Source organism: Mesorhizobium sp. WSM3859, assembly GCF_002295065.1.
GTDB lineage: Bacteria > Pseudomonadota > Alphaproteobacteria > Rhizobiales > Rhizobiaceae > Mesorhizobium.
In genome coordinates, this window is sequence record NZ_NSGG01000020.1 from 1 (window position 1) to 86,447 (window position 86,447).

The following is an 86,447-nucleotide window of genomic DNA, read 5'->3' on the forward strand; positions in this document are numbered from 1 at the left end:
AAGCGATTCGTGTGTCATCCCCAGCGTAGAATCACAACCGATTCCGCACTGCAATGCCTATCTTAGCGCCTATGCCCTTGAGGGGGAGATGTCCGGCAGGACAGAGAGGGGGGCCTCGCACCAACGTTTCTGGTGAGCTACCCGCCCAGCGCCTCGATCTTCGCCCGCAATGCCGCGACTTCTTCCTCCAGCGCCCTCACCCGCTCCTCGAGGCCAGCATCCGCAACTTTCGCCGCCGGCTGCCAAGGCGCCGCGACCGCCGCCGCTTCCACAGGTCCGCTTAGCAAATGAACGTAGCGCTCCTCGCGCTGACCGGGCGCGCGTTCGAGCAGCTGGATCAACGGCGGCCGCCGACCGATCATCAGGTCGAGATTGTCGCGCAGCTCCTCGATCGAGGCAAAGCGCGCCATGCGTTCAGAACGGGCCAGCAGCTCATGCGCCGTCTGCGCCCCGCGCAGCAGCAAAAGCCCGATCACCGCGATCTGCGGCGTGGTCAGCGAAAAGCGTTGCGCCATCAGATGCTCGTAGCGCTCGACACGCGAGGCGAAGGCTTGGCGCACCAGCCCCTTCTGCTCGAGCGAGCTCAGCGCCCGCCTGATCTCGGTCAGTTCCAGCGCCATCACCGGCTCGCGCGCCGTCTTCTGGTTCGCGGCCTGGTGCGCGCCGTTGAGCGTCAGTGGATAGACGTCCGGCGTCAGCTCCTTCTTCTCGATCAGCGAGCCGAGCACGCGCGCTTCGACAGCGGAGAGGATGGGGAGATCTTCGCTCATTGAGTTGCCTATCCTTTGAGGCTGGAGGGACAGCACCCCCCTCTGGCCTGCCGGCCATCTCCCCCGCAAGGGGGGAGATCAGCAGTTGCAGCGCCGCTCGCCCATTGTTGCAACGCCGGAGATTAGCGAAAGCCGGAATGACAGCCAATCTCCCCCCTTGCGGGGGAGATGTCCGGCAGGACAGAGGGGGGTGTGAAGGAACGCTGCGCTGGCCGCGAGCGAAATCGCCCGACTAAACCCTTCTCTCCACCATCATCTTCTTGATTTCGGCAATTGCTTTCGCAGGGTTCAGCCCCTTCGGGCAGGTCTGCGCGCAGTTCATGATGGTGTGGCAGCGGTAGAGCCGGAACGGATCTTCGAGATTGTCGAGCCGTTCGCCCGTCGCCTCGTCGCGGCTGTCGATCAGCCAGCGATAGGCCTGCAGCAGGGTGGCCGGGCCGAGATAGCGCTCGCCGTTCCACCAGTAGCTCGGGCACGAGGTCGAGCAGCAGGCGCACAGGATGCACTCGTAGAGCCCGTCGAGCTTCTCGCGATCCTCATGGCTCTGCAGCCATTCCTTGGCCGGCGTCGGCGACACGGTCTGCAGCCAGGGCTGGATCGAAGCGTGCTGGGCGTAGAAGTTCGTGAGGTCGGGCACCAGGTCCTTGATCACAGCCATGTGCGGCAGCGGATAGACCTTCACGGCGCCGGAAATGTCCTCCGCGCCTTTGGTGCAGGCCAGCGTGTTCGAGCCGTCGATGTTCATGGCGCAGGAGCCGCAAATGCCTTCGCGGCAGGAGCGGCGCAGCGTCAGCGTCGGGTCGATCTTGTTCTTGATCCACAGAAGCGCGTCCAGCACCATCGGGCCGCAATCGTCCATGTCGACGAAATAGGTGTCCATGCGCGGGTTTCCGCCGTCATCCGGCGACCAGCGGTAGATGCGGTATTCGCGCAGATTGGTGGCGCCCTCCGGCTTCGGCCAGGTCTTACCCTGCTGGACCTTGGAATTCTTGGGAAGCGTGAGTTCGACCATTATCTGCGGTCCTTTCGGATGACGAGCTTCAGCCCGGACCAGATTTCGTTGACGGCGGCGACCTTGACGTCGACCAGGTCGCGCTTCAGCGCCTCCGACCGGATCACGTCCTCGGTGACGTCGGTCGGCACTTTCGAGGCCTTCTTCGGCCAGGAGACCCAGATCATGCCGTCGCGTTTGATCGCCGTCTCGATGCTGGCCAGGCCGTCCTCGATCTCGGCGCGCTGCCGGGTGAAGGCGTGCAAGGCGTCGTATTTGCGGCTACCCGAGATCGCCGACCATTTCGGCAGTCGATCGACCTTGGCGAAGGACACGGCTTCAGCCAGATCGTCGAGCTCCGGCGGCAGCGCGATGAAGGCGGCGACCATGCCATCCTTCAGGCCGAGCTTGGCCGGAAGGGGCGTGCCGGAATATCCGGTGGCCGCTAGCGCCATGATCAGTACACCCGCGCCTTCGGCGCGATCTTGGCCGGGTTAATGCCGCCGTCCTTTTCCGCCAGCAGCGTCTCGGTGTGCACCGGCCGGTAGGTGAGCGTCACCTTGCCGTCCTCGCTGACCTGGGCCAGCGTGTGCTTGCGCCAGTTGGCGTCGTCGCGGGCCGAGAAATCCTCCCGCGCATGCGCGCCGCGGCTCTCCTTGCGCGCCGCGGCGCCATAGACCGTCGTGATGGCGTTGGCCATCAGGTTTTCCAGCTCCAGCGTCTCGACGAGGTCGGAATTCCAGATCATCGAGCGGTCGGTGACCTTGATGTCCTTGAGCTCGCCCCAGATCTCGGAAATGCGCTTGCAGCCATTGTCGAGCGATTCCTGCGTGCGGAAAACTGCCGCGTCTTCCTGCATCGCCCGCTGCATTTTCTCCCTCAGCACCGCCGTCGGCGTCGAGCCGTTGGCGTGGCGCAGCCTGTCGAAGCGGTCCATGATCTTCTCGACCGAGGCCGCGTTGGGCGCAGGGATGGGCGAATTGCGGTCGATCACCTCGCCGGCGCGCAGCGCCGCGGCTCGGCCGAAGACGACAAGATCAATCAGCGAGTTGGAGCCCAGCCGGTTGGCGCCGTGCACGGACGCGCACGCGGCCTCGCCCACCGCCATCAGACCGGGCAGCACGCGGTCGGGATTCTCGGCCGCCGGGTCGAGCACCTCGCCCCAATAATTGGTCGGCACGCCGCCCATATTGTAGTGCACCGTCGGCAGCACCGGGATCGGCTCCTTGGTGAGATCGACGCCGGCGAAAATCTTCGCCGATTCCGAAATGCCGGGCAGCCGCTCATGCAGCACCGCCGGATCGAGATGGTCGAGATGCAGGAAGATGTGATCCTTCTTCGGCCCGACGCCGCGACCTTCGCGGATCTCCATCGTCATGCAGCGCGAGACCACATCGCGCGAGGCTAGGTCCTTTGCGGATGGTGCATAGCGCTCCATGAAGCGCTCGCCTTCGGAATTGACCAGATAGCCGCCCTCGCCGCGCGCGCCTTCGGTGATCAGGCAGCCGGCGCCATAGATGCCGGTCGGGTGGAACTGCACGAACTCCATGTCCTGCAGCGCAAGCCCGGCTCTGGCCGCCATGCCACCGCCATCGCCGGTGCAGGTATGCGCCGAGGTGGCGGAGAAATAGGCGCGGCCATAGCCGCCGGTCGCCAGCACCACCATCTTGGCCGAGAAGCGGTGGATGGTGCCGTCATCGAGGTTCCAGGCCACCACGCCGGTGCAGGTGCCGTCCGGCGCCGTGATCAGGTCGAGCGCGAAATATTCGATGAAGAACTGCGCATTGTTCTTCAGCGACTGGCCGTAGAGCGTGTGCAGCATGGCATGGCCGGTGCGGTCGGCGGCCGCGCAGGTGCGCTGCACCGGCGGGCCTTCGCCGAAATTCATCATCATGCCGCCGAAGGGCCGCTGGTAGATCTTGCCCTCTTCGGTGCGCGAGAACGGCACGCCGTAATGCTCGAGCTCGTAGACGGCGGCGGGCGCCTCGCGCACCATATATTCCTGCGCGTCGATGTCGCCCAGCCAGTCCGATCCCTTGACGGTGTCGAAGAGGTGCCACTGCCAGTTGTCGGGGCCCATATTGGCGAGCGAGGCGGCGATGCCACCCTGCGCGGCAACCGTGTGCGAGCGGGTCGGGAACACCTTGGTGATGCAGGCGGTGCGCAGCCCCTGCTCGGCCATGCCGAGCGTGGCGCGCAGGCCGGCGCCGCCGGCGCCGACGATCACCACATCGAATTTGTGATCGACAAAAGTGTAGGCTGAAGCCGTGCCGGCTGTATTTGCGTTGGCCAAAACGTCAGCCTCCGAATGCGAGTTTGAGCAGGGCGAACAGCGAAGCGACGCCGACTGCGACTGGGAAGAAGGTGTTGAGCGCGATCAGCGCCAGCTTCATGCCCTCGCCATGCACATAGTCCTCGATAATGACCTGCATGCCGAGCCGCATGTGATAAAGGCCGGAGATCAGCACCAGCGCCAGCACCAGCGCCACGAACGGGTTGGCGAGTGCCGCCCGCACTTCCGTGTAGCCGTGGCCGTTGACCGCGATCAGGAAGCCGACGAAGAACAACAGCAGTGGGATATTGGCGATTGCCGTCAGCCGCTGGCGCCAGAAATGCTGCGTGCCCTCGCGGGCCGAGCCCAGGCCGCGCACCTTGGCGAGCGGCGTACGCATATCGGTGTTGTTCGCGCTCATCAGAAAGCCCCCCGCGCCCCATAGCCGGCTATCCAGATCAGGAGCGTCAGCACGATCGAGCCGGCGAGTGTCGCCCATGCGATCTTCGAGGCGGTGTGTTTTTCGAGCCCCGCGCCGGTATCCCAGATGAGGTGGCGAAGCCCGCCCAGCATGTGGTGCATCAGCGCCCAGGTGTAACCGAACAGAACCAGCCGGCCGAGCCAGGAACCGAAGGCCCAGTCGACCCAGTCGAAGGCGGCCTGCGAGCTCGAAGCGGCGATCAGCCACGCCGCCACCAGCAGCGTACCGAAATAAAGCGCGCCGCCGGTGATGCGATGGATGATCGACATCGTCATCGTGATCGGCGGCCGGTAGATCGTCAGATGCGGCGAGAGCGGTCGTTCACGTCTGGCAACTGCGCGGGTGGCTGGTGATTTGCTCATGGCTCCCCCAGTTCGGCATCTCTGAAGCCGGATGGGAAATGCGGCGTTTGCCGCCCTCCTATATGGCTCCGGACAGGCGGTTTCTAATGCTCTTTTTGCACCGCGTCAAAGCCGGAAAATCGTTTTGGAAACATCATTTAGTCTGACAAACCGGTGGTCGCGCGCTTCAATCGATTAGCGGCTGTTTCGAAGCCGGCGCAAGGTCTCGTTGCAGTGCAGCAAGATCGCGCGCCGGGTGGGTTGAGATTCAGGTCAGGCCGAGTCGAAAATGGCAGGTTCCGAGAACCGGAGCGGAGCGTACTTAGAGTACGTGAGCACCGGAAGCGCAGGAAGCTGCCGTTTGCAGGCCGGCCTCACCTGAAGATCAGCCCGCCTGCTATCTGCGACAGGTCTGCGGGGTAGATCCCCTCTTCATCACCAGCGCCTCGCGGCCGTCGATCACGATTGCGTCATGCGTAGCCGCTTCCTGGTAGCGGCTGCTCTGGTTGGCCGGCGAGGCGGCAAACTCCTCGGTCGAGCCGTCCGGCCGGACCACGCGCAGCGACGAACCGAGATTCTGGATGGTGATCACGCCGCCATTGCCGCATCTGTAGGTGGCCGTCCCGATGCCGGATCGCGGCACGGTGAGGTCGGTGACGATCTTGGTTGCGGGCGCAGGCGTCTTGACCGTTGCGGATGCCGGGGCCGTTGCAGTTAGCGGGGGCGTTGCAACTGCGGACGGCGCGGGTGCGGTGGACTGCGGGGCCGGAGCAGGCGACACCGAGGGCGGCGCGGCACTCGCCGCCTTCGGCGCGCCGTCCTGCGGCACGCAGGCCGCGGCCGCGAGAAGCAGCGGGATGGTGATCGACACCCGAACCGTGTGGCCAAAGCTCATGCGCTGCCCTTTCGTGCGCGGCACGCTACAGCAATTCCAGGAAAAGTGTGAAACGGTTTTCCGTCCGGAATTGCGTCAAAACAAAGAGATAGAGTGGTTTGTCGTTTCCGTTAAACGGCGAACCGCTCTAGCCACGCGACGCATCAAGATCAAGTTCACCCGGAGTCAGCCGGCTGCATGCCTGCCCTGCGGCTGGCAAGAACCGGGCCCTCGAAAATTAACCATGTTCCTTAAGAACCGGCGCCGAAAGCCCTCCGCCTCTTAACAAAGGTTAAGAAAGGGTTAATTTCCGATTCGAACCGGAATCCAGGCGCGATCCGTCGCGCCATCAAGGGAGAGCGACATGCGTTCGAATTCAGTGCGGGCAAGCGTTGCCGCAGCAATGCTGGCGGGGCTGATCCTGGCGATCGCCGCGCCGGCCGAAGCCGGCTTGCGCCATCACGACCGCGTCTATGCCGATTCCTTCGGCAATCTCGTCATCGACAGCGCCGCCGGCTACAAGCGCATCATCGTCGGCGAGGGCAAGCTGGCGAAAAAACTTTCCGAATTCACCAGCGCCGGCCAGCCGGATGTCGCCTATGACGACGCGGACGAGCCCGGCGCGCCCGGCTGCTACCAGGCGCCGGTGCTGGTGAAGGGGCGCTCCTATATGTACGGGCTTTCCGACGGCGAGATGCCCAATCTCAGCCCTTGCCGTTGACGATCGCCAGCGCCTGGCGCCGCCACGTCGCGCCTGACACGCGCACGTAGTCGCGAGCGCGGCGTCGGCGCGCCGCAACAGTTCGGCAAAACCCTCGTCGGCTAGAAGTTCGGCCGCGCCGAAGCTGGCGCTGTGCGCAGACCCGTGGACACGAAGTCGCGGGAGCCCACTTGCTTCACCCGGCTGCGAGCCGCTCGGCGACGAACGTCGTTTCCGGCCTCTCATAGGACAGCCGCACGCTGTCGCGGCCGTTCTTCTTGGCCTTGTAGAGCGCTTCGTCGGCGCGCCGCATCAACGGCATCAGCCCTTCGCTGCCGGAGCGCGCGGCGACGCCGAAGCTTGCGGTTACCCTGGTGCCGGGCGGCAAGCCGTCGACCGCGCCGGCCGAATAGAAGGAGCGGATCGCTTCCGCGAAGAGCCTTGCCGCCCCCAGGTCGCTGAGCGGCAGAAGCACGGCGAATTCTTCGCCGCCGATGCGGCCGGCGGCTCCGCGCGCGCCGGTGGCGGAACTGAGCTTGGCGGCGAAGTCGGCGATCACCCGGTCGCCGGCCTCATGCCCGTGCCGGTCGTTCAGCGCCTTGAAATGATCGAGGTCGGCCAGCACCAGGGCGACGGGAAAGCCGGCCTTGCGGCACTGGTCAAGCAGCTGGGTCGCCCGCTCCTCGAAGCCGCGGCGGTTGAGGATGCCGGAGAGCGGATCGGTGTGGGTCTCGGCCTTCAATGTCCTCATCACGTCGAGCGCCGCGGCCGTGAACAGGCTAAGCGCGGTCAGAAGCGACAAAAGCGCGTGCGAAAGCAGCGCCGTTGTCCAATAGGACGAGCCGTAGAAACCGTCATAGCTGGGGAACGGCCCGTGCGCGATGACGACGACCAGCGTGCGGGCGATGAAGTTCAGCCCCGACAACAGCGACAGCGCGAACAGGATCTTTTCGGTCGGACCGTTGTCGCGAACCGTTCTCAGTTCCGCCGCGACCAGCAGGCTGAGCGCGCCGAAGCCGAAATTCATGACGAGCACGCGCCAGGTGAGGTCCGGTTGGATGAACATAAACCACAGAAAGGCGGCGAGCCCGCCGCCGGTGACGACGCCGATACCGACAAAAGGCACGCGCCGTCCGTAACGCGCGATGATTGCGCTGGAAAGGCAACAGGCCGCGATCGTGAAGCAGACGTTGGAAACAAGCTTGGTCAGCGCCATGCCGATCGGCAGCGTGAAATATTGCAGCAGGAACCCCGGGGCCGACAGGCAGTAGCTGGCGCCGAGCACGGCCAGATACGGCCGGTGGCGCTGATAGCGCCACAGCACGAGGAACGCAGCGCCAAGCGCCAGCGCTATCGTCGGATTGAGCAGCGCTATGAGCAGACCAGTGTCCAAAGGACTGCGACTTTCCCCAACTTACCCAAGGAGAGATACTAGGGCGCAAGCCCAAACAAGCGGTTAAGCCCTCCGGCAGATAGGGTCGCGAGACCGTGGGGAACCGGGCTTGCCGGAGCAGCGTTGTCCGGCCAGACTGGAGACGCCAGACAGGAGACGATTGCGATGGCCGACACGATCACTTTGACCGATCACGATGAAATCCGTTCCTGGGCGGCGGCGCGGGCCGGCTTTCCGGCCATTGTCGACGTATCTCCGGAGCCTGGCACGCAGGCCATGCTTCGTCTGGTGTTTGATCAGCAGGCCTATGAGGACGAGGACCGGCCGGAACGCCCGCCCAACGCCGGCGGCTACGAGTTGGTCGAATGGGACGAGTGGTTCAAGATCTTCGACGACCGCCAGCTGGCATTGGTCGTCGCCGCCGACGAGCCCGGCCGGCGTGAGGAGTTTCACGAGATCATCCGCAGGTAAGTTTTCTGGCACGGAAATTTCGGCCGGTCGGATATGCTGCGTTGGCATGCCTTGGCAATTGGCCGGAACGCCCATCGCAATCGTCATCCACGGGCGAAGCAAGGAGCGAAGCGACGCGGCGCAGACCCGAGGATCCATGCCGTGACCCCAAGGCGCTGCAGCAGCGCAGAATTCTACTCCACTGCACCCTTCGATTAAGGTAACGGCATGGATTCCAGGGTCTCCGCGACGGAGCTTACGCTCCTGCTTCGCCCTGGAATGACGACGTTGGGGAGGATTCGGCTAATCCCCAGCGCTTGCACTGATTCCGACTCTTCCTGCTTTCCAAGCCGGCGCTTACTTCCAGTCGCGGATGTCGACGAAGTGGCCTGCGATCGCCGCGGCTGCGGCCATGGCCGGCGACACCAGATGGGTGCGGCCCTTGAAGCCCTGGCGACCCTCGAAGTTGCGGTTCGAGGTCGATGCGCAGCGTTCATGCGGCTTCAAACGGTCGTCGTTCATGGCGAGACACATCGAGCAGCCCGGCTCGCGCCAGTCGAAGCCGGCGGCGACGAAGATCTTGTCGAGACCTTCGGCCTCGGCCTGCTCCTTCACCAGGCCGGAACCCGGCACGATCATGGCGTTGACGCGCGGATTGACCTTCTTGCCTTCGACCACCTTGGCAGCGGCGCGCAAATCCTCGATGCGGCCATTGGTGCAGGAACCGATGAAGACGCGGTCGAGCGCGATGTCGGTGATCTTGGTTCCAGGCGTCAGGCCCATATATTCCAGTGCCCGATGCTTGGAGGAACGCTTGTTCTCGTCCGTGATGTCTTCGGGGTTCGGCACGATGCCCTGCACCGAGACGACGTCCTCCGGCGAGGAGCCCCAGGAGACGATCGGCGGCAGCTTCGCCGCGTCGAGCACGATCACCTTGTCGAAATGCGCGCCTTCGTCCGACTTGAGCGTCTTCCAGTAGGCAAGCGCCGCATCCCACGCCGCGCCCTTGGGCGCGCGCGGCTTGTCCTTGACATAGGCGAAGGTCGTCTCGTCCGGCGCGATCAGGCCGGCGCGCGCGCCAGCCTCGATCGACATGTTGCAGATCGTCATGCGGCCTTCCATCGACAGCGAGCGGATCGCTTCACCCGCATATTCGATGACGTAGCCGGTGCCGCCGGCCGTGCCGATCTCGCCGATGATGGCGAGGATGATGTCCTTGGCGGTGACGCCTTCAGGCAGCTGGCCGTCGACGCGCACCAGCATATTCCGGGCCTTGCGTTGGATCAGCGTCTGGGTGGCGAGCACATGCTCGACCTCTGACGTGCCGATGCCATGCGCGAGCGCGCCGAAGGCGCCGTGCGTGGACGTGTGGCTGTCGCCGCACACGATGGTCATGCCGGGCAGGGTGAAGCCCTGCTCGGGCCCGATGATGTGGACGATGCCCTGGCGGACGTCGTTCTCGGAATAATATTCGATGCCGAAATCCTTGGCATTCCTGGCCAGCGCCTCGACCTGGATGCGGCTTTCCTCGTTCTTGATGCCGAACTTGCGCTCCGGCGAGGTCGACACGTTATGGTCGACCACGGCCAGCGTCTTTTCCGGATGGCGAACCTTGCGGTTCGACATGCGCAGGCCTTCGAAGGCCTGCGGGCTGGTGACCTCGTGCACGAGGTGGCGGTCGATATAGAGCAGGCAGGTGCCGTCGTCCTGGCGGTCGACGACGTGGTCGTCGAAGATCTTGTCGTAGAGGGTGCGCGGTGCGCTCATGTGCGTAAATCCGTCGATATGAGAATGGGAAAAGCACGCCGGCCATCCGGCGCGACGACTGCGATCGGCCGGGTCAGTTAAGTCGGCTGGTCAACGCGCCGCAAACGCGCGCGGAGAAACGCGACGGCAGGCGCTTTCTGTCCTGCAGCACGAAACCCTTGTAGGCCGGATCGCTGAAAAGCTTTTCCATGGCGGGGTAGATAGCAATGTTTTGGCTTTTCGGCAATTAGCGTGACTTCCCCTTCTCCCCTTGTGGGAGAAGGTGGATCGGCGCGGTAGCGCCGAGACGGTTGAGGGGTGTTCCAGCGGAGTGAGACGCTGGCATTCCCTGGAGCACCCCTCATCCGGCCGCTACGCGGCCACCTTCCCCCACAAGGGGGGAAGGAGAGGCTGGCGCTCACACCACCTCAAACACAAAGGTCTTCACGAGCGCCTCCGGATCGCCGATAGCATAGCAGCGGAACCAGGGACTCTGCTCGACCAGGCGCCATTTCCTCGCCTGCGCGAGCTCGTCGAACACCGCTTGGAAACCGCCGCTCTCGAAAACCTGGTCGCGCACGGTGAAGATGGCGTGGCCGCCGCTTTTGGTGATGCGCACCAGCTCGTGCAGGCCGGCGGCCGGCGCGTGGCCGATGGTGAAGACGCCGGTCGAGAAGAAGGCGCGGAAATACCGGTCGGGCCAGGGCAGCGGCCCGCCGAGCATTGCCTTCGTCAGCTCGCTATAGGCCGGCTTGCCACCGGCCTGGCGGCTGCCGGCGAGCTTCAGCATGTCGTCGGAGAGGTCGAGGCCGGCGATGTCGCCATAGCCCAGCGCCTTCAGCGACGGACCCGAAAGGCCGGTGCCGCAGCCGGCGTCGAGCAGCGGACCTTCGCCGGCCGGCACATGCCGCGCCACCCAGGCGGTGATCAGAAACGGCAGAAGGTAGCCGAGCGAGGCGGTCTCGCTGTCATAGGTCGCGGCCCATTCGGCATAGGCCTTGGCGAGCCCTTCCGGCGTCTCGGCCGAATAGACGGAATCCAGCGCCGCATTGGCCTTGTCGATATTCATGGGGCGTTTCCTCCGCGCCGGATCTTAGGGCTCCCAAGGTAGCGCGGACTTTGTCGGCCGGCTATTCCCGATGCTGCCGGCGCAGGCGCTGCTCCAATGCCCGCAGCGCCAGCGACAGGCCGATGGTCAGGATGAGATAGATATAGGCGACGATCGAATAGGTCTCGAAGAAGCGGAACGAGCCGGCGGCATAGACCTTGCCCATCTGGGTGATGTCGGCGACGCCGAGCACGGAGACCAGCGAGGAATCCTTGACCATGGCGACGAAATCGTTGCCGAGCGGCGGCAGGATCATGCGGATCGCCTGCGGGAACACGATCAGCCGGAAGCGCTGCGCCCGGCTGAGCCCGAGCGCCTTGGCGGCTTCGATCTGGCCCTTCTCGACCGACTGGATGCCGGCGCGGAACACCTCCGAGATGAAGGCCGAGTAGCCGATGGTCAACGCCATGATGGCGCGCCAGAGCAGCGAGATATCGCGCACCAGGAGTTCGCCCATCAGGCCGGTGCTCTGCAGCGGCGCGGTCAGCGCATTCCAGGCGGCGACGAAGGCCGGCGCGCCGGCAAAGGCGATCCAGAACAACAGCACCAGGATCGGCACGCCGCGGATGATCTCGACATAGAAGCGCGCGATCTGCCGCAGCCATTGCGATCCCGACAGCGCCATCAGCGCGATGCCGAGCCCAAGCGCGGAGGCGAGCGCAAAGGCGACCGCGGTGACGAAGATGGTGATGCCAATGCCCTTGGCGACGGTGGCGAAGACCTCGGCATAGAGGTCGCTGGACGCGATGGCGAGGGCTGCGGCCACTGCGAGCACGGCCGCGGCGGCAAGCCACCACGGGAATTCGGATTTGGCGGTGGATGTGGTGGCTGGCATCAGTTCCCAACGCTGGCGAATAGATGCCGTCGCAAGAATTGCTGATCTCCCCCCTTGCGGGGGAGATGTCCGGCAGGACAGAGGGGGGTGCTGTCCCGCCTGCCTGTCAGCAGGTCGCGATCACGGCCTCTGGTCGGATTCTCTTCGAAGAAGCTTGGAATGGAGATGTCGCGTTCCGGCACACCCCCCTCTGCCCTGCCGGGCATCTCCCCCGCAAGGGGGGAGATTGGCAGCTTTGCCGGCCGTCGCGACAACAGCGCCTACTGCCCCATCTTGTAATCGAGGAACCACTTCTTGTTGAGCTTGTCCAACGTGCCGTCGGCCTTGAGCGAGGCGATGGCGGCGTTGACCGGCTTCACCAGCTCCGAGCCCTTCGGGAAGATGAAGCCAAAGTCCTCGGTGCCGAGCGGGCCGCCGATCAGCTTCAGCTTGCCTTCGGAGGCGTCGACATAGCCCTTGCCGGCGGTGCCGTCGGTCAGCACGACGTCGACGTCGCCCGCCTTCAGCGCCTGCACGGTCGCGCCGAAGGTCTCGAACAGCTTGATGCGCGGATTCTGCTCATTGCCGTCGAGCACGCTGTAGACGGCGGTGTAGAAGGGCGTGGTGCCCGGCTGGGCGCCGATCAGCCCGTCCTTGAAGGCGCCGAAACTCTTGGCGTCGGTGAAGCGGCTTTCGTCGCCGCGCACCAGCATGAACTGCTCCGAGCGCATATAGGGGTCGGAAAAGTCGACCTTCTCCTTGCGGTCGTCCTTGATGGTGATGCCGGTCATGCCGATGTTGTACTGGTTGTCCGAAACCGCCTGGATCATCGCGTCCCAGGAGGTGTTCTGGTATTCGACCTTGAAGTTCAGCCGCTTGGCAATCTCGTCCATCGCGTCATATTCCCAGCCGATCTGCTTGCCGGTCTTCTTGTCGATGAACTGCAGCGGCGGATAGGCGTTTTCCGTCACCACCACGACCTTCTTGCCGCCGAGGTCGGGCAAATTGTCGGCGAGCGCGGCGACAGGCGCGAGGAGGCAGGCCACCATGGCGGCCAGCAGCAATTTCGACTTGGTCATGACAAATCTCCGAAGGTGCGACCGCGCTGCAATTTCGCGGCCTGGGAAAATCCGGCGCCGACTTTAGAGCAATTCCAGGAAAAGTGTGAAGCGGTTTTCCGTCCGGAATTGCGTAAAAACAAAGAGATAGAGCTTGCCGCAAGCGCCATGCAAGCCGGTCCGCTGCGACGTTGCGTACCAAAGGCAAATCCGATGCTCTTTGAGGATGGTTTCGAGGACTGCCTTTGCGGCGATCAGTCCTGATTGGCCGTAGCCTCGCGCAGCCCCGCGACCAGCCGTGTCAGCGTGCCGTGCAGAGCCTTCAGCTCGGCCCGCTCCAGCGGCATGCCGCAGCTTAGCCCTTCCTGCACGTCCTTCATCTTCGCCCTCAGCGCCTGGCCCTTGGCGGTCGGTTCGACCAGCACCCGGCGCTCGTCGGCGGCATCGCGCCGGCGCGTCACGAGGCCGCCTGTCTCCATGCGCTTGATCAGCGGCGTCAGCGTCGCCGAATCGAGCCCGAGCGCCGCGCCAAGCTCGCCGATCGTGCTCGGCGAATGCTGCCACAGCGCCAGCATCGCCAGATATTGCGGATAAGTAAGGCCGAGCGGGTCGAGCAGCGGCCGGTAGAGCTTGGTCATCAGCCCGCTCGCCGAATAAAGCGCAAAGCAGAGCTGCTGGTCGAGACGCGGCACGGCGATAGCCCCGGCGTCTTGCTCCGGGGCTTGCTTGGCCATGGTCTCAGTTGTCATCGTCATGCTGCCTTTGCCGGAAGTGCCGTGGTAGACAGCGCCACATCGATATTGCCCCGGATGGCGTTGGAATAGGGGCAGATCTTGTGCGCTTCCGATACAAGCGCCTCGGCGCCCGCCTGATCAAGCCCCTTGATCTCGGCCGCCACCGCGACGCCGAGCCTGAAGCCGCCCTGGTCGTTCGGATAGAGGCTCACCGTGGATGTAATCGAAGCGTCCTCAAGCGGCAGCTTCTGCTGACGGGCGACGAAGCGCACCGCGCTCTCGAAGCAGGCTGCGTATCCGACGGCGAAAAGCTGTTCCGGATTGGTGGCGCCGCCCTTGCCGCCGAGCTCCTTCGGCATCGCAAGGTCGACCTTGAGCAGGCCGTCGCTGGTTTCGCCGTGACCGTTGCGGCCGCCGCTGACGTGAGCCTGGGCGGTGTAGAGTGCAGACATTTTCGATCTCCGTTGATTTGTACACGATTATTTAGTGTACAAGATAATTAGATGTCAAGGGGTACAATGCGCCCGTCTCCGATGTTCGGATGAATCGGCGGCAGCCCCTCAGCTTCGTCATCCACGGGCGGAGCGACGCGAAGCGGAGCGCAGACCCGAGGATCCATTCCGTTACCTCAGCCATGGAGTGCAGCGGGGCAGAATTCTGCACTGTTGCGGAGCCTCGATGTCACGGAATGGATCCTCGGGTCTGCGCTGCGTCGCTATGCTCCTTGTTCCGCCCGTGGATGACGAAGCTCAGATGTTTCCCATCACCAACCTATGCGGTGCGTGGAGGCAGGTAGGATAGGAACCTGACTGATCGGGAACTTGGAGGGCCGGGATCTTTCCCCAAAATAAAAAGGCGGCCGAAGCCGCCTTTCCAGAACCTAATTCGCAAAGCCTTATTCGGCTGAAGCAGCCTCGGCGGCGGCCTTCTTCTCGGCGGCTTCCTTGGCGGCCGTCTCGGCGGCCAGCGCCTGGGCGGCGGCGACCTTCTCGGCCTCGATGCGGGCGCGCTCGGCGGCCAAAGCGTCACGCTCTTCGTCGTTCAGCTTGCGGGCGCGCACGCCGGTGTTTTCCGAAATGCGGGCCGACTTGCCGCGACGGTCGCGCAGGTAATAGAGCTTGGCGCGGCGTACCTTGCCGCGGCGCACGATCTCGACGCCCTCGACCATCGGCGAATAGACCGGGAAAACGCGCTCGACGCCTTCGCCGTAGGAAATCTTGCGGACGGTGAAATTCTCCTGGAAGCCGGAGCCGGAGCGGGCGATGACGACGCCCTCATAGGCCTGCACGCGGGTGCGGCTGCCTTCGGTGACGCGCACCTGGACGCGCACGGTGTCGCCCGGCTGGAATTCGGGCAGCTTGCGCTTGGCTTCGATCTTGGCGGCCTGTTCGGCCTCGAGCTGACGGATGAGATCCATCTCAAATATCCACTTCTTGTTCTTCCGACAGTCAGAGCGTCCTCAACTCGCCTTGCAGTTCCAACGACCGCTCGGCTATGCCCTTTGTCCGAGGAAAGGACATTGGGCAGGGACGGCTACACCGTCATTTGTTGACGGGCCCAGAAGATCGTTCTTCCGGTTCGGGCGGCGACATACAGCTATTTCGGCGCTTTGTCACGTCCAAATGCATGTCGCCCAGAAGTGTGCGCGGTTCTGGGGCGACGACATGCATCAAAAAAGGACTTTCAGGCATATTTTTTGCGCTTGATGGCCCCATGACATGGCCGCCGTGACAGGTTGCGCCCGCCTCGCAAGCTTTCTAAGCGGGGGAAATGAGTCTTTTCGATGCCGCCTTGCTGTTTCTCGCTGGGTTCGTCTCCGGCGCGGTCAATGCCGTCGCCGGCGGCGGCACCTTCGTCACATTCGGTGCCATGACGCTGGTCGGCGTGCCGCCGATCGTCGCCAACGCCACCTCCTCGGTGACGCAGTTTCCCGGCTACATCACCTCGACGCTCGCCTATCTCGATGACATCAGGCATTTCTGGCGCCAGGCGCTGCTGCTTTGCGTGATCTCCGCCTTCGGCGCGCTGGCCGGTTCGCTCATCCTGCTTGCGCTTTCCAACCCGTCGTTCCGCGCGCTGGTGCCGTGGCTGCTGATCGCCGCGACTGCGCTGTTCGCCGCCGGGCCATGGCTGAAACCGGAAGCCGGACCGGACCACCAGGCCTGGGTCGGCTCTCTGACGGGTTCGCTCGCCCAGTTCGCAACGTCCGTCTATGGCGGCTTCTTCGGCGCCGGCATGGGCGTGATGATGCTGGCGACGCTCGGCCTGACCCAGGCCGGCGACTATCACAAGCTCAATGCGCTGAAGAACATGCTGGCCGTGGTCATCGCGGCCATTGCCATCCTCGTCTTCGTCTCCGGCGGCGTCGTCGCCTGGCCGCAGGCGATCGTCATGATCCCGGGCGGCGCGCTTGGCGGCTATGCCGGCGTCTGGATCGCCAAGCGCGTGCCGCAGGGCGTGGTGCGCGGCTTCGTCGTCGCCGTCGGCCTGTTTCTCGCCTTCTACTATTTCACCAAAGGGTGATCCGGCGCCAACAGGTCTGGCCGCCGTTCCCGCGTCAGCTTCACCGCCTCCGCGCGCCGCCATTCGGCGATCTTCTTGTGGTTGCCGGAAATCAGCACGTCCGGGATCGGCCGGCCCTCGAATTCCTGCGGCCGCGTATAGTGCGGATGCTCGAGCAGGCCGTTCTCGAAACTCTCTTCCTCGCCCGAGACGGCATTGCCCATCACGCCGGGCAGCAGCCGCACCACGGCGTCGAGCAGCACCAGGGCGGCCGGCTCGCCGCCGGACAGGATGAAATCGCCGATCGAAATCTCCTCCAGCCCCCGTGTCTCGATCAGCCGCTGGTCGACGCCTTCGAAGCGGCCGCACAGGATGACGGCGCCCGGGCCGGCGGCGAGCTCCCGCACGCGGGCCTGGGTCAGCGGTTTTCCGCGCGGGCTCATCAGCAGCCTTGGACGCTCATCGCCCGGCGGCGAAGCATGGTCGATCGCCTTCGCCAGCACGTCGGCGCGCATCACCATGCCGGCGCCGCCGCCGGCCGGCGTGTCGTCGACGGTGCGGTGCCTGTCGGTGGCGAAATCGCGGATCTGGATCGCCTCCAGCGACCATGTGCCGGCCTCCAGCGCCCGGCCGGCCAGCGACAGGCCGAGCGCGCCCGGGAACATCTCCGGATAGAGCGTGAGCACCGAAGCGGCAAAGCTCAACGGTTGCCCCCGGCATCCTTCGGTCCGCGCGGCCTGCCCTTGGGGTCGAAGCCGGACCGGCCCTCGTTCTCCTCGTCATCGACCAGTCCGGCCGCCAGCGGATCGACCTCGACGAAACCGTCAGCGATCGCGACATGCGGCACCGCGGCCTGCGTGAACGGGATCAGCACGCCCTTGCGGCCGGCAAGGGTGACATCGAGTATGTCGCCGCCGCCGAAATTATGCACGGCCACGACCTTGCCGATGACGCCTGTATCGTCCCTGACGTCGAGGCCGATGAGGTCGGCATGATAGAACTCGTCCTCCTCGCCGTCGTCCGGCAGCACCGAACGGTCGACGAACAGCTCCGTGCCGGCCAAAGCCTCGGCGGCGTTGCGGTCGCCAATGCCCTTGAAACGTACCACCACGACGGTCCCGGCAGGCCTGATATCGGTGATATGAAAGGCGCGGCCGTCCTTGGCGAAGAGCGGGCCGTAATCGGCCAGCGCCAGCGGATCGCCGGTGAAGGTTTTCACCCTGAGTTCGCCCTTGATGCCGTGCGCGGCACCGATGACGGCCATCTGTACGGGGTTTTCGAGCTTCGACATGGCGGCACTTCCTTTGTCTTGCTCTAGCCCTCTGACGCCATCATTTCAATGAGGCCCTCTTCACCGCTTCCTAACCCGCATGCATGACAATGCCGCCATGCAGGAATTCCTCATCCCGGCCAAACCCGACCTCCAGGCGGCGCGCGAGACCTGGCTGCAGACGCTGGCGCATGAGCGCCGGCTGTCGCCGGAGACGGTCGAGGCCTATGAGCGCGACACCCGCCAGTTCCTGCATTTTTTGACCGGACATTGCGGCGGCCCGCCGGGCATTTCCGACATCGCCGACCTGCGCCCCGCCGACCTGCGCGGCTTCCTTGCCAAGCGCCGCAATGACGGCGCCGGCGCCCGCACGCTGGGGCGCGGCCTTGCCGGCATTCGCTCGCTGCTGCGCTTTCTTGAGAAACGCGGCCTCGTCAACGCAGCGGGTGCCGTCGCTCTGCGCGCGCCGCGCCAGCCGAAATCGCTGCCCAAACCGCTGACGGCAAGCGACGCCAGAAAGGTCGTGGCGATGGAGGGCCAACTCGCCGAAGAACCCTGGATCGCGGCGCGCAACGCCGCAGTGCTGACGCTGCTCTATGGCTCCGGCCTGCGCATTTCGGAAGCGCTGGGGTTGACCGGCGCCGATCTGGCGACGGAAGCCGACATCGTGCTGCGCGTCACCGGTAAGGGCGGCAAGACGCGGCTGGCGCCGGTGCTGCCGGTGGCCTGCAAGGCGGTCGCGGAATACCGCCGGCTCTGTCCCTTCCACATCGGTCCCAGGGACCTCTTGTTCCGCGGCGCCCGCGGCGGCCCGCTCAACCCGGCCATCATCCAGCGCGAGATGGCGAAGCTGCGCTCGGCGCTGAACCTGCCAGACACCGCGACGCCGCACGCGCTGCGGCATTCCTTCGCCACTCACCTGCTTGGCCGCGGCGGCGACCTGCGCACCATCCAGGAACTGCTCGGCCACGCCAGCCTGTCGACCACGCAGATCTACACCGGCGTCGACACCGCGAGGCTGCTCGACATCTACGAGAGGGCACATCCGAGGGCGTGAGCCCCCTGACTTCGTCGATGGGCGTTTCAGCAAATCGCCAAGGTATTCGATCCGACAAACCCGAGCGAACGTCCAAGATCGCCGCACCTCAAACAATTTCACCCCACCGATTAACGGTTTTGCCGCTTTTCAGCGCTAAGACGCTTCGCATGAAACGCGTCATCGCCATTGCCGACCGCGCGGCCCTTGTCTCGTTGAAGCTGCTCGCGGCGCTCAACCTGCTGTTTTTCCTGTCCTTTATCGTCGTTCTGCTGCTCGCGAGCCGGGCGCATGCCGAAGCCCCCAATTGCGCCGGCGCCGATCTGTTGACCGCGCTGGAGAAGAACGATCCCGCCACCTTCCAGGAGGTCGAGACCGAAGCGGCGGCCGTTCCGAACGGCAAGGGCCTGTTGTGGAAGCTGGAGAAGCCAGGCGAGAAACCGTCCTATTTGTTCGGCACCATGCACATGACCGACACGCGCGTCACCACGCTGCCGGCCGCCGCGCAGAAAGCCTATGATGGCGCCGGCACCATCGTCATCGAAACCACCGATGCGATGGACAAGGCCAAGATGATGGCCGCGATGGCCAGCGAACCCGGCCTGATGATGTTCACCGACAACACCACCTTGTCCTCGCTCCTGTCGCCGGACGATGCGGCGGCGCTGAACAAGGGGCTCGACGCCCGCGGCATCCCGCCGGCAACGGTCGCCAAGATGAAGCCGTGGATCCTGTCGGCGATGATGGCGTTGCCGGCCTGCGAGGTGGCGCGCCAGTCCGCCGGCGAACCCGTGCTGGACGTCAAGCTCGCTTCCGACGCCAAGGCCGCGGGAAAGGAGGTCGAAGGGCTCGAGACCGCCGTTGGCCAGCTGCGCGCCATGGCCTCGCTGCCGCTCGAATTCCACATGAAGAGCCTGGTCGAGACGATGAAGCTCGGCGACAAGGTCAACGACGTCAACGAAACCATGATCGTGCTCTACCAGCGCGGCGAGGTCGGCATGTTCTGGCCGCTGTTCAAGGCGGTGCTGCCCGAGACCGCCGACGACCAGGCCGGCTATGCCGCCTTCGAGCTGACCATGATTACCAGCCGCAACGAGGTGATGGCCGCGCACGCGATGCCGATTTTGGCCAAGGGCAACGTCTTCATGGCCGTCGGCGCCATGCATCTGCCCGGTCCGGAAGGACTGGTCGAGGATTTTCGCAAGGCAGGGTATACTGTTACCGCCGTCAACTGAGTCGTCTGGCGGCTGGCGGACCTGAAAACGCCGGTTTTTCAGCGCTTTCCGTCCGTTCGCGTGAAACCCGATGCGGGATCAGCGCGTTGATGGCTGTTATTTTGATGACTTTCATCCAAGGAGGACACGTTTCATGGCGAACCCTAACGACCCCTTCACCCCTTCGAGCCCGCCTCCCAGATCGGGTGGCGGCGGCAGCGGGTGGCTGATCGCCCTTGTTGTCATTATCCTGGCCATTGTTGCGTATTATGTTTTTGGCAGAAGCGGCGGCGAGCATGCCCCGGCCCCGGCTGAACCGCCGGCCGCCAGCACGCCGGCCCCGGCTCCTGAACCAGCGCCCGCGACGCCCGCTCCGGCTCCGGAGCCTGCACCCGCTCCGGCGCCAGCCCCGGCTCCTGCGCCTGCACCCGCCCCGGCGCCCGCTCCGGCTCCGGCACCTGCTCAGTAATCGGGCTTACAGCTTGAAACCGAACGGCCCGCCGAAAGGCGGGCCGTTTTGTTTTGTGTCGCTTGCTTCGCAAAACGCCGTCGCACTATCCGGACTTGCTCTGGAGCATGATGCCGAAAAGCGTGAAGCGGTGAATTCAGCTCGATACGACCTGAATTCAGCTGCTTCTAGCCATTCGGCATGGGACTGGCCGGCCAGGGCAGCCGATGGCGCAGCTCTTCGACCAGGACCCGCTCATTCTCCGAATAGTCGATTGGAACGACGACGAGATTGACGCCGCCCGCGGCAAAGGCCTGCTCCAGGGCTGGTCTCAACTCGGCGATGGCGCTTACCCTGGTGCCCTTGGCGCCGTAGGCTTCGGCATAACGAACGAAATCGGGATTCCCGAAGGTCATGCCGAAATCGGGAAAGTCGTCGACCGCCTGTTTCCAGCGGATCATGCCGAAGGCATGGTCCTCGATGATCAGGACCACGAGGTTGAGCTTCAGCCTGACGGCGGTTTCCAGCTCCTGGCTGTTCATCATGAAGCCGCCGTCGCCGCAAACCGCCATGACGCGGCGTTCTGGAAAAAGCATCGCCGCCGTCATCGCCGACGGCAGGCCGGCGCCCATCGTGGCCAGCGCGTTGTCGAGCAGCAGCGTGTTGGCGACGCGCGTGCGGTAGTTGCGCGCGAACCAGATCTTGTACATGCCGTTGTCAAGCGCCAGGATCCCGTCGGCCGGCATCACCGCGCGCACGTCGTGCACCAGGCGCTGCGGCGTGAAGCGGTCCTCGCTGTCGCGCGCCGCAATGCGGCTCAATATCCCCTCGCGCAGCGGCAGCAGTGCCTGTGCGTTGGGAATTTTGCCCTCCAGGCGGTCGGCCAGCAGCCTGAGCGACGCGCCGATATCGCCGATCACCTCGGTTTGCGGGAAGTAGACCTGTTCGACAGTGGCCGGCTGGTAGCCGACATGAATGACCTTCGGACCGTCGACGCCCATGATGAAGGGTGGCTTCTCGACCGTGTCGTGGCCGATCGTGATGATGAGATCCGCCCGCTCGATCGCCTCATGTACGTAGTCCCGCTCGGACAGGGCGGCTGTGCCCATATAGAGCTCGGTGCCGCCCGGCACCGTGCCCTTGCCCATCTGGGTGGTGAAATAGGGAATGCCGGTCCGCAGAACGAACTGGGCGAGGTCCGAGGTCGAGCGCGGCCGTGACGCGGCGGCGCCCATCATCGCCAGCGGCCGCTCGGCCTCGATGATCATCTGCGCGGCGCGGTCGAGCGCAAGCGGGCTCGCCATCGGCAGCTCCACCGGATGCGGCGGAATCGGCGCCACCGCGTCGCATTCCTCGGCGGCGATATCCTCAGGCAGCTCCAGATGCACCGGTCCCGGACGCTCCTCGCCGGCCACACGGAAAGCCTCGCGCACCGCGCCCGGGATCATCCTGGACGATACGATTTGACGCGAAAGCTTGGTCAGGGGTTTCATCGCCGCGACGACGTCAACGATCTGGAACCGGGCCTGCCTGGATGACCTGACGCCCTTTTGCCCGGTGATCATGACCATGGGCATGGCCCCGAGCAGCGCGTAGGCCGCGCCTGTGGTCAGGTTCAAGGCGCCCGGGCCAAGTGTGGTGATGCAGACGCCGGGCCTGCCGGTGAGCCGGCCGTGGGTGGCGGCCATGAACGCGGCCGCTTGCTCATGGCGGGTCAGGATAAGCTCGATCGAGGATTTGCGAATGGATTCGACGACATCGAGATTCTCCTCGCCCGGTATGCCGAAGATGCGGTCCACGCCTTCATTCTCGAGGGCGGCAATAAGCAGATCGGAGCCTTTGGACACGCGGTATCTCCTAGAGCATGTCTCCCGAAAGTGGGAACCGATTTCGGGATAAAGACATGCGTAGAACCAAGAACCTAAAGCGCATGGAGCGAATCTGAAAGATCGCGACGCGCTTTAGGCGAACCTTGCGAGACGAGCCATGCCGAACGCTGACACGCGTATCGCGCTCCGGTTCGGGATCTAGATATGAATCGGCTTGAAGAATGTCGCCAGCGCCGCTTCCTTCACCGCTTCCGACATCGTCGGATGGGCGTGGCAGGTGCGGGCGAGGTCTTCGGACGAGCCACCGAACTCCATCAGCACCGCTGCCTCATGGATCATCTCGCCGGCGCCGAAGCCGACGATGTGGACGCCGAGCACGCGGTCGCTGGCCTTGTCGGCCAGGATCTTCACGAAGCCGTCGGTGTGCAGCATGGCGCGCGCGCGGCCATTGGCGCTGAACGGGAATTTGCCGACCTTGTAGTCGACGCCGGCCTTCTTCAGTTCCTCCTCGGTCTTGCCGACCGAGGCGATTTCCGGGCTGGTGTAGACGACGCTCGGGATGACGTCGTAGTTCACATGGCCGGCCTGGCCGGCGATCGTCTCGGCCACCGCGACGCCCTCGTCCTCGGCCTTGTGTGCCAGCATCGGCCCGGCGATGACGTCGCCGATGGCATAGATGCCGGGCACGTTGGTCCTGAGATGGCCGTCGGTCTTCACCCTGCCGCGCTCGTCGACCTCGACGCCGGCTTCCTTCAGCCCCAGGCTGTCGGCATAGGGCCGGCGTCCGGTGGCGACCAGCACGACGTCGGCCTCGATGGTTTCCGCCGCGCCGCCCTTGACCGGCTCGAAGGTGACGGTCGCGCCTTTCTTGGCCTTGGCGACGCCGGTGACCTTGGCGCCGAGCTTGAACTCGAAGCCCTGCTTGGAGAGCAGCCGCTGGAACTGCTTCGACACCTCGCCGTCCATGCCGCCGAGGATATTGTCGAGGAACTCGACGACGGTGACCTTGGCGCCCAGCCTGGCCCAGACCGAGCCAAGCTCCAGCCCGATGACACCGCCCCCGACCACCACGAGACGCTCCGGCACCTTAGCCAGCGACAGCGCGCCGGTGGAAGAGACGATCACCTTCTCGTCGAAATCGACCTTGACGCCCGGAATGCTGGCGACGTCCGAGCCGGTGGCGATGACGATGTTCTTCGTCTCGATCTCCTCGACCTTGCCGTCCTCGCCGGTCACCGAAACCTTGCCGGCGGAAATCACCTTGCCGGTGCCGCGGAAGGAGTCGATCTTGTTCTTCTTGAACAGGAAGGCGACGCCGTTGACGTTTGACGCCACCGTCGTGTCCTTGTGCGCCATCATCTTTTTCAGATTGAGCTTCGGCGCCGGTATCTCGACGCCCAGCGTATCGAAGGCATGGCCAGCCTCGGCGAACATCTCGGAGGCGTAGAGCAGCGCCTTCGACGGGATGCAGCCGATGTTGAGGCAGGTGCCGCCGAAGGTGGCGTTCTTCTCGACCACCGCCGTCTTCAGCCCCAGCTGCGCCGCCTTGATGGCGCAGACATAGCCGCCCGGTCCCGATCCGATGATAACGACGTCATAAGCCATGATCTTATCCCTTTTGGTGGCGCCTAGCGGCCGCCGCTCACATTGAGGATCGCGCCCGTTATATAGGAGGCCGCGTCCGACAGAAGATAGAGGACCGCGCTCGCGACTTCGTCCGCCGTGCCGGCGCGTTTCATCGGCAGCAGATCCTGCATCCGCGCCACGCGGTCCGGCTGCCCGCCCGAGGCATGGATCTCGGTTTCGGTGATGCCGGGGCTGACCGCGTTGACGCGGACACCTTCCAGCGCCACCTCGCGCGCGAGCCCGATGGTCATGGTGTCGATCGCGCCCTTGGAGGCGGCATAGTCGACATATTCGCCCGGCGAGCCCAGCCTGGCGGCGGCAGACGAGATGTTGACGATGGCGCCGCCGTTGCCGCCATGCCGCGTCGACATGCGCTTCACCGCCTCGCGCGCGCACAGAAACGAGCCGACCACGTTGATGCGCATCATGCGCTCCAGACGCTCGACACTCATCTCGTCGACCCGCGCCTTGACGTCGACGATGCCGGCATTGTTGACGAAGGCGTCGAGCCGGCCGAGGGCCCGGTCCACAGCCTCGAACATCGCGATGACATCGGCCTCGTTGCCGACATCGCCCTTCACCGCGAAGGCATCGCCACCCGCGGCGTTGAGCTCGGCGACCAGCGCATCCGCGGCCGCTTGATTGGAAACGTAGTTGACCGCCACGCGATAGCCGGCCTCACTCGCCTGCCGGCAGATGGCCGCGCCGATGCCTCGGCTGCCGCCGGTGACCAGCAGCGTCTTTTTCTCGGCGCTCATTCCTGGCAGCCTTTCAGCACGAAGATATCCCATGGCACCTTGGAGAAGCCGGCGGGACCATAGGCGGCCGACATTTCGAGCGACGGCCCGAGATCGGGCAGGATCAGGTTTTGCGGCGCGTCGGCGCCCTCGGCCGGCAACAGGCCGACGCCGCCCTTGTCATCGGCGCTGTAGATGACGCCTTCCCAGACCGTGCAGGCGGCGAGCTCCTCGCCGGTGACGTCGCCGGTCGGGCATTTGTACATCAGCGAGCCATGCGGTCGTGCTGCGCTGCCCTCGGTCCACATGGCGATGCCGTCGAGCACGGTATTGTTGTCGAGGATCACGCGGAAGGCATTGGTGATCGTCGCCGAGCTACCGGCCGGGGTGAAGTCGATCTCGGCGCCACTCCGGGCCTCGCCATAGACGGCCAGCTGGATCGGGCAGGCGGCCTGGGCTGCCGCCGGAATCATCGTCATGCCGACCGCTATCGATGCGGTCGAAAGGCTTTCGAACAAGAAAGAGCAGATCGTCACCGCTATCCGCCTTGAACAGCTTGGTCGAGGATGAAGACCTTCGAAAGAAAATAATCTATCGCGAACGCAACGTTATCCTTTCCGTCGACCGGTATTGCGTTCACCTCATATTTGAGGGTCAGGACGCGAGAACTCTCCGCCAGCTCAATATATACGTCGCGCTCGCGACCGCCACCGATTACCCATTTGAAGTCCCTCTCATTCAGGAACTGCAATGCCTTGGGCAATGTATGTATGGCTATCGGGCTGGTGCCCGCGAAGGTCACTGGATGCCGGCCGACATCGACGTCGAGATCGCCGTACCAAGTCGCCATCATTCCACCAGGCTGCAGTCTCCCGAAGACGGGCTCGACGCTAATCGATCTCAGACGAAAATCGGGGCTGAAGAAGAACTCGCAATTGCGACCATAGATGCACCAAGCCGACTCGATGTCCTCGTGGCGATAATGATTATCCGCCCGCACATCCTCGGGATCGATCAAGCCTCGGATGGCTTCACGGCTGCTTTTTCCGAGTTCGACAGGCCCAGCCCGGCCTGTCGCCACAAGCTCGAATAGATCGATCGGCTCGACCGTTTCAGCCACCGCGCCAAACCTTAGAGATCGAGCACAAGCCGCTCGGGATCCTCCAGGCTTTCCTTGACGCGCACCAGGAAGGTCACCGCTTCCTTGCCGTCGACGATGCGGTGGTCGTAGGAGAGGGCGAGATACATCATCGGGCGGATGACGATCTGGCCGCCGACCACCACCGGCCGGTCCTGGATCTTGTGCATGCCGAGGATGCCCGACTGCGGCGCATTCAGGATCGGCGTCGACATCAGCGAGCCATAGACGCCACCGTTGGAAATCGTAAACGTCCCGCCTTGCATATCCGCGACCGACAACTTGCCGTCACGCGCGGCGAGGCCCAGCCGGCCGATCTCCTTCTCGATCTCGGCGATGGACATCTGGTCGGCGTCGCGCACCACCGGCACCACCAGGCCCTTGTCGGTGCCGACGGCGACGCCGACATGGGCAAAGTTCTTGTAGATGATGTCGGTGCCGTCGATCTCGGCATTGACCGCCGGGATTTCCTTGAGCGCATGCGTCACCGCCTTGGTGAAGAAGCCCATGAAGCCGAGCTTCACGCCATGCTTCTTCTCGAACACGTCCTTGTACTTGGCCCTGAGCGCCATCACCGCGCTCATATCCACCTCGTTGAAGGTTGTGAGCATGGCGGCGGTCGACTGCGCTTCCTTCAAGCGGCGCGCGATGGTCTGGCGCAGCTTGGTCATGCGCACGCGCTCCTCGCGCGGCGCATCCTCGGCAGTCGACGGCGCGCGGGCCGCGACGGGCGCAGGCGCCGGAGCAGCCTTCGGCGTCTCGGCCGGCTGCGAGGGCGCGCCCTTGGCGATGGCGTCGAGCACGTCGCCCTTCAGCACCTGGCCGCGCTTGCCGGAACCGGAGAGCTGGTCGACCGAAAGATTGTGCTCCGCGATTAGCTTCGCGGCTGCCGGCGCCGGCGGCATGGTGCGCGGCTCGATCGGGCCGGCGTCGCCGGCGACCTTGGCGGTCTCGGCGGCGGCCTGCTTGACCGTGGAAGCGGCATCCGGGCTGGAAGCCTGCGCCACCGCCTGTGGCTTCGTGGCCGGGGCCGCGCCGCCCGCCGAAATCGAGCCGAGCAGCGCGCCGACATTGACCGTCTCGCCTTCCTTGACGGTGATCTCGGAGAGCGTCCCGGCGCCCGCGGCGGGCACTTCCACCGTCACCTTGTCGGTTTCGAGCTCGACCAGTGGCTCGTCGGCGGCGATCGCGTCGCCGACCTTCTTGAACCACTTGCCGACGGTCGCCTCGGTGACGGATTCACCCAGAGTGGGGACGCGGATTTCGGTAGCCATTGTGCCTGTCCGTTCTCTTGTCTTCTTGAGGTCTGTTTCGTCAGCTTATTCGCCAAGAGCGTCGTCGAGCAGCGCCGCCAACTGGCTGAGATGCTTCGACATCAGGCCGGTTGCCGGCGATGCCGAAGCCGGCCGTCCGGTGTAGCGCACCCGCTGATGCTTGGCGTCGATATGCGCCAGCACCCATTCGAGATAGGGGTCGATGAACGACCAGGCGCCCATGTTCTTGGGCTCCTCCTGGCACCACACCATCTCGGCATTGCGGAAGCGCGACAGCTCGGTGATCAGCGCCTTGGCCGGGAACGGATAGAGCTGCTCGACGCGCAACAGGTAGATGTCGTTGATGCCGCGCTTCTCGCGCTCCTCATAGAGGTCGTAATAGACCTTGCCCGAGCACAGCACGACGCGGCGGATCTTGGAGTCCTTGACCAGCTTGATCGGCTGGTCAGCTAGGAGCTGCGCATCGTCCCACAGCAGGCGGTGGAACGAGCTTTCTCCGGACATTTCCGGCAGCGTCGACACCGCCCGCTTGTGGCGCAGCAGCGACTTCGGCGTCATCAGGATCAGCGGCTTGCGGAAGTCGCGCTTCAATTGCCGACGCAGGATGTGGAAATAGTTGGCCGGCGTCGTGACGTTGGCGACCTGCATATTGTCTTCGGCGCAGAGCTGCAGGAAGCGCTCCAGCCGCGCCGACGAATGCTCCGGCCCCTGGCCTTCATAGCCATGCGGCAAGAGGCAGACGAGGCCCGACATGCGCAGCCATTTGCGCTCTCCGCTGGAGATGAACTGGTCGAACACCACCTGGGCGCCATTGGCGAAGTCGCCGAACTGGGCTTCCCAGAGCGTCAGCGCCTTGGGCTCGGCAAGGCTGTAGCCATATTCGAAGCCGAGCACTGCCTCTTCCGACAGCATCGAGTTGATGACCTCGTAGCCGGCCTGCGCCGCCGAGAGGTTGTTGAGCGGGATGTACCGTGTCTCGTCGCGCTGGTCGTAAAGCACCGAATGGCGCTGCGAGAAGGTGCCGCGTTCCGAATCCTGGCCGGAGAGCCGGATCGGGTTGCCGTCGAGCAGGATCGCGCCGAAGGCCAGCGCCTCCGCCGTCGACCAGTCGATGCCTTCGCCGGACTCGATCGCCTGGCGGCGGTTTTCGAGGAAGCGCAGGATCGTCTTGTGGGCCTCGAAATCCTTCGGCACCTCAGTCAGCTTCTTGCCGATCTCCTTCAGCGTGCGCACCGGCACGGCTGTCTTGCCGCGGCGCTGTTCGTCCTGATTGTCGGCGGTGCGCAGGCCGGACCACGCGCCGTCCAGCCAGTCGGCCTTGTTGGGCTTGTAGCTCTGGCCGACTTCCCATTCTGATTCCAGATGCGCGCGCCAGTCGGCCCGCATCTTGTCGACCTCGGCCTGGGTGATGTGGCCTTCGGCGATCAGCCGGTCGGCATAGACCTGCACCACCGTCTTATGGCTGCGGATGTTGCGGTACATGATCGGCTGGGTGAAGGACGGCTCGTCGCCCTCATTGTGGCCGAAGCGGCGATAGCAGAACATATCCACCACCACCGGCTTGTGGAACTTCATGCGGAATTCGGTCGCGACCTTCGCCGCATGCACCACCGCTTCCGGATCGTCGCCGTTGACGTGGAAGATCGGCGCCTCGATCATCTTGGCCACATCCGAGGGATAGGGCGAGGAGCGCGAGAAGCGCGGATTGGTGGTGAAGCCGATCTGGTTGTTGATGATGACGTGCAGCGTGCCGGCGACGCGGTGGCCGCGCAGGCCCGACAGGCCGAGGATTTCGGCGATCACGCCCTGGCCGGCGAAGGCGGCGTCGCCATGCAAAAGCAGCGGCATCACCTTGGCGCGTTCCGACAGCGGCACGACCTCGCCGCGTTCGCGGCCGGCGAGCTGGTCCTGCTTGGCGCGCGCCTTGCCCATCACCACCGGATCGACGATTTCCAGATGCGAGGGGTTGGCGGTCAACGACAGATGCACCTTGTTGCCGTCGAACTCGCGGTCCGACGAGGCGCCGAGATGGTACTTCACGTCGCCCGAGCCTTCGACCTCGTCGGGCGCGGCCGAGCCGCCCTTGAATTCGTGGAAGATGGCGCGATGGGGCTTCGCCATCACCTGGGAAAGCACGTTGAGGCGGCCGCGATGCGCCATGCCGAGCACGATTTCCTTGAGGCCGAGCTGGCCGCCGCGCTTGACGATCTGCTCCAGCGCCGGGATCAGCGATTCACTGCCGTCGAGGCCGAAGCGCTTGGTGCCCTTGTACTTGACGTCGATATACTGCTCGAAGCCCTCGGCCTCGATCAGCTTCGACAGGATCGCCTTCTTGCCGGTGGCGGTGAAGGTGATTTCCTTGTCGGCGCCTTCGATACGCGCCTGGATCCAGGCCTTCTCTTCCGGATCGGAGATGTGCATGAACTCGACGCCGAGCGTCGAGCAATAGGTGCGGGTCAGGATGTCCAGCATCTGCCGGATGGTGCCGAATTCGAGGCCGAGCACATTGTCGAGGAAGATCGGCCGGTCGTAATCGGCCTCGGCGAAGCCGTAATTCTCCGGTGACAGCTCGTTATAATCCTCGAGCGGCTTGGCGATGCCGAGCGGATCGAGATTGGCATGCAGATGGCCGCGCATGCGAAAGGCGCGGATCATCATGATGGCGCGGACCGAATCGCGCGTCGCCTGGTGCACATCGGCGTCGGAAAGCACGGCGCCGTTGACGACCGCCTTTTCCTTGACCTTCTTTTCGATCGTCTTTTCGACCAGGCCCCAATTGCCGTCGAGCGCCGAGACCAGTTCGCCATTGGCGGTGAGCGGCCAGGAGGGCTTCGCCCAGGAGGCGCCCTTGGCGTTCTTGCGCACATCGCCCGCGTCGTCCTTCAGCGCCGCAAAGAAATCCTGCCATTCCGGATCGACCGAGGCGGGATTGTCCTCATAAGCCGCGTGGAGCGCCTCGATATAGTCGGCATTGCCGCCATAGAGGAATGAGGTGAGCGAGAATTGGTCGTTGGCCTGATTTTGTCTTGCCATTTTCGTCTGCGGAGCCTGGCTCCGTCTCCTTTTTGGAGTGAATGGTGAGTGGTGAATAGTGAATGGCCAGAGACAAATCGGGAAACGGCCCGCTTTGCGTCGCTATTCAGTTGTTCCTTCCATTCACCATTCACCACGCACTATTCACTAACCCTTGATCGCCTCGACCAGCGTCGTGCCGAGCCGCGCCGGCGAGGGCGAAACCTTGATGCCGGCCGATTCCATCGCCGCGATCTTGTCTTCCGCGCCGCCCTTGCCGCCCGAGATCACCGCGCCCGCATGGCCCATCGTGCGGCCGGCCGGCGCCGTGCGCCCGGCAATGAAGCCCGCCATGGGTTTCTTGCGGCCGCGCTTGGCTTCGTCCTTGAGGAACTGCGCGGCGTCTTCCTCGGCCGAACCGCCGATCTCGCCGATCATGATGATCGACTTGGTCTCGTCGTCGGCGAGGAACATCTCCAGCACATCGATGAACTCGGTACCCTTGACCGGGTCGCCGCCGATGCCAACCGCCGTGGTCTGGCCGAGCCCGACATTGGTGGTCTGGAAGACTGCCTCATAGGTAAGTGTTCCCGAGCGCGAAACAACGCCCACCGAGCCCTTGCGGAAGATGTTGCCGGGCATGATGCCGATCTTGCACTCGTCGGGCGTCAGCACGCCCGGGCAGTTCGGACCGATCAGCCGCGAGGTCGAGCGGTCGAGCCGCGCCTTGACCTTGACCATGTCCATCACCGGGATGCCTTCGGTGATGCAGACGATCAGCGGGATCTCGGCTTCGATCGCCTCGATGATGGCCTCGCCCGCGCCCGCTGGCGGCACATAGATGACCGAGGCGTTGGCGCCGGTCTTCGCCTTGCCCTCGGCCACCGTGGCGAAGATCGGCAGGCTTTCGCCCTTCGAGCCGGTCCAGGTCTCGCCGCCCTTCTTCGGATGGATGCCGCCCACCATCTTGGTGCCGTGATAGGCCAGCGCCTGCTCGGTATGGAACGTGCCGGTCTTGCCGGTCAGCCCCTGCACCAGCACCTTGGTATTCTTGTCGACGAGAATGGACATGGCGGCCCTTTTCTAAAAACCGTTGATCGTGGAAGGCGAGACGCGCCGGTAGAGGCCGCTCACCATGTCTTGCCAGGCATCGCTGCCGGCAGGTCTGAACTCAAGTTTCATGCGATAGGTATCGGCGCCGTCAAAACCATATGTCACCCTGGCGGCGCCGCGCGAGGACGACCGCTCCAGGACCAGTTCATTGCCGTTCCACATGCCGGTTGCCGGTGACATCGGCACGAACCCCATCGAATCGAACTGATGCATGGTGACGGCGCCCTTCTGCTGGTCGTAGCCGAACACATTGTGCGCGCCGAACGAAACCGTACCGTCGCGGTGCTGGCGATAGCGCCGCACCACGAACAGGCCACCGAACTCAGCCTCGGCCAACACTTCGGAAGTCGCCGTGCCGGCATCGGTCCATTGCGTGGCAGCGACCTCTTCCTCGCCACGCCATGCGCCGACCAGCGCCTGCAGGCGTTGGTGACCGTCCGAAAGAGAGGAGAAGGCGTTCATGGCTCAGAGCCGCTTCAGATCGGTGACGGTGAGATCGCTCTTGGCGTTGCCGGTGTTCAAAGTCGTCGCCGGCTCGAACATCAGCACCACGGGCTCCTTGGTCAGCGAACGCGGCCGATGCTCGACGCCGCGCGGCACGACGATGAAATCGCCCTCGCCGAGCTCGACCGACCCGTCGCGGAAATCGATGGCGATCCTGCCGCGTAGCACCAGGAAGGCTTCGTCCTCATTGTCATGCGCGTGCCAGTCGAAGATCTCGCCAAACTTGGCGACCTTGGCCTGGCTGTCGTTGACGTCGCCGGCGATGTGCGGATCGAAGACCTTGGCGATCTTCGCGTCCGCCGCCTCGACTAGGTTTATCTTACGCGGAGGCATCGGCTCAGCCCTTCACCGCCTTGACGATCTTCTTGGCAGCATCGTCCAAGTCGTCGGCCGAGACGACGTTGAGGCCGCTGTCGTTGATGATCTTCTTGCCGAGCTCGGCATTGGTGCCTTCCAGACGCACGACCAGCGGCACCTTCAGGCCCACTTCCTTGACAGCCGCGATCACGCCCTCGGCGATGACATCGCACTTCATGATGCCGCCGAAGATGTTGATCAGGATGCCTTCGACCGCCGGATCCTTGGTGATGATCTTGAACGCCGCCGTGACCTTTTCCTTCGAAGCGCCGCCGCCGACGTCGAGGAAGTTAGCCGGCTCAGCACCATAGAGCTTGATGATGTCCATCGTCGCCATGGCAAGGCCGGCGCCGTTGACCATGCAGCCGATATTGCCGTCGAGCGCGACATAGGCGAGGTCGTATTTCGACGCCTCGATCTCCTTCTCGTCCTCTTCGGTGGTGTCGCGCAGTTCCATCACGTCCGGGTGGCGGAAGAGCGCGTTGTTGTCGAACGACACTTTTGCGTCGAGCACGCGCAGATGCCCATCCTTCATGACGATCAGCGGGTTGACCTCGAGCAGGCTCATGTCCTTCTCGACGAAGGCCTTGTACAGGATCGGGAACAGCGTGCCGCCGTCCTTGGCCGCGTCGCCGTCGAGCTTCAGCGCCGCATTGAGCGTCTTCACGTCATCGGCCGTGACGCCCTTTTCCGGATCGATGGCGACGGTGACGATCTTTTCCGGCGTGTCATGCGCGACCGTTTCGATGTCCATGCCGCCCTCGGTCGAGACGACGAAGGCGATGCGCCCGACCGAGCGGTCGACCAGGATCGACAGATAGAGCTCGCGGGCGATGTCGGCGCCGTCCTCGATATAGAGGCGGTTGACCTGCTTGCCGGCTGACCCCGTCTGCTTGGTGACCAGCGTGTGGCCGAGCATCTCGTTGGCGTTGGCGACGACCTCTGCCGCCGACTTCGCCAGCCGAACACCGCCCTTGGCGTCGGGGCCGAGCTCCTTGAACTTGCCCTTGCCGCGGCCACCGGCATGGATCTGGCTCTTCACGACATAGAGCGGACCAGGCAGCGCCTTGGCGGCGGCCTCCGCCTCGCTTGCCTTGAATACCGGAACGCCACTTGCGACCGGCGCGCCGAACGTCTTCAGCAGCGCCTTGGCCTGATACTCATGGATGTTCATGCGCTTGGTCTCCGCGGAGGGTTACTTGCCGGCCAGATGCGGCGCGATCTTGGTGCAGGCCTCGGTCAGGCCCTGGACGGCCGCGACCGAATTGTCGAACATTTTCTGCTCGCCCTTTGACAGATCGATCTCGATGACGCGCTCGACACCGCCGGCGCCGATCACTACGGGAACGCCGACATAGGTGCCCTTGACGCCATACTGTCCGGAAAGATGCGCGGCGCAGGGCAGCACGCGCTTCTTGTCTTTGAGATAGGACTCGGCCATGGCGATTGCCGAGGCCGCCGGCGCGTAATAGGCCGAGCCGGTCTTGAGCAGGCCGACGATCTCGGCGCCGCCGTCACGGGTGCGCTGCACGATCTGGTCGAGCTTCTCCTTCGAGGTCCAGCCCATCTTGACGAGATCCGGCAGCGGGATGCCGGCAACCGTCGAATAGCGGATCATCGGCACCATCGAGTCGCCATGGCCGCCAAGCACGAAAGCCGTGACATCCTCGACCGAGACCTTGAACTCCTCGGCCAGGAAATAGCGAAAGCGGGCGCTGTCGAGCACGCCGGCCATACCGACGACATGGCTGGTCGGCAACCCTGAGAACTTCTGCAGCGCCCAGACCATCGCGTCGAGCGGGTTGGTGATGCAGATGACGAAAGCCTTCGGCGCGTACTTCTTGAGGCCCGCGCCGACCTGTTCCATGACCTTGAGGTTGATGCCGAGAAGATCGTCACGGCTCATGCCAGGCTTGCGCGGCACGCCGGCGGTGACGATGCACACATCCGCGCCCTCGATGCCGGCATAGTCGTTGACGCCGGTCAGCCGGGAGTCGAAGCCGTCGACGGGAGAAGACTGGGCGATGTCGAGGCCCTTGCCCTGCGGAATGCCCTCGGCGATATCGAACAGCACCACGTCGCCGAGATCCTTGAGGCCGATCATATGGGCGAGCGTGCCGCCGATCATGCCCGAGCCGATGAGCGCTATCTTGTTGCGTGCCATGTGAGGATGTTTTCCCTTTGTCTGTGACGAGGTCGTGACGAGGCCGGGAGGCCGAAAGGATGCGGGGAAACCGCGAGATTTGGCCGCACCGAATAACGCCGGCCAAGGAAAAATTCAAACGATTATTTTGAGCTTAGTGTTTTCAATCGGTTAGATGCTTTGGGAATTACGTAAACGTCAAAGTTTGTGGACCGACTGAGGAGAATTTACACAATGAACGTGGAATCAGAAGACTTCATCCCGGCGATGACGCCCTTGTGATTTAATGGCCAAGTTTCTGACGCTGGCGGGACAGCGCCCCCCTCTGGCCTGCCGGCCATCTCTCCCACTTGCGGGGAGATCAGATGTCGCCGTCGCTTTCGCCAATCTCGACATTGCAGGAATGAGCGCTGCGCCTAAGCTGCCAATCTCCCCCCTTGTGGGGGAGATGGCCGGCAGGCCAGAGGGGGGCGCGAAGGATCGCTGCGATGGCCGGCTGTAGCTACCCCCGCGCCTGCCTTACCTCTGCCGGCGCTTCGTCCTTGCGCCGTTCCGCCCAACCGTCCAGCCAGTCGCGGCTCTGCATCTCGACCAGGCGCGAGGCGGTGCGCTCGAATTCGAACACTTCGGTGCCGCGTTTGGCCGTGTAGAGCCCTTCCGGCGCCGCCGCAGCGCTCATCACCAGCCGCATATGGTGGTCGTAGAGCGTGTCGATCAGAAGGATGAAGCGCTTGGCCTCATTGCGCTTGCCTTCGCCCAGCACCGGCACATGGTCGATGAAGACGGTCGAGAAGCGGCCGGCGATTGCCAGATAGTCGCGCGCGCCGAGCGGCTTTTCGCAGAGGTCGGCAAAGGAAAAGCGCGCCGCGTCGCCGGCGGCGCGTGGCACGACCAACTGACGGCCCTTCAGCGTCAGCGTCACCTCGCCGGTCGCCTGGCCATGCGTCATCGCCTGCCATGCCTCGTCCAGCGCGCGCGCGGCCGCGACGTCGTCCGGCGTGACATAGACCGGCTGCCGGTTGAGCTTTTCCTGCCGGTAGTCCTTGTCGGCATCGAGCGTCATCATATGGGCATTGCGCTCGAGCAGCGAGATGAAAGGCAGGAAGAGCTGGCGGTTCAGCCCGTCGCGATAAAGGTTCTCCGGCGCCACGTTGGAGGTGGCGACCAGCACCACGCCATTGGCGAACAGCGCCGAGAACAGGCGCGACAGGATCATGGCGTCGGCAATGTCGGTGACAGAGAACTCGTCGAAGCAAAGCACCCAGGCTTCATCGGCAAGCGCGCGGGCGACCGGCGGTATCGGATCGTCTTCCTTGACCGTGCCCTCCTTGCGCGCCTGCCGGTGCTTCTGGATCCGGTCCTGCACATCGGCCATGAAATCGTTGAAATGCACGCGGCGCTTGCGGCGGACCGGCAAGAGCTCGAAGAACATGTCCATCAGCATGGTCTTGCCGCGCCCGACGCCGCCATGGATGTAGAGGCCCTTGACCGGCTCGCGCGGCTGCCGCTTGGCCGCGAACAGCCAGCCCAGCGCGCTCGATTTCTGCGCCAGTCTTTTGGCCGAAATCTCGTCGATCAACCGATCGAGCGCGGCGACGATATGCTCCTGCGCCGGATCGCGCTCGACAGCGCCGCTCTGGACGAGATGGTCGTAGCGCTGCCTGACGGTCGCATGGGTCTGGAGGCCGTCGCGCAGATGCATGGGTTCACGTCATTTGCTTTGAGCAGAATGCTCTAAAGAGGCGCCGGGCTATGTTGAGATTCAGGTCAGGCCGAGCCGAGAAGGGTGGCTTCCGAGAACCGGAGCGGAGCGTACTTTTCGTACGTGGGCACCGGAAGCGCAGGAAGCCGCAATTCGCAGGCCGGCATCACCTGAATATCAGCATAGCCTACCTTGTAAGCGAGATGGGCTGCCCATTGGAAGTCTGGCCGTCGAACTTTTCGCCGCCTGACGAATAGAGCCTGGCCAGCGGGCCGCCATTTTCGTCGTAGAGCGTCAGCTGCTTGCCGGCGACATTCCACGACTTGATGCCGTCGATCGGCGCCGGGCAGTGCAGCGGACCGGCGCGGTAGCCGGCGCCGAATTTGGTCTGCGGCGTCGCCACCTTGCAGCTCTGCCCGGAGACATTGACGCTCCACACGCCGGCGACACTGGCCGCGGTGAGATCGGTGGCGCCGGCGGGCGCGGTGCCGTCCGGCGGCAGCGAAGCGACCTGGGTGTTTTTCGGCGCGGTCGGGAATTGCGACGGATCGGTGGTGCCGGGAGCGGCCGGCGGCGGCAGCTGATTCTGCGTCACCGTGCCGGACGGCGCCGGCGTCAGCGGCGCCGGCTGCTGGTCGTCCATCGACGAGAAGCGTGAAGTCGAGCAGCCGCTGGCGACCAGCGCGGCCAGCGATACGGCCACAAGACCGGTCCGCGAAAAGAGGGGGGACCGCGAAAAGGGGCGGGTCATCGAAAAATTCATCAAAACCTCCGTCGGATCCGGCCGGGGAGCCATCCGCGTAATCTCCGCTCCACCAAGATGGCGAAGGTGGCAGAATTTCAACCCGATATGGTTAAAATAGGGTTTTCGAGCCGGATGTTGCAAATTTATCGCAGCAAGCGTACGCCGCCGGAAAGCCGCGCCGTGGAATTCGTCTAAGCCGTTGAGAGATCGGCATTAAATCCGGGCGCTCGGCACGAATACATAGCCATCCGGGCCGACGATGTAGCATTCGCGCAGGCCATGCGGCTTGTCGATGGAGCCGGCCAGCACGATGTGGCCGAGCGCCGCCGCCTTTATCTCGACCGCATCCGGATCGGCGCCGTAGAGGCGCAATTCGATGCCGGCGCCGCGTGTCTCGGCACTCGAAGTGACCCCGGTCATCGGATTGTCAAGATAGGAATGGTCGGCATGGAGCATGAAGACCGAGCCCAAAAGCTCGATCGCCGCGAAATCCTCGTCGGCATAGATGATGCGGGCGCCAAGGACGTCGCGGCAGAAAGCTTCCATTGCCGCCATGTCGGTGACCAGCAGGTTGACGCCGACCCCAAGCGGCAGCGAGCGGCCGAAATCCTCGGCCTTCATCCACGGTGTCCTGGTTCGCTTCATCGCCATGGCGGTCGTCCCTCTCCCGCGATCCTAGATGAAGCGGATTCCGCCCATTGGCATTCGCCAGCAAAATGCTTGCGCCAGGCAGGCGTCTCCTTATCTCAGGAGGGGACCGAGCCGGCGGAGTGAGAATGGCCGCGAGAAAAAGAACCGCCAACCGCTACTACAGCGGCCCGCCCAGCGATCATTTCGACGGCGCCTTGTTCTTCAATCCCGACGGCAAGCCGCCGGGGCGCTTCAGCGATCTCCTCAGATGGCAATTCAGCGGCGGACGGGCGAAATGGCCCGCCGCCGTTCCGAGCCCTCACCCGCAGGCGAAGCCAGTGCGTCGGGTGGATGGCGGCGCGCTCAGGCTCACGATGGTCGGCCACGCCTCGCTTCTCATCCAGACCGCCGGCCTGAACATCCTGACCGATCCGGTCTGGTCAGAGCGGGCCTCGCCCTTCGCCTTCGCCGGCCCGAGAAGGGTCAATGCGCCAGGGATCGCCTTTGCCGACCTGCCGCCGATCGACCTGATCCTGGTCAGCCACAATCATTACGACCATCTCGACCTCGCCACGCTGAGGCGGCTGAAGGAGAGCCACGACGCACGCGTCATCACGCCGCTCGGCAACGGCACCATCATCCACGGCGCCGTGCCCGGCATGCGGCTCAGCGCGCATGATTGGGGCGACAGGATCGACGCCGGGGCAGCCGCCATCCATGTCGAACCGGCGCATCACTGGTCGGCGCGCGGCGGGCGCGACCGCCGTATGGCGCTTTGGGCTGGCTTCGTCGTCGAAACGGCGGGCGGCAACATCTATTTCGCCGGCGACACCGGCTTCCATGACGGCATCAACTACCGGCTGATGGCAAAAAAGCATGGCGGCTTCCGCCTCGCCATCCTGCCGATCGGCGCCTATGAGCCGCGCTGGTTCATGGCGCCGCAGCACCAGAACCCGGAAGAGGCCGTAGAGGGCATGAAGCTCTGCAACGCGGCCCACGCTGCCGGCTGCCACTGGGGCACGTTCCACCTCACCGACGAGCCATTCGAGGAGCCGGCGCAGAAACTTTCTGAGGCGCTCGAGGCCCACGGCCTGCCGCCGGAGCGTTTCCGCGCCATGCGTCCCGGCGAGGTCTGGGATATACCGGCTATCTGACGAAGGAACCCGAGCCCGCGAAACGCGTTGGTTTCGCGACGCAATTTCGCCGGAGCTTCCCATGATCAGGTGGATCATCATTCTTCTCATCATTGCCGCCGCCGCCAGCCTGCTCGGCATGCCGGCGCTGGCTGGTGCCGCTGCCATGGGCGCGCGCGTGCTGATCGGCATCGTGCTGATCCTCTTCCTGCTGCTCGTGCTAGGCGTCTTCGCCGTCACATAAGAGACTCGGCTGGACTGGTAATTCCGGGCCGTTTCAGCCATATAGCGGCCAAATGGAACTGGAACGACCGGTTAGATGGCAGGCAGGGCCCCCTTCGCCAAGATGAACGGCATCGGCAACGAGATCATCGTTGCCGATATGCGCGGCCGTGCCGACAGGGTCACGCCGGCGGCGGCGATCGCGCTCAACGCCGACGCGGCGACCAGGTTCGACCAGATCATGGCGATCCACGATGCGCGGACGCCCGGCACCGGCTATTATATAGACATCCTGAACTCGGACGGATCCGGGGCGCAGGCCTGTGGCAACGGCACGCGCTGCGTCGTCCAGGCTCTGGCCGCCGAGACCGGCCAGAAGAACTTCACCTTCGAGACCCGCGCCGGCATCCTGAATGCCCAAGAGCATCCCGACGGTACGATCTCGGTCGACATGGGCAAGCCGCGCTTCGGCTGGCAGGAGATCCCGCTGGCGGAAGAGTTCCGCGATACCCGCATGATCGAATTGCAGATCGGCCCAATCGACGCGCCGGTGCTGCATTCGCCCTCGGCGGTGTCGATGGGCAACCCACACGCGATCTTCTGGGTCGACAACGACGTCTGGTCCTACGAACTCGACCGATTCGGCCCGCTGCTCGAAAACCATCCGATCTTTCCCGAGCGCGCCAACATCACACTGGCGCAGGTCACGTCGCCCGAGACCATGATCATCCGCACCTGGGAACGCGGCGCCGGCCTGACCAAGGCCTGCGGCTCGGCCGCCTGCGCCGCCGTGGTTGCCGCCGCCCGCACCAAGCGCACCGGCCGCAGCGTGTCATTGATGACGCCGGGCGGCGGCGAATTGCATGTCGAATGGCGCGACGACGACCACGTCATCCTGACCGGCGCCGCCGAATGGGAATTTTCCGGCAGCTTCGATCCCTCGACCGGCGCCTGGGTCCGCGACACCGAAAGCGCCGCCTGATGTCCGCCCTTGAAAAAGGCGCGGCCCAAGCCCCCACCGGCAAGGGCATCGACGTCGTCACCTTCGGCTGCCGCCTCAACACCTATGAATCGGAAGTGATGCGCCGCGAGGCCGAAAGCGCCGGCCTCGGCGCGCTGCAAGGCGGCGCCGTCATCTTCAACACCTGCGCGGTCACCGCAGAGGCGGTGCGCCAGGCCAAGCAGGCGATCCGCAAGACGCGCCGCGAGAACCCTTCAGCCCGCATCATCGTCACCGGCTGCGCGGCGCAGACCGAGCCGCAGAATTTCGCCGCCATGGACGGGGTCGACCTCGTGCTTGGCAACGAGGAAAAGCTCAAGGCGAACTCCTATCGTGCGCTGCCCGATTTCGGCGTCAACGACACCGAGAAGGCGCGCGTCAACGACATCTTTTCGGTGCGCGAGACGGCAGGCCACATGGTCGACGCCATCGAAGGCCGGGCGCGCGCCTTCGTGCAGGTGCAAAATGGTTGCGACCATCGCTGCACCTTCTGCATCATCCCCTATGGCCGCGGCAATTCGCGTTCCGTGCCGATGGGCGCCGTGGTCGAGCAGGTGAAGCGCCTTGCCGGCAACGGCTATGCCGAGATCGTGCTTTCCGGCGTCGACATGACCAGTTTCGGCGCTGACCTGCCGGGCAGCCCGAAGCTTGGAAAACTGGTGAAGACCATTCTCAGGCAGGTGCCGGACGTTAAGCGGCTGCGGCTGTCCTCAATTGATTCCATCGAGGCCGACGACGACCTGCTCGAGGCGATCGCCACCGAGCCAAGGCTGATGCCGCATCTGCACCTGTCGCTGCAGTCTGGCGACGACATGATCCTGAAGCGCATGAAGCGGCGCCATCTGCGCGACCAGTCGATCCGCTTCTGCGAGGACGTGCGTAAGCTGCGCCCCGGGATCGTCTTCGGCGCCGACATCATCGCCGGCTTCCCGACCGAGACCGAGGCGATGTTCGAGAATTCGGAGAAGATCGTCGAGGAATGCGGCCTGACGCATCTGCACGTCTTCCCGTTTTCGCCGCGCGAAGGCACGCCCGCGGCGCGCATGCCGCAGGTCCGCCGCGAGGTGGTGAAGGCGCGCGCCGCGAGATTGCGCGCCGCCGGCGAGGCCGCCTATCGCCGTCATCTGACCTCGCTCCCCGGCACGCGGCAGTCGATCCTGATCGAACGCGACGGGCTCGGCCGCACCGAAGGTTTTACGCTGGCTGCGATCGACGCCGGTGCGCCCGGCGAGATCGTCGAAGCCATCATCACCGGCCATGACGGCGCCCGACTGATTGCGGCCCCGCTTGCCGCGCAAGCCGCCTGAGAAACTGCGAGACGCATGGTTGGTTTATTCAAGAAGATATTTTCGTTCGGCAAGAAAGAGGTCGTCGAGGAGCGCGTTGACGAGGGGGCCCCGCTGCCGCCGATCAAATGGGACCAGCTGGACGCGCTGAAGCCGGAGGCCGATCAGGCCGCGCCCTACCCTCCCCTCGATGGGGAGGGTCGCCACGAAGTGGCGGGGCGGGGTGATAGCGCCGACGCTGGCGCCAGTCACCCCCACCCCCGAGCTACGCTCGGGACCTCCCCCATCGAGGGGGAGGTAGAGGTCGCGCCTCAGCCTGCCCCCGAAGAGCCCATACCCGAGCCGGCGCCAACGATCCCGCCGGAACCCGAGCCAACAATTCCCGCCGAGCCGGAACCGCTGCCGGAACCTGAACCGGAAGAAGAGCCGCAACCGGCGCCTGAGAAGCCTGAGCCGCCGGCCCCGGAGGAAGTGCCGCCGGCACGACCCGAGCCTTTGCCCGCGCCCGAACCCGCGCCGCAGGAAGTGCCCGCACCCGCGCCAGCTCAGCCGGACATCGAGCCTTCGCGCCCGGAACCGCAGCCCGAGCCGGCGCCGGTCGAAGTGCCGACGCCGCCGAGCGAGGTTCCGGCTGAAACGCCGACACCCATCGAGGTTCCGCCAGCAGCGCCGCCTTCCGTCGAGCCAAGCTCAGCAAAGGTCGGCGCTGCCCCTCATCCGCCTGCCGGCACCTTCTCCCCGTATAGAGACGGGGAGAAGGAAGAAGCTCCAACGCCCGCGCCTCCCTCTCCCCGTCCTTCACGGGGAGAGGGTAAGGGTGAGGGGCAGCGCCAGCTTCCGGAGGATCTGGCACCATCCGCCGAGGCCGACGCGGAAATCGCGCCTCCCATTAGACAGCCGGCGCCCGTCGAGCCGCAGCCGATCCATGCCGAGATCGCACCGGAGCCGGAGGCCGTGCCGCCGCCATCCCCCTCCATCGGCAAGGTGACGGTGGCGAAAAAGGTCGAGCAGAAGGCCGAGCCGGTAAAAGCGCCGGAGCCGGCGCCGCGACGCTCCTGGTTCCAGCGCATGCGCGACGGGCTGGCCCGCTCCTCGCGCGAGCTCACCGGCAACATCGCCGGCGTCTTCACCAAGCGAAAGCTGGACGACGACACGCTGCAGGACCTGGAGGACGTGCTGATCCGCGCCGATCTCGGCGTCGAGACGGCGCTGCGCGTCACCGATTCGCTCGCCTCCAGCCGCTATGGCCGCGACGTCTCCGACTCTGAGGTCCGCGCCGTCATGGCGGCGGAGGTGGAGAAGGTCCTGACCCCGGTGGCAAAGCCGCTCGAGCTCGACCTCAGCCATAAGCCGCATGTCATCCTGGTGGTCGGCGTCAACGGCACCGGCAAGACCACCACCATCGGCAAGTTGGCCGCCAAGCTCACCGATGGCGGCCTCAAGGTGATGCTGGCCGCCGGCGATACGTTCCGCGCCGCAGCGATCGAGCAGTTGAAAATCTGGGGCGAGCGCACGAAATCGCCTGTCATCGCCACCAAGCTCGGCGCCGATGCCGCGGGCCTTGCCTATGACGCCTTCGAGAAGGCCAAGGAGGCCGGCTCCGACGTGCTGATCATCGACACGGCCGGCCGCCTGCAGAACAAGACCGAGCTGATGGCCGAGCTGGAGAAGATCGTGCGCGTGCTCGGAAAACTCGATCCGGAAGCGCCGCACACCGTGCTGCAGACGGTCGACGCCACCACCGGCCAGAACGCGCTGAACCAGGTCGAGATCTTCCGCAATGTCGCCGGCGTCAACGGGCTGGTGATGACCAAGCTGGACGGCACGGCACGCGGCGGTATTCTGGTGGCGATCGCCGCCAAGCACCGGCTGCCTGTCTATTTCATCGGCGTCGGCGAGCAAGTCGACGACCTCGAGCCGTTTTCCGCCAGCGAATTCGCCAGGGCAATCGCCGGCGTCGCCTGAACAAAGGCGTGATCTTGGAAGGCCGCCCGCTTTTCGGCCAGATCATGCGCAACAAGGACTTTTATGAACATCCTCGAACGCGACCCGTCCGATCCACGCCGCAAGCCGATGAACCCCGGCCTGAAATTCCTGCTCGAGCTGGGACCGGGCCTGGTGTTCTTCTTCACCACCATCCGCGGCGAGTGGCTGGCCGAGAAATTCCCGGTGCTCACCCATCTCGGCGAGCCGATCCTGATCGCCACCGCCTTCTTCATGGTCGCGACCGCGCTTTCGCTGAGCGCTTCCTGGCTGCTGACGCGCAGCCTGCCGCTGATGCCGCTCGTGTCGGCGATCGTCGTCTTCGTCTTCGGCGCGCTCGCGCTTTACCTGCAGGACAAGACCTTCGCCTTCATGAAGCCGACGATCATCAATTCGCTGTTCGGCGTAACCCTGCTCGGCGGGCTGCTGTTCGGCCGCTCGCTGCTCGGCTACGTGTTCGATTCCGCCTTCCAGCTCGATGCCGAGGGCTGGCGCAAGCTGACCTTCCGCTGGGGCCTGTTCTTCCTGTTCCTGGCCGTGCTCAACGAGGTCGTGTGGCGCAACTTCTCCGAGGCGACCTGGCTATATTTCAAGGTCTGGGGCACGATCCCGATCACCTTGCTGTTCACCTTCAGCCAGATGCCGCTGATCATGCGCCACTCGCTCGAGGAAAAACCCAAGGAAGAGAAGGCCGGCAACTAAGGGTCAGGGGGCGACATGGAATTCCTCACCACGCATGACGAGCTGAGGACGATTTACAAGACGCCCCGGCCGACCGACGGCCCGATCCGCAAGGAGCTGAAAAGCCTCGACGGCCATTGCCGCTCCTTCATCGGCAAGAGCCCCTTCGTGCTGATCGGCTCCTCCGACGGCGCCGGCAATGCCGACGTGACGCCCAAGGGCGACAAGCCCGGCTTCACCGCCATCCTCGACAACAACACCATCGCCATTCCAGACCGTCCCGGCAACAACCGTCTGGACACGCTGGAAAACATCATCCGCAACCCGTCGGTCGGGCTGCTCTTCCTCATCCCCGGCATGAACGAGACGCTGCGCGTCAACGGCGACGCTCGCATCACGGTCGATTCCGGCCTGCGCGGGCGGCTGGCCGTCGACGGCAAGGAGCCGCAGAGCGTGATCGTGGTGACGGTCAAGGCCGCCTACATGCACTGCGCCAAGGCCTTCATGCGCTCCGATCTGTGGAAGCCCGAGACCTGGTACGACCGCGCCACCCTGCCGACGCTCGGCCAGATCATCCGCGACCAGCTGGCATTAACCGAAAGCGCCGGCGAGATCGACCGCGAGCTGGACGACGATTACCGGCAGACCATGTGGTAGGCTTTGCGGACGACTCATCTTTCGTCCGGCTCTCCCTTGATCGAAATCATTGCCATATCCGGCAGCCTGCGCGCCGCCTCGACGAACTCCGCCCTGCTGGCGGCTTTGGCCGCCAATACGCCCGCGGACTGCCGTGTCGAGGTTTATGACGGCCTCGGCCGCCTGCCGATCTTCAATCCGGACGATGAGGGCGAGCGGACGCCGCCGGAAGCCGTGCGCCTGATCGAGATGATCACCCGGGCTGATGGTGTCATCGTCTCCTGCCCGGAATATGCGCATGGCGTGCCCGGCGGCATGAAGAACGCGCTCGACTGGCTGGTGTCGCGCGACGCCGCCGTCGGCAAGCCTGCGATGCTGGTCCACGCCTCGCCCCGCTCGCTCTACGCGCGGGCGGCGCTCGCCGAGGTGATGCGGACAATGTCGTTCGCGATGTATGAGGAGCCGGCGCTGGAGATCGCGCTGCTGGGGAAGAAGCTGGGGGAGGTGGAGGCTATTTTGGCACAGCCCGCGAACTGCCAAGCGATGCGCGATGTGGTCCAGGGCTTCGTGGAGTTTATGCGCGGGCGATGAGTGGTCTTCCCTTCTCCCCTTGTGGGAGAAGGTGGATCGGCGCGCAGCGCCGAGACGGATGAGGGGTGTTCCAGCGGAGTGAGACGTTGGCGACCTCGTCGCTGCACGAACGGTGTCGCCAAGCTGGAACACCCCTCATCCGACCTCGCTTAGCAAGGCCACCTTCTCCCACAAGGGGAGAAGGGAGAGCCCTACCCCTTCCGAAGCGTCTCGACATCGGTCTTGCCGACATACCAGTCGCGGGCATTGACCTCCTCGAACACCACCCAGACATCGTTGTTGCCAAGCCCGGTGGCGTCCATGATGGCTGACGTCACCTTCTTGGCGATGTCAGCCTTCTTGCCGGCCGGATCGGCGGCGATCACTTCCTTGACGATGCGGATGTTGACGAATGGCATGATGTCCTCCCCTTGGGTTCTGCCGGTTGGCGTCGGGCGACGGTTTGGCAATTCGCTCCGGCAAAGCGGATGGCGTTGGTTGCGGGAACCGCAGCGCGGCCGGCGCTGCGGGAATGCGCAGAAAGGCCAACAATGGCCAGAGAAGCGCCCTGAACAGCTTCAATAGGTCTTGGCCCCGTTCACCATCAGCCGCACCATATAGAGCGAGGTGGTGCCGGCGATGTAGAGGCAGTTGAGCTTGTTGCCGCCGAACACGCAGTTGGCGGTCACTTCCGGCACCTTGACCTTGCCGATCAGCGTGCCGTCCGGGTCGTAGCAATGGATGCCGTCGGCAGCGCTTGTCCAGATACGCCCGTCGGAATCGAGCCGGAACCCGTCGAACAGGCCGGCGGTGCAGTCGGCGAACACCTTGCCGCCGGAAACCTTCTTGCCGTGCTTGCCAACATTGAAGACCCGCATATGCGCCGGGTTCTTCTCGCCATGCGTGCGGCCGGTGTCGACAACATAGAGCAGGCTTTCGTCCAGCGAGAAGGCGAGCCCGTTCGGCCGCACCATGTCGGTGATGACGGCCTCGACATCGCCGGTATCCGGGTCGACGCGGTAGACGTTGCAGTTGCCGATCTCGCTTTCGGCCTTGTCGCCCTCATAGTCTGTGTCGATGCCGTAGCTAGGATCGGTGAACCAGATCGAGCCGTCAGAGCGCACCACCACGTCGTTGGGCGAGTTCAGTCGCTTGCCTTTCCATTTGTCGGCGATGGTGGTGACCGAGCCGTCGAATTCGGTGCGGCTAACGCGGCGGCCGGAATGCTCGCAGGTCACCAGCCGTCCCTGCCGGTCGACCGTGTTGCCGTTGGAATTGCCGGACGGCTGCCGGAACACGCTGACGCTGCCGTCGGTCTCGTCATAGCGCAGCATGCGGTTGTTCGGGATGTCGGACCAGACGACATAGCGGCCGGCGGCGAACCATGCCGGCCCTTCCGCCCAGCGGCATCCGGTGAACAGCTTTTCCACCTGCGCGCTGCCGTTGAACAGGCGCGCGAAGCGCGGATCGAGAACTTCGTAATAGTCAGCGGCCGCCATGCGTTTCCTCCCAGCATCAGGTGACGGGCGGATCAAGCCAGCCTGAGGGCAATCTGGCAAGACGGCAGGCCTGTAATTTGTATGACAAAACGGATGAGAAATGCGTGAAGCGTGCGTCGCAGGTCGCCATGCCGGATGCGGGGACCGGTTAGCCCGCGGTTAACCCGCTATGCGCTGGTTGCAATGGTGCATTGCAACATCTTTCTTTTGCAACGCACCATTCCTATGTCATGCTGGCAATCGTCAGGGAGGAACAACCGGCCGCACCAGTGCGGCATGAAAGGAACCCTGTCATGTTCGACAATCTTGTCTCCCGCGCCCGCGCCAGCATCGCCAAGCGCCGCCAGTACAACCGCCTCGTCGCCGAAATCGAGAACCTGTCCGGCCGCGATCTCGCCGATCTGCGCGCCGACCGTTCCGAGATGCTCTATCAGATCCACAAGCAGATCTACGGCTGAGTCTTCCGGTCGAGGGGAGATCCCCCTCACCCGGATTGCCAACCGAATTGCGAAGGGCAATTCGGGGCAATCCGACCTCTCCCCCAGGGGAGAGGAGTAGGTAAGCGCCGGCGCCAACCTCTTCTCCCCTCGGGGTGGCCGCGAAGCGGCCGGATGAGGGGGCGTCAACCCGGCGCCGCCAGCGCCTTCTCGATCTGCGGCAACAGCAGCGCCTTCACAGAGTCGGGCGTCAGCGGCCCGACATGCTTGTAGGCGATCTTGCCGTCCTTGCCGACGACGAAGGTTTCCGGCACGCCATAGACGCCCCAGTCGATTGCCGCGCGTCCGGCCGGGTCGACTCCGATCGCCTGATACGGATTGCCGAGATCGCCGAGGAAGCGGCGGGCATTTTCCGGCTGGTCCTTGTAGTTCAGCGCCGCAAGCGTGAAGCTCTTGTCCTGCGACAGGCCGAGCAGCACCGGATGCTCTTCGCGGCACGGCGCACACCAGGACGCGAACACATTGACCAGCGTCACCCTGCCAGCAAAACTTTTGGAATCGAGCCCCGGCAGGTTCACCCCTTCGAGCGGCGGCAGGCTGGTCTGCGGCGCCGGCAGGCCGATCAGCGCCGAGGGGATTTCGGAAGTGTCGCGGCCCGACAGAAGCTGCGACAGGAACAGCCCCGCCAGTCCCAGAAATACCAAGAGCGGCAAAAGCACGAACAAGCGGCGGCGCGGCGCCTGCGCTTCGGTTTCGTTACTCACGATTTTGCCGCTCCGGATTTGTCGGAACGCCTGCGCACACCAGCAGCTTCCAGCGCCGCGAGCTCGCGCTTGCGCGCCCGCTGGTCGAGCAGGATCCAGCCGATCAGCGCAGCCAGCACGATCGCTGTGATGGCATAGGCAGCGGTGACGAAGAGGGCGTGCGCGCTCATTCTCGATCCAAAACTTGTGACGGTCGTTCATAGCGATGCCGATCGCCGGCCGCAATGAACGCCGTCTGCGGCGGATTTGCGGTCACAACGAGCCTGACTGCAGGATGCCGGTTATGCCGATGATGCGCATCCACCGGCACGTCAGCGACAGCCGGACCGCTCCCTCGCAGTTAAGCAGTATCTTGCCGTCCTCGTCCCACATCCGGATCGCACTCGAGCCGTGACTACGGAATTTGCGAAGGCTGATCGTCTCGACCGCCATGAACTCCAGGGTAAAGGATACCGCGTTGAACTCGCGCCATTTGGCGGGAGGGCGATAGGGGAGCACCGTCGAAATGAACGACAGACGCATGCAGGGCCCGTCGCGGTTCATATCGGCTGACGTGACCTCGACGGACGACAGATCGGGGTAGTTGCCGTAGATATTTTGCAGAAAGATCGGGTTCTCAATCCGCAGCGGCCACATCAATCCGTCCCGTGCCGTAATGCGAGCGCCGCGGCCAGCGGCCCGACCACGGCAAGAAACAGTGTCAGCGCGGCAAGAATGAGGAAGGGCTGCAGGAACGGCGCCGGATCGGCGACGGCGCCATAGCTTGCCGAAACGCCGAATATCAGCACTGGAATGGTGAGCGGCAGCACCAGGACCGAAATCAAAAGCCCGCCGCGCGGCAGCGCCACCGCCACTGCCGCACCCGCCGCGCCGATGAAGGTGATGGCCGGCGTGCCGACGAGTAGCGTGAGCGCCGTGGCGCCGATCCCCAGCGGCTCCATGTTCATGAACAGGCCGAGCAGGGGTGCCGCGACCACCAGCGGCAGCACGCTGCCCGTCCAATGCGCCAGGCATTTCGTCAGCACCGTCAATGCCAGCATGTGACGGTCGCCGTTGAGCACCAGGAGGTCGAGCGAGCCGTCCTCGCGGTCGGCCTGGAACAGCCGGTCGAGGCCGAGCAGGCAGGCGAGCAGGGCTGCGATCCACAGGATCGCCGGGCCGATGCGCGACAACAGGTTGAGGTCGGGCCCGACGCCGAACGGTATGGTGACGATGACGGCGAGAAAGAAGATGACGCCGATCAAGGCGCCGCCGCCGGCGCGGATGGAGAGGCGGATGTCGCGGAGGAAGAGGGACCACATTACGTCGTGGTTCCTTTGCAAGGTTTGCGTTCCTTCGCGCCCCCCTCTGGCCTGCCGGACATCTCCCCCACAAGGGGGGAGATTGGCCGTTTCGGCGCCCCGCTTACTCTTTCGACGTCGGCTATTGGCGAAATCGCCGGCGACGTCTGATCTCCCCCCAAGTGGGGGAGATGGCCGGCAGGCCAGAGGGGGGCGCCGTAGAGCACCGACATCAAAGAACCTGCCCCATCCCCAACGCCTTCGCCCGCTCCAGCCCCAGCGGCAAATGCGTGGCCGCCACCACGATCCCTCCATCCTCGAGATGGCCCCGCATCAGCCCCGCGAACCTTTCCTCCGACGCCTTGTCCAGCCCCGCCGTCGGCTCGTCGAGCAGCCAGATCGGCCGCCTGCTGACCAGAAGCTTGGCGATCGACACCCGCCGCCTTTGCCCGGTCGACAGATAGCCGAAGGGCAGATGCCCGAGGCCGCCGAGCGCAACCGTCTCCAGCGCCTCGTCGACGCTCAACGCCGGTTCGCCCTGGAAAGCCCGCCAGAAGCCGAGATTCTCCTCGATGCTGAGCGCCGCCTTCATTGCGTTGAGATGACCTAGATAATGCGAGGCGGAGGCGACGGTCGGAAAAACCTCGCCCCCGCCTTCGACAAGCACCTTGCCCCCGGCAACCGGCAGCAGACCGGCGACAATTCTCAGCAGAGTCGATTTGCCCGAGCCGTTCGGGCCGGTGACGATGAGCGCCTCGCCCTGGTCGAGCGCAAAGCCGATATTGGAGAAAACCGTCTCGCCGCCGCGCTCGCCGCCTAAATTTTCGGCGATCAGCCGCATTCTTGCCCGTCCCGGAAGCACCGTTTCGGAGCCGTTTCCGGCTCACGCAAATTCGTCTTTCGACTGTCTAGAACTATTCCAGGAAATTCTCTATATGCGGATCATCCGTGCCAGCGGTCGGCGCGGGATCAGGATTAGCGCCGAACCAGCGCACGCGCCGCCTTGAACGGCTCGGGTTGCTTGGGAACGGACAGCGGAAATGGCCGTACCCGCACCTTTGCGCGTGATTGCATGCCAACGGCGTCCGTTCCCTTTCAGGCTGAACAGACAAGGACGGATCGCCGTGACGAAATCCCTCGACAGTTTCAATTGCCGCCGCACCCTGACCGCAGGTGGCGCGGACTATGTTTATTTCGACCTCGTTGAGGCCGAGAAGAACGGCCTCACCGGCATTTCCCGGCTGCCCTATTCGATGAAGGTGCTGCTGGAGAATCTCCTGCGCAACGAGGATGGCCGCTCGGTCACCAAGGAATCGATCCAGGCGGTCGCCGCCTGGCTGACCGACAAGGGCACCGCCGGCGTCGAGATCGCCTATCGCCCGGCCCGCGTGCTGATGCAGGACTTCACCGGCGTGCCGGCCGTGGTCGACCTCGCCGCCATGCGCGACGGCATCAAGGCGCTCGGCGGCGATCCTGAAAAGATCAACCCGCTGGTGCCGGTCGACCTCGTCATCGACCATTCCGTCATCGTCGACGAGTTCGGCACGCCGATGGCCTTCGCCCGCAATGTCGAGCTCGAATATGAGCGCAACGAAGAGCGTTACAAGTTCCTGAAATGGGGCCAGCAGGCCTTCCGCAACTTCCGCGTCGTGCCGCCCGGCACCGGCATCTGCCACCAGGTCAATCTCGAATATCTGGGACAGGTCGTGTGGACCAACTCGGAAGACGGCGAAACGGTCGCCTATCCGGACACCTGCGTCGGCACCGATTCGCACACCACCATGATCAACGGCCTCGGCGTGCTCGGCTGGGGCGTCGGCGGCATCGAGGCCGAGGCCGCGATGCTTGGCCAGCCGGTCTCCATGCTTCTGCCCGAGGTCATCGGCTTCCGCCTCACCGGCAAGCTCAAGGAAGGCGTCACCGCCACCGACCTCGTGCTCACCGTCACCCAGATGCTGCGCAAGAAGGGCGTAGTCGGCAAGTTCGTCGAGTTCTTCGGCCCCGGCCTCTCCAACATGACGCTGGCCGACCGCGCCACCATCGGCAACATGGCGCCGGAATATGGCGCGACCTGCGGCTTCTTCCCCGTTGACTCGGAAACCATCCGCTATCTCACCATGTCCGGCCGCGAGGAAGGCCGCATCGCTCTGGTCGAGGCCTATTCCAAGGCGCAAGGCATGTGGCGTGACGCCGGCTCGGCCGATCCGGTCTTCACCGACCTGCTCGAGCTCGACCTCGGCGACGTCGTGCCGTCGATGGCCGGGCCGAAGCGCCCCGAAGGCCGCGTCGCCCTGCAGGACGTTCCGGCCGGCTTCGCCAAGGCGATGGAGACCGAATACAAGAAGGCCGCCGAGATCTCGAAGCGCTATGCCGTCGAAGGCACCGGCCATGATCTTGGCCATGGCGACGTCGTCATCGCCGCCATCACGTCGTGCACCAACACATCGAACCCGAGCGTGCTGATCGGCGCCGGCTTGCTTGCTCGTAACGCCAACCGCGTCGGCCTGAAGCAGAAGCCGTGGGTGAAAACCTCGCTCGCCCCAGGCAGCCAGGTGGTGGCCGAGTATCTGGAAAAGTCCGGCCTGCAGAAGGAACTCGACCAGATCGGCTTCAATCTGGTCGGCTTCGGCTGCACCACCTGCATCGGCAATTCCGGCCCGCTGCCGGCGCCGATCTCCAAGACCATCAACGATAAGGGCCTGATCGCCGCCGCGGTCTTGTCCGGCAACCGCAACTTCGAAGGCCGCGTCTCGCCGGACGTGCAGGCCAACTACCTCGCCTCGCCGCCGCTGGTGGTGGCGCATGCGCTGGCCGGCACGGTGACCAAGGATCTCGCCACCGAGCCGCTCGGCGAGGGCAGCGACGGCAAGCCGGTCTATCTCAAGGACATCTGGCCGACTTCGGCCGAGATCCAGGATTTCATCGAGAAGAATGTCACGCGCGAGCTCTTTGCCCGCAAATATGCCGACGTCTTCAAGGGCGACGCCTACTGGCAGAAGGTCAAGGCGCCGGAAGGCCAGACCTATGCCTGGGACGACCACTCGACCTATGTGCAGAACCCGCCCTATTTCGCCGGCATGGGCCGCGCCTTCGGCAAGGTGGGCGACATCAAGGGCGCGCGCGTGCTCGGCCTCTTCGGCGACAAGATCACCACCGACCACATTTCCCCGGCGGGTTCGATCAAGGCCGCCTCGCCGGCCGGCAAGTACCTCACCGAGCATGGCGTCGGCGTCGCCGACTTCAACCAGTACGGCACGCGGCGCGGCAACCATGAGGTGATGATGCGCGGCACCTTCGCCAACATCCGCATCCGCAACCACATGCTGGGCGAGAACGGCCGCGAGGGCGGCTACACGATCCACTATCCCTCGAAGGAGGAGATGTCGATCTACGACGCCGCGATGGAGTATAAGAAGGACGGCGTGCCGCTGGTGATCTTCGCCGGCGTCGAATACGGCAACGGCTCCTCGCGCGACTGGGCGGCCAAGGGAACGAATCTCCTTGGTGTCCGCGCAGTCATCGCCCAATCGTTCGAGCGCATCCACCGCTCCAACCTGGTCGGCATGGGCGTCATCCCCTTCGTCTTCGAGGAAGGCACCTCATGGGCCTCGCTGAACCTCAAGGGCGACGAGCTGGTCGAGATCGACGGGCTGGACGCGATCAAGCCGCGCCAGAAGATGGTCGCCAAGGTGACCTATGGCGACGGCACGGTGAAGAATGTGCCGATCATCTGCCGCATCGATACGCTGGATGAGCTCGACTACTTCAAGAACGGCGGCATCTTGCAGTACGTGCTGCGGGATTTGGCAGCGTAAAATAGCGAGTAGTGAGTAGTGAAAAATAGCGAGTAGTGAGTAGTGAATTAGTGAGTAGGGGAACAAGCACTACTCGCTACTCGCTACTCGCTACTCACTACTCACTACTCACTACGCCGATCCCGCCAGATTGTACCAGCTGGCCCGGTTGCCGATGGCCGCCTCCCACGCCCCGAAAAAGACGAGCGCCAGGAAGGGCGGCAGATAGCTGGTGGTGCCGTTGGAGGCGATGCGCAGCCAGTCCGGCACGGCAAAGGTGATCAGCCCGGCCACGACATAGAAGGCGACGAAGATGAGGATCGCCTTGCTCCATGACATGCCGAGGAAACGGCGCAGGTTGAACAGCGTGTAGGCCAGCGTGAAGCCGGCGATCGGCAGGATGTCGGCCCAGATCGTGCCTTTGCTGGCGAAGGTATGGAACGAGGTCGAGCCGATTCCGATCACCACCACCCACAAGGCCATCACCTCGGCGAAGGTGCCGGTTCTGTACCGCCGCACTTGCCGGACGCCCCACAGTCCCGCGGCAATGAAAGCCAGGTTGGTCAAGCATTAGCTGGCTCCGCCCGAAGTCCCTGACCGGTGCGTTCGCAATAGATATCGACAGGGGTCAGGAGAGCTTCCTACATGATGAGGATGCTGCTCCCGAATCGAACCGCGCCCTGAAATGCAAGGGCTTCCCCTATTGGCCCCTTACCTGCGGTTGCAACAGCAAAATTTCACCGCAACGTGACTTCCCGTTGACTGGCGCTTCTGCCACATATTTTAGCAATCAGAAAAGGCCGGCGTCACCGGCGGGAATTGGAAAAGGCATGGCATTTCGAGGACGATTGCGGCTTGCGGCAGTGGCGCTGGCCCTTACGGCGTTGGGCGGCGTGGCCCTGGCAGCCGAGTCTGAGAAGGCCGCGACCGACAAGCCTCAAATCGGCAAGCCCCAAACCGACAGACCCTTGGGCGTGGTCGAATTGTTCACCAGCCAGGGCTGCAGTTCCTGTCCGCCGGCCGACGAGTTCTTCGCCGAGCTCGCCGGCAAGGACAACATCATCGCGCTCGCCTACCATGTCAATTACTGGGACTATCTCGGCTGGCAGGACACGCTGAGCACCAAGGAGAACACCGAGCGTCAGTACGATTACATGCGCGCCTTCGGCAGCCGCTCGGTCTACACGCCGCAGGCCGTCATCAACGGCCGCAGCCATGTCAACGGCGCCAGCCGCAAGGATGTCGACGGCGCCTTGGCGCGCATGGACAGGACCGGCGACGGCATGCGGGTCGCCATCAAGGTGAGCCGCACCAGCGACCGCGTCATGATAGACGCCGGCGATGCCGGCAGCGGCCCGGCGGACGCCCATGTGGTGATCGTCTATTTCGATCCGCCGCAGATGGTAAAGATCGGCCAGGGTGAGAACAGCGGCCGCAGCCTGACCTACTGGAACGCCGTTTCCGACATCCAGACCGCCGGCATGTGGCACGGCAAGGCGCAGCGTTACGAATTGCCGATGACCGAGATCGCCAAGAAGGGCGGCTGCGCGGTGCTGCTGCAGTCGGTCGGCAAGGACGGCATGCCCGGCCCGATCCTCGGCGCCGCCTTCATCCACAAGCCGGATCGGCTTTAGCTTTTTCCCTTCTCCCCTTGTGGGAGAAGGTGTCGCCGAAGGCGACGGATGAGGGGTGCTCCAGCTTGGCGGTGCCGCTTATCCGGTCAGAATTCGCCGACCTCTCACTCCGCTGGAACACCCCTCATCCGTCTCGGCGCTACGCGCCGATCCACCTTCTCCCACAAGGGGAGAAGGGAGAGCCCCGCCAGCCCATAAAAAACCGGCGTCAGCTTGCTTCTGACGCCGGTCATTCAGGTTTTGGGATCGTCGCACCTGATTTTTCCAAGGAAAAACCGAGGTTGGTTCGATCCGACGCTGACCCGTGGGCGGGGGGCTTGGGGTTTACGAGCCGGTGCCGGACCGAACCGTCTCAGGCAACGCCGGTAAACTCGTCGGACATTGGGGCATGAGCGCGGATTATTTGTGGCGAGATTGTGGCAGAGGATCACCAATTCCAACACGTGTTTCGCAAACGTGACTGGACGATTGGGAAACCGCACGACCGTGCGCATGCCTGGCTGGCCCTTGCAATTCGATCCTGAAAGCGCGAACCTTGGCCGGCGCATGATTCAATCGAAGGATCGAGGCATGACCGATCACAGCAGCGGGACGGAGGATGGGGAAGCATCCGGAATATTGATCCCGTTGCACGAGGCGCGCAGCGCACGCCTCGACCAGCCGGTGCGATTCGACCGGCGCGAGCTCGACCAGATCCTGAGGCTTTACGGGCGCATGGTGGCGGCCAATGAATGGCGCGACTATGCCATCGACCATCTCACTGATCGCGCTGTCTTTTCCGTCTTTCGCCGGGCGAGCGAAGTGCCGCTGTTCCAGATCGTCAAGGACCCCAAGCTGGCGCGCCGACAAGGCGCATTCGCCGTCATCGCGGCAGGCGGCCGCATCCTGAAGCGCGGCCAGGAACTTGGCCGCGTGCTTGGGGTCTTCGACGCAAAGTTGAAGGTGGTTGAGGCCTGAAGAGGAACTGGAGAATTGAAGAACTGAAGAATTGAGGAAAAGAGGCGCTACGCGCCTGATAAAATGATCTTTCTTTTCTTCAATTCCTCAATTCTTCAATTCCTCTTGAACCCCTCACGGAACCTCCGCTCCGGCAGCGAATCAGGATCCGGCGGTAGCGACGCGCCGCCGTTCAGCGACAGTTGCATGAACACCGTGTCCAGCCAGCGCCCGTGCTTGTAGCCTGATCCCTCCAGGCGCCCGGAATGACGGAAGCCGAGCTTCTCGTGCAGCCGCACCGAAGCGCTGTCGGCATGGCCGTCGCCGATCACCGCGATGATCTGGCGGAAGCCCGCCCTGCGCGCCGTTTCGATCAGCGCCCGCATCAGCAGCGAGCCCACGCCCTGCCCCTTGGCTTCGGGCGCGACATAGACCGAATCCTCGATGACGAATCGGTAGGCGGGGCGCGGCCGGAACGGTCCGGCATAGGCATAGCCGAGCACGACGCCGTCCTTTTCCGCCACGAGATAGGGAAAGCCGCCAGCCGTCAGATTGTCGAATCGATCGTCCATTTCAGCGCGGCTGGGCGGCTCCAGCTCGTAGCTCGCCGTGCCATGGACGACCGCATCGGCATAGATTTCGGTGGTTCGGTCCAGGTCGGCCGCGGTGGCGGCTCTGATCGCGATATTGCTCATAATCTATGCAGTTTATTTTCCTGCCTCGATAACAGCAGAGGCATGCGCAAAAGGAAAGGGCGGTCGTTGGGCCGCCCTTTTGCAACTCTATGGTCCAGTGAGACCGGGAACCGCCCTTAGCGGCGGTCGCCCATGAACTGCAGCAGGAACATGAACAGGTTGATGAAGTCGAGATAGAGGCGCAGCGCGCCCATGATCGCCTTGCGGCCGGCGACGTCGGCGACGTCACCCTCGAAATACATCTCCTTGATCTTCTGCGTGTCGTAGGCGGTGAGGCCGGCGAACACCAGCACGCCGATCGCCGAGATCGCGAAGGCGAGCGCCGACGACTGCAGGAAGATATTGATCAGCATCGCGATCAGCAGGCCGATCACGCCCATGATCAGGAACGAGCCGAACGCCGACAGGTCGCGCCTTGTCGTATAGCCATAGAGCGACAGACCGCCAAAGGCCGCGGCCGTGGCGAAGAAGGTCTGGGTGATGCTGGTGCCGGTGTAGACGAGGAAGATCGTCGACAGCGACAGGCCGACAAGGCCGGCATAGACCCAGAACGTGGTCTGCGCCGCCGCCACGCTCATCGACTGGATGCGGAACGACAGGAACATCACCGCGGCGAGCGGCGCCAGGATGACGACCCAGCGGAACGCGCTTACATAGATGAGCTGGCCGAACCCGGTCAGCTGGCCGTCGCCCGTCACGGCGAGATGGAAGGCGCCCCAGGCGGCAAGGCCGGTGATTAAAAGGCCAAGCCCCATGAGGTTATAGACTTTGATCATATAGGCGCGCAGGCCCTGATCGATATCGACGCGCGCGCCGGGGGCGGCGGACGTCTGGTAGTTGCGAATGGGATCAGCCATTGGAAATCCTCTGTTGCTTCTGCCCCGTCCGGTGACAGGTCTTTTGAGACCAGGCGCCGCTGGCGGGGCTCCAGCATGCCTGCGCAAAATATGAGCGTTCTTGACGTCAAGAACAAGACGGTAACGGGCCGTAACGCTTTGTGAGAGTGCAAAAGGCCGGTTTTCGGGCCTTCCGCGGGGCATTCTTACAAAGATTTAACCGAGCAGGCACTTGGAGCCGCGCTCGGTCAGAGATTGCGCAGCACCGGCGCCGCCTTGTGGCCGAGCACCCGCCAGGTGCCGGCAAGGCCGATGCCGACGGTGACCGTCAGCGAAACCAGGATCGTCGCCACCGCGACCTCCGGCATGAAGTGCGACGGCAGCGTCATGATATGCGCGACCACGAACCAGGCGGCGATGCCGCCGGCGGCCAGCGCGAACAGCGCCGTCGCGAGACCGATCAGCACATATTCCAGCGAGAAGGCGGCAATCAGCGTCCGGCGCGTGGCGCCGAGCGTCTTCAGCACCACGGCGTCGTGGATGCGCGCCCGGTTGCCGGCGGCCAAGGCGCCGGACAGCACCAGCACCGAGGCGATCAGCGCGACGCCGGCAGCAGTGCGGATCGCCGTGCCAAGTTGCGCGATCAGCCGGTTGACGATGTCGAGCGCGTCCTTGACGCGCACCGTCGTCACCGCCGGGAAGGCGCGGGTGACGGCGTTGAGCAGCCGCGCGTCGTCGGCCGCGGTGGCTTGTTTGTCGGTGAGCGTCGCCAGCCAGCCATGCGGCGCTCCGGCAAAGCTGTTGGGCGAGAACACCATGACGAAGTTGATGCCCATCGTCTCCCACTCTACCTGGCGGAAATTGGCGATCTTCGCCGTGACGTTGCGTCCCAGCACATTGACGGTGACGCTGTCGCCGAGCTTCAGCCCGATCGCCTTGCCTTCCTCGGCCGAGAACGACACCAGCGGCTCACCGGAATAGTCCTGCGGCCACCACGCGCCTTCGGTCAGTGTCGCGTTTTCCGGCTGCTTCGCGTCATAGGTCAGGCCACGGTCGCCGCGCAGCACCCAGGCGCCGTCGGCCGGGATCTTCACCTTGTCGACGTCGACGCCATTGAGCGCCATGATGCGGCCGCGCAGCATCGGCACCTTGACCAGCGTTCCACGAGGCGACTCCTTGCCGACAAGGCTGGCGAAGGCATCGACGTCGCTGCTCTGGATGTCGACGAAGAAGAAGTTCGGCGCCCGCTCCGGCAGGCTGCCGGAGATCTGCCGCCTGAGATTCCCGTCGATCAGCGCCAGCGTCACCAGCAGCGTCAGCCCGAGCCCGAGCGACAGCACCACCGAAGGCGTCAGCGCGCCGGGCCGATGGATGTTGCCGAGCGCCAGCCTCAATGAGACCGAGCGCACGCGCGGGCTCCTCTTTGCGATCCACTGCACCAGCGCCGCCACCAGCCGCAACACCAGGAAGGCAAAGACCGTGGCGCCGACGAAGATCGAGGCGATGCGATAGTCGTTGGCCGAGAGGATCGCCAGCGCCGCCAGCGCGATGACGATCGCCAACGCGGCGCCGGCATAGGGCCAACGCGGCAGGCCGCGGCTCTCGAAGCCCATCTCGCGGAACAGCGCGGTCGCCGGCACATCGCGGGCGCGGCCGAGCGGCAGAAGCGCGAAAGCCAATGTCACCAGCAGGCCGAACAACGCGGCCATGGCGAGCGCGCCAGGATAAAAGCCGCCTTGCGCCGGCACTGGGATGACGGATTGCAGAAGGGCGCTCGCCACGAACGGCATCGCGGCGGCAAGGATGAGCCCAAGCACGATGCCGAGACCTGCGATCAGCAGGATCTGCACGAGATAGACGGTGAAGACGAAGCCACCCGAGGCGCCGAGGCTCTTGAAGGTGGCGATCACGCCGCGCTTGCCGTCGAGATAGGCGCGCACGGCGTTCGCCACGCCGACGCCACCGACCACCAGCGCCGTCAGCCCGACCAGGATCAGGAACTGCGAGAAGCGCTCGATATTGGCGGACAGCGCGGGGGCGGCATTGCTGCGCGTGCGGATCGACCAGCCGGCCTGCGGGAAATCCCTCGCGGCTTGCGCCTGGATATCCTTGATCCGCGTCTCGGAAGTCCCCTCCGGCAGCCTCACCTTATAGGCGTTTTCGACCAGGCTGCCCGGCTGCACCAGGCCGGAAGCGGCGAGGCCCTGGCTGGAGATCATCAGCCGCGGCGCGAAGCCGAAACCGTCCGATACCGCATCCGGCTCGCTGACCAGCCTGGCGCGCAACTCGAAAACGGCGCTGCCGAGCTTCAGCCGGTCGCCGATACGGACATTGAGCCGCTCGAACAGCAGGTCTGGCGCGGCGGCGCCGAAAACGCCGGACCTTTCGCCGAACAATTGCTCCTTCGGCAGCGCCGGATTCGTTTCCAGCGCGCCATAGAGCGGATAGGCATCGTCGACGGCCTTGGCCTCGACCAGCGCCTGGTCGGAGCCGTCCTCCAGCCGCGCCATCGAGCGCATGCCGGAATTGAGCGACACCGTGCCGAGGCTTTTCATGAAACCAAGCTCGGCATCGGACGCGTTGCGCTGGTTGACCTGGAAGCGCAGATCGCCGCCAAGCAGCGTCTGGCCCTGGTTGGCGACGCCGGCGCTGATCGCCTGCGCCACCGAATTGACGCCGCCGATCGCCGCGACGCCGAGCGCGATGCAAGCCAGGAAGACCATGAAGCCGGACAGGCCGCCGCGCATCTCGCGCAGCGAGAAGCGGATGGCGAGCTTCAATGTGCGGAGCCAGGCCCCCTCATCCGGCCGCTGCGCGGCCACCTTCTCCCCGGTGGGGAGAAGAGAAAGGTGCCGGCCTCGGCGATCTCTTCTCCCCTCGGGGAGAAGGTGGCCCGAAGGGCCGGATGAGGGGGTCTCCGCCATGCGATTAGGCCGTCACTTTGAGGTGGGCGGCATCCTCGATCCGCCCCGAGCGCATCGACACCTGGCGCGCGCAGCGCACGGCGAGCTCCGGATCGTGCGTCACCAGCACCAGCGTCATGCCGCGCTCCGCCGCCTTGGCGAAGAGAAGATCGGCGATCTGCCTGCCCGTCGCCTGGTCGAGATTGCCGGTCGGCTCGTCGGCGATAAGGATGCGCGGCGACGGCGCCAGCGCCCGGGCGGTCGCCACGCGCTGCTGCTCGCCGCCGGAAAGCTCGCCCGGATAGTGCGTCACACGGTCGCTCAGGCCAACCGCCGCGAGCTCGCGCGCGGCGACGCCGAACGGATCGGCATGGCCGGCAAGCTCAAGCGGCACCGCGACATTCTCCAGCGCCGTCATGTTGGGGATAAGATGGAAGGACTGGAACACGATGCCGATGTTTCGCCCCCGAAACGACGCAATCTGGTCTTCGCTTTTCCCGTTGATCAGCTCGCCGGCGATCCGGACCGTGCCCGAATCGACCCGTTCCAGGCCGGCCAAAACCATGAGCAGGGTGGACTTGCCGGAGCCCGACGGACCGACAATGCCTGTGGCTTGCCCGGCCGCCACGTCGAGGCTCACGCCCTTCAGCACATGGACGGAGGACGCGCCCTCGCCGAGCGTCAGCGATACGTCCCTCAGCGCGATGACGGCTTCTGTCACAATAAAAGCGCCCTATATGTGAAAAAAGGAGGCGGCCCGTGTCTCCTTCCTTGGGTTGTTCCGGTCATATGGGGCTCGCCGCATGGCATTCAAACATCGTTTTGCCGCAGCCCCCGTTGTTTTCGCAGCCCTCATACTTTTCCTTGGCCTTTGCGGCGCCATTTCGTCGGCGCGCGCCGCCACCTTCACCATCGTCGGCTTCGGCGACAGCCTGATGGCGGGCTTCGGCCTTGGCCCTGGCCAGGGTTTCACCGACAGGCTGCAGGCGGCGCTGAAGGCGAAGGGCCTTGACGTCACCGTCGCCAATGCGGGTGTGTCGGGCGACACCTCGAGCGGCGGGCTGGCGCGGCTCGACTGGTCGGTGCCGGGCGGCACAAGGCTGGTTATCCTCGAACTCGGCGCCAATGACATGCTGCGCGGCCTTTCACCCGACATCGCTGAGAAGAACCTCGACGCCATGCTGGGCAAGCTGAAAGAGCGCAAGATCCCGGTGCTTCTGGCCGGCATGCGCGCCGCGCCCAATCTCGGCGCCGACTACCAGAAGACGTTCGACGCCATTTATCCGCGGCTCGCCGAAAAATACGGCGTTCCGCTCTATCCGTTCTTCCTCGACGGCGTCGCCGGCCACCCCGACCTGCAGTTGGAAGACGGCCTGCATCCCAATCCCAAGGGGGTCGACGTCATGGTCGAGCGCATCCTCCCCGTGGTCGAGAAGGCGATTGCCGCGAATGGCGGTGCCTCGTGAGACCGAAAAGCCACGCTTTCCGCCGGGGAAACTTTGTGGACAACAAACCGCTTGCCCCGCGCCTGCATCGATGATTCGCTAGGGCTGAGAGTTTCGATTCGAGGACAGGAGGCTTCACATGCCACGTCTTTTCACCGCCCTCGAAATTCCGCGTGATGCCGCTCTCTCCTTGTCCTTGCTCCGGGGCGGGCTGCCCGGGGCGCGCTGGATCGATGTCGAAAACTACCACCTGACGCTGCGCTTCATCGGCGATGTCGAGGGCCATGTCGCCGACGAGATCGCCAACGCGCTCGACAGGGTTCACCGCCCGTCTTTCCAGATGACGCTCTCCGGCGTCGGCGCCTTTGGCGGCAAGAAACCGCATGCGGTGTGGGCCGGCGTGTCCGCCTCGCCGGACCTGACGGCGCTGCAGGGCGAAATCGACCGCATCTGCCAGCGGCTCGGCCTGCCGGCCGACCCGCGCAAATTCTCGCCGCATGTGACGCTGGCGCGCCTGCGCAACGCAAGCCCGCTCGATGTCGCGCAATATCTCTCGGCGCGCGGCAATTTCGCGGCACTTCCCTTCCGTGTCGGCCGCTTCGTCCTGATGTCGTCGCGCGATTCGGTCGGCGGCGGCCCCTATATCGTCGAGGAAGCCTGGCCGCTGGTCGGCGAAACGCTGGCCTCGAGCCGCTTCGCCAGCGCCTCCGACGCCTCGCGGATCATGCGGTAGACCGACGCGAAGGCCTCGGCGTCGTCATAATAGGGATCCGGCACGTCCGCGGCCTTTCCCGTGGCGAAATCCAGATAGAGATGAATGCGGTCGCGCGCGGCCTGCGGCGCCAGCGCCTTGAGGTCGCGCACATTGGCCCGGTCCATGCCGAGGATCAGGTCGAAGCGCGAAAAATCCTCCAGCAGCACCTTGCGCGCCCTCTGCCCTGAAATGTCGTCGCCATGCCTTGCTGCCACCGCGATCGAGCGCCGGTCCGGCTCCTGACCGGCATGCCAGCCGCCGGTCCCGGCTGAATCGAGCAGCATATCGCGGCCCCGGCCACGCTCGGCCCAGACGATGCGAAACACGCCTTCCGCCAGCGGCGAGCGGCAGATATTGCCGAGGCAGACGAACAGAACGGAATTTATGGGCTTTATGCTCATGCGATATGCGCCGTTTGTGCATTTGGAAGCCCAAAACGCAAAGCAGCTTTGGGCGACTTGCATTATGGTGAGGACCAAATTCGAGATAGCACGGGAAATCATCATGACGAGAGAAAAACTCAGCAAGGACGCGATCGCCGCCGCTCTGGCCGAGCTTGACGGCTGGTCGCTCGCCGCCGACGGCGCCTCGATCAAGCGCAGCTTCGTCTTCAAGAATTTTTCCGAGGCCTTCGCCTTCATGACCCGCGTGGCGCTGGCGGCCGAGAAGATGGACCATCATCCGGATTGGTCGAATGTCTACAAGACTGTCGACGTGGCGCTGAACACCCATGACGCCGGCGGCGTGACGGCGCTCGACATCGAGTTGGCGAAACGGATGAACCGGTATTTCGGGTAGGTTCGCGAAACAGTGGCTCAGTGCAGGAGCGAAGGGCCGTTAGGATGGAATGAACAGCAAGGATACGCCGCGTTCCTTCACACCCCCCTCTGTCCTGCCGGACATCTCCCCCGCAAGGGGGGAGATCAGATGTCACCGCCGCTTTCGCCAATCGTCGACGTTGTAGGAAGAGCGCCGACGACGAAGCTGCCAATCTCCCCCCTTGCGGGGGAGATGGCCGGCAGGCCAGAGGGGGGTGCTGTCCCGCCAGCATCTCGGATTTCTGCGTTCAGACGCCACGAACTCTTGCAGCAGCCCGCCGCTTTCACCACATCTTCCGCCGGCGGGCCGGCACGCAACCATGCGCCCGGCCGCCAAGGAGCGATGGATGACGCAAGGTTCCGGTTTCGATTTCTTCGGCTTCGGCGACAAGCTTGCCGGTGAAGGCGAGGTCCGCGAGAAGTTCTGGCGCACCGCCAAGAAAGCGGCGCGGCAGATCCCGTTCATGGACGAAGTGGTCGCCGCCTATTACTGCGCCATGGACAAGGACACGCCGCTACGCGCCAAGGCCACCCTGCTTGGGGCGCTCGGCTATTTCGTCCTGCCGTTCGATTTCATTCCCGATTTCGTCGTCGGCCTCGGCTACACCGACGACCTCGCCGTGCTGACCGCGGCGATCGCCGCCGTCAGCGCCCATATCACGCCTGCCCACAGGCAGGCCGCCAGGGACGCGCTGGCTGACCGGAGCTGATCCCGATCCGCTTCACGACCGCAAATCAGCGCGTGCGAAAAGACAAACTCTTGCCGTTTTCGTGGCATCCAACTCCGCGCCGGGACAACGCGCTGACAACCACAGGCGGCAGCGCGAAAGTGGCGGTTTCCTGGGGTGAGCTCCTTTTCTTCGAGGACAATTCACCGTTTGGTAACCCTGATTAAATCAAAATGAAGCGACGGCAGGACGCCCAAGCGGCCCGCCTCCGCACCATTTGGAATACGGAAAGAACGATGCGCGGATTGATTGCTACAATTTCCAGCCTGGTCCTGGCGGCCGCCTTCGCGGCGCCGGCGCTGGCGCAGCAGGCGACCAAGATCGGCCAGCACAACGCCTGGGGCACCTACAGCTATCAGTCGCAGGCCGGCAAGGTCTGCTATGTGCTGACCGTGCCGACCGACAAGCAGCCGCCGTCGCTCGACCATGGCGACATGTTCTTCTTCGTCAGCCAGCGTCCAGGACAGCAGGTTTCCTACGAGCCGCAGTTCATCGCCGGCTACAATTTCCAGGAAGGCTCGAAAGCCACCGTCACCATCGACAAGAAGAGCTTCTCGATGTTCACCCGCGGCAAGTCGGCCTGGGTCGAGAACGCCGCCGAGGAGCCGGTGCTGATCGCCGCCATGAAGACCGGCACCGACATGAAGGTGCAGGCGAAGTCGGGCCGCGGCAATCCCACCTCCTACGTCTTCTCGCTGAAGGGGATTTCGGCCGCGCTGTCCTCGATCGCCAAGTGCAAGTAGGCAGAGACCGAGTCTGGATCCGAAGGCCGGGCCGCAAGCCCGGCCTTTTGCTTTTGAAAGCAATTCCGGAAGGATGTGAAACGGATTGGGTGTCACGGCAAGCAAGGCTTAAAGCGCGTCGCGCTGAACCGGATTCAGGCGACGCACTTTAAGTCTTTGTTTTGATGCATGTCGTTGTCCCAGAACCGCGCACACTTCTGGGCGACATGCATTAGTTTGCTATGGTGGGCATGTATGGCTCAGACCAGCGAGACGAGAACAACCCGAGGCCGAGCCATGTTCCCCGCAGACTGGAAGGAAACCCTTTCGTGAGCGCCCGACACCAGTGCCTCGCGATCGCCGTGATGTTGGCTCTTTGGTCTCAGGATTCGCGTGCCGAGCCAAGAGCCGCCGTTCCGACTGCGGATTTTCTGAACAGCATCGGCGTCGTCAGCACATTTCCGGACCGAGGCCAGCCTTTGGCCAAGACCGTCGAAATGGTCCGCTATTGCGGCTTCCGGTGGGTGAGGGCGGGAATAGAGGGGTTAACTGACAACGGCCCCACGACCATGCAGACCTTTCTGGAACTGCATCGGCAAACCGGTGCCCGGCTGAGTTGGGGACTGGTGAGCGGTGGGTCTGACCTGAATAAATTGATAGAAACCGGCAAGGTATTGGCGCAAGCCGACGCGCTGCTGGCCTTTGAGGGCAACAACGAGCCAAACAACTGGCCTGTTGAGTATCAAGGCGAGAAAGGCGGCGGGCGCGGGTACTCGTGGAGGGCGGTCGCGAAACTGCAGCGAGACCTGTACCACGCGGTCAAGACGGATCCGGCGCTGGCGAAATACCCCGTGTGGTCGATTTCGGAACCGGGAGCGCAAAATGACAACGTTGGCCTTCAGTTTCTTGCAATTCCTGAGGGCGCTGAAACCCTGATGCCGGACGGCACCAGATATGCGGACGACGCGAATGTACACAACTACCTCTATCACCCGCATTCGCCCTATCCAGGAGACAACAAAGCGTGGGACGCTGCCGACCCGACCTATGCTTCGCGGGTCGACGGACTATTTGGAAACTTCGGTCTGACATGGTCGAAATGGTTCCGGGGCTACACCCCGGAACAACTTGAAACACTACCGCGTGTCACGACCGAGACGGGAACCAATATCCAGGGCCCGGTCACCGAAGAGTTGCAAGGTTTGAATTTGTTGAATTTGTATTTCGCGCAGTTCAAGCGCGGTTACGCCTACACTTCGGTCTATCTGCTGAGGGACCGCACCGATGAGGCTGGCAACCAGTCGTTCGGTTTCTTCAGGCCCGATTATTCACCCCGCAAGGCCGCGACCTACCTTCACAACGTTACGACTATTCTGGCTGACGAGGGTACGGTCGCTACGTCCGGCACGTTGGACTACACGATCGCGGACCAGCCTCCGACGGTCCATGATCTTCTCCTGCGGCACAGTGACAGGACGTTCCAACTGGTCGTCTGGGACGAACGGTTGAACGACCAGGACCAAGTGACCGTGCGCCTTGGCGCCACGGCGACTTCCATAAGCATCTATGATCCGACTGTCGGCATCGATCCCGTCCGGACAGTGAAGAACACTACCTCGCTCGACCTTTTGCTCACCGATCATCCGATTGTAATCGAGATCTCGTCTGCCAGATAGGCTGGCGCGTTTGGACAAGCAGGCCGGGCCTCAAATCCGGTCTTCGCTTTCACAGCGGCTGTTCTGCCCCGGCAATCCTGCGCCGCCGGATCGCCTCGGCGATAGAATGGCACCGGCCTAGCACAATGACGGAGCCGATCAACCCGCGAGGGCGAGCCTGACGCTATGCCGACAACGTCCAGGAACGGCGCTCAAGGAGATGTGATCGGGGAGATTTGATCGGATGGCCCGCCGGCGAACCGGCCGGCGGGAGGCGGCAAGTGGGATCGGCGAGGTCACATCGCCATTTTTTCACATTCGGCCTGGGCCTTCTTGGTCGACGTGTCGATCATATAGGCTTTGCCTTTGGCGTCGGTGATCATCATCATGCAGTGCTTGATCGGCTTGGCCATTTTCATCATTTCGGCGCTCATCTTGGCGTCCGGCATCATGGTGCCCATGTGACCGTCCGGCATGATCGCGGTCACCTGGCCGCCCTTCATCATCGTCATGGCGCCCATCGTGTCTTCGGCCAAGGCCTGCGAGGCGCAAAGACCAGCGAGGCCGGCAATGAGTGCGAACTTGATCGAGTGCATCTGAACAACTCCCATTGTTGAGGGGCATGGTCGCCCCCTTCCGGTTCGCCGACGCAATGCGAATGGTTACGCCAACACGAATATGTGATCGGATTTCATGACGGCAGCCGGCCTTGTGGGAGAAGGAAAGCTCAGCCGCATGACTCCGCCATCAACCTGTGCTATGCGCCGCGCTTCCTGTTCGGCCGATGCTGAAATCGGCCGCAAATCGCTTATATTGGCGCCACCATGACCGTTTCGCTTGACCTTACCGCCGAAGGCGCCCGTGACACCTTGCGCCGCGCAACACCGGCCGAGAAGCCGTCGCTGATCGGCCTGACCCGCGCCGAGCTCGGCGAAGCCCTTGTCGCCGCCGGCATCGTGCCCGAGCGTCAGGCGAAAATGCGCGCCCAGCAGCTCTGGCATTGGATGTATGTGCGCGGCGTCTCCGACTTCGCGCATATGTTCAACATCTCCAAGGACCTGCGCGCCGCGCTCGACAAGCATTTCACCGTCGCGCGGCCCGAAATCGTCGAGGAGCAGATCTCCGCAGACGGCACGCGCAAGTGGCTGTTCCGCTTTCCGCCGCGCGGCGCCGGCCGCCCGGTCGAGATCGAGACCGTCTACATCCCGGAGGAAGGCCGCGGCACGCTCTGCATCTCCTCGCAGGTCGGCTGCACGCTGACCTGCTCCTTCTGCCACACCGGCACGCAGAAGCTGGTGCGCAACCTCACCACCGAGGAGATCCTGGCGCAGCTGCTGACCGCGCGCGACCGCCTGGGCGACTTCCCCGACCGCGACACGCCGGACGGCGCTATCGTGCCGGCCGAAGGCCGCAAGGTGTCCAACATCGTCATGATGGGCATGGGCGAGCCGCTCTACAATTTCGAGGCGGTGAAGAAGGCGCTGCTGATCGCCTCCGACGGCGACGGCCTTTCGCTGTCGAAGCGCCGCATCACGCTGTCGACCTCGGGCGTGGTGCCCGAGATCGCCCGCACCGGCGAGGAGATCGGCGTGATGCTGGCGATCTCGCTGCACGCCACCAATGACGACCTGCGCGACCTTCTCGTGCCGATCAACAAGAAGTTCCCGCTGAAGGAGCTGATCGCCGCCTGCAAGGGCTATCCCGGCCTCTCCAACGCCAAGCGCATCACCTTCGAATATGTGATGCTGAAGGACGTCAACGATTCCCTCGACGACGCCAAGGCGCTGGTCAAGCTCTTGAAGGGCATTCCCGCCAAGATCAACCTGATCCCGTTCAACCCGTGGCCCGGCACCAACTACCAGTGCTCGGACTGGGAGACGATCGAGAAGTTTGCCGACTACATAAACAATGCCGGCTACGCCTCGCCGATCCGCACGCCGCGCGGCCGCGACATCCTCGCCGCCTGCGGGCAGCTCAAGTCGGAGTCCGAGCGCATGCGCAAGGTCGACCGGCTGGCGCTCGAAGCCATGATGATCGCGGGGCACGGCGAGGCGTGAGCGATCTCCCCTGGGGTCGCATCGCTCTCGCCTGTATGGGCTATCTCGCCGCCGTTTTGATCGCGGCCGCCGTCACTGTGTTTGTCATGATGGCACCCAGCACCCTGCCCGATGATGGCGCATGGGGATCGATTTATGCTAACAGTCGCCAGCTGGTCGACATTTATTCGGTAGGGCTGGCGATCACATTTCCGACGGCGCTGCCCGGTTTTTGACGCTGTTCGTCGCGCGCCCAGCTGGCTGGGTTGGCTGGCTGCCATACGCATGCGCCGGCGTCCTCGACGCCATCCTTGCCCTGGCAATCTTCGATCTCGGACTTCAGATGCTCGACCCCCTTCCGCCGCGGATACCCCTGTTGGAAATGCCCTTAAAAATATTGTTGCCCTGTGTCCCAGGTGGTTTCGCTGGTGGCTTTGCTTACTGGGCATTGGTCAGACGATCTCTGCCGAGCAACAGACAGTGGTTTTGGGCATGAGGCGCATCATCGCCTATCTCGTCCGCCTCGCCGTCATCTTGTTCGGCTATCTCGTCGGATCGCTGGCGGCGAGCGCCTTCCTCAACGCGCTTTTCCTCGGCTATTTCGGCTATGCGCCGGGGCCTGGACACCCGACGATCGCCCCCGCTCTCTATTTCTCGGTGCCTTTCGTGGCGCTGTTCGTCGCCTATTTCGCCTTCATGCCGGCGGCTGTCGTGATCCTGGCGGCCGAGCTGCTTGGTCGGCGCGACTGGCTGTTTTACGCGCTGGGCGGCGCCGTCATCGCCGTCGTCTTCCTCGGCTTCGCGCACAGGATCGGCGATAGCGACTTCGACGTCACCGACAACAGCGTGAGGCTGGCGCTGATCGGCTCCGGCATGGTCGGCGGCATCTTCTACTGGCTCTTCGCCGGCCGCTGGGCCGGAAGCTGGCGCCGAGATCCGCTGCCCGACGCGGAATCTTGAACCGATGACGAAAAGTTGCGGACCGTTCCGCGGCAGATCATGCCAAAACCCAGCCGGTTGAACGGGCTGCGCGTATCGACTTCAGCCCGCCACGCCGGAGCGTTTCACCGTTTCATCGAAACGGCGAACCGCTCTGTCCCTTTGTTGTTACGCAATTCCGGACGGAAGGTTACGGCGCAGGCGCCGAACTTAGCCGCACACATTTTTCCGGGAATTGCTCTGGCAGAACCGTACCGACAGGAGCAGGGCCATGGCGGAAGGCGAAATGAATGGCGGCTCGGCCGCCGCCGTGGCCGAACGGCTCGATCAACCGGCCGAGCGCAGTCCTTCCGGCCTCGGTGCCGGCCTGCTGTTCATCCTCTCTGTTGCCTGCGGCGTAAGCGTTGCCACCATTTACTTCCCGCAGGCGATAACGCTGCTGATTGCGTCCGATCTCAGCGTTTCCGCCGACGCGGCGGCCCTGGTCGTCACCACCGCCCAACTTGGCTATGCGCTTGGCCTTCTGCTGCTGGTGCCGCTGGGCGACCGGCTGCCGCATCGTCCGCTTGTAGCGACCTTGCTGACGCTGACGGCCGCCGCTCTGCTGATCGCCAGCCAGGCGCAGACGCTGCCGGTGCTTGCCGTCGCGCGCATGGCGACGGGCATCACCACCGTGGTGCCGCAGATCCTGCTGCCGATGGCGGCCGGACTGATGCCGCCGGCGCGGCGCGGCGCGGTCACCGGCACGCTGCTCAGCGGATTGCTGGCCGGCATTCTTCTGGCCCGCACCTTCGGCGGCTTTCTCGGCGAGCATCTCGGCTGGCGCGGACCTTATTTCGTCGCCGCGGCAGCGCTGTTCGCTTTCGCCGTTCTGCTCGGCCTGGTGTTGCCGAGGACGGCGCCGACATCGTCGCAGCGTTATCCTTCGCTGGTCGCGGCGGCGTTCATCCTCTTTCGCAATGAGCCGGAGCTGCGCCGCTCCTGCCTCTACCAGGCGCTCATGTTCGGCGGCTTCACCGCCGCCTGGACAAGCCTGGCCCTGCTGCTCGGCGGAACGCTATATCATCTCGGCGGCCAGGCGGTCGGGCTGATCGCGCTGGTCGGCGCGGCCAGCGTGTTCTGCACGCCGATCGTCGGCCGGCTGATCGACCGCAAGGGCCCCGACGTCGTCAGCCCGCTCGCCTTTTTCACCGGCATCGCGGCGGCGATCGTCCTGCTCGGCGGCGGGCTTGGCGGAATAACAGGCCTGCTGGCGCTCACGGCGGGCATGCTGCTTCTCGACATCGCCGTGCAAAGCGGTCAAACCGCCAACCAGGCGCGTGTCTTCGCGATCCGGCCCGACGCCCGCAGCAGGCTCAACACGGCTTATATGACTTGCGTTTTCCTCGGCGGCAGCGCCGGCTCGTGGATCGGCGTCAAGATCTACAGCCATTGGGGGTGGCCTGGCGTCTGCGCGCTCATCGCCGCCGCGGCGACGATCGCCCTGGCCCGGCATGCGGTGAAGATATATCGCTGAAGCCTTGCCGATTGCCGCAAGCGCCGAGCGACAGCTACTTCGCCTGCGCGGTCAGGATCTTGAGCGCGAAGGCCGAGAACACGCCACCGAACAGATAGTCGAGCACGCGCGTCATACGCGGGCTGGCCTTCATCGCCGCCGAGAACTTCTCCGCCGCGAGCACCATCGGCACGGTCACTGGGGTCGACAGCACGACGAACATCACGCCGAGGAAAAGCAGCTTTCCGGACGCGTTGGGATCATGCGCGGAGACGAATTGCGGCAGGAAGGTCATGAAGAACAGAATGATCTTAGGGTTGAGCAGGTTGATGCCGAGCCCTGCCGCCCAGCTGCGGAAGAGCGAGACTTGCGGTCCTGTCCGCTTCTCCGGCGAGAAGGCCGAGCCCTTCGTCATCGCCTGAAAGGCCAGGAACACCAGATAGCCGGCGCCGAAAATCTTCAGGGCGAAAAAAGCCGTCGGCGAGGCGACGATCAGCGCCGAGATGCCGACCACCACCAGCGTGGTGTGGATCAGCGTGCCGCAGAGCGCGCCGGCCAGGGAGGCGAAGCCGGTGGCGCGGCCCTGGCTCAGCGTGCGCGAGACGAACAGCGTCATGTCCGGCCCCGGCGTGATCGCCAGGATGATGGTGGCGATGGCGAACTGGATCAGCGTGGCTGTATCGGGAATAAAGGACATGGGCCACCTCGAAATGGGGTCGCGCAGCCTATAACGCGGCGTCCTTTGCTTCGCCAGCGTCTGCCCCGGCAAACATATGGCCCAGCCTGCGTCATAACCCTGCGCCCCTTCGTCTCTTGCGCCGCCCGGAAGGGCCGTGATACCTCGCCCGCGAAACTTTTCCCGCGGAACCGCCAAAATGTCCAAGATCAAGAACGTCAAGAAAGTCGTGCTCGCCTATTCCGGCGGCCTCGACACCTCCATCATCCTGAAATGGCTGCAGACCGAGCTCGGCGCCGAGGTCGTCACCTTCACCGCCGATCTCGGCCAGGGCGGCGAGCTGGAGCCGGCGCGCCGCAAGGCCGAGATGATGGGCATCAAGGACATCCGCATCGTCGATGTGCGCGAGGAGTTCGTCGCCGACTTCGTCTTTCCGATGTTCCGCGCCAACGCCGTCTATGAAGGCACCTATCTGCTCGGCACCTCGATCGCGCGGCCGCTGATCTCCAAGCACCTGGTCGAGATCGCCAAGGAAACCGGCGCCGACGCGATCGCGCATGGCGCCACCGGCAAGGGCAACGACCAGGTCCGCTTCGAATTGTCGGCTTACGCGCTCAACCCCGATATCAAGGTCATCGCGCCGTGGCGCGACTGGTCGTTCAAGTCGCGCACCGATCTGCTCAACTTCGCCGAGCAGCACCAGATCCCGGTGCCGAAGGACAAGCGCGGCGACGCGCCCTTCTCGGTCGACGCCAACCTTCTGCACTCCTCCTCCGAGGGCAAGGTGCTTGAGGATCCGTGGAGCGAGCCGCCGGAATTCGTGCATCAGCGCACCGTCTCTCCGATGGACGCGCCCGATGTCGTCACCGAGATCGAGATCGAGTTCCTGAAGGGCGATCCGGTCGCGCTCAACGGCAAGAAGCTGTCGCCGGCCACCATGCTGGCGGCGCTGAACGACCTCGGCCGCGACAACGGCATCGGCCGCCTCGACCTCGTCGAAAACCGTTTCGTCGGCATGAAGTCGCGCGGCGTCTACGAGACCCCCGGCGGCACCATCCTGATCGCCGCCCATCGCGCCATCGAATCGATCACCCTCGATCGCGGCGCGGCCCACCTCAAGGACGAGTTCATGCCGCGCTATGCCGAGCTCATCTACAACGGCTTCTGGTTCTCGCCCGAGCGCGTCATGCTGCAGGCCATGATCGACAAGAGCCAGGAAGACGTCGAAGGCACGGTGCGGCTGAAGCTCTACAAGGGCAATGTCATCGTCACCGGCCGCAAGTCGAAGAAGACACTCTATTCCGATGCGCTGGTCACCTTCGAGGACGACCGTGGCGCCTACGACCAGAAGGACGCGGAAGGCTTTATCCGGCTGAACGGACTTCGGCTGAGGACGCTTGCGGCGAGAAACCGCAAGCACTGATATATTTTGCCGATACGGCAGCGATCAAACGACCCGGCGGAAACGCCGGGTTTTTATTTCACATAGCTAATATAAGAAAAGTTCAGACCACTTCAGAGAAATTATCATTTGACCTTTCCGCCGCTCTAATTAAGTTCGCCAGTGGGATGCGGGGAGTTTTGACAGTGAAAAATAGTATTTCTCTTCTGGTTGCGGCGGCGTTGACCTTGATTACGTGCGGGCCCTCGCAAGCAGGCACGAAGCAGGCGCCTGAGGCTAATTTGGACGGGTGCATCTCTGCTGTCCATTTATGGAGCATCACGTTCAAGCACGAAATCGCCTCTTTCATGGGCGTCTCGCAAGAGCGCATGCCGGCCTTGTTCTGCCAGCGCATAGCCGAGGGGGTACGCGGCGGGCGGATCAGCTACTCCGACATAAACAGGCTGCAGCTCGACCAACCGACCGAAATCTGGTTGGTCATCAAGGGCAAGTCGAAGGAGCCCGCGCCTACGCGCGCCTGCGCCACGGTCATCCCGGTACCGTAATTGCACCGGTATTGTCGGCGCTTTCCAAGTTCCCATTTCGCAGCAATGCCCGTTGAGCGGCTACGCGCGTGCCGACCAACCAACAGAAATGGACACCAGGGGCAGCGCGAAGCCGGCCTCAGCGCCACGATCGTCCCGGTTCCGCAACTGCAGCGGTATTGACGGCGCGTTCCAGGTTCCCATTTCGCAGAAATGCCCGTTGAGCGGCTACGCGCATTATTGAGGGCGAGAGATGGGCCCTGGCTGTGGGGGTGATCTTGTTTTGACCCCAACTGAACGAAAAGCCCGGCTCGAGCCGGGCTTTTCGTTGGAATAGGAGTAATTCAATCAGTCGGCGTCAATCGCCTCGGCGATGCGGGCGATGGCCTGCTGATAGACGCTTGCCGAGTTCCAGCCGGCGATTGCGCCCATATTGGCCTCGTAGCTCGCGCCGCCCTGCCAGCCATGGCCCTTGAGGAAGTTGGCGGTCGAAGCGAGCGCGGTGTTGCGGTCGCGCAGGTTTCCGCTGCCCACGCCGTATTTCAGCACGTTTCCAGGCAGGAACTGGGTGTGGCCGATCTCGCCATGCATGGCGCCGACGGAGGAGGCGCTGAGCGCGCCGCGATCGACAAGCTTCAGCGCGGCGATGGCATGCGGCCTGAAATAATCCGGGCGGCGGCAGTCATAGGCGAGCGTCACGATCGCCGAAACCGTGTTCTGGTTCCCCATCGAGGCGCCGAAGCCGGTTTCCATGCCCCAGATGGCGAGCAGCACGCCCGGCGGCACGCCATAGGTGCGCTCGATATTGGCGAACATCGCCGCGTTTGCTTTCTTCAGCGCGCGGCCCCGGGAGATGATCGCGGAAGCGCCACGGCGCTGCATGAAGCTTTCCACCGAGCCGCTGAACGCCTTGTGGATCGCCCGGTCGGCGGCGATCGTCCTGGTGGCGTAGGTGGCACCCGCCAGCGCGGACAGGCCCCTCTGGCCGACACCCTCGGCTCTGGCCTCGTCGGCAAAATCCTGTTTCCAGGCGTCGAACCCGGCGCCGTTCTTGCCACAGCTCGGAGCCGCCTCGGCGCCCGCCGCCAGCGCCAGCGTCGCCACCACCGCCGCGGCCAAAATCCTTCCTTTGGCAAAAAATGCCATTTCGTTCTCCTGAATTGCCTGAATCACGTCCCGGTTGCGAATTTGCCAGCGAAACGCCCGGTTGTCACCGCCCCCACCGGGGACGTGCCACCCGACACTGGCGAAAGAAGGGCAATTTGCCTACGATCGGCCATCGGGTGTGGCGGGCTTGCCTCATGAAAGACGTTGACGTCGTGATCATTGGCGCCGGTTCGGCGGGACTTGCCGCGGCAAAAACGCTTCGTGCGGCCGGGCTTTCCTTCCTTCTCCTCGAGGCGATGGATCGGATCGGCGGCCGTGCCTGGACCAGCGACCGACATTTCGGCGTGCCCTTCGACATCGGCTGCGCCTGGCTGCACGCCGCCGACCGCAACCCGTATTTTCCGGAAGCCAAAAGCGCGGGCTGGACGCTGCATCACCACGACATGAATGTCGACCACCTCTATTATCGCGACCGCAAGGCGAGCGAGGAGGAAGAAGCCGAGATGAAGGCGGCCGACGCCAAGCTGTTCGAATTGCTCGCCAATCATCAGGTCGAGCAGGGCGATGACGACCGGCTGTCGGCGCTGATGGCAAAGGGCCATGCGCCGCGCGCGGCCGCCACCTTCGCCGGTCCGATGGATTTCGGCGCCGACGAGGACGAGATTTCGATCCGCGACTTCCAGGCCGCCGCCGATCTCGATCCCAATTTTTTCAGCAAGGAAGGGTTCGGCGCGCTGGTGGCGCGTTTCGGCTTCGACGTGCCGGTCGAGCTGTCGACGCCGGTGCGCAGGATCCTCTGGGATGTGCCGGGGATCGCCTGCGTCACCGACCGCGGCACGGTGCGCGCCAAGACGGTCATCGTCACCGCTTCGCCCGCGGTGCTCGCCTTCGAGGAGATTGAGTTCTCGCCCGCGCTGCCCGACGCGCATTTCGGCGCCTTCTTCGACCTGCCCATGGGCATGCTGACCAAACTGCCGGTGGAGATCAAGGGCACGAGGCTCGGCCTTGAGCCTTTCGACGACCTTCTGATCGAGCGCATGGCCAGGCACGACATCTATTTCCTCTGCTTTCCCTTCGACCTCGACCTGATGGTCGGCTTCGTCGGCGGCGACTTCGCCTGGGAAATGTCGGCCGCCGGCGAAGCAGCCGGCGTCGATTTCGTCGTCGATCGTCTGTGCGGCATCTTCGGCGGCGACGTGAGGAAGCATGTCGGCCGCGCCATGATGACGAATTGGGGCGCGGAGCGCTTCGTGCGCGGCGCCTACGCGGCGGCACGCCCGGGCCGTTCGCAGGCGCGCGCGACGCTGATGCAACCTATTGCCGAGAAAATCTTCTTCGCCGGCGAGCATGTCGCCGGTCCGCTGATACAGACCTGCGGCGGGGCGAGGCTTTCGGGCGAAAGCGTGGCCAGGCAGGTTATTGCCCAGCTTTCGCCGAAGTAGCACTGGAACGCCGGACGCCGGCGGGCGTTAGGGGCGAACCCACATCCACGCATGGGCCCCACGGGTTGATTGATGAAGCTGTTCGATTGTCCAAACTGCGGGCACCGCCTTTATTTCGAGAACGCCCAATGCCTGAGCTGTTCCAGCCTGGTCCTCTACGACCCGGAGCAGGCGAGCTTCGTGCTCGGCGGCAAGGGCGGCGCCCTTCAATGCGACAACGCCGATGAATGCGCGTGCAACTGGCGCGCCGAGAACGGCCGGGCGTTCTGCCGCGCCTGCGCTCTCAACCAGGTGATTCCCGATCTTTCCATCGACGGCAACCGCCGGCGCTGGATACGGGTCGAAGCGGCGAAGAAGCGTGCCGTCTACTCTCTGCTCGCCCTCGGCCTGCCGGTTATGCCCAAGGCCGACGCGGGCGACGAGATCGGTCTGGCCTTCGACTTCCTCGCCGACCCGATCGGCGCCGGTCCGGGCGGGGAACGCATCCTGACCGGCCATGACAACGGATTGATCACGCTCAACGTCGCCGAGGCCGATTCCGCCGAGCGCGAGCGCCGGCGCGTCGAGATGGGCGAAAACTACCGCACCTTGCTCGGCCATTTCCGCCATGAGCTCGGCCACTATTATTGGGACCGGCTGGTCCGTGACGATCCCGCATATCTTTCGGCTTTCCGCGCGCTCTTCGGCGACGAGCGGACCGACTACGAGCAGGCCTTGCAGGCCTACTACGTCAACGGCGCGCCGCCGGACTGGCAGCAGCGCCACATCTCTGCCTACGCCACGTCTCATCCCTGGGAGGATTGGGCCGAGACCTTCGCGCACCATCTCCACATCACCGACACGCTCGAGATGGTGCATGCGCTGAATCTTCCGCTCGGCCGGCTGGAAACTGTCGGCGACGGCAACCTGCCGCGCGCCGATACCGGCGGAAATTTGCAGCCGGCGCCTGCCGATCCAGATCCGGTGCCGGAGCCGTTCGAGAGAATCCTCGCCCGCTGGCTGGTGCTTTCGGAAGCCTCCAATTCGATCAACCGCTGCATGGGACTGCCGGACCTCTATCCCTTCGTGATTTCCGAGGTGACAGCGCGAAAACTGGCCTTCGTGAACGACCTTCTGACCGGCGCGCCGAAAAAGCCTGGAACAATTCGTGAGCCGGCCGGGGCACTTTAGCCGGAACGCATAGGCCTCTGTTTCGTTTCCGAGCCCTAGGGCATGATCCCCCAAAGTGGGAACCGGTTTTCGGAAAAGATCATGCTCCAACAAAGGAGCTGGATCAGGATGACGTCTCTCTGAAACGTCATCCTGATCCAGGGAGCGTTGAAAACGGAGTGAAAACCATGAAACGCGTGTTGTTTCCGGCGCTTGCCGGTGCGCTGCTCACTATCTCGGGCGCCGCTTTCGCCGACACCCCCGTCCAGGCGGTGACCGACTTGAACGTACGGGCCGGCCCCGGTCCGCAATATCCGGTCATCGGCGTGCTGGCGGCCGGCCAGTCGGCCACGCTTAACGGCTGCATCGAAGGCAGCAAATGGTGCACCATCGCCGAGGCTGACGGCAAAGGCTGGGTCTATTCCGACTATGTGACAGGCGATTTCGGCGGCAGCCGTGTCGTCGTGACCCGCCGCCCGGCCAATGCCGAGATCGCCGTTGTGGCGCCGCCGACCGATAACGTCTACACCACGGACACTTACACCGGCGCCATCGTCTCTAACGATGACGCCATCGAATCGATCGGCAGACCGCCGGCCGAGGTCGGCACCTATGTCACCACGCACCGGGTCGATCCGGTTTATCTCGAAGGTGAAGTGGTGACCGGCGCGACGCTGCCCGACACAGTCGAGCTGCGCGAAATCCCGGATTACCGGTATCGCTACGTCTATGTGAACAACCAGCCGGCACTGGTCGATCCGGGCACGCGGCGCATCGTCTATGTGATGCGCTGATCGGGCTTGATCGCCATGAAAAGAGCGGCCGCCGGCGATGGCGGCCGCTCTTTTGTGTGCCGGCGGCTCAGGCCGCCTGCATCTGTTCAATAGAGTCGATCTCGGCTTTCTTTGCCTCACCTTCCACGGCGAGGTCGTAGCTCGCCTGCATGTTCATCCAAAACCGCGGCGTCGTGCCAAAGAACTTGGCCAGGCGGAGTGCCGTGTCCGGCGTTACCGGCGTGGCTTCGCCCACCAGGCGCTCAATGCGCGTGCGGGGAACATGCAGCTTCTTGGCCAACGTGTATGGTTTTAGTCCAAGCGGGACCAGATATTCCTCACGAAGGATTTCGCCTGGGTGAATTGGCGGGAAGATGTTGGCAGCCATCTTCATTTCCTTTCTGATTGCGGGCAACGCCTAATGATAGTCGATTATCTCTACGTCCTCTGCACCGCCGTCTACCCACCGGAAGCAAATGCGGAACTGATCATTGATGCGAATAGAGTGTTGGCCGGCACGGTCGCGTTTCAGCGCTTCCAACCGGTTGCCCGGCGGCGTTCTTAGGTCCTCAAGCTCGTCAGCATTGTCCAGCATGAACAGCTTTCGTTGAGCCACGCGAACCAAGTCCGACGGAAATCCCTTCGGAGACTTTCCGCCCGAAACCGCCTCCGTCGTTTTGTTTTTGAACGAACGTATCAACGGAGCCCCACTTGAGGCGTATCATAGAACGATACGTGCCAGATGTCGATAGAGACGTATCGTTGCGTGATACGATTTCCACTTCTAAACCCCGAGGAAGCTCGTTGAAGTAATCGCGCGGTAACCGGCGATCTTCTAGATTGCATGCCCACAGCCTTCGGCAGGGGAGCCGCGTGACGATCGAAAATGCCGCCTTCGAGGGCTATCGCCGCTCGCCGAACGCCAAGACCAATCTGCTTCGTCTGTTCATCGGGTCGGCGATCGTCATCGCCTTCTGGATGGCGATGACGGCCCTGGTGCTGTTTGCCGGCACCCATGTCTACATCGTCTGGCACTTGCCCGGCCCGTCGACCGGGCAGTACATGCAGGACTTCCTTGCCTCGCCCGTCGGCATCCTGAGCGCGCTGACCTCTTTCGCCGGCATCTGGATCGGCCTGTGGGTGGCGATGCGCTTCGTTCACGGCGAACCGCTGTCCGCGCTGTTCGGCGCCAGCCGCCGCATCGCGAGCGGCGATTTCCTCAAGGGCCTTATCGCGGTGCTGATCACCTCGCTCTTCTCCGAGGTCCTGCTCTATTGGATGCAGCCGGAAATCACGCGCGGACCGATCGCCTTTTCGTCCTGGCTGCTCTTCCTCATCCCGATCGTGCTGCTCGCTTCCCTGCAGACCTCGTCGGAGGAGATGCTGTTTCGCGGCTACCTGCTGCGCGGCCTCGCCTATCGCTTCCGGAGCCCGTGGATCTGGGCGGTGCTGCCCGGGTTGCTGTTCACCTCCCTGCATTGGAACACGGCCTCGACTTTTGCCATCAATGCCAGCGTCTTCATCTCGATCGGCATCTTTGCCCTGCTGCTCACCCTGCTGGTCCATGTCACCGGCAATCTCGGCGCCGGCTTCGGCGCCCATCTCGGCAACAACCTGACCGGCTTCCTGCTGATCTCGCACCAGGAGGGCTATAATGGCTTCGCCTTGCTCAACGCCAAGCCGCTCGAAGGCCCCGGCTGGGCTAACTGGGACGCCGTGCTCATCGCCGCCATCGGCATCGTCAGCACACTTTTGACGATGTTGTTGCTTTTGCATCGGCGTTCGCCGCTCAGGGTCGGTGCGAACAGGCAAAGCCAGTGATGAGCACCTCAAATCGCGGCGTTTTTGCGCGAATTTGAGCCTTTGTTTTTGATGCATGTCGTTGCCGCAAAACCGCTGCTCACTTTTGGTGATGTCTCAGTCTGAATAAGGCAGCCTTCGACATGGCGCTCGCTCTCCTCATACCGCGCATGATATGCCTAGCGCTATGCAGGAGCTGCCACGAGAAAACCCAGTTGAACCGATCATCACGCGCGACGCCTCAGGCGCTTGGCGCAAGGATGGGGAAGATAGTCCATTGGTACAGCGTGCATCTCAGACGGTGCTCGGATGACGGCACCAAAGAGACACTCGAATCCTGGGCCTTATGCGGAACCGACGTGGACGAGACGAGGGTCGCTGCCATCGAAATCCTAGAAGGGCGCAGGTCCATTGTCGGAGCCGATAGTTTAGCAATGGAAGAGCGCGGTGGCGGCCTTGTTTGGGAGTATCCTGACGCCGACCGGATCTAAAGGTCGACATGCATTGGCCTTGACTCCGCGGCCGTTTTCCTGTCTAGAGCCGCTGAATTTCCGCGACGAGTTTTCTTTCGCGAAAGCCGACCAGGACGCCGAAGCCTCTTTGAGGCAAGAGCTGTAAAGAGATCCTGGAGGCCAACACCCGGCAGCGCGATGCGCCCCCGGGTGCTTTTTGGCTTTGCGCTTTTGCTTGGCGACCCGGCGCGAACGCACTACCTCTCGGTTCGACACCCGAACCGAGATCGAAGGACGGCAGATGTTTGAATCACTTCAGGAGCGCACAAGAGGCGTGGAGGGCCATCGGCCCGACAGGGATCAATATGAATCCAAGGCGCTCTCGCGCGGCGGGTTGACCAATGTTTGAGTCCCTGCAAGAGCGCCTTGGCTCCATCCTGAACGGCCTGACCGGCCGCGGCGCGCTGTCCGAGGCGGATGTCTCGGCGGCCCTGCGCGAGGTGCGCCGTGCGCTGCTCGAGGCCGACGTCGCGCTGGAAGTGGTTCGCTCCTTCACCGACAAGGTGCGCGAGAAGGCGGTCGGCGCCGCGGTGCTGAAGTCGATCAAGCCCGGACAGATGGTCGTCAAGATCGTCCATGACGAGCTGGTCGAGATGCTCGGCGCCGAGGGCGTCGCCATTGACCTCAACGCGCCGGCGCCTGTCGTCGTCATGATGGTCGGCCTGCAGGGTTCCGGCAAGACGACGACCTCGGCCAAGATCGCCAAGCGGCTGACCGAGCGCCAGAACAAGAAAGTCCTGATGGCCTCGCTCGACACGCGGCGGCCCGCAGCACAAGAGCAGCTGCGCCAGCTCGGCGAGCAGACCAAGGTCGCGACGCTGCCGATCATTGCCGGCCAGAGCCCGATCGACATCGCCAAGCGCGCCGTTCAGGCGGCCAAGCTCGGCGGCCATGACGTCGTCATCCTCGACACCGCCGGCCGCACCCATATCGATGAGCCGCTGATGGTCGAGATGGCCGACATCAAGAAGGTGTCGAGCCCGCACGAGATCCTGCTGGTCGCCGACTCGCTGACCGGCCAGGACGCCGTCAATCTGGCGAAGAGCTTCGACGAGCGCGTCGGCATCACCGGCCTGGTGCTGACCCGCATGGACGGCGACGGCCGCGGCGGCGCCGCGCTCTCGATGCGCGCCGTCACCGGCAAGCCGATCAAGCTCATCGGCACCGGCGAGAAGATGGACGGGCTGGAGGAATTCCACCCCAAGCGCATCGCCGACCGCATCCTCGGCATGGGGGACATCGTCTCCCTCGTCGAGAAGGCCGCCGAGACGATCGACGCCGAGCAGGCGGCGGCGATGGCCAAGAAGATGCAGTCGGGCAAGTTCGACCTGAACGACCTTGCCCAGCAGCTTCAACAGATGTCGAAGATGGGCGGCATGGGCGGCATCATGGGCATGATGCCCGGCATGGGCAAGATGAAGGACCAGCTCGCCGCCGCCGGCCTCGACGACAAGATGTTCGGCCGCCAGCTCGCCATCATCTCCTCGATGACCAAGGCCGAGCGCGCCAACCCCGACATCCTGAAGCACTCGCGCAAGAAGCGCATCGCCGCCGGCTCCGGCACCGACGCGGCCGAGATCAACAAGCTCTTGAAGATGCATCGCGGCATGGCCGACATGATGAAGGCGATGGGCGGCAAGGGCAAAGGCGGCGGCCTGATGCGAGGCATGATGGGCGGCCTTGCCTCGAAGATGGGCCTTGGCGGCATGATGCCCGGTGGAATGGGCGGTATGCCGGATCTTTCCAAGATGGACCCAAAGCAGCTGGAGGCATTGCAGAAGCAGGCGCAGGCCGCCGGCCTTGGCAAGGGCCTGCCGGGCGGCTTGCCCGGCGGACTTCCCGGTGGCAGCGGACTGCCCGGCCTGCCCGGCGGCATGAAGCTTCCGGGTCTTCCAGGTCTTGGCGGCGGTGGGCTGCCGGGCCTCGGCAAGAAGAAGTGAGGGGGCGATGAACGAGGAGAAAGACATGGCCGACGCACGCGTCATCCTGGCTGGCTACCGCGCTTCGATCGACAACATCGACGCCGCCCTCATCCATATGCTGGCCGAACGCTTCCGCTGCACCAAGGCGGTCGGCGTGCTGAAGGCCGAGCATGGCCTGCCGCCCGCCGATCCGGCGCGCGAGCAGCAGCAGATCGCCCGCCTTCGCCAGCTGGCGAAGGAAGCGCATCTCGACCCCGATTTCGCGGAGAAGTTCCTGAACTTCGTCGTCCGCGAGGTCATCCGCCACCACGAACAGATCGCCGCCAACAACGGCGTGACGAAAACCGGCTAACCAGCCGCAACCACATCAACGAAATCAGAGCTTTTAGGAGAAAAGAATGGCACTGAAGATCAGACTGGCCCGTGCGGGCTCGAAGAAGCGTCCTTACTACCACGTCGTCGTTGCCGACGCCCGTTCGCCGCGCGACGGCCGTTTCATCGAGTCGCTGGGCTCGTGGAACCCGCTGCTCCCGAAGGACGGCGAGCGCGTCAAGGTGGACGCCGAGCGCGTCAAGCATTGGCTGTCGCACGGCGCCCAGCCGACCGACCGCGTGCTGCGTTTCCTCGACGAGGCCGGCCTTGCCAAGCGCGAAGCCCGCTCGAACCCGAACAAGGCCCTGCCCGGCAAGAAGGCGCAGGAACGCGCCGCGCTGCTGAAGAAGGCCCAGGAAGACGCCGCCGCTGCAGCAGCCGCGGCGACTGCCCCTCCGGCCGAAGCCGCCACCGCCGAGTGATTGCGGTCCTTTTCGCTTAGAGCAATTCCAGGAAAAGTGTGAGCGGTTTTCCGTCCGGAATTGCGTAAAAACAAGGAGATAGAGAACGGCGGGCACGTGCCCGCCGTTTTTGTTTGGCCGGTCCGATATCCTCAGTAGCCGGACGGGCAGCGCGCCACATAGACGCGACCGTAACGGTCTCGATAACGGCACTGGCCGCTTTCGCTGGCATGGCCGATCAACGCGCCGGCGACCGCGCCGACCGCGCCGCCGACCACCGCGCCTTGCACCGGGTCGTTGGCAACAGCCGCGCCGACCGCCGCACCGCCCAGGCCGCCGACCGCCGCGCCCTTTTCCGTCTGCGAGCAGGCGCCCAAGGCCATCGTCAGCACCAGAATGGTAATTGCTTTCTTCATTGCTGTTCCTCTCTCAAGCGCCGTCCTCGCCGCCATGGCCTAAACTCACAAACAGCTAAATTGATCCCGGCGATGGCGAAGATTGGCCGGCTATGTGCCGGCCGGATCTACGGAAATAAGCACCAACATGTTGAAATCTTGTGGCTTTCACCGCTCGGCAAGACGTCTCAGCTTGTCGAGCCCGGCCTCGAAATCCTTGCCGATGAGGTTGTCGAAATTCATGAACAGGCCCATCAGCTTGGCGATGAAGGGCCTCGCGCCGCGCATGGCCCAGGTGACCGCCGTGCCGTCGCCGGACGGCGAGAGCGAGAAGTCGACAATGTTGTTGGCCCGGAACGGCTTTTCAAAGTCTAGCTTGAGCGACACCTGCGAGGACGGCACCGAAGCGGTGATCTCCATGCGGCCCTTTCCGGCCTTGGAATTGCCTTCCCAGGCATAGGCCGCGCCCTTGCCGCTGTCGGCGCCGGACAGCGTGCGCCGCATCTGAGGGTCGAGCTTTTCGAAGGGCGACCATTCCGGCCAGCGCCGGAAATCGTTGATCAGCGGAAAGATCGCCTCGGCCGGTGCCTCGATGCTGGCCGAGCGGCTGACGACGAAATCGTTCGGCCGCGTCGCGGCATAGACGAGCACGGCCGCGATGATAATGACCAGGATGATAAGAATGGTGGCGAGCATTATGGTTTCCTCCTATCGGCTGAACGGGATCAGCGCCCGCACTCTTGCATCGCGCAGATAAAGCCCGCCCCATAGGATGATGCCGAGATAGACGCCGAACAGCGTGTGCGAGAACAGAGGGTTGCCGATCCGCACATGCGTCGAAATCGCGCCGCCCATATAGGCGGTGAGCAGGATGGCGCCGAGCACCGACGTCCGTGGCAGCGCATAGAGCGCGGTCGAGATCAGCCCGATGACGCCGAGCAGGCGCGCGACAGGCGTCGGCCGGCCAGCCGAGCTGCGCCATCGTCTGCGTGACGATGTCGAGCGGCGGCAGCTTGATGACGCCATCGAAGATCATGAACAGGATCACGACGGCGCTCAGCGCGCGCCCGGTCCACAAGGCGCCTTTTGAAGCAGGCGCAGCTTCGGAAATGCTCATGGATGTTCCCTCCTGATGGTTCGATTCCTCTGCTGAGGTCGAGCCAAGGACGCGCTTTGGGGCCGCGATCCTACAGGGTTCGGATACTTTTCGGCGCGGGTTCCGCCAACCGGTCGTAAATGCCACTCGCCGCGATGAGGCGCACCAGTTCCGCCTGTCGTCGCGTCTCCGTCTTTTCGAACACGTGTTGCAGGTGAGTGCGCGCCGTGGTCAGGCTGATGCTGAGCTCGTCTGCGACCGCCTGCAGCCCTTCGCCGCGGGCGATCGCTATGGCCACGGCCGCCTCGGCCGGGGTCAGCCGATAGAGATTGCGCAACTGGTCCTGCGCGGTCCGCGGCGCGCTGTCCGGATCGGCCACGAATACGATCGCGGCGGGCCGGCCGGTCACGAACCACGTCGACTCGATTTTCAGCGGCGCCACCAGCACGCTCAGCGGCCGGCGCGGCACCGGCCGGGCGAGCGCCATTACGCCTCCCACGGCGTCCGACCTTTCCGCGGCCGTGGCGATCAACCGCTGGAATTGTGCGGCATCCGCGTGCTTGGTTGCACGCAGAGCAGATTTCTCGATCCTGATCCCGTCCGCTTCGGTGAGAAGCGCTTCGGCCGCCCGGTTGGCGAACAAGATCTCGCCGTTTGCCGCCACGATCAGCACGCCCTGGGCAACGTGGTCGAGCGCATCGACATTGGCGCTCCTGGCGATCTCGGAACGTGAGAGGCGCAGTCCCACGCTCGCCGCGCGGACCAGATGCGGCGCGATGCGGCGCAGCCGGTCAAGGTGCTCGGGCTCGAACTCTCCTGTCGACTCGGCACGTCCGCAGGTGAACACGACGCGCGTGTCCGGCTCGTTGGCCAGCACGACTCCAATCGAGTGGCACATGTCGCCGGGCCGGCAGAAGTCATTGTAGAACTCGGAGCGCCGGTAGACCTCGCGCGGGAGCAGGTCCCAGATCGGGATCAGGGTGCCCGCGCTCAGCCGGGCGATGCGCGGCAGGAACACGTTGGTCTTGTAGTAGTACCGCGCATAGGTGAGGTCCGCCTCGGGTGGCATGCGCACCGAATTTGCTTCGCTGCGCAACGTCCTTGTGTTCTGGAACGTGAGCTTGGTGGCAGCGCCTTCGAGGAAATCCGATAGCGTCTCTAGAACTTGCGGCCAGCGGCCGGGTTCGACCGCCGCATCGTAGATCTGCCCGACCATGCCGTCGAAGTCGTGCATGTGTGCCGGATGTCACCGCTCCCTCGCCTGAAGGGATTTGCAGTTTGCCGGAAGCCGGCTTCGCTGACAACCATTCCCCGCCGCATCTCATATGTTCATACGAGGCGACCGCTCGAGGCCAGCGTGTAGCTATCGCGGAGCCATCAACCTTCACATCAACCACATGTGGCGAAAGATGCAGGCACAGGCAGTTCCTGGTACTCAAACCGACTGGAATGGTACGCACTACGAAGCGCTTCTGACGGCGCGCGAGACCGGCGGCAAGCTCGGCGCATTTGCATCCGATGCTGGTCCGGGCGATGGACCGCCGCGTCACCGCCATCCCAAATCCGACGAACTCTTCGTCATCCTGCAAGGGCGGCTGCGCTTCTGGCGTGCCGGGGAAGCCTACGAACGCGGTGCCGGAGAGATCTTCCACATTCCCGCTGGCGTCGAGCACACGTTCGTCGTCGTCGAGCGTGCTCGATGGATCGCCATTCTGTCCCCGGGGGGCCTCGAAAGCTTTTTCCCGGCGGTCGCCGCGCAGGGACTGGAAATTCCGCGCGACCTCGCGGCAATCAAGGCGGTCGCGGCCGAGTTCGACATGGAGATTACCGGGCCACCCTTGGGACATCCGCAAACGGTAGGTGAATCAAGCCTAGACTAGAGCCTTCACGAGCCCTTATGTCTCTACGGCGATAACGAACCTGCGGCTCAGCCGCCAGCGACATCGCCATGTCGTCCAGACGCCGGACCGTGACGTTTCGAGCGCCAGACGAAGGGAAGGAAACATGGGCGGCGAGACTACCTGCGAAAGCTGCTGGCATCGATGACGCCGCAGCTTCACCCGGAAGTCCATGTCTTCGCGACCTTGCCGCCCGGCGCACTCTTGCCGGAGGGCGTGGAGCCGATCATGCGCTTCATCGAGCGCGAGGGCACGACGCTGATCGTGGCAGAGAGCCAGGCGAAGGCCGCCGGCCTTGCCGGAACGTTCCGCTGCCGGATGATCACGCTCGACGTCCACTCCTCGCTGGAAGCCGTCGGCTTCCTCGCCGCCATCACCACGCGGCTGGCGGCAGCCGGCATGGGCGTCAATCCGGTCTCGGCCTTCTATCACGACCATCTGTTTGTACCGGCGGAGCGGGCGGAGGAAGCGCTGAACTTGCTGCGGGATTTGGCGGCGGACAGCGTCCGCTCGGCTCAGCGCCTGAGCACATAGAGAATATCTGGCAGGCCTTCCTCATTGGCCGAGCCGTCGCCGAAGGCTTCGGCGCGAAAGCCGTGGCGCTCGTAGAAACGGCGGGCGGTGGCATTGGCTTGGAAGCAGTGCAATTTGATCAGCGGCATAACGGCGGAGGCTTGGGCGAGCAGCCGGCTGCCGATGCCTTGGCCTGACCAGGCCGGATCGAGATAGAGCTGCTCGACCCAATCGCCGTTGACGGCAATGAAGCCGATGATCTTCTCTCTGGTCACGGCGACCGTCACCTGCTGTCCGGGCAGGAGGATGTCGCGGACGAAGAACAGGTCTTCCTCCGGCGTATGCAGCACCGGCATCCAGTCGAAGGCATTGAGCGACGTGCGCAGGAGTTTGGCGATGGCGGCGGCGTCGGAGCCAAGAGCTGGGCGCAGGAGGATATCTAAGGGCTCTGGACTGGTCATGAGGGCCTGACGCGGTTCCCCCTTCTCCCCTTGTGAGGGTTTTGCACGGGGAGCGAGTTCTGTTTGTTGGGCTAGTGAGGCGTTTTTTGAAGGCGTGAGGAGCGGTTTTCG

General features: G+C 64.1%; 93 protein-coding genes and 2 pseudogenes. 38 read left to right on the top strand and 57 right to left on the bottom strand.

Features of this window, described 5'->3' with window-relative positions:
- Positions 1-137: 137 nt before the first annotated feature.
- From CK230_RS29205 to CK230_RS29235, 7 genes are all read right to left on the bottom strand, one after another.
- Positions 138-770 carry a DUF480 domain-containing protein gene (locus CK230_RS29205; RefSeq protein WP_095820257.1) on the bottom strand — a complete coding sequence of 211 codons (633 nt, stop codon included), beginning with the start codon at positions 768-770 and terminating at the stop codon, positions 138-140.
- Positions 771-1,002: 232 nt separating this feature from the next.
- A complete protein-coding gene (locus CK230_RS29210; RefSeq protein ID WP_095820258.1) occupies positions 1,003-1,782 on the bottom strand; it encodes a succinate dehydrogenase iron-sulfur subunit in 780 nt (259 codons plus the stop codon).
- Entirely contained in the window at positions 1,782-2,216 is a 435-nt protein-coding gene (locus CK230_RS29215) for a DUF3052 family protein (protein WP_095820259.1), read from the bottom strand. Before CK230_RS29215 ends, CK230_RS29210 begins: the two co-directional genes overlap by 1 nt.
- Before the next feature lie 2 nt (positions 2,217-2,218).
- Positions 2,219-4,054, bottom strand: coding sequence for a succinate dehydrogenase flavoprotein subunit (gene sdhA, locus CK230_RS29220; protein ID WP_095820260.1), 1,836 nt, complete (start codon positions 4,052-4,054; stop codon positions 2,219-2,221).
- Between the two features lie 4 nt (positions 4,055-4,058).
- Entirely contained in the window at positions 4,059-4,454 is a 396-nt protein-coding gene (gene sdhD / locus CK230_RS29225; protein ID WP_095820261.1) for a succinate dehydrogenase, hydrophobic membrane anchor protein, read from the bottom strand.
- The gene (sdhC, locus tag CK230_RS29230; protein WP_095820262.1) at positions 4,454-4,876 is read right to left on the bottom strand and encodes a succinate dehydrogenase, cytochrome b556 subunit; all 423 of its coding nucleotides are present in this window, start codon (positions 4,874-4,876) and stop codon (positions 4,454-4,456) included. The genes sdhD and sdhC overlap by 1 nt, the downstream gene beginning before the upstream one ends.
- Before the next feature lie 376 nt (positions 4,877-5,252).
- Entirely contained in the window at positions 5,253-5,750 is a 498-nt protein-coding gene (locus CK230_RS29235; RefSeq protein WP_095820263.1) for a hypothetical protein, read from the bottom strand.
- 343 nt (positions 5,751-6,093) lie between these two features.
- Here CK230_RS29235 and CK230_RS29240 point away from each other — a divergent pair, with 343 nt between their 5' ends.
- Positions 6,094-6,450, top strand: coding sequence for a hypothetical protein (locus CK230_RS29240; protein WP_095820264.1), 357 nt, complete (start codon positions 6,094-6,096; stop codon positions 6,448-6,450).
- Positions 6,451-6,625: 175 nt separating this feature from the next.
- Here CK230_RS29240 and CK230_RS29245 read toward each other — a convergent pair whose 3' ends face one another.
- Positions 6,626-7,822, bottom strand: coding sequence for a GGDEF domain-containing protein (locus tag CK230_RS29245; RefSeq protein ID WP_095820265.1), 1,197 nt, complete (start codon positions 7,820-7,822; stop codon positions 6,626-6,628).
- Between the two features lie 165 nt (positions 7,823-7,987).
- Between CK230_RS29245 and CK230_RS29250 the strand changes: the two genes are divergently transcribed.
- On the top strand, positions 7,988-8,293 hold the full coding sequence (locus CK230_RS29250; protein ID WP_042645496.1) for a hypothetical protein: 306 nt from the start codon (positions 7,988-7,990) through the stop codon (positions 8,291-8,293).
- A 336-nt stretch (positions 8,294-8,629) separates the two neighbouring features.
- Here the strand turns inward: CK230_RS29250 and leuC are convergent, their stop codons facing one another.
- The 8 genes from leuC to rplS form a co-directional block, all read right to left on the bottom strand.
- On the bottom strand, positions 8,630-10,039 hold the full coding sequence (leuC, locus tag CK230_RS29255) for a 3-isopropylmalate dehydratase large subunit (RefSeq protein WP_095820266.1): 1,410 nt from the start codon (positions 10,037-10,039) through the stop codon (positions 8,630-8,632).
- A gap of 73 nt (positions 10,040-10,112) precedes the next feature.
- Complete coding sequence (locus CK230_RS29260; protein ID WP_176480271.1) at positions 10,113-10,265, bottom strand: hypothetical protein; 153 nt, start codon at positions 10,263-10,265, stop codon at positions 10,113-10,115.
- A gap of 171 nt (positions 10,266-10,436) precedes the next feature.
- Positions 10,437-11,087, bottom strand: a complete 651-nt coding sequence (locus tag CK230_RS29265; protein ID WP_095820268.1) for a class I SAM-dependent methyltransferase — start codon at positions 11,085-11,087, stop codon at positions 10,437-10,439.
- A gap of 61 nt (positions 11,088-11,148) precedes the next feature.
- On the bottom strand, positions 11,149-11,961 hold the full coding sequence (locus tag CK230_RS29270) for an amino acid ABC transporter permease (RefSeq protein WP_095820269.1): 813 nt from the start codon (positions 11,959-11,961) through the stop codon (positions 11,149-11,151).
- 260 nt (positions 11,962-12,221) lie between these two features.
- Positions 12,222-13,019 (bottom strand): transporter substrate-binding domain-containing protein, encoded by a 798-nt coding sequence (locus tag CK230_RS29275; RefSeq protein ID WP_095820270.1) that lies wholly within the window; start codon positions 13,017-13,019, stop codon positions 12,222-12,224.
- A 233-nt stretch (positions 13,020-13,252) separates the two neighbouring features.
- On the bottom strand, positions 13,253-13,747 hold the full coding sequence (locus tag CK230_RS29280) for a MarR family winged helix-turn-helix transcriptional regulator (protein ID WP_245430094.1): 495 nt from the start codon (positions 13,745-13,747) through the stop codon (positions 13,253-13,255).
- Positions 13,748-13,749: 2 nt separating this feature from the next.
- On the bottom strand, positions 13,750-14,184 hold the full coding sequence (locus CK230_RS29285; RefSeq protein ID WP_095820272.1) for an organic hydroperoxide resistance protein: 435 nt from the start codon (positions 14,182-14,184) through the stop codon (positions 13,750-13,752).
- 443 nt (positions 14,185-14,627) lie between these two features.
- Complete coding sequence (gene rplS, locus CK230_RS29290; protein ID WP_095820273.1) at positions 14,628-15,149, bottom strand: 50S ribosomal protein L19; 522 nt, start codon at positions 15,147-15,149, stop codon at positions 14,628-14,630.
- Positions 15,150-15,502: 353 nt separating this feature from the next.
- Here rplS and CK230_RS29295 point away from each other — a divergent pair, with 353 nt between their 5' ends.
- Positions 15,503-16,255, top strand: a complete 753-nt coding sequence (locus CK230_RS29295; RefSeq protein WP_095820274.1) for a sulfite exporter TauE/SafE family protein — start codon at positions 15,503-15,505, stop codon at positions 16,253-16,255.
- On the opposite strand, the gene trmD is transcribed toward CK230_RS29295, so the two are convergent.
- Complete coding sequence (gene trmD, locus CK230_RS29300) at positions 16,237-16,938, bottom strand: tRNA (guanosine(37)-N1)-methyltransferase TrmD (protein ID WP_095820275.1); 702 nt, start codon at positions 16,936-16,938, stop codon at positions 16,237-16,239. The genes CK230_RS29295 and trmD overlap by 19 nt on opposite strands.
- The gene (gene rimM / locus CK230_RS29305; protein ID WP_095820276.1) at positions 16,935-17,525 is read right to left on the bottom strand and encodes a ribosome maturation factor RimM; all 591 of its coding nucleotides are present in this window, start codon (positions 17,523-17,525) and stop codon (positions 16,935-16,937) included. The genes trmD and rimM overlap by 4 nt, the downstream gene beginning before the upstream one ends.
- 97 nt (positions 17,526-17,622) lie before the next feature.
- On the opposite strand from rimM, the gene CK230_RS29310 reads away from it, so the two are divergent.
- Both CK230_RS29310 and CK230_RS29315 read left to right on the top strand, forming a co-directional pair.
- Positions 17,623-18,561, top strand: coding sequence for a tyrosine recombinase XerC (locus CK230_RS29310; protein WP_095820340.1), 939 nt, complete (start codon positions 17,623-17,625; stop codon positions 18,559-18,561).
- 149 nt (positions 18,562-18,710) lie between these two features.
- Entirely contained in the window at positions 18,711-19,775 is a 1,065-nt protein-coding gene (locus CK230_RS29315; RefSeq protein ID WP_095820341.1) for a TraB/GumN family protein, read from the top strand.
- A 615-nt stretch (positions 19,776-20,390) separates the two neighbouring features.
- On the opposite strand, the gene CK230_RS29325 is transcribed toward CK230_RS29315, so the two are convergent.
- From CK230_RS29325 to CK230_RS29400, 15 genes are all read right to left on the bottom strand, one after another.
- Entirely contained in the window at positions 20,391-22,049 is a 1,659-nt protein-coding gene (locus tag CK230_RS29325; RefSeq protein ID WP_095820278.1) for an acetolactate synthase large subunit, read from the bottom strand.
- A 180-nt stretch (positions 22,050-22,229) separates the two neighbouring features.
- Positions 22,230-23,636, bottom strand: coding sequence for a dihydrolipoyl dehydrogenase (gene lpdA, locus CK230_RS29330; RefSeq protein ID WP_095820279.1), 1,407 nt, complete (start codon positions 23,634-23,636; stop codon positions 22,230-22,232).
- 23 nt (positions 23,637-23,659) lie between these two features.
- Positions 23,660-24,415, bottom strand: a complete 756-nt coding sequence (locus CK230_RS29335) for an SDR family oxidoreductase (RefSeq protein WP_095820280.1) — start codon at positions 24,413-24,415, stop codon at positions 23,660-23,662.
- Positions 24,412-24,873, bottom strand: a complete 462-nt coding sequence (locus CK230_RS29340; protein WP_095820342.1) for a hypothetical protein — start codon at positions 24,871-24,873, stop codon at positions 24,412-24,414. Before CK230_RS29340 ends, CK230_RS29335 begins: the two co-directional genes overlap by 4 nt.
- 59 nt (positions 24,874-24,932) lie before the next feature.
- On the bottom strand, positions 24,933-25,514 hold the full coding sequence (locus tag CK230_RS29345) for a hypothetical protein (RefSeq protein WP_095820281.1): 582 nt from the start codon (positions 25,512-25,514) through the stop codon (positions 24,933-24,935).
- 11 nt (positions 25,515-25,525) lie between these two features.
- A complete protein-coding gene (odhB, locus tag CK230_RS29350; protein WP_095820282.1) occupies positions 25,526-26,806 on the bottom strand; it encodes a 2-oxoglutarate dehydrogenase complex dihydrolipoyllysine-residue succinyltransferase in 1,281 nt (426 codons plus the stop codon).
- A gap of 45 nt (positions 26,807-26,851) precedes the next feature.
- Positions 26,852-29,839 (bottom strand): 2-oxoglutarate dehydrogenase E1 component, encoded by a 2,988-nt coding sequence (locus tag CK230_RS29355; protein WP_095820283.1) that lies wholly within the window; start codon positions 29,837-29,839, stop codon positions 26,852-26,854.
- Between the two features lie 147 nt (positions 29,840-29,986).
- Entirely contained in the window at positions 29,987-30,889 is a 903-nt protein-coding gene (gene sucD / locus CK230_RS29360) for a succinate--CoA ligase subunit alpha (protein WP_095820284.1), read from the bottom strand.
- 12 nt (positions 30,890-30,901) lie between these two features.
- Positions 30,902-31,393 (bottom strand): DUF1579 family protein, encoded by a 492-nt coding sequence (locus tag CK230_RS29365; protein WP_095820285.1) that lies wholly within the window; start codon positions 31,391-31,393, stop codon positions 30,902-30,904.
- A 3-nt stretch (positions 31,394-31,396) separates the two neighbouring features.
- Positions 31,397-31,768, bottom strand: coding sequence for a cupin domain-containing protein (locus CK230_RS29370; protein WP_095820286.1), 372 nt, complete (start codon positions 31,766-31,768; stop codon positions 31,397-31,399).
- 4 nt (positions 31,769-31,772) lie between these two features.
- A complete protein-coding gene (gene sucC / locus CK230_RS29375) occupies positions 31,773-32,966 on the bottom strand; it encodes an ADP-forming succinate--CoA ligase subunit beta (protein WP_095820287.1) in 1,194 nt (397 codons plus the stop codon).
- A 21-nt stretch (positions 32,967-32,987) separates the two neighbouring features.
- Positions 32,988-33,956, bottom strand: a complete 969-nt coding sequence (gene mdh / locus CK230_RS29380) for a malate dehydrogenase (protein WP_095820288.1) — start codon at positions 33,954-33,956, stop codon at positions 32,988-32,990.
- A gap of 481 nt (positions 33,957-34,437) precedes the next feature.
- Positions 34,438-35,637: a cell division protein ZapE gene (gene zapE, locus CK230_RS29390; protein WP_095820290.1), complete on the bottom strand. Its 1,200-nt coding sequence runs from the start codon at positions 35,635-35,637 to the stop codon at positions 34,438-34,440.
- 187 nt (positions 35,638-35,824) lie between these two features.
- Positions 35,825-36,388 carry a protease inhibitor Inh/omp19 family protein gene (locus CK230_RS29395; protein WP_095820343.1) on the bottom strand — a complete coding sequence of 188 codons (564 nt, stop codon included), beginning with the start codon at positions 36,386-36,388 and terminating at the stop codon, positions 35,825-35,827.
- 207 nt (positions 36,389-36,595) lie between these two features.
- Complete coding sequence (locus CK230_RS29400; protein WP_095820291.1) at positions 36,596-37,033, bottom strand: VOC family protein; 438 nt, start codon at positions 37,031-37,033, stop codon at positions 36,596-36,598.
- A 125-nt stretch (positions 37,034-37,158) separates the two neighbouring features.
- Here CK230_RS29400 and CK230_RS29405 point away from each other — a divergent pair, with 125 nt between their 5' ends.
- From CK230_RS29405 to CK230_RS29440, 8 genes are all read left to right on the top strand, one after another.
- Positions 37,159-38,166, top strand: coding sequence for an MBL fold metallo-hydrolase (locus tag CK230_RS29405; protein WP_095820292.1), 1,008 nt, complete (start codon positions 37,159-37,161; stop codon positions 38,164-38,166).
- Positions 38,167-38,227: 61 nt separating this feature from the next.
- Entirely contained in the window at positions 38,228-38,389 is a 162-nt protein-coding gene (locus CK230_RS29410) for a DUF1328 family protein (protein WP_095820293.1), read from the top strand.
- A 75-nt stretch (positions 38,390-38,464) separates the two neighbouring features.
- On the top strand, positions 38,465-39,349 hold the full coding sequence (dapF, locus tag CK230_RS29415; protein ID WP_095820294.1) for a diaminopimelate epimerase: 885 nt from the start codon (positions 38,465-38,467) through the stop codon (positions 39,347-39,349).
- A complete protein-coding gene (gene mtaB / locus CK230_RS29420) occupies positions 39,349-40,674 on the top strand; it encodes a tRNA (N(6)-L-threonylcarbamoyladenosine(37)-C(2))-methylthiotransferase MtaB (RefSeq protein WP_095820295.1) in 1,326 nt (441 codons plus the stop codon). Before dapF ends, mtaB begins: the two co-directional genes overlap by 1 nt.
- A 15-nt stretch (positions 40,675-40,689) precedes the next feature.
- Entirely contained in the window at positions 40,690-42,618 is a 1,929-nt protein-coding gene (gene ftsY / locus CK230_RS29425) for a signal recognition particle-docking protein FtsY (RefSeq protein ID WP_095820296.1), read from the top strand.
- A 63-nt stretch (positions 42,619-42,681) separates the two neighbouring features.
- The gene (locus CK230_RS29430) at positions 42,682-43,338 is read left to right on the top strand and encodes a septation protein A (RefSeq protein ID WP_095820297.1); all 657 of its coding nucleotides are present in this window, start codon (positions 42,682-42,684) and stop codon (positions 43,336-43,338) included.
- 15 nt (positions 43,339-43,353) lie between these two features.
- Positions 43,354-43,974, top strand: a complete 621-nt coding sequence (locus CK230_RS29435) for a pyridoxamine 5'-phosphate oxidase family protein (RefSeq protein ID WP_095820298.1) — start codon at positions 43,354-43,356, stop codon at positions 43,972-43,974.
- A 36-nt stretch (positions 43,975-44,010) separates the two neighbouring features.
- Entirely contained in the window at positions 44,011-44,544 is a 534-nt protein-coding gene (locus tag CK230_RS29440; protein WP_095820299.1) for an NADPH-dependent FMN reductase, read from the top strand.
- A 191-nt stretch (positions 44,545-44,735) separates the two neighbouring features.
- Here CK230_RS29440 and CK230_RS29445 read toward each other — a convergent pair whose 3' ends face one another.
- Positions 44,736-44,942 carry a 4-oxalocrotonate tautomerase family protein gene (locus tag CK230_RS29445; protein ID WP_095820300.1) on the bottom strand — a complete coding sequence of 69 codons (207 nt, stop codon included), beginning with the start codon at positions 44,940-44,942 and terminating at the stop codon, positions 44,736-44,738.
- 159 nt (positions 44,943-45,101) lie between these two features.
- The gene (locus CK230_RS29450; protein WP_095820301.1) at positions 45,102-46,022 is read right to left on the bottom strand and encodes an SMP-30/gluconolactonase/LRE family protein; all 921 of its coding nucleotides are present in this window, start codon (positions 46,020-46,022) and stop codon (positions 45,102-45,104) included.
- A 293-nt stretch (positions 46,023-46,315) separates the two neighbouring features.
- Between CK230_RS29450 and CK230_RS29455 the strand changes: the two genes are divergently transcribed.
- Entirely contained in the window at positions 46,316-46,480 is a 165-nt protein-coding gene (locus tag CK230_RS29455; protein ID WP_245430090.1) for a hypothetical protein, read from the top strand.
- A gap of 164 nt (positions 46,481-46,644) precedes the next feature.
- Here the strand turns inward: CK230_RS29455 and CK230_RS29460 are convergent, their stop codons facing one another.
- The 5 genes from CK230_RS29460 to ccmA form a co-directional block, all read right to left on the bottom strand.
- On the bottom strand, positions 46,645-47,223 hold the full coding sequence (locus tag CK230_RS29460) for a DsbE family thiol:disulfide interchange protein (protein ID WP_095820302.1): 579 nt from the start codon (positions 47,221-47,223) through the stop codon (positions 46,645-46,647).
- Positions 47,220-47,393 (bottom strand): heme exporter protein CcmD, encoded by a 174-nt coding sequence (ccmD, locus tag CK230_RS29465; protein WP_095820303.1) that lies wholly within the window; start codon positions 47,391-47,393, stop codon positions 47,220-47,222. The genes CK230_RS29460 and ccmD overlap by 4 nt, the downstream gene beginning before the upstream one ends.
- A gap of 82 nt (positions 47,394-47,475) precedes the next feature.
- The gene (locus CK230_RS29470) at positions 47,476-47,859 is read right to left on the bottom strand and encodes an Imm50 family immunity protein (RefSeq protein WP_095820304.1); all 384 of its coding nucleotides are present in this window, start codon (positions 47,857-47,859) and stop codon (positions 47,476-47,478) included.
- The gene (gene ccmB, locus CK230_RS29475) at positions 47,859-48,524 is read right to left on the bottom strand and encodes a heme exporter protein CcmB (RefSeq protein WP_095820305.1); all 666 of its coding nucleotides are present in this window, start codon (positions 48,522-48,524) and stop codon (positions 47,859-47,861) included. Before ccmB ends, CK230_RS29470 begins: the two co-directional genes overlap by 1 nt.
- 211 nt (positions 48,525-48,735) lie before the next feature.
- Positions 48,736-49,344, bottom strand: coding sequence for a heme ABC exporter ATP-binding protein CcmA (gene ccmA, locus CK230_RS29485; RefSeq protein WP_095820307.1), 609 nt, complete (start codon positions 49,342-49,344; stop codon positions 48,736-48,738).
- Between the two features lie 283 nt (positions 49,345-49,627).
- On the opposite strand from ccmA, the gene acnA reads away from it, so the two are divergent.
- Positions 49,628-52,318, top strand: coding sequence for an aconitate hydratase AcnA (gene acnA / locus CK230_RS29490; RefSeq protein WP_095820308.1), 2,691 nt, complete (start codon positions 49,628-49,630; stop codon positions 52,316-52,318).
- 114 nt (positions 52,319-52,432) lie between these two features.
- On the opposite strand, the pseudogene CK230_RS29495 reads toward acnA, so the two are convergent.
- A pseudogene (locus CK230_RS29495) lies at positions 52,433-52,929 on the bottom strand (ceramidase domain-containing protein); the annotation flags it as partial.
- A 198-nt stretch (positions 52,930-53,127) separates the two neighbouring features.
- Here CK230_RS29495 and CK230_RS29500 point away from each other — a divergent pair.
- Positions 53,128-53,931, top strand: coding sequence for a thioredoxin family protein (locus CK230_RS29500; protein ID WP_095820309.1), 804 nt, complete (start codon positions 53,128-53,130; stop codon positions 53,929-53,931).
- Positions 53,932-54,501: 570 nt separating this feature from the next.
- Positions 54,502-54,888, top strand: a complete 387-nt coding sequence (locus tag CK230_RS29505) for a DUF2794 domain-containing protein (RefSeq protein ID WP_095820344.1) — start codon at positions 54,502-54,504, stop codon at positions 54,886-54,888.
- 95 nt (positions 54,889-54,983) lie between these two features.
- On the opposite strand, the gene CK230_RS29510 is transcribed toward CK230_RS29505, so the two are convergent.
- The 4 genes from CK230_RS29510 to CK230_RS29525 form a co-directional block, all read right to left on the bottom strand.
- Positions 54,984-55,562, bottom strand: a complete 579-nt coding sequence (locus CK230_RS29510) for a GNAT family N-acetyltransferase (RefSeq protein ID WP_095820310.1) — start codon at positions 55,560-55,562, stop codon at positions 54,984-54,986.
- A gap of 116 nt (positions 55,563-55,678) precedes the next feature.
- Positions 55,679-56,419 carry a Bax inhibitor-1/YccA family protein gene (locus CK230_RS29515; RefSeq protein ID WP_095820311.1) on the bottom strand — a complete coding sequence of 247 codons (741 nt, stop codon included), beginning with the start codon at positions 56,417-56,419 and terminating at the stop codon, positions 55,679-55,681.
- 227 nt (positions 56,420-56,646) lie between these two features.
- Complete coding sequence (locus CK230_RS29520) at positions 56,647-59,145, bottom strand: ABC transporter permease (RefSeq protein WP_176480276.1); 2,499 nt, start codon at positions 59,143-59,145, stop codon at positions 56,647-56,649.
- A gap of 181 nt (positions 59,146-59,326) precedes the next feature.
- Positions 59,327-60,022: an ABC transporter ATP-binding protein gene (locus CK230_RS29525; protein WP_095820313.1), complete on the bottom strand. Its 696-nt coding sequence runs from the start codon at positions 60,020-60,022 to the stop codon at positions 59,327-59,329.
- 82 nt (positions 60,023-60,104) lie between these two features.
- Between CK230_RS29525 and CK230_RS29530 the strand changes: the two genes are divergently transcribed.
- Positions 60,105-60,767, top strand: coding sequence for an arylesterase (locus tag CK230_RS29530; RefSeq protein ID WP_095820314.1), 663 nt, complete (start codon positions 60,105-60,107; stop codon positions 60,765-60,767).
- Positions 60,768-60,885: 118 nt separating this feature from the next.
- Positions 60,886-61,479, top strand: a complete 594-nt coding sequence (gene thpR / locus CK230_RS29535) for an RNA 2',3'-cyclic phosphodiesterase (protein WP_095820315.1) — start codon at positions 60,886-60,888, stop codon at positions 61,477-61,479.
- Here thpR and CK230_RS29540 read toward each other — a convergent pair.
- Positions 61,386-61,901 carry a low molecular weight protein-tyrosine-phosphatase gene (locus CK230_RS29540; protein WP_095820345.1) on the bottom strand — a complete coding sequence of 172 codons (516 nt, stop codon included), beginning with the start codon at positions 61,899-61,901 and terminating at the stop codon, positions 61,386-61,388. The two genes, thpR and CK230_RS29540, sit on opposite strands and share 94 nt — an antisense overlap.
- A gap of 103 nt (positions 61,902-62,004) precedes the next feature.
- On the opposite strand from CK230_RS29540, the gene CK230_RS29545 reads away from it, so the two are divergent.
- The 4 genes from CK230_RS29545 to CK230_RS29565 all read left to right on the top strand — a co-directional run bounded on the left by CK230_RS29545 (position 62,005) and on the right by CK230_RS29565 (position 65,444).
- Entirely contained in the window at positions 62,005-62,298 is a 294-nt protein-coding gene (locus CK230_RS29545) for a 4a-hydroxytetrahydrobiopterin dehydratase (protein ID WP_095820346.1), read from the top strand.
- A gap of 367 nt (positions 62,299-62,665) precedes the next feature.
- A complete protein-coding gene (locus CK230_RS29555; RefSeq protein WP_095820316.1) occupies positions 62,666-63,028 on the top strand; it encodes a YkvA family protein in 363 nt (120 codons plus the stop codon).
- Between the two features lie 254 nt (positions 63,029-63,282).
- Positions 63,283-63,789: an invasion associated locus B family protein gene (locus CK230_RS29560; RefSeq protein WP_095820317.1), complete on the top strand. Its 507-nt coding sequence runs from the start codon at positions 63,283-63,285 to the stop codon at positions 63,787-63,789.
- A 308-nt stretch (positions 63,790-64,097) separates the two neighbouring features.
- On the top strand, positions 64,098-65,444 hold the full coding sequence (locus CK230_RS29565) for a glycosyl hydrolase (protein WP_176480273.1): 1,347 nt from the start codon (positions 64,098-64,100) through the stop codon (positions 65,442-65,444).
- Between the two features lie 275 nt (positions 65,445-65,719).
- Here CK230_RS29565 and CK230_RS29570 read toward each other — a convergent pair whose 3' ends face one another.
- Positions 65,720-66,019, bottom strand: a complete 300-nt coding sequence (locus tag CK230_RS29570; protein WP_095820318.1) for a hypothetical protein — start codon at positions 66,017-66,019, stop codon at positions 65,720-65,722.
- A gap of 228 nt (positions 66,020-66,247) precedes the next feature.
- Here CK230_RS29570 and rlmN point away from each other — a divergent pair, with 228 nt between their 5' ends.
- The 4 genes from rlmN to CK230_RS29590 all read left to right on the top strand — a co-directional run bounded on the left by rlmN (position 66,248) and on the right by CK230_RS29590 (position 69,914).
- Entirely contained in the window at positions 66,248-67,480 is a 1,233-nt protein-coding gene (rlmN, locus tag CK230_RS29575; RefSeq protein ID WP_095820319.1) for a 23S rRNA (adenine(2503)-C(2))-methyltransferase RlmN, read from the top strand.
- Positions 67,477-67,695 carry a hypothetical protein gene (locus CK230_RS29580; RefSeq protein WP_141246139.1) on the top strand — a complete coding sequence of 73 codons (219 nt, stop codon included), beginning with the start codon at positions 67,477-67,479 and terminating at the stop codon, positions 67,693-67,695. The genes rlmN and CK230_RS29580 overlap by 4 nt, the downstream gene beginning before the upstream one ends.
- Positions 67,696-67,951: 256 nt before the next feature.
- Positions 67,952-68,419, top strand: coding sequence for a hypothetical protein (locus CK230_RS29585; RefSeq protein ID WP_095820321.1), 468 nt, complete (start codon positions 67,952-67,954; stop codon positions 68,417-68,419).
- Between the two features lie 250 nt (positions 68,420-68,669).
- Entirely contained in the window at positions 68,670-69,914 is a 1,245-nt protein-coding gene (locus tag CK230_RS29590) for an MFS transporter (protein WP_210201499.1), read from the top strand.
- Between the two features lie 34 nt (positions 69,915-69,948).
- On the opposite strand, the gene CK230_RS29595 is transcribed toward CK230_RS29590, so the two are convergent.
- The gene (locus tag CK230_RS29595) at positions 69,949-70,590 is read right to left on the bottom strand and encodes a LysE family translocator (protein ID WP_095820322.1); all 642 of its coding nucleotides are present in this window, start codon (positions 70,588-70,590) and stop codon (positions 69,949-69,951) included.
- A gap of 178 nt (positions 70,591-70,768) precedes the next feature.
- On the opposite strand from CK230_RS29595, the gene CK230_RS29600 reads away from it, so the two are divergent.
- On the top strand, positions 70,769-71,992 hold the full coding sequence (locus CK230_RS29600; protein WP_095820323.1) for an argininosuccinate synthase: 1,224 nt from the start codon (positions 70,769-70,771) through the stop codon (positions 71,990-71,992).
- 82 nt (positions 71,993-72,074) lie between these two features.
- Here the strand turns inward: CK230_RS29600 and CK230_RS33865 are convergent, their stop codons facing one another.
- Entirely contained in the window at positions 72,075-72,320 is a 246-nt protein-coding gene (locus CK230_RS33865; RefSeq protein ID WP_245430091.1) for a hypothetical protein, read from the bottom strand.
- On the opposite strand from CK230_RS33865, the gene CK230_RS33870 reads away from it, so the two are divergent.
- Positions 72,319-72,516, top strand: coding sequence for a hypothetical protein (locus tag CK230_RS33870; protein ID WP_245430092.1), 198 nt, complete (start codon positions 72,319-72,321; stop codon positions 72,514-72,516). The genes CK230_RS33865 and CK230_RS33870 overlap by 2 nt on opposite strands.
- A 327-nt stretch (positions 72,517-72,843) precedes the next feature.
- On the opposite strand, the gene CK230_RS29610 is transcribed toward CK230_RS33870, so the two are convergent.
- Positions 72,844-73,641: a lytic transglycosylase domain-containing protein gene (locus tag CK230_RS29610; protein WP_095820324.1), complete on the bottom strand. Its 798-nt coding sequence runs from the start codon at positions 73,639-73,641 to the stop codon at positions 72,844-72,846.
- Between the two features lie 155 nt (positions 73,642-73,796).
- Here CK230_RS29610 and CK230_RS29615 point away from each other — a divergent pair, with 155 nt between their 5' ends.
- From CK230_RS29615 to CK230_RS29625, 3 genes are all read left to right on the top strand, one after another.
- Positions 73,797-75,044 carry an NAD(P)/FAD-dependent oxidoreductase gene (locus CK230_RS29615; RefSeq protein ID WP_095820325.1) on the top strand — a complete coding sequence of 416 codons (1,248 nt, stop codon included), beginning with the start codon at positions 73,797-73,799 and terminating at the stop codon, positions 75,042-75,044.
- Positions 75,045-75,116: 72 nt separating this feature from the next.
- The gene (locus CK230_RS29620; RefSeq protein WP_095820326.1) at positions 75,117-76,214 is read left to right on the top strand and encodes a putative zinc-binding metallopeptidase; all 1,098 of its coding nucleotides are present in this window, start codon (positions 75,117-75,119) and stop codon (positions 76,212-76,214) included.
- A gap of 167 nt (positions 76,215-76,381) precedes the next feature.
- Positions 76,382-76,987: a DUF1236 domain-containing protein gene (locus CK230_RS29625; protein WP_095820327.1), complete on the top strand. Its 606-nt coding sequence runs from the start codon at positions 76,382-76,384 to the stop codon at positions 76,985-76,987.
- Positions 76,988-77,054: 67 nt separating this feature from the next.
- Here the strand turns inward: CK230_RS29625 and CK230_RS29630 are convergent, their stop codons facing one another.
- Together CK230_RS29630 and CK230_RS29635 are read right to left on the bottom strand one after the other, a co-directional pair.
- Entirely contained in the window at positions 77,055-77,354 is a 300-nt protein-coding gene (locus tag CK230_RS29630) for a HigA family addiction module antitoxin (RefSeq protein ID WP_095820348.1), read from the bottom strand.
- A 30-nt stretch (positions 77,355-77,384) separates the two neighbouring features.
- The gene (locus tag CK230_RS29635; protein ID WP_095820328.1) at positions 77,385-77,666 is read right to left on the bottom strand and encodes a type II toxin-antitoxin system RelE/ParE family toxin; all 282 of its coding nucleotides are present in this window, start codon (positions 77,664-77,666) and stop codon (positions 77,385-77,387) included.
- 173 nt (positions 77,667-77,839) lie between these two features.
- On the opposite strand from CK230_RS29635, the gene CK230_RS29640 reads away from it, so the two are divergent.
- From CK230_RS29640 to rpsP, 4 genes are all read left to right on the top strand, one after another.
- On the top strand, positions 77,840-78,787 hold the full coding sequence (locus CK230_RS29640) for a type II CAAX endopeptidase family protein (protein WP_095820329.1): 948 nt from the start codon (positions 77,840-77,842) through the stop codon (positions 78,785-78,787).
- Positions 78,788-79,619: 832 nt separating this feature from the next.
- On the top strand, positions 79,620-81,218 hold the full coding sequence (gene ffh / locus CK230_RS29655) for a signal recognition particle protein (protein WP_095820331.1): 1,599 nt from the start codon (positions 79,620-79,622) through the stop codon (positions 81,216-81,218).
- 7 nt (positions 81,219-81,225) lie between these two features.
- Positions 81,226-81,552, top strand: coding sequence for a chorismate mutase (locus tag CK230_RS29660; RefSeq protein ID WP_095820332.1), 327 nt, complete (start codon positions 81,226-81,228; stop codon positions 81,550-81,552).
- 46 nt (positions 81,553-81,598) lie between these two features.
- Positions 81,599-81,994: a 30S ribosomal protein S16 gene (rpsP, locus tag CK230_RS29665; RefSeq protein WP_095820333.1), complete on the top strand. Its 396-nt coding sequence runs from the start codon at positions 81,599-81,601 to the stop codon at positions 81,992-81,994.
- Between the two features lie 131 nt (positions 81,995-82,125).
- Here rpsP and CK230_RS29670 read toward each other — a convergent pair whose 3' ends face one another.
- The 4 genes and pseudogenes from CK230_RS29670 to CK230_RS29685 all read right to left on the bottom strand — a co-directional run bounded on the left by CK230_RS29670 (position 82,126) and on the right by CK230_RS29685 (position 84,698).
- Entirely contained in the window at positions 82,126-82,389 is a 264-nt protein-coding gene (locus tag CK230_RS29670) for a YMGG-like glycine zipper-containing protein (protein ID WP_095820334.1), read from the bottom strand.
- Positions 82,390-82,536: 147 nt separating this feature from the next.
- A complete protein-coding gene (locus CK230_RS29675; RefSeq protein ID WP_095820335.1) occupies positions 82,537-83,064 on the bottom strand; it encodes an SRPBCC family protein in 528 nt (175 codons plus the stop codon).
- A gap of 12 nt (positions 83,065-83,076) precedes the next feature.
- Positions 83,077-83,485 (bottom strand): annotated as a pseudogene (locus CK230_RS29680) (DoxX family protein).
- A gap of 70 nt (positions 83,486-83,555) precedes the next feature.
- Positions 83,556-84,698: a LuxR C-terminal-related transcriptional regulator gene (locus tag CK230_RS29685; RefSeq protein WP_095820336.1), complete on the bottom strand. Its 1,143-nt coding sequence runs from the start codon at positions 84,696-84,698 to the stop codon at positions 83,556-83,558.
- Positions 84,699-84,873: 175 nt separating this feature from the next.
- On the opposite strand from CK230_RS29685, the gene CK230_RS29690 reads away from it, so the two are divergent.
- Together CK230_RS29690 and CK230_RS29695 are read left to right on the top strand one after the other, a co-directional pair.
- On the top strand, positions 84,874-85,344 hold the full coding sequence (locus tag CK230_RS29690) for a cupin domain-containing protein (protein WP_176480274.1): 471 nt from the start codon (positions 84,874-84,876) through the stop codon (positions 85,342-85,344).
- A 141-nt stretch (positions 85,345-85,485) separates the two neighbouring features.
- Positions 85,486-85,896 (top strand): ACT domain-containing protein, encoded by a 411-nt coding sequence (locus CK230_RS29695; RefSeq protein WP_280952577.1) that lies wholly within the window; start codon positions 85,486-85,488, stop codon positions 85,894-85,896.
- Here the strand turns inward: CK230_RS29695 and CK230_RS29700 are convergent.
- Positions 85,878-86,447 (bottom strand): GNAT family N-acetyltransferase (locus tag CK230_RS29700; protein WP_245430093.1); only part of this gene is annotated, 570 nt, incomplete at its 5' end. The genes CK230_RS29695 and CK230_RS29700 overlap by 19 nt on opposite strands.

Bases quoted from the DNA above. Each gene is read 5' to 3' on its own strand.
- CK230_RS29205 (WP_095820257.1), bottom strand. From the start codon at position 770: ATGAGCGAAGATCTCCCCATCCTCTCCGCTGTCGAAGCGCGCGTGCTC.
- CK230_RS29210 (WP_095820258.1), bottom strand. From the start codon at position 1,782: ATGGTCGAACTCACGCTTCCCAAGAATTCCAAGGTCCAGCAGGGTAAG.
- CK230_RS29215 (WP_095820259.1), bottom strand. From the start codon at position 2,216: ATGGCGCTAGCGGCCACCGGATATTCCGGCACGCCCCTTCCGGCCAAG.
- sdhD (WP_095820261.1), bottom strand. From the start codon at position 4,454: ATGAGCGCGAACAACACCGATATGCGTACGCCGCTCGCCAAGGTGCGC.
- sdhC (WP_095820262.1), bottom strand. From the start codon at position 4,876: ATGAGCAAATCACCAGCCACCCGCGCAGTTGCCAGACGTGAACGACCG.
- CK230_RS29235 (WP_095820263.1), bottom strand. From the start codon at position 5,750: ATGAGCTTTGGCCACACGGTTCGGGTGTCGATCACCATCCCGCTGCTT.
- CK230_RS29240 (WP_095820264.1), top strand. From the start codon at position 6,094: ATGCGTTCGAATTCAGTGCGGGCAAGCGTTGCCGCAGCAATGCTGGCG.
- CK230_RS29250 (WP_042645496.1), top strand. From the start codon at position 7,988: ATGGCCGACACGATCACTTTGACCGATCACGATGAAATCCGTTCCTGG.
- leuC (WP_095820266.1), bottom strand. From the start codon at position 10,039: ATGAGCGCACCGCGCACCCTCTACGACAAGATCTTCGACGACCACGTC.
- CK230_RS29265 (WP_095820268.1), bottom strand. From the start codon at position 11,087: ATGAATATCGACAAGGCCAATGCGGCGCTGGATTCCGTCTATTCGGCC.
- CK230_RS29270 (WP_095820269.1), bottom strand. From the start codon at position 11,961: ATGCCAGCCACCACATCCACCGCCAAATCCGAATTCCCGTGGTGGCTT.
- CK230_RS29275 (WP_095820270.1), bottom strand. From the start codon at position 13,019: ATGACCAAGTCGAAATTGCTGCTGGCCGCCATGGTGGCCTGCCTCCTC.
- CK230_RS29280 (WP_245430094.1), bottom strand. From the start codon at position 13,747: ATGACAACTGAGACCATGGCCAAGCAAGCCCCGGAGCAAGACGCCGGG.
- CK230_RS29285 (WP_095820272.1), bottom strand. From the start codon at position 14,184: ATGTCTGCACTCTACACCGCCCAGGCTCACGTCAGCGGCGGCCGCAAC.
- rplS (WP_095820273.1), bottom strand. From the start codon at position 15,149: ATGGATCTCATCCGTCAGCTCGAGGCCGAACAGGCCGCCAAGATCGAA.
- CK230_RS29295 (WP_095820274.1), top strand. From the start codon at position 15,503: ATGAGTCTTTTCGATGCCGCCTTGCTGTTTCTCGCTGGGTTCGTCTCC.
- rimM (WP_095820276.1), bottom strand. From the start codon at position 17,525: ATGTCGAAGCTCGAAAACCCCGTACAGATGGCCGTCATCGGTGCCGCG.
- CK230_RS29310 (WP_095820340.1), top strand. From the start codon at position 17,623: ATGCAGGAATTCCTCATCCCGGCCAAACCCGACCTCCAGGCGGCGCGC.
- CK230_RS29315 (WP_095820341.1), top strand. From the start codon at position 18,711: ATGAAACGCGTCATCGCCATTGCCGACCGCGCGGCCCTTGTCTCGTTG.
- lpdA (WP_095820279.1), bottom strand. From the start codon at position 23,636: ATGGCTTATGACGTCGTTATCATCGGATCGGGACCGGGCGGCTATGTC.
- CK230_RS29335 (WP_095820280.1), bottom strand. From the start codon at position 24,415: ATGAGCGCCGAGAAAAAGACGCTGCTGGTCACCGGCGGCAGCCGAGGC.
- CK230_RS29340 (WP_095820342.1), bottom strand. From the start codon at position 24,873: ATGACGATGATTCCGGCGGCAGCCCAGGCCGCCTGCCCGATCCAGCTG.
- odhB (WP_095820282.1), bottom strand. From the start codon at position 26,806: ATGGCTACCGAAATCCGCGTCCCCACTCTGGGTGAATCCGTCACCGAG.
- CK230_RS29355 (WP_095820283.1), bottom strand. From the start codon at position 29,839: ATGGCAAGACAAAATCAGGCCAACGACCAATTCTCGCTCACCTCATTC.
- sucD (WP_095820284.1), bottom strand. From the start codon at position 30,889: ATGTCCATTCTCGTCGACAAGAATACCAAGGTGCTGGTGCAGGGGCTG.
- CK230_RS29365 (WP_095820285.1), bottom strand. From the start codon at position 31,393: ATGAACGCCTTCTCCTCTCTTTCGGACGGTCACCAACGCCTGCAGGCG.
- CK230_RS29370 (WP_095820286.1), bottom strand. From the start codon at position 31,768: ATGCCTCCGCGTAAGATAAACCTAGTCGAGGCGGCGGACGCGAAGATC.
- sucC (WP_095820287.1), bottom strand. From the start codon at position 32,966: ATGAACATCCATGAGTATCAGGCCAAGGCGCTGCTGAAGACGTTCGGC.
- mdh (WP_095820288.1), bottom strand. From the start codon at position 33,956: ATGGCACGCAACAAGATAGCGCTCATCGGCTCGGGCATGATCGGCGGC.
- zapE (WP_095820290.1), bottom strand. From the start codon at position 35,637: ATGCATCTGCGCGACGGCCTCCAGACCCATGCGACCGTCAGGCAGCGC.
- CK230_RS29395 (WP_095820343.1), bottom strand. From the start codon at position 36,388: ATGACCCGCCCCTTTTCGCGGTCCCCCCTCTTTTCGCGGACCGGTCTT.
- CK230_RS29400 (WP_095820291.1), bottom strand. From the start codon at position 37,033: ATGGCGATGAAGCGAACCAGGACACCGTGGATGAAGGCCGAGGATTTC.
- CK230_RS29405 (WP_095820292.1), top strand. From the start codon at position 37,159: ATGGCCGCGAGAAAAAGAACCGCCAACCGCTACTACAGCGGCCCGCCC.
- CK230_RS29410 (WP_095820293.1), top strand. From the start codon at position 38,228: ATGATCAGGTGGATCATCATTCTTCTCATCATTGCCGCCGCCGCCAGC.
- dapF (WP_095820294.1), top strand. From the start codon at position 38,465: ATGGCAGGCAGGGCCCCCTTCGCCAAGATGAACGGCATCGGCAACGAG.
- mtaB (WP_095820295.1), top strand. From the start codon at position 39,349: ATGTCCGCCCTTGAAAAAGGCGCGGCCCAAGCCCCCACCGGCAAGGGC.
- ftsY (WP_095820296.1), top strand. From the start codon at position 40,690: ATGGTTGGTTTATTCAAGAAGATATTTTCGTTCGGCAAGAAAGAGGTC.
- CK230_RS29430 (WP_095820297.1), top strand. From the start codon at position 42,682: ATGAACATCCTCGAACGCGACCCGTCCGATCCACGCCGCAAGCCGATG.
- CK230_RS29435 (WP_095820298.1), top strand. From the start codon at position 43,354: ATGGAATTCCTCACCACGCATGACGAGCTGAGGACGATTTACAAGACG.
- CK230_RS29445 (WP_095820300.1), bottom strand. From the start codon at position 44,942: ATGCCATTCGTCAACATCCGCATCGTCAAGGAAGTGATCGCCGCCGAT.
- CK230_RS29450 (WP_095820301.1), bottom strand. From the start codon at position 46,022: ATGGCGGCCGCTGACTATTACGAAGTTCTCGATCCGCGCTTCGCGCGC.
- CK230_RS29455 (WP_245430090.1), top strand. From the start codon at position 46,316: ATGTTCGACAATCTTGTCTCCCGCGCCCGCGCCAGCATCGCCAAGCGC.
- ccmD (WP_095820303.1), bottom strand. From the start codon at position 47,393: ATGAGCGCGCACGCCCTCTTCGTCACCGCTGCCTATGCCATCACAGCG.
- CK230_RS29470 (WP_095820304.1), bottom strand. From the start codon at position 47,859: ATGTGGCCGCTGCGGATTGAGAACCCGATCTTTCTGCAAAATATCTAC.
- ccmB (WP_095820305.1), bottom strand. From the start codon at position 48,524: ATGTGGTCCCTCTTCCTCCGCGACATCCGCCTCTCCATCCGCGCCGGC.
- ccmA (WP_095820307.1), bottom strand. From the start codon at position 49,344: ATGCGGCTGATCGCCGAAAATTTAGGCGGCGAGCGCGGCGGCGAGACG.
- CK230_RS29500 (WP_095820309.1), top strand. From the start codon at position 53,128: ATGGCATTTCGAGGACGATTGCGGCTTGCGGCAGTGGCGCTGGCCCTT.
- CK230_RS29505 (WP_095820344.1), top strand. From the start codon at position 54,502: ATGACCGATCACAGCAGCGGGACGGAGGATGGGGAAGCATCCGGAATA.
- CK230_RS29510 (WP_095820310.1), bottom strand. From the start codon at position 55,562: ATGAGCAATATCGCGATCAGAGCCGCCACCGCGGCCGACCTGGACCGA.
- CK230_RS29515 (WP_095820311.1), bottom strand. From the start codon at position 56,419: ATGGCTGATCCCATTCGCAACTACCAGACGTCCGCCGCCCCCGGCGCG.
- CK230_RS29520 (WP_176480276.1), bottom strand. From the start codon at position 59,145: ATGCGCGGCGGCCTGTCCGGCTTCATGGTCTTCCTGGCTTGCATCGCG.
- CK230_RS29530 (WP_095820314.1), top strand. From the start codon at position 60,105: ATGGCATTCAAACATCGTTTTGCCGCAGCCCCCGTTGTTTTCGCAGCC.
- thpR (WP_095820315.1), top strand. From the start codon at position 60,886: ATGCCACGTCTTTTCACCGCCCTCGAAATTCCGCGTGATGCCGCTCTC.
- CK230_RS29540 (WP_095820345.1), bottom strand. From the start codon at position 61,901: ATGAGCATAAAGCCCATAAATTCCGTTCTGTTCGTCTGCCTCGGCAAT.
- CK230_RS29545 (WP_095820346.1), top strand. From the start codon at position 62,005: ATGACGAGAGAAAAACTCAGCAAGGACGCGATCGCCGCCGCTCTGGCC.
- CK230_RS29555 (WP_095820316.1), top strand. From the start codon at position 62,666: ATGACGCAAGGTTCCGGTTTCGATTTCTTCGGCTTCGGCGACAAGCTT.
- CK230_RS29560 (WP_095820317.1), top strand. From the start codon at position 63,283: ATGCGCGGATTGATTGCTACAATTTCCAGCCTGGTCCTGGCGGCCGCC.
- CK230_RS29570 (WP_095820318.1), bottom strand. From the start codon at position 66,019: ATGCACTCGATCAAGTTCGCACTCATTGCCGGCCTCGCTGGTCTTTGC.
- rlmN (WP_095820319.1), top strand. From the start codon at position 66,248: ATGACCGTTTCGCTTGACCTTACCGCCGAAGGCGCCCGTGACACCTTG.
- CK230_RS29585 (WP_095820321.1), top strand. From the start codon at position 67,952: ATGAGGCGCATCATCGCCTATCTCGTCCGCCTCGCCGTCATCTTGTTC.
- CK230_RS29590 (WP_210201499.1), top strand. From the start codon at position 68,670: ATGGCGGAAGGCGAAATGAATGGCGGCTCGGCCGCCGCCGTGGCCGAA.
- CK230_RS29595 (WP_095820322.1), bottom strand. From the start codon at position 70,590: ATGTCCTTTATTCCCGATACAGCCACGCTGATCCAGTTCGCCATCGCC.
- CK230_RS29600 (WP_095820323.1), top strand. From the start codon at position 70,769: ATGTCCAAGATCAAGAACGTCAAGAAAGTCGTGCTCGCCTATTCCGGC.
- CK230_RS33870 (WP_245430092.1), top strand. From the start codon at position 72,319: ATGGGCGTCTCGCAAGAGCGCATGCCGGCCTTGTTCTGCCAGCGCATA.
- CK230_RS33865 (WP_245430091.1), bottom strand. From the start codon at position 72,320: ATGAAAGAGGCGATTTCGTGCTTGAACGTGATGCTCCATAAATGGACA.
- CK230_RS29610 (WP_095820324.1), bottom strand. From the start codon at position 73,641: ATGGCATTTTTTGCCAAAGGAAGGATTTTGGCCGCGGCGGTGGTGGCG.
- CK230_RS29615 (WP_095820325.1), top strand. From the start codon at position 73,797: ATGAAAGACGTTGACGTCGTGATCATTGGCGCCGGTTCGGCGGGACTT.
- CK230_RS29620 (WP_095820326.1), top strand. From the start codon at position 75,117: ATGAAGCTGTTCGATTGTCCAAACTGCGGGCACCGCCTTTATTTCGAG.
- CK230_RS29625 (WP_095820327.1), top strand. From the start codon at position 76,382: ATGAAACGCGTGTTGTTTCCGGCGCTTGCCGGTGCGCTGCTCACTATC.
- CK230_RS29630 (WP_095820348.1), bottom strand. From the start codon at position 77,354: ATGGCTGCCAACATCTTCCCGCCAATTCACCCAGGCGAAATCCTTCGT.
- ffh (WP_095820331.1), top strand. From the start codon at position 79,620: ATGTTTGAGTCCCTGCAAGAGCGCCTTGGCTCCATCCTGAACGGCCTG.
- CK230_RS29660 (WP_095820332.1), top strand. From the start codon at position 81,226: ATGAACGAGGAGAAAGACATGGCCGACGCACGCGTCATCCTGGCTGGC.
- rpsP (WP_095820333.1), top strand. From the start codon at position 81,599: ATGGCACTGAAGATCAGACTGGCCCGTGCGGGCTCGAAGAAGCGTCCT.
- CK230_RS29670 (WP_095820334.1), bottom strand. From the start codon at position 82,389: ATGAAGAAAGCAATTACCATTCTGGTGCTGACGATGGCCTTGGGCGCC.
- CK230_RS29675 (WP_095820335.1), bottom strand. From the start codon at position 83,064: ATGCTCGCCACCATTCTTATCATCCTGGTCATTATCATCGCGGCCGTG.
- CK230_RS29685 (WP_095820336.1), bottom strand. From the start codon at position 84,698: ATGCACGACTTCGACGGCATGGTCGGGCAGATCTACGATGCGGCGGTC.
- CK230_RS29690 (WP_176480274.1), top strand. From the start codon at position 84,874: ATGCAGGCACAGGCAGTTCCTGGTACTCAAACCGACTGGAATGGTACG.